Origin of the sequence: Coprococcus sp. AM97-35, assembly GCF_027697525.1 — a bacterium.
In the GTDB taxonomy this organism is placed as follows: Bacteria; Bacillota; Clostridia; order Lachnospirales; family Lachnospiraceae; genus Allocoprococcus; species Allocoprococcus comes.
In genome coordinates, this window is sequence record NZ_JAQESL010000005.1 from 1 (window position 1) to 115,343 (window position 115,343).

Annotated in this window: 101 protein-coding genes, 1 other RNA gene, 1 riboswitch and 2 other annotated features (1 of these 105 running past the window's edge); of the genes, 15 read left to right on the plus strand and 87 right to left on the minus strand. The window is 43.5% G+C overall.

Annotated features, from left to right (window positions below; translation table 11 throughout):
- Positions 1-611 precede the first annotated feature (611 nt).
- Positions 612-1,682, plus strand: a complete 1,071-nt coding sequence (locus PG840_RS06125; protein WP_330663233.1) for a CdaR family transcriptional regulator — start codon at positions 612-614, stop codon at positions 1,680-1,682.
- Positions 1,683-1,880: 198 nt separating this feature from the next.
- On the opposite strand, the gene PG840_RS06130 is transcribed toward PG840_RS06125, so the two are convergent.
- From PG840_RS06130 to PG840_RS06140, 3 genes are read right to left on the minus strand one after another with little or no spacing between them, the layout of a single operon-like run.
- Positions 1,881-2,006 (minus strand): helix-turn-helix domain-containing protein, encoded by a 126-nt coding sequence (locus tag PG840_RS06130; protein ID WP_207730779.1) that lies wholly within the window; start codon positions 2,004-2,006, stop codon positions 1,881-1,883.
- Between the two features lie 37 nt (positions 2,007-2,043).
- Entirely contained in the window at positions 2,044-2,697 is a 654-nt protein-coding gene (locus PG840_RS06135; protein WP_270205370.1) for a YkgJ family cysteine cluster protein, read from the minus strand.
- Positions 2,698-2,711: 14 nt separating this feature from the next.
- On the minus strand, positions 2,712-3,605 hold the full coding sequence (locus tag PG840_RS06140) for a radical SAM protein (RefSeq protein WP_270205369.1): 894 nt from the start codon (positions 3,603-3,605) through the stop codon (positions 2,712-2,714).
- A 167-nt stretch (positions 3,606-3,772) separates the two neighbouring features.
- Here PG840_RS06140 and PG840_RS06145 point away from each other — a divergent pair, with 167 nt between their 5' ends.
- The gene (locus PG840_RS06145; RefSeq protein ID WP_008369771.1) at positions 3,773-4,219 is read left to right on the plus strand and encodes a GatB/YqeY domain-containing protein; all 447 of its coding nucleotides are present in this window, start codon (positions 3,773-3,775) and stop codon (positions 4,217-4,219) included.
- A 44-nt stretch (positions 4,220-4,263) separates the two neighbouring features.
- Here PG840_RS06145 and PG840_RS06150 read toward each other — a convergent pair whose 3' ends face one another.
- Together PG840_RS06150 and PG840_RS06155 are read right to left on the minus strand one after the other, a co-directional pair.
- Positions 4,264-4,563 carry a type II toxin-antitoxin system PemK/MazF family toxin gene (locus PG840_RS06150; RefSeq protein WP_270205368.1) on the minus strand — a complete coding sequence of 100 codons (300 nt, stop codon included), beginning with the start codon at positions 4,561-4,563 and terminating at the stop codon, positions 4,264-4,266.
- 3 nt (positions 4,564-4,566) lie between these two features.
- Complete coding sequence (locus PG840_RS06155; protein WP_270613429.1) at positions 4,567-4,809, minus strand: AbrB/MazE/SpoVT family DNA-binding domain-containing protein; 243 nt, start codon at positions 4,807-4,809, stop codon at positions 4,567-4,569.
- Positions 4,810-4,969: 160 nt separating this feature from the next.
- Here PG840_RS06155 and PG840_RS06160 point away from each other — a divergent pair, with 160 nt between their 5' ends.
- Entirely contained in the window at positions 4,970-6,184 is a 1,215-nt protein-coding gene (locus PG840_RS06160) for a DUF4317 domain-containing protein (protein ID WP_270205367.1), read from the plus strand.
- 177 nt (positions 6,185-6,361) lie between these two features.
- On the opposite strand, the gene PG840_RS06165 is transcribed toward PG840_RS06160, so the two are convergent.
- The 5 genes from PG840_RS06165 to PG840_RS06185 form a co-directional block, all read right to left on the minus strand.
- Complete coding sequence (locus PG840_RS06165) at positions 6,362-7,060, minus strand: site-2 protease family protein (RefSeq protein ID WP_227119682.1); 699 nt, start codon at positions 7,058-7,060, stop codon at positions 6,362-6,364.
- A 140-nt stretch (positions 7,061-7,200) separates the two neighbouring features.
- A complete protein-coding gene (locus PG840_RS06170) occupies positions 7,201-7,905 on the minus strand; it encodes a TVP38/TMEM64 family protein (protein ID WP_117834345.1) in 705 nt (234 codons plus the stop codon).
- Between the two features lie 12 nt (positions 7,906-7,917).
- Positions 7,918-8,604 (minus strand): TVP38/TMEM64 family protein, encoded by a 687-nt coding sequence (locus PG840_RS06175; protein WP_117555980.1) that lies wholly within the window; start codon positions 8,602-8,604, stop codon positions 7,918-7,920.
- Between the two features lie 164 nt (positions 8,605-8,768).
- Entirely contained in the window at positions 8,769-9,053 is a 285-nt protein-coding gene (locus PG840_RS06180; protein ID WP_082421164.1) for an RpiB/LacA/LacB family sugar-phosphate isomerase, read from the minus strand.
- A 20-nt stretch (positions 9,054-9,073) separates the two neighbouring features.
- On the minus strand, positions 9,074-9,862 hold the full coding sequence (locus PG840_RS06185; RefSeq protein WP_055261386.1) for an SseB family protein: 789 nt from the start codon (positions 9,860-9,862) through the stop codon (positions 9,074-9,076).
- Positions 9,863-10,042: 180 nt separating this feature from the next.
- Between PG840_RS06185 and PG840_RS06190 the strand changes: the two genes are divergently transcribed.
- Positions 10,043-11,431, plus strand: a complete 1,389-nt coding sequence (locus PG840_RS06190; protein ID WP_270205366.1) for an MATE family efflux transporter — start codon at positions 10,043-10,045, stop codon at positions 11,429-11,431.
- A gap of 81 nt (positions 11,432-11,512) precedes the next feature.
- On the opposite strand, the gene PG840_RS06195 is transcribed toward PG840_RS06190, so the two are convergent.
- The 8 genes from PG840_RS06195 to PG840_RS06230 form a co-directional block, all read right to left on the minus strand.
- A complete protein-coding gene (locus PG840_RS06195; protein WP_270205365.1) occupies positions 11,513-12,037 on the minus strand; it encodes a 2'-5' RNA ligase family protein in 525 nt (174 codons plus the stop codon).
- 1 nt (position 12,038) lies between these two features.
- On the minus strand, positions 12,039-12,332 hold the full coding sequence (locus PG840_RS06200) for a hypothetical protein (RefSeq protein ID WP_055249520.1): 294 nt from the start codon (positions 12,330-12,332) through the stop codon (positions 12,039-12,041).
- 304 nt (positions 12,333-12,636) lie between these two features.
- A complete protein-coding gene (locus tag PG840_RS06205) occupies positions 12,637-14,019 on the minus strand; it encodes an HNH endonuclease (protein WP_270205364.1) in 1,383 nt (460 codons plus the stop codon).
- A gap of 316 nt (positions 14,020-14,335) precedes the next feature.
- The gene (gene leuS, locus PG840_RS06210; protein WP_117834351.1) at positions 14,336-16,762 is read right to left on the minus strand and encodes a leucine--tRNA ligase; all 2,427 of its coding nucleotides are present in this window, start codon (positions 16,760-16,762) and stop codon (positions 14,336-14,338) included.
- 118 nt (positions 16,763-16,880) lie between these two features.
- Positions 16,881-17,118, minus strand: a binding site (T-box leader).
- 87 nt (positions 17,119-17,205) lie between these two features.
- Positions 17,206-17,748 carry a M48 family metallopeptidase gene (locus PG840_RS06215; protein ID WP_008369795.1) on the minus strand — a complete coding sequence of 181 codons (543 nt, stop codon included), beginning with the start codon at positions 17,746-17,748 and terminating at the stop codon, positions 17,206-17,208.
- On the minus strand, positions 17,739-19,574 hold the full coding sequence (gene recQ / locus PG840_RS06220; protein ID WP_195250826.1) for a DNA helicase RecQ: 1,836 nt from the start codon (positions 19,572-19,574) through the stop codon (positions 17,739-17,741). The genes PG840_RS06215 and recQ overlap by 10 nt, the downstream gene beginning before the upstream one ends.
- A complete protein-coding gene (locus tag PG840_RS06225; protein ID WP_008369798.1) occupies positions 19,567-20,508 on the minus strand; it encodes a TIGR03943 family putative permease subunit in 942 nt (313 codons plus the stop codon). Before PG840_RS06225 ends, recQ begins: the two co-directional genes overlap by 8 nt.
- Before the next feature lie 15 nt (positions 20,509-20,523).
- A complete protein-coding gene (locus PG840_RS06230) occupies positions 20,524-21,606 on the minus strand; it encodes a CobW family GTP-binding protein (RefSeq protein WP_270202804.1) in 1,083 nt (360 codons plus the stop codon).
- 201 nt (positions 21,607-21,807) lie between these two features.
- Between PG840_RS06230 and PG840_RS06235 the strand changes: the two genes are divergently transcribed.
- Entirely contained in the window at positions 21,808-22,230 is a 423-nt protein-coding gene (locus tag PG840_RS06235; RefSeq protein WP_117555837.1) for a DsrE family protein, read from the plus strand.
- A 214-nt stretch (positions 22,231-22,444) separates the two neighbouring features.
- On the opposite strand, the gene PG840_RS06240 is transcribed toward PG840_RS06235, so the two are convergent.
- The 4 genes from PG840_RS06240 to PG840_RS06255 form a co-directional block, all read right to left on the minus strand.
- Positions 22,445-24,055: a CvpA family protein gene (locus PG840_RS06240; RefSeq protein WP_195479491.1), complete on the minus strand. Its 1,611-nt coding sequence runs from the start codon at positions 24,053-24,055 to the stop codon at positions 22,445-22,447.
- A gap of 39 nt (positions 24,056-24,094) precedes the next feature.
- Positions 24,095-25,540, minus strand: a complete 1,446-nt coding sequence (locus PG840_RS06245) for a TrkH family potassium uptake protein (RefSeq protein WP_270205363.1) — start codon at positions 25,538-25,540, stop codon at positions 24,095-24,097.
- Between the two features lie 12 nt (positions 25,541-25,552).
- On the minus strand, positions 25,553-26,914 hold the full coding sequence (trkA, locus tag PG840_RS06250) for a Trk system potassium transporter TrkA (protein WP_270205362.1): 1,362 nt from the start codon (positions 26,912-26,914) through the stop codon (positions 25,553-25,555).
- Between the two features lie 165 nt (positions 26,915-27,079).
- Positions 27,080-29,155: an elongation factor G gene (locus PG840_RS06255; protein ID WP_022220725.1), complete on the minus strand. Its 2,076-nt coding sequence runs from the start codon at positions 29,153-29,155 to the stop codon at positions 27,080-27,082.
- A 184-nt stretch (positions 29,156-29,339) separates the two neighbouring features.
- Here PG840_RS06255 and PG840_RS06260 point away from each other — a divergent pair, with 184 nt between their 5' ends.
- Both PG840_RS06260 and aroA read left to right on the plus strand, forming a co-directional pair.
- Positions 29,340-30,437, plus strand: coding sequence for a prephenate dehydrogenase (locus tag PG840_RS06260; RefSeq protein ID WP_270205361.1), 1,098 nt, complete (start codon positions 29,340-29,342; stop codon positions 30,435-30,437).
- A 179-nt stretch (positions 30,438-30,616) separates the two neighbouring features.
- Entirely contained in the window at positions 30,617-31,930 is a 1,314-nt protein-coding gene (gene aroA, locus PG840_RS06265; RefSeq protein WP_270613430.1) for a 3-phosphoshikimate 1-carboxyvinyltransferase, read from the plus strand.
- Positions 31,931-32,192: 262 nt separating this feature from the next.
- Here the strand turns inward: aroA and PG840_RS06270 are convergent, their stop codons facing one another.
- Entirely contained in the window at positions 32,193-33,545 is a 1,353-nt protein-coding gene (locus PG840_RS06270; protein WP_117822904.1) for an MATE family efflux transporter, read from the minus strand.
- A 231-nt stretch (positions 33,546-33,776) separates the two neighbouring features.
- On the opposite strand from PG840_RS06270, the gene PG840_RS06275 reads away from it, so the two are divergent.
- Entirely contained in the window at positions 33,777-34,796 is a 1,020-nt protein-coding gene (locus PG840_RS06275) for a M42 family metallopeptidase (RefSeq protein ID WP_117555825.1), read from the plus strand.
- 140 nt (positions 34,797-34,936) lie between these two features.
- Here the strand turns inward: PG840_RS06275 and PG840_RS06280 are convergent, their stop codons facing one another.
- The 35 genes from PG840_RS06280 to PG840_RS06450 form a co-directional block, all read right to left on the minus strand.
- On the minus strand, positions 34,937-36,205 hold the full coding sequence (locus tag PG840_RS06280) for an L-cysteine desulfidase family protein (protein ID WP_117822902.1): 1,269 nt from the start codon (positions 36,203-36,205) through the stop codon (positions 34,937-34,939).
- Positions 36,206-36,477: 272 nt separating this feature from the next.
- Positions 36,478-37,674 (minus strand): glycine C-acetyltransferase, encoded by a 1,197-nt coding sequence (locus tag PG840_RS06285; protein ID WP_270205359.1) that lies wholly within the window; start codon positions 37,672-37,674, stop codon positions 36,478-36,480.
- Between the two features lie 26 nt (positions 37,675-37,700).
- Positions 37,701-38,753, minus strand: a complete 1,053-nt coding sequence (gene tdh, locus PG840_RS06290) for an L-threonine 3-dehydrogenase (RefSeq protein WP_173689988.1) — start codon at positions 38,751-38,753, stop codon at positions 37,701-37,703.
- Positions 38,754-39,023: 270 nt separating this feature from the next.
- Positions 39,024-40,406, minus strand: a complete 1,383-nt coding sequence (locus PG840_RS06295; RefSeq protein WP_181974485.1) for an MATE family efflux transporter — start codon at positions 40,404-40,406, stop codon at positions 39,024-39,026.
- Positions 40,387-40,887 (minus strand): GNAT family N-acetyltransferase, encoded by a 501-nt coding sequence (locus PG840_RS06300; RefSeq protein WP_117555816.1) that lies wholly within the window; start codon positions 40,885-40,887, stop codon positions 40,387-40,389. The genes PG840_RS06295 and PG840_RS06300 overlap by 20 nt, the downstream gene beginning before the upstream one ends.
- A gap of 2 nt (positions 40,888-40,889) precedes the next feature.
- On the minus strand, positions 40,890-41,561 hold the full coding sequence (locus PG840_RS06305) for an HAD family hydrolase (protein WP_008371759.1): 672 nt from the start codon (positions 41,559-41,561) through the stop codon (positions 40,890-40,892).
- Between the two features lie 289 nt (positions 41,562-41,850).
- The gene (locus PG840_RS06310) at positions 41,851-42,651 is read right to left on the minus strand and encodes an SDR family NAD(P)-dependent oxidoreductase (RefSeq protein ID WP_044998928.1); all 801 of its coding nucleotides are present in this window, start codon (positions 42,649-42,651) and stop codon (positions 41,851-41,853) included.
- A gap of 176 nt (positions 42,652-42,827) precedes the next feature.
- Positions 42,828-43,457, minus strand: a complete 630-nt coding sequence (locus PG840_RS06315; protein WP_117555814.1) for a precorrin-8X methylmutase — start codon at positions 43,455-43,457, stop codon at positions 42,828-42,830.
- Positions 43,454-43,855 carry a bifunctional adenosylcobinamide kinase/adenosylcobinamide-phosphate guanylyltransferase gene (locus PG840_RS06320; protein WP_117822896.1) on the minus strand — a complete coding sequence of 134 codons (402 nt, stop codon included), beginning with the start codon at positions 43,853-43,855 and terminating at the stop codon, positions 43,454-43,456. The genes PG840_RS06315 and PG840_RS06320 overlap by 4 nt, the downstream gene beginning before the upstream one ends.
- On the minus strand, positions 43,852-44,403 hold the full coding sequence (locus tag PG840_RS06325; RefSeq protein ID WP_270205358.1) for a bifunctional adenosylcobinamide kinase/adenosylcobinamide-phosphate guanylyltransferase: 552 nt from the start codon (positions 44,401-44,403) through the stop codon (positions 43,852-43,854). The genes PG840_RS06320 and PG840_RS06325 overlap by 4 nt, the downstream gene beginning before the upstream one ends.
- A complete protein-coding gene (locus PG840_RS06330; RefSeq protein ID WP_117823032.1) occupies positions 44,391-45,929 on the minus strand; it encodes a cobyric acid synthase in 1,539 nt (512 codons plus the stop codon). The genes PG840_RS06325 and PG840_RS06330 overlap by 13 nt, the downstream gene beginning before the upstream one ends.
- A 1-nt stretch (position 45,930) precedes the next feature.
- A complete protein-coding gene (locus PG840_RS06335) occupies positions 45,931-46,986 on the minus strand; it encodes a pyridoxal phosphate-dependent aminotransferase (protein WP_117555808.1) in 1,056 nt (351 codons plus the stop codon).
- 15 nt (positions 46,987-47,001) lie between these two features.
- Positions 47,002-47,964 (minus strand): adenosylcobinamide-phosphate synthase CbiB, encoded by a 963-nt coding sequence (gene cbiB, locus PG840_RS06340; RefSeq protein ID WP_270205357.1) that lies wholly within the window; start codon positions 47,962-47,964, stop codon positions 47,002-47,004.
- Entirely contained in the window at positions 47,961-48,587 is a 627-nt protein-coding gene (locus PG840_RS06345; protein WP_117822890.1) for a histidine phosphatase family protein, read from the minus strand. Before PG840_RS06345 ends, cbiB begins: the two co-directional genes overlap by 4 nt.
- A 34-nt stretch (positions 48,588-48,621) precedes the next feature.
- Complete coding sequence (locus PG840_RS06350) at positions 48,622-49,398, minus strand: adenosylcobinamide-GDP ribazoletransferase (RefSeq protein ID WP_270205356.1); 777 nt, start codon at positions 49,396-49,398, stop codon at positions 48,622-48,624.
- Positions 49,395-50,468 carry a nicotinate-nucleotide--dimethylbenzimidazole phosphoribosyltransferase gene (gene cobT / locus PG840_RS06355; protein ID WP_117834379.1) on the minus strand — a complete coding sequence of 358 codons (1,074 nt, stop codon included), beginning with the start codon at positions 50,466-50,468 and terminating at the stop codon, positions 49,395-49,397. The genes PG840_RS06350 and cobT overlap by 4 nt, the downstream gene beginning before the upstream one ends.
- Before the next feature lie 46 nt (positions 50,469-50,514).
- On the minus strand, positions 50,515-51,897 hold the full coding sequence (locus PG840_RS06360; RefSeq protein ID WP_117822884.1) for a cobyrinate a,c-diamide synthase: 1,383 nt from the start codon (positions 51,895-51,897) through the stop codon (positions 50,515-50,517).
- The gene (cbiE, locus tag PG840_RS06365; protein WP_243034340.1) at positions 51,894-53,114 is read right to left on the minus strand and encodes a precorrin-6y C5,15-methyltransferase (decarboxylating) subunit CbiE; all 1,221 of its coding nucleotides are present in this window, start codon (positions 53,112-53,114) and stop codon (positions 51,894-51,896) included. Before cbiE ends, PG840_RS06360 begins: the two co-directional genes overlap by 4 nt.
- A 2-nt stretch (positions 53,115-53,116) precedes the next feature.
- A complete protein-coding gene (gene cobJ / locus PG840_RS06370; protein WP_044998960.1) occupies positions 53,117-53,851 on the minus strand; it encodes a precorrin-3B C(17)-methyltransferase in 735 nt (244 codons plus the stop codon).
- Position 53,852: 1 nt separating this feature from the next.
- Positions 53,853-54,629, minus strand: coding sequence for a precorrin-4 C(11)-methyltransferase (gene cobM / locus PG840_RS06375; protein ID WP_117555796.1), 777 nt, complete (start codon positions 54,627-54,629; stop codon positions 53,853-53,855).
- Positions 54,626-55,363: a precorrin-2 C(20)-methyltransferase gene (locus PG840_RS06380; protein ID WP_118217529.1), complete on the minus strand. Its 738-nt coding sequence runs from the start codon at positions 55,361-55,363 to the stop codon at positions 54,626-54,628. The genes cobM and PG840_RS06380 overlap by 4 nt, the downstream gene beginning before the upstream one ends.
- Positions 55,364-55,384: 21 nt before the next feature.
- Complete coding sequence (gene cbiD, locus PG840_RS06385; RefSeq protein WP_270205355.1) at positions 55,385-56,521, minus strand: cobalt-precorrin-5B (C(1))-methyltransferase CbiD; 1,137 nt, start codon at positions 56,519-56,521, stop codon at positions 55,385-55,387.
- A 9-nt stretch (positions 56,522-56,530) separates the two neighbouring features.
- The gene (locus PG840_RS06390) at positions 56,531-57,058 is read right to left on the minus strand and encodes a cob(I)yrinic acid a,c-diamide adenosyltransferase (protein ID WP_118217531.1); all 528 of its coding nucleotides are present in this window, start codon (positions 57,056-57,058) and stop codon (positions 56,531-56,533) included.
- Complete coding sequence (locus PG840_RS06395; protein WP_270205354.1) at positions 57,048-58,154, minus strand: ABC transporter ATP-binding protein; 1,107 nt, start codon at positions 58,152-58,154, stop codon at positions 57,048-57,050. The genes PG840_RS06390 and PG840_RS06395 overlap by 11 nt, the downstream gene beginning before the upstream one ends.
- Before the next feature lie 2 nt (positions 58,155-58,156).
- Positions 58,157-59,194: a FecCD family ABC transporter permease gene (locus tag PG840_RS06400; protein ID WP_173825591.1), complete on the minus strand. Its 1,038-nt coding sequence runs from the start codon at positions 59,192-59,194 to the stop codon at positions 58,157-58,159.
- Positions 59,195-59,209: 15 nt separating this feature from the next.
- Positions 59,210-60,415 (minus strand): ABC transporter substrate-binding protein, encoded by a 1,206-nt coding sequence (locus PG840_RS06405; RefSeq protein WP_270613433.1) that lies wholly within the window; start codon positions 60,413-60,415, stop codon positions 59,210-59,212.
- A gap of 31 nt (positions 60,416-60,446) precedes the next feature.
- Positions 60,447-63,293 carry a hypothetical protein gene (locus tag PG840_RS06410; protein WP_270205353.1) on the minus strand — a complete coding sequence of 949 codons (2,847 nt, stop codon included), beginning with the start codon at positions 63,291-63,293 and terminating at the stop codon, positions 60,447-60,449.
- 275 nt (positions 63,294-63,568) lie between these two features.
- Positions 63,569-63,764: riboswitch (cobalamin riboswitch) on the minus strand.
- A gap of 294 nt (positions 63,765-64,058) precedes the next feature.
- Complete coding sequence (locus tag PG840_RS06415) at positions 64,059-65,759, minus strand: [FeFe] hydrogenase, group A (RefSeq protein ID WP_117822865.1); 1,701 nt, start codon at positions 65,757-65,759, stop codon at positions 64,059-64,061.
- 12 nt (positions 65,760-65,771) lie between these two features.
- Positions 65,772-67,640 carry an NADH-quinone oxidoreductase subunit NuoF gene (locus PG840_RS06420; protein WP_008371805.1) on the minus strand — a complete coding sequence of 623 codons (1,869 nt, stop codon included), beginning with the start codon at positions 67,638-67,640 and terminating at the stop codon, positions 65,772-65,774.
- Entirely contained in the window at positions 67,630-68,115 is a 486-nt protein-coding gene (locus tag PG840_RS06425) for a complex I 24 kDa subunit family protein (protein WP_022220742.1), read from the minus strand. The genes PG840_RS06420 and PG840_RS06425 overlap by 11 nt, the downstream gene beginning before the upstream one ends.
- Before the next feature lie 253 nt (positions 68,116-68,368).
- Positions 68,369-69,292 (minus strand): LysR family transcriptional regulator, encoded by a 924-nt coding sequence (locus PG840_RS06430; RefSeq protein WP_270205352.1) that lies wholly within the window; start codon positions 69,290-69,292, stop codon positions 68,369-68,371.
- Between the two features lie 62 nt (positions 69,293-69,354).
- Complete coding sequence (cobK, locus tag PG840_RS06435) at positions 69,355-70,116, minus strand: precorrin-6A reductase (protein ID WP_270205351.1); 762 nt, start codon at positions 70,114-70,116, stop codon at positions 69,355-69,357.
- Positions 70,113-71,171: a cobalt-precorrin 5A hydrolase gene (locus PG840_RS06440; protein ID WP_055246531.1), complete on the minus strand. Its 1,059-nt coding sequence runs from the start codon at positions 71,169-71,171 to the stop codon at positions 70,113-70,115. Before PG840_RS06440 ends, cobK begins: the two co-directional genes overlap by 4 nt.
- A 5-nt stretch (positions 71,172-71,176) precedes the next feature.
- Complete coding sequence (locus PG840_RS06445) at positions 71,177-71,515, minus strand: cyclic-di-AMP receptor (RefSeq protein WP_008371815.1); 339 nt, start codon at positions 71,513-71,515, stop codon at positions 71,177-71,179.
- 141 nt (positions 71,516-71,656) lie between these two features.
- Positions 71,657-72,343, minus strand: a complete 687-nt coding sequence (locus PG840_RS06450; RefSeq protein ID WP_270202818.1) for an ABC transporter ATP-binding protein — start codon at positions 72,341-72,343, stop codon at positions 71,657-71,659.
- A gap of 218 nt (positions 72,344-72,561) precedes the next feature.
- Between PG840_RS06450 and PG840_RS06455 the strand changes: the two genes are divergently transcribed.
- Positions 72,562-73,716, plus strand: coding sequence for a double-cubane-cluster-containing anaerobic reductase (locus tag PG840_RS06455; protein WP_117834405.1), 1,155 nt, complete (start codon positions 72,562-72,564; stop codon positions 73,714-73,716).
- 64 nt (positions 73,717-73,780) lie between these two features.
- Here the strand turns inward: PG840_RS06455 and PG840_RS06460 are convergent, their stop codons facing one another.
- From PG840_RS06460 to PG840_RS06490, 7 genes are all read right to left on the minus strand, one after another.
- Positions 73,781-75,172, minus strand: coding sequence for a peptide MFS transporter (locus tag PG840_RS06460; RefSeq protein WP_008371821.1), 1,392 nt, complete (start codon positions 75,170-75,172; stop codon positions 73,781-73,783).
- 230 nt (positions 75,173-75,402) lie between these two features.
- The gene (locus tag PG840_RS06465) at positions 75,403-76,092 is read right to left on the minus strand and encodes a GntR family transcriptional regulator (protein ID WP_117834407.1); all 690 of its coding nucleotides are present in this window, start codon (positions 76,090-76,092) and stop codon (positions 75,403-75,405) included.
- Positions 76,093-76,298: 206 nt separating this feature from the next.
- A complete protein-coding gene (locus PG840_RS06470) occupies positions 76,299-77,615 on the minus strand; it encodes a M18 family aminopeptidase (protein ID WP_117834409.1) in 1,317 nt (438 codons plus the stop codon).
- A gap of 26 nt (positions 77,616-77,641) precedes the next feature.
- Positions 77,642-79,078, minus strand: a complete 1,437-nt coding sequence (locus PG840_RS06475) for an APC family permease (RefSeq protein WP_117555764.1) — start codon at positions 79,076-79,078, stop codon at positions 77,642-77,644.
- Positions 79,079-79,133: 55 nt separating this feature from the next.
- Positions 79,134-80,351, minus strand: a complete 1,218-nt coding sequence (gene pepT, locus PG840_RS06480) for a peptidase T (protein ID WP_117834411.1) — start codon at positions 80,349-80,351, stop codon at positions 79,134-79,136.
- A gap of 218 nt (positions 80,352-80,569) precedes the next feature.
- Positions 80,570-81,115 (minus strand): phosphodiesterase, encoded by a 546-nt coding sequence (gene yfcE, locus PG840_RS06485; RefSeq protein ID WP_117834413.1) that lies wholly within the window; start codon positions 81,113-81,115, stop codon positions 80,570-80,572.
- 114 nt (positions 81,116-81,229) lie between these two features.
- On the minus strand, positions 81,230-83,467 hold the full coding sequence (locus PG840_RS06490; protein ID WP_270205350.1) for an excinuclease ABC subunit UvrA: 2,238 nt from the start codon (positions 83,465-83,467) through the stop codon (positions 81,230-81,232).
- Positions 83,468-83,631: 164 nt separating this feature from the next.
- On the opposite strand from PG840_RS06490, the gene PG840_RS06495 reads away from it, so the two are divergent.
- From PG840_RS06495 to PG840_RS06510, 4 genes are all read left to right on the plus strand, one after another.
- Positions 83,632-84,453 carry a transporter substrate-binding domain-containing protein gene (locus PG840_RS06495; RefSeq protein ID WP_270613435.1) on the plus strand — a complete coding sequence of 274 codons (822 nt, stop codon included), beginning with the start codon at positions 83,632-83,634 and terminating at the stop codon, positions 84,451-84,453.
- A gap of 21 nt (positions 84,454-84,474) precedes the next feature.
- Positions 84,475-85,161 (plus strand): amino acid ABC transporter permease, encoded by a 687-nt coding sequence (locus PG840_RS06500; protein ID WP_117555754.1) that lies wholly within the window; start codon positions 84,475-84,477, stop codon positions 85,159-85,161.
- Positions 85,162-85,176: 15 nt separating this feature from the next.
- Complete coding sequence (locus PG840_RS06505; RefSeq protein ID WP_022220749.1) at positions 85,177-85,962, plus strand: amino acid ABC transporter ATP-binding protein; 786 nt, start codon at positions 85,177-85,179, stop codon at positions 85,960-85,962.
- 93 nt (positions 85,963-86,055) lie between these two features.
- Positions 86,056-87,402 (plus strand): MATE family efflux transporter, encoded by a 1,347-nt coding sequence (locus PG840_RS06510; RefSeq protein WP_173825609.1) that lies wholly within the window; start codon positions 86,056-86,058, stop codon positions 87,400-87,402.
- Between the two features lie 149 nt (positions 87,403-87,551).
- On the opposite strand, the gene PG840_RS06515 is transcribed toward PG840_RS06510, so the two are convergent.
- From PG840_RS06515 to glgX, 14 genes are all read right to left on the minus strand, one after another.
- Positions 87,552-88,214 carry a Crp/Fnr family transcriptional regulator gene (locus tag PG840_RS06515; RefSeq protein ID WP_195501964.1) on the minus strand — a complete coding sequence of 221 codons (663 nt, stop codon included), beginning with the start codon at positions 88,212-88,214 and terminating at the stop codon, positions 87,552-87,554.
- A gap of 485 nt (positions 88,215-88,699) precedes the next feature.
- Positions 88,700-89,725 carry a tRNA preQ1(34) S-adenosylmethionine ribosyltransferase-isomerase QueA gene (gene queA, locus PG840_RS06520; protein WP_008371840.1) on the minus strand — a complete coding sequence of 342 codons (1,026 nt, stop codon included), beginning with the start codon at positions 89,723-89,725 and terminating at the stop codon, positions 88,700-88,702.
- Between the two features lie 19 nt (positions 89,726-89,744).
- On the minus strand, positions 89,745-92,165 hold the full coding sequence (gene pheT, locus PG840_RS06525) for a phenylalanine--tRNA ligase subunit beta (protein WP_270205348.1): 2,421 nt from the start codon (positions 92,163-92,165) through the stop codon (positions 89,745-89,747).
- 112 nt (positions 92,166-92,277) lie between these two features.
- On the minus strand, positions 92,278-93,297 hold the full coding sequence (gene pheS / locus PG840_RS06530; protein ID WP_008371846.1) for a phenylalanine--tRNA ligase subunit alpha: 1,020 nt from the start codon (positions 93,295-93,297) through the stop codon (positions 92,278-92,280).
- A 215-nt stretch (positions 93,298-93,512) separates the two neighbouring features.
- Positions 93,513-93,733, minus strand: a binding site (T-box leader).
- Between the two features lie 124 nt (positions 93,734-93,857).
- Entirely contained in the window at positions 93,858-94,691 is an 834-nt protein-coding gene (locus PG840_RS06535) for a YihY/virulence factor BrkB family protein (RefSeq protein WP_082421134.1), read from the minus strand.
- 115 nt (positions 94,692-94,806) lie between these two features.
- Positions 94,807-94,987: non-coding RNA, 6S RNA (ssrS, locus tag PG840_RS06540), on the minus strand.
- Between the two features lie 87 nt (positions 94,988-95,074).
- The gene (gene moaC, locus PG840_RS06545; protein WP_055246514.1) at positions 95,075-95,548 is read right to left on the minus strand and encodes a cyclic pyranopterin monophosphate synthase MoaC; all 474 of its coding nucleotides are present in this window, start codon (positions 95,546-95,548) and stop codon (positions 95,075-95,077) included.
- Between the two features lie 14 nt (positions 95,549-95,562).
- Positions 95,563-96,498 (minus strand): MOSC domain-containing protein, encoded by a 936-nt coding sequence (locus PG840_RS06550; RefSeq protein WP_195501966.1) that lies wholly within the window; start codon positions 96,496-96,498, stop codon positions 95,563-95,565.
- Positions 96,499-96,506: 8 nt separating this feature from the next.
- Positions 96,507-97,481 carry a GTP 3',8-cyclase MoaA gene (gene moaA, locus PG840_RS06555; RefSeq protein ID WP_044998967.1) on the minus strand — a complete coding sequence of 325 codons (975 nt, stop codon included), beginning with the start codon at positions 97,479-97,481 and terminating at the stop codon, positions 96,507-96,509.
- Between the two features lie 18 nt (positions 97,482-97,499).
- Positions 97,500-98,531, minus strand: a complete 1,032-nt coding sequence (locus PG840_RS06560) for an XdhC family protein (protein WP_117555740.1) — start codon at positions 98,529-98,531, stop codon at positions 97,500-97,502.
- Positions 98,532-98,777: 246 nt separating this feature from the next.
- Positions 98,778-99,122 carry a hypothetical protein gene (locus tag PG840_RS06565; RefSeq protein ID WP_022220753.1) on the minus strand — a complete coding sequence of 115 codons (345 nt, stop codon included), beginning with the start codon at positions 99,120-99,122 and terminating at the stop codon, positions 98,778-98,780.
- Positions 99,123-99,140: 18 nt separating this feature from the next.
- A complete protein-coding gene (thrC, locus tag PG840_RS06570) occupies positions 99,141-100,631 on the minus strand; it encodes a threonine synthase (protein ID WP_270613436.1) in 1,491 nt (496 codons plus the stop codon).
- 105 nt (positions 100,632-100,736) lie between these two features.
- A complete protein-coding gene (locus PG840_RS06575) occupies positions 100,737-103,055 on the minus strand; it encodes a VaFE repeat-containing surface-anchored protein (protein WP_270613437.1) in 2,319 nt (772 codons plus the stop codon).
- 96 nt (positions 103,056-103,151) lie between these two features.
- Positions 103,152-105,236 (minus strand): glycogen debranching protein GlgX, encoded by a 2,085-nt coding sequence (gene glgX, locus PG840_RS06580; RefSeq protein WP_270613438.1) that lies wholly within the window; start codon positions 105,234-105,236, stop codon positions 103,152-103,154.
- Positions 105,237-105,359: 123 nt separating this feature from the next.
- Here glgX and PG840_RS06585 point away from each other — a divergent pair, with 123 nt between their 5' ends.
- Complete coding sequence (locus PG840_RS06585) at positions 105,360-106,256, plus strand: putative ABC transporter permease (RefSeq protein ID WP_270613439.1); 897 nt, start codon at positions 105,360-105,362, stop codon at positions 106,254-106,256.
- Between the two features lie 105 nt (positions 106,257-106,361).
- Here PG840_RS06585 and PG840_RS06590 read toward each other — a convergent pair whose 3' ends face one another.
- The 5 genes from PG840_RS06590 to pth form a co-directional block, all read right to left on the minus strand.
- Entirely contained in the window at positions 106,362-107,195 is an 834-nt protein-coding gene (locus PG840_RS06590) for a PHP domain-containing protein (protein ID WP_117555728.1), read from the minus strand.
- Positions 107,196-107,346: 151 nt separating this feature from the next.
- On the minus strand, positions 107,347-108,057 hold the full coding sequence (locus PG840_RS06595) for a hypothetical protein (RefSeq protein WP_270613440.1): 711 nt from the start codon (positions 108,055-108,057) through the stop codon (positions 107,347-107,349).
- Positions 108,058-108,103: 46 nt separating this feature from the next.
- On the minus strand, positions 108,104-109,147 hold the full coding sequence (locus PG840_RS06600) for a peptidylprolyl isomerase (RefSeq protein ID WP_055246496.1): 1,044 nt from the start codon (positions 109,145-109,147) through the stop codon (positions 108,104-108,106).
- A 113-nt stretch (positions 109,148-109,260) separates the two neighbouring features.
- Positions 109,261-112,611 carry a transcription-repair coupling factor gene (gene mfd / locus PG840_RS06605; RefSeq protein WP_055296796.1) on the minus strand — a complete coding sequence of 1,117 codons (3,351 nt, stop codon included), beginning with the start codon at positions 112,609-112,611 and terminating at the stop codon, positions 109,261-109,263.
- A 16-nt stretch (positions 112,612-112,627) separates the two neighbouring features.
- Positions 112,628-113,203 carry an aminoacyl-tRNA hydrolase gene (pth, locus tag PG840_RS06610; RefSeq protein ID WP_055296798.1) on the minus strand — a complete coding sequence of 192 codons (576 nt, stop codon included), beginning with the start codon at positions 113,201-113,203 and terminating at the stop codon, positions 112,628-112,630.
- Positions 113,204-113,354: 151 nt separating this feature from the next.
- Between pth and PG840_RS06615 the strand changes: the two genes are divergently transcribed.
- A complete protein-coding gene (locus PG840_RS06615) occupies positions 113,355-113,786 on the plus strand; it encodes an FMN-binding protein (RefSeq protein ID WP_055296800.1) in 432 nt (143 codons plus the stop codon).
- 22 nt (positions 113,787-113,808) lie between these two features.
- Here the strand turns inward: PG840_RS06615 and PG840_RS06620 are convergent, their stop codons facing one another.
- From PG840_RS06620 to sigG, 3 genes are all read right to left on the minus strand, one after another.
- Positions 113,809-114,072 carry a glyoxalase gene (locus PG840_RS06620; protein WP_270613441.1) on the minus strand — a complete coding sequence of 88 codons (264 nt, stop codon included), beginning with the start codon at positions 114,070-114,072 and terminating at the stop codon, positions 113,809-113,811.
- Positions 114,073-114,121: 49 nt separating this feature from the next.
- Entirely contained in the window at positions 114,122-114,772 is a 651-nt protein-coding gene (locus tag PG840_RS06625; protein WP_117555718.1) for an HAD family hydrolase, read from the minus strand.
- A 78-nt stretch (positions 114,773-114,850) separates the two neighbouring features.
- On the minus strand, positions 114,851-115,343 hold the 3' portion of the coding sequence (sigG, locus tag PG840_RS06630) for an RNA polymerase sporulation sigma factor SigG (RefSeq protein ID WP_022220759.1). Its footprint extends 290 nt past the window's final position; the window shows 493 of its 783 coding nt (coding positions 291-783); its start codon lies beyond the right edge, outside the window — the gene reads right to left on this strand; the stop codon is at positions 114,851-114,853.

Sequence of the window (115,343 nt, forward strand, 5' to 3'; positions counted from 1 at the left end):
AAACGTGCGCCGCTAGGCGCACATGACAAATATGCAGGCAACTTCCATAACGCAAATTGCCTACATATTATCCATAAAGGGGCACTTTCCAAACTGAATTGCAAGTGCCCATTCTTCTTTCTTTTTACCGATTGCCAGTCTCAGCATCATTCTAGTTGATTCGCTCATATTTGGTTACCTCTTTACTAATCTTTCCTCTACTCGTTCATTATGTCAGCGCGCTGTCATTTATCTGACAATGCTATTGTGCTTTTTTTATGTATTCTTTACAGTTTTTCATATATAGTTATATAGTAATAAAGTTTTCAAAATCATTTCATTTTGATTTCAACATGATATTTTTCTGTCAATCTATACTTTTTCAGCAATTGTTTTATTTCATATTTTGAAATCTTTCATTCATATATTGCATTTTTGTGAATCATATACATTTTCCAGTTCTTCTTTTATGCAATCTTCCCCTTGTACCTTTCCACCTTGTTCCTCTCTCCAAATAATGCTACAATTCTTAAATAAGTGGTAATGATACCGTTCTCTTTATCCTGTTAAATGCAGGATAAGCATCTGCATCATTCCCGCAACTTCTTTTCCAGAATCGGAGGATGTTTAAAATGAAGTTAGACAAATCACTTGCCTTTCAGGTAGTAAACACGATCAAAGACACCTGCGGACAGGATATCAATTTTATCGATAAGCAGGGAATGATTTTTGCGAGTACCAACGCCGACCGGATTGGTACGTTTCATGCCATCGGTCACAAAGCCGCCCAGACAGAACAGACAATCGAAGTTTTTTCAGATGATGATTTTCCCGGAACACAAAAAGGAATCAATATGCCACTCTATTATCACGGCAGTTTTCTTGCAGTGATCGGAATTACCGGAGAACCGGACCAGGTCCGCCAGTACGTCCATCTTGCCGACCGGATTACCCATCTGCTGATCCGTGAAAAAGAGCTGAACCGACTGAGCCGCTCTCTGGAAGATAAAAAACACTTTGTTATCGATGCCCTGATCCGGAATGAGATTGCTGATCCGGATTATCTGGACACCTGCCTTTCAGATCTTCAGGTAAATCCAGGGACAAAGAAACGGCTTCTGATCATCCAGTCATCACCGGATGGACACAACAACTCTTCTTCCCTTGAACAGAAGATCATCGGACTTTTCGGCACGCTTGGTATTACTCTTTATACCTTTTATTATCCAAATGAATATCTTGCCGTGCTGGAAAACTCCGGCAAAGCCGCTCTCTATCAGATACTGGCTGATTTTACCGCAGACTGTGAAGCTTTGCTCTCCATTGCAGTCGGAAAGAAATGTCAGCTTTTCCAGCTGTCTCTTTCTTACCAATCTGCACTCACTGCGCTGAAATACTGCCGGAGTTCGGAAAACGAGATTGCTTTTTTCGATGATATGACACTGGAAATTCTGCTCTCTTCCATCTCGGAGCAGGAAAAAAATGCTTATCTGCAAAAAACGATCTCTGTACTTTCTGATGAAGAAAGAAATCTGCTTCAGACTTACTTTGAAGCAAATATGTCTCTTCTCGGAACCAGCCAGAAACTGTTTCTTCACAAAAACACAGTGCAGTACAAGCTGAATCATATTTATCAGAAATGCGGGCTGAATCCGCGTGTTTTCAAGGATGCGGTGCTTTTATATCTTGCCTTGCAGTTGTGATATTTTTAAATTCCAGACACGGATTCCTGTGCACACATCTTCCATATCCGTGTACAGGTTTGCCTATATAAGAAAATATTCTTGACAGATAAGTTTACTTACAGATTTTCGTCAAAAAACAGGACAGCCTTTCCTTCACCCTCACAACGGGTATTAAAAAGTCTGTCCTATCTTTTTTTATTCTTTATTTCTCATCAGCTATTCATCATACTTTGCTTCCACGCCATATTTCTTCATCCTCCGCCAGAGCGTCGTCGTACTGATCCCCAGCTCTTTTGCCGCAAGGTTCCGGTTTCCGTGGCACCTTTCCAAAATTTCTGACAACTCAATACTCCCTGGCTGCCGATTATTTCAATTGTATTTAACAATATGCCTTTTTTGCTTCGTCCATTCTCTGGAAAAATTCACTGTAAAATTCTTCCGTCCGATACGGAGTAAGGTAAAATCTCTGCAGTACATCCATGCTGACCGCTTTTGCGCTCTCCGGGTGTGCTGCAATGAATTCCTGTAACTGAATCAGTAATCCATGCCATCTGGCAATATACGTTTCATACTTTTTCAGATCCGGTGTATCAAGCCATTTTTTGACCTTTACTTTCGCCCGGTTCTCTTTCTGACATTCATGTACCTGAAGAAAATAGCAGAAACCATTTTCCTCATAATATCTTCCAAGCGGGAAAAGCCGACAGATTCCCGGACGAAATGGATGAATCCCACATCTTCCTTCCTCAGTCAGAAAACCACAGCCATCTTCCGCTCCTGCCATCTTCAGATTCGGCAAAATGATTCCGTCTACCACATTCAGTTCAATCTTTCCTGCAAGCAAAGTCTCAAAAGCCGCTCCTGTTCCCCTGCAAATCCGGACAATATCCAACGGATCCAGCACAATCGAGCTTCCCATCCCCGTACAACAGGCGTGGCATCCCTCACAATCGCCACAGTCTGCTTTTACCAGATCATTGCTGGTATATAATTTTCCATCTGAAATTTCTTCCATTGTCACCTGTCTTTTCATATCAATCTCCTTTCCTATACTCCTTCCAGTGTAAACGGTGGAATAAAGCTCTCCTTTGCCGTATCCCCTTCCTGTATAAACGCCTGCATCACACCAAGCGAGATCGCATAGTCCACCAGTTTCTCATACGCATACTCTGGCACTTTCCGGTTCAGCTCTGGATATTTTACCGCATCCAGACTCTCCAGTGGCGTATACTGGCTCATCAGGCTCATATAAATCCGGTTTCCATAAGTCTCATGCAAATATTTCACCACTCTTTTTCCATCTGCAAGACATCCCGGCAAAAGCAGATGACGCACGATCACGCCACGTTTCATCATTCCGCACTCATCAAATGTCGGCTCCCTTGTCTGTCTTACCATCTCAGCAAGAGCCGCCTTCGCAACCTCCGGATAATCCTCCGCCATCGAATATTTTTTCGCATGATCTGTATTTAAATATTTGAAATCCGGCAGGTAAATATCCACCAGACCATCCAGCATTTTCAAGGTTTCCACTCTCTCGTAACCGCCCGTATTATATACAACCGGCAAATACATCCCCTGCTTCTTTGCACTCTGAAGCGCCCGGATGATCTGCGGCACAAAATGCGTCGGCGTCACAAGATTGATATTATTCGCACCTTTCCCCTGCAGTTCCAGAAAGATCTCCGCCAGCCGCTCTTCTGAGATCACTTTGCCAACCTTGCTTCCCGCAATCTCATGGTTCTGACAGAACACACATCTTAAAGTACATCCCGTAAAAAAGACCGTCCCTGATCCTTCCTTTCCGGAAATACAGGGTTCCTCCCACATATGAAGCGCCGCTCTCGCCGCCCGGATCTCCCCTGTCTCTCCGCAAAAACCTGTCTTCCCATTCTCCCTGTCCGCCTCACACATCCGCGGACATAATGTACAGCCACTCATCCTATCGCTTAACCTCTCATCTATCCCTGATTTATTCCTCTCAGTATACCGCACTTTTTGAAAAATAGCCACCCAAGTTTTCCTCTTCCAGAGATTGAAAATTCTTTCCCCATCTGCTACAATAAAGTGCAGACAGGCATTTTGCCTCAAGTTTGGAGGAATATACAATGAGTAAAATTGATGAAGTAAGAAGCGCTATGGTCGCAGCCATGAAAGCAAAAGACAAGGACACAAAAGAGACATTATCTGCTCTTCTTGCAGCCCTTAAGAACAAAGCCATCGACAAACGTGCCGATCTTACCGAAGAAGAAGAAGTTCAGGTTATCTTAAAAGAGATCAAACAGACAAAAGAAACTCTGGAGATGACTCCTGCTGATCGTACAGACATTATTGAAGAATGTGAGAAACGTATCGCTGTTCTTGAACAGTATGCTCCGAAGATGATGGACGAAGCTGAGATCAAAGAAGTGATCGCAGGTGTCCTTTCCGGTCTTGGAATTGATGCTCCGACACCAAAGGATAAAGGACGTATCATGAAAGAACTGATGCCGAAAGTAAAAGGAAAAGCTGACGGAAAGCTTGTGAATGATATTCTCACAGGAATGATGGCTTAATAGCAGATATTATGAATGCAGGGTTCCGGATTGGTTCCCTGCATTTATATATAGTCGAATATACTCTGTATTGCGTCTGTTACATTAATTACATCTGCCCTTTTTACACGATCTATTATTTTATACCCCCTGATTCTCAAGTCTAACATTTTCATTTGTTCACATTGGATATAACCTTTATTTTCATCCATTTCAACATAAATGTGAAGTGGGCTTTCTGTACTCTCTCCTAATATTGGACAGCCAATTATTTCTCCCGACTGATTAAAAAAATTTTTACTTGCAACAAATACAGGATCCTTAATTTTTTCCACTTTTAAAACAGCCCCCTGCTGTATCTCCATTTTCTACCACACCTCTCTTCCTTCCGGCTTATCCCATTCATATTCTCCATCAAGATTTAACTTACCATCAAACTTTTCAGCTCTTTCTTCTAATTTTTGATGCCTGAAGGTCTTAACAAGCATAATCATACCATCCGATACTTTTACTTCCAGCATATCATTTATTTCTACATTGGCCTCTTGTAAAATATCTTTTGGAAGTCTGATTCCCTGACTATTTCCCCATGCTTTTACCTGTGTTTGCATAAAATTCACCTCCATATAATGTATATACTTAGTATATACATTATTCTGAAAATAATCAAATAATTTTCTCTCCTAATCACACTCTTCCTCAAAATATGTTATAATTCATAAGCATCAGTCTTTTACAAAATCACAATTACCAAAAGGGGATTTACTTACTATGAATAAAAAAGAAGTTACTGAAATCAAAAAACAGTTCACCCCATCCAACTGTGCGATTACCCGCATCTGCGGATGCTATGTAGATGGTGAAAAAGAGAAAAAAACGGAGATGAAAGATGCTTTCCTTTCTCTTCCGGAAGAGGAAATGTTCAAGTATTTTGACATTTTCAGAAAGTCCTTGTCCGGTACGATCGGAAAAAATCTTCTGAATATGGAATTTCCTCTGGAGACCGAATCGGAAGGTGGTACACAGGAATTTCTTCTCAAATTAAGAAACAGCCGGCTTACTGACGACGCTCTTCTGGAAGAATTCTATAATCGTGTCATCGATTCCTATGATTATGCAGAGAACTATCTGATCCTGCTGGTCCATGCAGCCTACGATATTCCGGGAAAATCAACGGACGGAAGTGAAATGTTCGATGCATCCGATGAAGTCTATGATTACATCATGTGTACCTTCTGTCCGGTCAAGCTTTCCAAGCCAGGACTCAGTTATCATGCAGAAGAGAACAGCTTCCATGAGCGTATCCGTGACTGGATCGTAGAGATGCCGGATGCCGGTTTCCTCTTCCCTGCTTTTAACGACCGCAGCACCGATATTCACAATCTGCTTTATTATTCAAAAAATGCAGAGAATCTCGGAAACGGTCTGACCGATCTGCTTCTTGGATGTGTTCCGCCACTCACCGCCGGAGATCAGAAAGAAACTTTCCGTACACTGATCGAAGAAACGCTCGGAGATGACTGCGACTACGATACGGTCAAAAATATCCACGAAAACTTGAATGAAATGATTGAACAGAATTCTGAAAATCCGGAACCACTTGCCCTTGACAAAGCAGAAGTTAAATACCTCCTTGCCAAAAGCGGTGTCGAAGAAGAAAAGTTGGAAACATTCGATGAGCAGTACGATTCCGCTGCCGGAGAGCACAGTACACTCCTTGCCTCCAATATTGCAAACCTCAAAAAATTCGAGATCAAAACTCCGGACATCACCATTCAGGTAAACCCAGAATGCGCAGATCTTGTAGAAACACGTATTATCGATGGTCAGAAATGCCTGGTCATTGTCGTTGACGACCGCGTTGAGATCAACGGAATCAGTGCAAAGACTGCCGTATCCGGAGGACTTCCAAAGTCTTCTACCCCTGATGCGTCTGATGAATCCAAAAGCGATACATCCGAAAATGAAATGGATGTTCCATTCTAAATGCCTTACATATTATTACAAAAGACATTTTTATTGATTATCTTTCGTAATATTTCCTTATTTCTTTTCAATTTTACAATGTATACGAAAAATGCAGGTAATCCTCTCGACTACCTGCATTATTCTATACGCATTTTTTCATTCTCATTTACTACAATTCCCGTTTTTCATCTTTTCCTAAATCACAGTTCCTCCACCGGTCGTCACAAATCCAACTCTCAGAATTGCTTTCACAAAACTCCACATTCCATTGATTACTGCAGAATTCAGCAGACTGATCGGCACATCCAGAATTCCTGTTCCAAGTAACAGAAGCAGAATCCACATACTATACGGTCGGATCTTCCAGTAAAACTCTGCTACCCTCGGAAAGATCTCAGCAAGAATATTCGATCCGTCAAGAGGCGGAATCGGAATCAGATTGAACACACCAAGTCCAATATTCAGCACTGCTCCATAATAAGTAAGCACATAAAGATAATTCAGAATCAACCCACTCGATCCGTACTTATACAAAAGCCCGTGCAGAATCATACAGACAAACGCAAGCAGGAAATTCATGACTACTCCCGCTGCTGCCACAAGAATCGTATCTCTTTTTTTATTCTTATAATTCCTGGTATTGATCCTTACCGGCTTTGCCCATCCCACATGAAAGACAAGCAGACATAACGTTCCCCACACATCCAGATGCTTAAATGGATTCAAGGTCAGTCTTCCGTCATATTTTGGTGTCATATCCCCGAGTTTATATGACACATATCCATGTGCAAATTCATGCAACGAAACAGCAAATAGTGTGGCAGGGGCAACGTAAATGAGTGTCTGAAAAAACTGATACATCGCCCTGGTCAGTCCTGTATTCTGAAACAGCATAATATCCTCCCGATTTTCTTAGTAACGTCTATTATAGTCCCAAGAGAAAACGGATTCAAGAAAGATTATGTAAATTTTTTCTAAAGATTGTACAGAAAAAGTCATTATCCAATCCATAGATAATGACTTTTTTATACCATTTATTTTGCTTTTTTATTCTGTCTGTCCATGTAGATCTTTCTCCCCATAAAAATCAGTGCCGACAGAGCAAACAGGATCAGCAGTCCTGTCACCAGAAGCTTCGCTCCTCCTGTCAGCATTCCTCCAACATAAGAATATACAATCGTTGCCGGAAGCTGTCCTACACCAGTTGCCACAAAAAAAGATATAAACGACATCGAAGTAAGTCCTGCTGCATAACTTACAATATCAAACGAAATAAACGGAAGCAAACGACAGATCAGAACTGTATTCTTTCCATATTTTTTAAAAAATGTATCTATCTGCTGCATTCCAGCTTTACTCGTAAGCTTTTCTGCCACATCACGTCCAAGTATTCTTGCAATGAAAAAACATACCGCTGCTCCTGCCATCGCACTGCTCCATGACAGAATAGCTCCCTGCCACCATCCAAAAAGATTCGCATTTGCAAATGTAATCAGAAATGCCGGAAGTGGCGCTGCAATCGACTGAAAAATCATAAGCAAAAATGAAATCAATGCCGCATATGCCCCATAAGATGCTACAAAGTCTCTGACCACTGCAAAGTCTCCACTAGCAAACATCTTAAATACCTGATTCATCACATGTTTTACGGACGGAAATACATAATAACTTCCGATTGATACAATAATCAAAACGATCACTACTATTTTCCCCACCCAAATATTTTTCTTTTTTTCCATACTTTTTACTCCTTATTCCTTATTTTCTTCCAGGTCATCTTTCAGGTAACGTTTTTTCAGGATTATCCCGATTATCGTGACTACAACTGCCAGCACTACTGCTATTCCAATATAAAGCAACCTATTTTCCTTATCCGCAAGGCCTGCTGTACCAACCGTATACATCGCTGTACCAGGTAGCATAAATATCAACGAACCAATTGCATACGTACTAAAACGGATATCTGTAATACCATACGCAAAATTCTGCAGATTAAATGGAAATACCGGAACCAGACGTGTAATCATAAGAACAAATAATTCATTACAGCCAGTATCGTCAAACAACCATTTTTTCAAGATACGGTTTTTTGCAACCACTGGTCCAATACTGTCTTTCAAGAAAAAACGTCCTGCAATAAATGCAAGAACCGCCCCGATCGTTGTTGCCAGAGAACAACAAATCGTACCGATTACTGGTCCAAAGAGAAGTCCTGCCAGTATCGCAAACGTCACTCCCGGAAGCGCAAGCACCACACACCCAACAACTGTCAATACCATATACAATAGAATTGCCAGAGGAAGATTATTCTGCACTATCCGCTTCATAAATTCAAGATTTTCTGCAGTACTTATGTAAGAAGACCAGTCAAAAATATGATTCAGGATCACAATCAAAAGGATGATTCCCCCAAATATCCATAGCTTCTTGTTTTTCATCTCTTTTTCCTTTTCCCCTTTTTGAATTTTGCTATCTAATGTTATCACATTTTCCCTTCTATCTCAAATACATTTATACTATAATTGTATATCCTTATCGTGTTTTTCTATAGCAAAAAGCAGCCCTTGATGGACTGCTCTTTACGCTTTCTGAATAACTCAGATTATTTACCTTCTTTTTCGTATTCTGTAATTCTTGCCACCTTTGGCATAGAACGGGATTCCGGATCGAAAGTTACGCTTAAGTACTCTTTTACGAGGCATTTTGCGAGCTCAATTCCTGTAACCTGTGCACCAAGTGTGATAATGTTGGCATTGTTACTGAGCTGTGCTCTCTGAGCCTGATATACATTGTTAACCAGTGCTGCATAAGCTCCCGGAACTTTGTTGGCAGCAATGCTTACCCCGATACCTGTTCCGCAGATCAGGATTCCTCTTGCAATTTTCATTTTTTCTTTTTTATTTTCGATTATTCTTGTGTTTTGTTTTCGTTTTCTTTCGTTTTCGCTGGTTTTCTCTTTATCTGCAACTGCAGGTTCACCCCAAACGGATTGACTGCAACGCCAAATGCTTCCGGTGAAAGAATTTCCGGAATCTTACTTCCTTCTACAACAGCGGTTTTCAATGTCACACCCTTGTTCAGGTTCTGGAATTTCTTAACTTCCTGCACATCCGTAAAGATTGGCTGATACACTTTCCCATCTTTCTGTTTCAGAATCGGAATTCCTTTGTCCTCCTGAACAGTCACAATATAACGCCCCTCCTGATAATGGGCAAGCATTTCTTCGTTCAGTTCTTTTAACTCATCCGTCATCTCCGGTTTATCCGGCTTTCTCATCTGTTGCATAAAATACGCTGCAGTCAGCACCAGTTCCGGATTCTCTACACGTATTTTTCCTTCTGGCAGTTCTTCATCCTTCGGTCTCGTGATCAATTCGTCAAGCTGCACAGTAATCTGTCCGTCCAACCCTTTGTCCACCAGAATACAGTTGACTCCCATCGGAAACAGCCCGGTAAAAAATGACAGGCGGGAATTTTCATCCACCTTGACAAGCTGCATTGGATTTCCCTCCTTCTGAAGTTTCATAGCCTCTTCTTTCGCTTCCGCTTCTGTGTAGTAAAGAAGGATCTCATCATCAAATGTCTCCGGATCGCAGACCACATATGGCATTCTTGTACAGGATGACATCAGTACATAAATTGCCTCTGTAGTACGCAGTTTATTTAAAGTTTCGATTTTCTGATTTGTATTACTCATTCTAGTATATCCCTTTCCTATTTCTCCATATAACAAGAATTATACCCGTCTGTCCGAAAGAAGTCAATTTATACTCCCTTATTCCACTTGATTATCTTCGTATTTTCCTATATCATATGTGTTTAGTGGCTGTTTTTACAATATTTTTACTCTTTTATCAGAACAGAAAGGAATGAGAAAATGAATCAGGAAAATACATCTGCACCTGCAGAAAACAAAATGGGTACCATGCCCATCGGAAAACTATTATTTAATATGTCTCTGCCTATGATGATTTCTATGCTGGTACAGGCTTTGTACAACATCGTAGACAGTATTTTTGTCGCTAAATTATCGGAAAATGCACTGACCGCCGTTTCACTTGCCTTTCCACTCCAGACACTGCTTATTGCAGTTGGAACCGGAACCGGTGTCGGCATGAATGCACTCCTTTCCAAATCACTTGGAGAGAAAAATTTCAAAAAAGCAAATGCAACTGCAAGCAACGCTGCCGTTTTATATTTTTTCAGCTATCTCGTATTTTTCATTCTTGGCTTTACGATCGTCCGTCCTTTTTACGCAAGTCAGATTGGAAATGCTGACCAGGAGATCATGAAACTCGGAATTGAGTACTTAAGCACCGTCATGATTTTTTCTTTCGGGCTGCTTGCACAGGTCTTCTTTGAACGTCTTCTTACTTCAACCGGAAGAACCATCTTCAGTATGACTTCCCAGCTGACAGGGGCAATCACTAACATCATTCTTGATCCAATCCTGATCTTCGGACTTCTCGGAGCTCCGAAAATGGGTGTGACCGGAGCTGCTGTTGCAACCGTGATCGGACAATGCGTTGCCGCACTTGTCGCCGGATTTTGTAACCACCGGTACAATCATGATGTGAAACTGAAGTTTCATGGATTCAGACTCGATTTCCATATTATCGGCACCATTTATGCAGTTGGAATTCCAACGATTATTATGCAGTCCATCGGATCGGTTATGACTTACTGCATGAACCGCATCCTGATCGAGTTTTCATCAACCGCAACTGCTGTATTCGGCGTTTACTTTAAGCTACAGAGTTTCTTCTTCATGCCGGTATTCGGTCTCAACAATGGGATTACTCCGATCATTGCCTACAATTATGGTGCCGGTCAGAGAAAACGTATGCTCAAGACGATCAAGCTCAGTATGCTGGTTGCCTTCTGCCTCACCTTCATCGGATTCCTCTGCTTTGAAGGAATCCCACAGATACTTTTGGGTATGTTCAATGCATCGAACGAGCTGCTCACCATCGGAGTTCCTGCCCTGCGGATCATCGGAATCCACTATCTGATCGCATGGTTCTGTATTGTATCAGGAACAGTATTTCAGGCTCTTGGAAAAGCATTTTTCAGTATGATCGTCTCCATTATGCGTCAGTTATTTGTACTGATCCCTGCCGCATATATCCTTGCAAAGCTTGGCGGTCTTCATGTAGTGTGGTGGTCATTCCCGATTGCGGAGGTCATTTCACTTATGGTATCCTCCTTCTTCCTGGTACGGATCAACCGGACGATCATTTCCAGGGTTCCAGAGGGAAAGTTTTAGTAGAACTGTGCTCGGATAGTTCCTCTGATAGCGAAAAAGAAGATTTTCACGTGTCGATTCAGATCCTCGAAAATCTTCTTTTTATTTTAACTTTATCTTACATAAATTCCTGTATGGATTCGTCCTCGCAAGCCCAATCTCAACCGCTTCACCTGTAAACGGTGCAAACTGGTTCTGCATCACAACAAATGCCTCCCGCATTTCCGCCTGATTCAGTCTTTTTCCCAATGTTGTATGCGGGAACCAGGAAAACGGCTGGTATCTGATCTGGATCCGTACCTCCTCCAGATATCTAATCTTTGAGAAAACAGACTCTGACAGCTTTTGCAGATATGCATTTAAAACCGGTGACAAATAAATTGTATGTGGCAGAAACATCCCTACCGAGCACCAGAAAATCTGTCCTTTTTCAAATTCCTGTTCCATTGCCGTAAAGCCGGCGATTGCTTTCTCTTCTTCTGCCATATCAAATGCCGACAAGGTAATATGTGGCGGAACCTTTCCGTCAATCATCGCCATATTGCCCGTTCTTTGCGCAATCTGTTCCATATATAACTGGATCTTCTTGTTTGTCCCTTCGTCAAAATAAAGTGATATCAGGTACATACTATCCTTTTAGCCCAGCTGACTGCCGGATCATATCTTCCACTACGATATCGTAAATCTCGCCAATACTATTACAATATTCCAGAATCTTCCATGGCTCGTTTGTATGGAAATGAATTTTGATCAGATCTTCATCTCCTACCGCGATCAGACAGTTTCCTTCAAAATGTTCGGATATATATTCTGCAATCTCATCTTCATCCAGATCTTCATCTCTTCTGTCAATCAAAAGCTGCGTATCATAACGGTATGCAAACTGATCCTCTTCTACGTCTATACTGTGTACATTTTCCATCTGTTTGTTCCTCCTTACTCAAAGTTCAAGAACAGTATAGCATATTTTTATTTGTTATCAAATGTAATATTTCTGACCATATTCCGGTTGATCAGCTGTATTCCCTTTTTCCCTGCATCCACTTTTGGAATCCGTAAAGGATTACCGGAAAATTAACGGACTTATACTTGAATGATTTACTTTGTCGCAAATTTACGGCAGTGCACAATCTCACGAACATAGTTCGTTCGATTGACGGGCATCGGCTACGCCTTGTTCCTTGACCTCACTACATTTGCACAATCCGTTCTTCTATCATTCCATACTATTCATCACTTTTTAAATGTTTGTTTGTAATAATTGGAATAACTTCTTCTGAATCATTTACAAAAACTAAAACTTCATTTACTATCTTAATCTTCCGATAACCACCTTTATGATAATGCAACATCTTATGATGATTCGGACAAACAACTATGAGATTATTAAGCCTATCCAAAGTTCCTTCTTCATCATATTCTTCAGACAGATTTTTTATATGATGTACTTCTACGTATTTTGTTCCATCTTGTTTTTCTATTGGCATTCTTTGCTCATTTGAACATAATTGGCATTCATAATCATATGCTCTTTTTAGTTTATCTATTAACTTATGATTTCGTTCTATCTTATTTTCTGATATTTCTTTTTTTCTGATTTCCTGCTCTTCCAAATCTATAATTTCATCAATTTCCTCTGTTAGTTCTTTTATCGTATTACTTTTTTTAGAACGAACATACCCTAATGACAAAATATACTCATCTATTGACATTTCATTCAACTTTGCTACATTATATATTGTTTGATAAATTTTGTCTTGTGAAGAAAAATATACGATATTGGGTGGCTCTATAATGTATTTACTTAACTCTTTCTTATACTTTATATTCTTATTTTCAGAAACATACTCATCAGCACGCCTTGATTTTTTATATCCATAAAAATCAAGAAATTCATCTAAATGCATTCCATAACGATGTGCATAATTTCGAATCCATTGATTTTCTGGTGATGAACTTAATTGTACAACACCATCAACCATATGTTCCTCAAAAAATTTGATTATTCTAGAATCTCTAATTGAATCCTTTTCTGTTAAACAACTTTCAAATCCAAGAAATTGAGCATATTCTTTTCCTTTCATATTTCTTTTATGAGCCGCTTTTTTAAAAAGCTGTTTAGAATCTCCATTTAGTAAAATACATTCCTTTTTCAAAATGCTATCCCGTTCACTACATTTCAGCACCTCATAGTCCATTTCATTATATATATTCATTTTTTCAACTATTGAAAGAGTTTTTAAATCCTCTGGAACAAATTCATCAAACATACATTTAACACATTTTTCATCAAAATATATTAAACATATTTTTCCATCCCTACTATTTTTAATAAGATACCGTCTTTGCTGTTTCTCATTCCAATAACTGAATTTGTGGTACATTAACATTTTTCTAAAAATTTTATCATCATCTTCTGATAACATTTCCATAAACCAAGATGTATAATGCTTTATCCCATGAATTAACACTTTATTGACATTTGCTTTTGTACTCCATGTCATATCTGCTATTTCTTGATTTGTCATCTGATACTCGTAATATAATTTCTTTATTGCCTCCGAATCTAATTCCGAAGTAGTACCCCGATATTTTTCTGTATTTTCCATTACAATTTATCTCCCTACATAAACATATAACTATCTGAATAGATTTTAACATAATTGACAAGCAAAGTCACATTTCTATAAAAGGATTATAGCAAACAAGGATATGCAAAAATGCATATCCTTGTTTATTTGAAATATTTACTCCATTTTCTTTCAACTTTTACTCCAAATTTACTCCATTTCAAAAATCTGTTACGATATTTTACGGTATTCTATAATACCTTTTCTTTAAAGAAAAATGTCTGTAAACCTTGATTTCAAGCAAACTTTTCAATATTTCCAAGCACTTTATTCTGTTGTGAAAATTTCTTCTCAATTATTTCTGAACAATGTTTATGATCTTCTTCGGAACGTAGATTTCTTTTACGATATTTCCTGTAAGTTTATCTGCGATTGCTTCTTTTCCGGCAGCGATTGCTTCTTCTTTTGTAGCCTCTGCGGAAATCTTGATGACTGCTCTTGTTTTTCCATTGATCTGCACCGGAATTTCGATTTCATCATCTTTCATGGCTTCTGTATCGTATTTTGGCCATCCGGCACGGAATACGCTTTCTTTGTTGCCAAGTTCTTCCCAGATTTCTTCTGCCATATGTGGTGCAAATGGTGCCAGTAATACAGCAAGGGTATCCAGAGTATCTCTGTCTACTCCGCCTTCCTTCTTAGCGATCGCAACCAGTGTATTTGTATGCTCCATGAATGCAGAAATAACGGTATTCAGGCTGAAGCTTTCCAGACGGGTTGTGATATCATAAACCAGTTTATGACGTACTTTGATCATCTCTTTGGTTGGTTTGATATCTTTATCCTTGCTGTCCATAAGCAGGTTCCAGAGTTTCTTAAGGAAACGGTATACACCATCGATTCCTCTGTCATCCCACTCTGCATCCAGTTCCGGTGGTCCTACGAAGAGTTCATACATTCTTAAAGAATCGCATCCATAATCTCTTACAAGATCATCCGGAGACACGACATTTCCTTTTGACTTACTCATCTTGATACCATTCTTACCTGTGATCATTCCCTGGTTGAACAGTTTGATAAACGGCTCATCAAAATCGATCACACCGATATCGCAAAGGAATTTAGTATAGAATCTTGAATACAGAAGGTGAAGTACTGCATGTTCTACACCACCGATATACATATCTACCGGAAGCATTGCATCTGCTTTTTCTCTGGATACAAGTTCTTCGTTGTTGTGATTATCTACATAACGCAGGAAATACCATGAAGATCCAGCCCACTGCGGCATGGTATTTGTCTCACGTTTTGCCGGCTTTCCACAAACAGGACAGGTTGTATTTACCCATTCATCGATTCCCGCAAGTGGAGATTCTCCTGTTCCTGTCGGTTCATAAGATTCTACATCCGGCAGTCTCAGCGGAAGCTGATCCTCCGGTACCGGTACAGCGCCACATTCCGGACAATGTACGATCGGAATTGGTTCTCCCCAGTATCTCTGACGAGAGAATACCCAGTCACGCAGCTTGTAGTTTACAGTTGCACGTCCGATTCCTCTTTCTTCGATGATATGTGGAGCTTCTTTCTTAAGGACAGAGCTTTCCATGCCATTCCATTCTCCGGAATTGATCATCGTTCCGGAAGCCTCTGTATAAGCTTCTGTCATATTTTCGATTTCTTTACCATCTTTTGCAATAACCTGGATGATCGGGATGTTGAACTTGGTTGCAAATTCAAAGTCACGGTCGTCATGAGCCGGTACACACATGATGGCTCCTGTACCATAATCAGCCAGTACATAATCAGAAAGCCAGATCGGTACCTTTGCTCCGTTCAGAGGGTTGATCGCGTAAGTTCCTGTAAATACACCTGTTTTTTCTTTGTCCTGCAGACGGTCTACATTAGACTTCATAGAAGAATCGAAGATATATTTTTCTACTTCTTCTTTGTGTTCCGGTGTTGCAAGCTCTGCTGCAAGCTTATGTTCCGGTGCAAGTACCATGAAGGTTGCTCCATGAAGCGTATCTGGTCTTGTTGTGTATACAGTGATCTTATCTTCTCTTCCTTCAACCGGGAAATCTACTTCTGCACCGTAAGATTTACCGATCCAGTCTGTCTGCATCTTTTTAACTTTTTCCGGCCAGTCAAGCTTATCCAGGTCATTTAACAGACGGTCTGCATATTTTGTGATACGCAGCATCCACTGACGAAGGTTCTTCTTTGTAACTTCAGCGCCGCAGCGTTCGCATTTTCCGCCTACAACCTCTTCGTTTGCAAGACCTGTCTTACAAGACGGGCACCAGTTGATCGGGAATTCTTTTTCGTATGCAAGTCCTTCTTTGAACATCTTTACAAAGATCCACTGTGTCCATTTGTAGAAATCAGGATCTGTTGTATTGACTTCCATATCCCAGTCATAAAGCGCTGAGATCTCATTGATCTGACGTTTGATATTCGCGATGTTTGCTGCTGTCGATTTTGCAGGATGGGTTCCCATCTTGATCGCATAGTTTTCAGCCGGAAGGCCGAATGCATCCCATCCCATCGGATGAATGATGTAATATCCCTGAAGCAGTTTGTAACGGCTCCACACATCGGAGATAACATAGCCTCTCCAGTGTCCTACATGAAGACCGTTTCCTGACGGATACGGGAACATGTCCAGACAATAATATTTCTTTTTCGGGTTGCCGTTTTCATCCACTTTCGGATTAACCGGATTTTCAGCCCATTTTTCTTTCCATTTCTTTTCGATTGCCTTATGATTGTAAGGTACTGCCATTTTTCTTTCCTCCTGGTATTGTTTCAGTATGAAAAAAAGTGTCTTAACCTTTTATTTAACAGGAAATTCCATCAGGATTTCCTGTTAAATAAAAATCTTTCGCCTCTTTTGATAAATTCAAAGAGACGAAAGATTAAATTCCGTGGTACCACTCTTCTTCGCCGCATCCCGGTAACATAACTTACGGTGCAGCGCACTTGTGATTCTATAACGGGAATTCCCGCTTCTGCCTATCTGAAAACCGTTCAGCAGAAGAACTCAAAGGCGAGTTCAAAGATTTGATCTGCTGCCTTGCACCGCCCGGCAGTTCTCTGTACAGACTCTAATCTTTTACTGATCCTTGTCCTTGTTTTTTTCATATACCTTGTTATTATAAAAATAAATACAAGTTCCGTCAAGAGATTCTTGATTGTTTTCTACGAATTCTTGATTATTTTTACCATTTAAAATTGATTTCCGTTATCTCTCAGCCATTTTCTATATTTTTTATAGTCCGGCATCCACGTCGCCACGACCTTCCAGAATGCAGCGGAATGATTCATTTCTCTACGATGTGCCAGCTCATGCACCACAACATAATCCAGAACTCCCGGCGGCATCAGCACCAGCTTCCAGTTGTAATTGAGATTCCCCACGCTGCTGCAGCTTCCCCACCTGGTCTTCTGCTCCCGGATGGAAATACGTCCATAGGTCACACCCATTTTCCGGGCATAGTATCCGGTCCTTGCACCTAATACTTCTCTTGCCAGATTCCGGTAATATTTCTTTTCTGCTTCCGGCATCTCTCTCTTTTCCTGCCGCTTCATTGCATTTTCCTTCTGAAGCTTTACCTTCTGTCGGATCCAGTTCTCTTTTTCCAGAAGGAACCGGTCAATCCGCTTTTTCTCACAGGAATAGGGTGCACGGACCGTCACCTTTCCTTCCCGGTCAACTTCGATTCCAATACTGCGCCTATCTGACCGGATCAGATGATATTCTATATCCACGACCGGATCACCTCCAGAAAGCGCTCTCCATATTTTTCAAACTTGAACTCTCCCACACCGGAAACTTTCAGCATAGCATTCTTATTTGTCGGTTTTTCGATACACATCTGCACAAGAGTCTTATCGGAAAATACAATATAAGGCGGAACTTTTTCTTCTCTTGCTATCTCTGCCCGCAGAACGCGCAGGATTTCAAAAGACTCTTCCTGCTCTTTATTCAGAACCAGTCCGGCCGTTTTCTTCACTTTTTTCTTCGGTGTTGTCTTCGCCTCTTTCTCCGGTTCTTTTGCCATCTTCATTGTAAATGTCTCCTGCCCTGCAATCAGTGCTTCCGACTTTTCAGTCAGCTTCACAATCATATAAGAATCCGGCGTGGTCTTCAGATATCCTTCTGCCAGAAGCTGGTTGAATATCTGCCTGAGCTTCCACGATGGCGTCTTAGAAAGTACCCCGTAAGCCGGACTGACACCCATGCCATACTGCCGGATCTTCGCATTATTTGCTCCATGCACCGTATCCAGAATCACATTAATTCCATAACGCTGATGACTTTCTTTTACACACATGGCAAGTATCCTTGCCTCTGCCGTCATATCCACGGTATCAAACTGCGTCTTACAGTTTGAACAGTTCCCACAGTAATTGCTTCCGTATTCCCCAAAATACCGCAGAATATAATCACGCAGACATTCCTTTGTAAAACAATAATAAGTCATCTTTTTCAAGCGCTCCTGATCCCGCTCCATCACGATCCGGCGCGTCAGTTCATCCAGTTCCTGATTGTCGCGGTTGTTCTCAATGAACATCTGGTTTGTGATCACATCCTGTCCACTATATAAAAGCAGGCACTCCCCCGGCTCACCGTCTCGGGCGCAGCGTCCCACTTCCTGATAATAGGACTCCAAATTCTTCGGCATATTGTAATGTACGACAAATCGGACATTGGATTTATCAATTCCCATCCCGAATGCATTCGTCGCCACCATGATCTGCTTCCGGTCATAAATGAAATCATCCTGATTATCACGCCGCTCCCGGTCTGTCAGTCCCGCATGATACCTGGTCACGGAAAACCCATCCATTTCCAGGAGTGCGCAATTTTCCTCCACCTGCTTTCTGGTCAGGCAGTAGACAATCCCGCATTGATCCGGATGCTCCTCAATAAATGCTTTGAGTGCGGCATATTTGTTCTTTGGGAACTGTACCGCAAGGAACAGATTCGGTCTGTCGTAACCTGTCATTACTACTTCCGGATCCTCCAGCATCAGGATATCGATCATATCCTCTCTTACTTCTTTCGTCGCTGTTGCAGTAAATGCACTCACAACCGGCCGCTTTGGAAGATACTCTACAAACTCTGTGATCTTTAAATAACTTGGTCGGAAATCCTGTCCCCACTGGGAAACACAGTGCGCTTCATCGACTGCGATCATAGAAATATCCACGCTCATAGCAAAATCCATAAACTCTGCAGTTTCCAGCCGCTCCGGTGCCACATAGATAATCTTATATCTTCCTTCTTTTGCAAAAGCAAGTGCCTTCCGGTACTGCCCCATAGTCAGGGAACTGTTCAGATAGGCTGCATGAACCCCTGCCTGATTGAGGGATGCCACCTGATCCTTCATAAGAGAAATAAGGGGAGATATCACAAGTGTAATACCTCCCATCATCAGCGCCGGAATCTGAAAACAGATGGACTTTCCGGCTCCCGTTGGCAGTATGCCGAGTACATCCCGACCGGACAGGATCGCATCGATCAGTTTCTCCTGTCCCGGTCGGAATCCGTCATAGCCAAAAAATTGCTTTAATACTTGAAATTTATCCAAGATATACTACCTCTTCTTCCGGTTTTTCTGCGGATTCCATCTCCAGCATATAAAGAACCGGCTGCTTTGGAACCATCGGACGGTACGCTTCGTACTCGAACTTGACGGTTACTTTTTTCCAGCTTCTCTGTGTAATCTGCGCTGCCCTTCCAAGATTACATGGATATCCATAGAAACGGATATCATCTGCGCAGCAGGTCATGATCTGTCTTCCCGGAATCAGCATATTTGCCGGCATTCCCTTCGGACGGAAAAGCTGTGCAAGGAAGGTGATCTTCTTGTGCTCGTAGCGCTCCGGATGCTCATATGCATCCACATACCAGGTACCAAAGTCCACATCATCAATGAAGATATGGTCTGCTTTCAGATCATATGGCAGATCCTCTTCTGTCTGCGGGATAATATTGCCATCCACGCCTTCAAAGATCAGCTGTGCCTGCGGGTTCTGGATCTTAAGGGCACGTCTGAACGCACTTCGGTCTGTATTTTCCCCACAACGGTTGATGATGATCAACTCAGATTCTGTAAGCTGGTTCATCAGCATATTCCGCATATTCTTCAGGTACATGTCCAGCGTCTCACCGCTAACCGTTGAGTACACACCCTGAATCTCCCAGTTGCGTGGAAAATCTTCATCCAGGATTTCCTGCAGATCCCAGGTTCCATTGTACTCAATGATCACCTGAACCGGATGATAGATCTTCTCACAGTTTTCAAAGAAAGTTTTATTTAACTTTTCTCTTTCTTCTATATTGAAGAGGAACAGTCCGTTCTCATCCAGATATTTTTCCGAGTACTCTTCCTCTCCCTCTTCACACTGCAAAAGCAATGTCGGACCTTCTTCGATCCATTCCTGCTTCATCAGTGTGTCCTTGATAAATGTTGTTTTTCCACTGTCCAGAAATCCTGTACAGATATATACCGGTGTTGTCATCGCCGCTTGCTCCTCCTAGATATGGAATAACTTAATCAGATCCTCTTCTTTGAGATCTGTTCCGATCACGCATACACGTCCTGTGTAATCAGCCTGTCCCTCACGGACTTCATATTCTTCCGGAACCATATCAAACTGCTTCCAGGAACCGTCTGCCATCTGGATAATTCCTTTGGAACGAAGTACGGTTCCGTAAGCATCTGTCTCAGATAATGCTTTCAGCAGGTAATCCAGTTCTTCTTCTGTATACTTATGAGCAGTCTCCTTGCCCCAGCTCGTAAATACTTCATCTGCATGATGATGTCCTTCGTGTCCGTGGTGATGGTCATGGCATCCGCAGGTGCAGTTCTCATCATGTTCGTGATGATGCTCATGCTCTTCGTGATCGTGATGATGGTCGTGATCATGATCATGACCGCAGCCACATTCGTCATCATGATGATGGTGATGTTCGTGGTCGTCATGCTCATGTGCATGTTCTTCCAAGATACCTTCGATCTCAGCGCCATGCTGCAGGGCATGCAAAACGGCATCTTTTCCAAGTTCTTCCCAAGGTGTGGAAATAATGGTTGCCTCTGCATTTTTCTCACGCAGCATATGCACGCACTCTTCTACCTTTTCATCTGTCATCATCTGGGTACGGCTGATAACGATCGTAGATGCATGCTCTACCTGGTTATTGAAGAATTCTCCGAAGTTCTTGAGATAGATCTTTGCTTTCTTACCGTCAACAACTGTGATTCTTCCGTCAATCTCAATATCTGCCTCATCTTTGACACCCTCGATTGCTTTTACAACATCAGAAAGCTTTCCAACTCCTGAAGGTTCGATGATGACACGATCCGGTGTATAATCTGCAAGTACTTTCTGAAGTGCTTTGCTAAAATCCCCCACCAGTGTACAGCAGATACATCCTGAGTTCATCTCTGTGATCTCAACGCCGGCATCTTTTAAGAATCCGCCATCAATACCGATCTCCCCAAATTCGTTCTCGATCAGGACCAGTCTTTCTCCCGGAAATACATCCTCGATCAGTTTCTTGATGAATGTTGTCTTTCCTGCTCCCAGGAAACCAGAAATAATATCAACTTTCGTCATTTTTCGTTCCTCTTTTCTTATTATTATAATTTCATAAATTAGCCTTTTCTAACTGCAAATTGTTTCCGAGCTATATCGTATCACATTTCTTTAAAAGATGCAAATAAATAGCTTGTTAATGCATTGTGATTAGTGTATAATAGTTTTATAAAATCTCGTACTTTTTTAGTACAAATTCATAAACAAAGGAGACTTGATAATATGGTTAATTTATTGACAGGCCCAAAAGGAAGCGGAAAAACCCAGCAAATGATCGAACGTGCTAACGAAGCTGTAAAGACATGTGAAGGAAACGTATTCTTCATCAAGAAGAGCCACAGAGATACATACAGCTTATCTTTCAACATCAGAGCGATCTGCATGGATGACTATGATGTAATCACCAATACCGATGAATATCTTGGATTTATTTACGGTATGTTAAGCGCAGACCATGATATCAAAGCAATCTTTATCGACGGTATTTTAAAACACGCCGACATCACACTTGAGAACATTCCTTCTTTCATCGAAACACTGAAAAAGATCTCCAAAGAAAATGATGTAGATTTTTATGTCAGCATCAGTGCAACGAATGAACAGCTTGGTAATGTAGATTTTGAAAATTGTACACTCCTTAACTAAGATAGACATTATCCAAAAGGAGGGATGAAGATTTTCTGTAAATCTTCATCCCTCCTTTTATGGTTTTCCAAATGTGACAGAGTACATTCTTTTTATGCTATGATACCAGGGTCAAAAGGTCAGAAAGCCGATGCAAGCTTGCTTGCAAGAGGATTTTTGCACTCTCGCAATCTGGTATCAAAGGGGCAAAATACCTTTTGACTCCAACATCATGCTATTTCAAAGACAAAACCGTATTTGCCTTATCCCCTTTTGCATACTCCAGTTTTACATCATCTCCAACATTGTACTTGATGATCTCAATAAAATCGACTACCGATACATCAAAAATCTCATCTGATCCTTCCAGCATAATGTAGTAATGAGAATCTCCATCTATAACGCCCTGGGCGATTTTCGTGATCTTTCCTTCGATCGTGCCGGTATCCATCTTCACTTCTTCTTTTTCCTTGATTCCATTGGTAAGAAGCAGATTATTGTAGGATTCTTCACATACACTTACCGTATCCCCGATCGCAACAACCTGGTACTTCTGGACATTGACCATTGCATACTTTTTCACAAGTCCTGCATCATCCTTAAGTGCCATAAAGTAAGTCGGCTCCCCGGAAATGTTAAGCAACAGCGGGAAAGTCGCCCGATACTTCAGGTTCTGTACCTGTCCTTCTGCCGATGCCATCGCAGAATCTTCGATCGCACCTGCCACCGGATAATACTTTGTCTCCATAGTTCTCTGGTTCATCAGAACAAATCCCACATTGGACTGGTCACTGTTTACAGAAGTTACTCCCGTGTACACCCATACATCATCATCAATCGCCAGATAATTATATCCGTTTGTTGTCTTCAGACAATCTTTCTGGCTGAGTACACTGTTAAAATACCCATGTTTTAACGTGCCATAATAATCATAAAGCTGTACCAGAAGATCTGCCGAATAGGCTCGGTCGATCCATTCCGGGACTTCATCGATCCTGTAGTCCTGCATTTCGCCGGTGATCGCATTGCAGAGCACCACATGTCCTACCGTTTCTCCTCCGAAAAGACCGATATTATACTTTTTGACCGGTGCTACCCAGTATGGAACACCATTATCATCAATTTCAAAACTAAGGTCTCCGTAAATATAAGTCGGATGCGCAAAACGAAGATGACGGTAAATATTTCTTCCAAAATGCTCGCTGGTCGAATACTTCATTCCCTGCTCCAGCTTTACCATCTCCGTTGTCTGACTTGCCATATCGATCCGGATATATGCAGGAAGTCCATCTTTCCGATTGGTAAACCATTTGATCAGATTCGCATATTTCAAAGGTGACACACGGACCGGACGATCCTTGTAGTTGATCTGACTGTAGATATCGTCCACCTCAAACTGGGATACCATATCTGACATGCTTCCCATCTTCCGGTCTCCTAAAAGCTGCGCAGACTCCTTATCCAGAAGCGGGATCTGGTCAAAGGAAAGCTCCTCGATATCTTTCGTGAATTCGCCCTCTTCTACCTTCAGAAGCTGTTGATATTTCTTCGCATTCACAATCGGTGAAGAAAGAATGGTTCCGGCCAGATAAATCACTAACAAAAGAATAAAAAGACGGACACACCATTTGAAACCTTTGGATTCTTTCATCTCCTTCAGATCAATCGCTCCGTATCGCAAGCCTTTTTTTCCTGCAAACACAAGACCGACCGCAAGCACCAGAACAAGCACAAAATACCACACTCCGGAAGAATGGATATTAAAAGCCGGCAGTGATACATAATACCAGATTCCTGCTGCCACTAAAAGCAGCAGAAAACTAATCGCTATATTTTTCTTTTTCATAAATTCTCCTTTTCATCGTTTTGCCTTACCGAAGCTGTCTTAGAATTTTCTACTCCAAAGTGACGGCGAGAACAGCATCAAGAACGGGAAGATCTCCAGTCGTCCGATCAGCATATCCACGCAGAACACAATCTTCGAGAAGTCTGAGAACTTCGCAAAATTTTCCACCGGTCCTACCAGATTCAGTCCCGGTCCTACATTATTAAGTGTAGTAAGCACTCCGGTAAATGAAGTAGTAAAATCAAAGTTATTGATCGAGATCAGAAGCACGGATACGATCAGGATTAGTATATACGCAATAAAGTATACATATACCCCCCGCATCGTCTCTTCTTTCATTTTTTTCCCATTTACTTTTACGATATTGACTGCTTTCGGATGGATCATAGTTTTCAGCTCCCGGCGGATGCTTTTTACCAGGATCAGAAGTCTTGATACTTTGATACCACCGCCTGTTGAACCGGCAGAAGCACCGATTACCATCACAAGAAGCAGAACACATTTGGAAAGCTCCGGCCACTTGTTGAAATCTGCCGTCACAAATCCAGTTGTCGTGATCACGGATGCCACCTGGAACGCCGCATAGCGGAATGCCTTTAAAAGAGAATGATAACCTCCGGCGATATTGCAGGTGATCACAACGGTTGCTCCTGCAATGATTCCCAGGTAAGCACGCAGCTCCTCATTCTTAAATACACTCTTAAATTCTTTCAAAAGCAGAAAGAAATACAGGTTAAAATTGATACCAAACAGGATCATAAATACGGTGATCACACCATCAATGTAGGCACTGTTGAAGTGTGCCACACTTGCATTGTAGCCGGAAAATCCTCCGGTACCGGCAGTACTGAATGCATGTGTCACTGCGTCAAACAGGTTCATCCCTCCTGCCAGAAGAAAAACTACCTCAATTGCAGTCAGTGCAAAATACATTCCATACAGGATCCTTGCGGTTCCTCTTGCCTTTGGAACCAGTTTATCTGCCTCTGGCCCCGGAACTTCCGCACGCATCAGATGCATGGAATTCTTCTCATCCAGAGAGGTAAGTACCATAACAAATACCAGCACTCCCATTCCACCAACCCAATGTGTCAGGGAACGCCAGAAAAGAATTCCTTTCGGAAGTCCTTCAATCTCAGTCAGGATCGTAGAACCTGTCGTCGTAAATCCGGATACTGTTTCAAAAAAAGCATCCACATAGCTTGGAATACTTTTGCTGAGTACAAATGGAAGTGCACCTGCAAGTGACCAGAAAATCCAGGCCGTTGCAACAATGATCAGACCTTCTTTGGCATAAATCGTCATGTTCTCCGGGCATTTTCTGCCAAACAGCAGATAAATTGCCGTCAGGATCGCAGCTGTAATCAGAAAATAAACCGATGTGTGCTCGCCATAAATAATTCCAACCATCATCGGAAGCAGCATCAGCAGTCCCTCTACTCCCATCATCTTACTGATGATATAGCGTATCATTTTCACATTCATTTCTTTTCACCCCTATTGCTCAGCCAGAATATCTGTGATATCCTTAACTTTCTTCTGGGTCGTAACGATTACAACACTGTCGCCCACCTGAATGGATTCATCCCCGTCCGGAATAATAATCTGCCGTTTTCTTCCGATACATGCGATCAGATTGTTCGGCTTCAGTTCCAGATCCTTAAACGGGATATCTGTATATTCTGTTTTTTCTTTGATAATAAATTCCAGTGCTTCTACTCTTCCGCCAACCAGCTGATACATAGATTCAACATTGACATTCTTGAGAGAATTCTGGCGTGCACGCACATAACTCATGATCGCATCTGCTGTTGCAGTCTTTGCTGATACAATCAGATCGATCCCAAGTTCCTCGACAAGCTGGGCACGTCCGTCTTCGTTGACCTTTGCCACGATCTTGTCCACACCTTTTGTCTTTGCAAAAAGTGCAAGGATAATATTCTCCTCATCCATACCGGTCAGGCTGACCAGGGCATCTGCCTGTTCAATTCCTTCTTCGATCAGAAGGTCATGGTCTGCGGCATTCCCACAGATGATCGTCGCTTTCGGAAGCTGGTCGCAGAGATCTTCGCATTTCTTCCAGTCCTGCTCAATGATCTTAACCTGCATACCAAGTCCTAAAAGCTGTTTTGCCAGATAATATCCGACTTTTCCCCCACCACAAACCAGAATATTCTTCGGCTCTTTCCGCTTTCCGATCAGATGGAAAAATTCTTCAATATATTTGTGGGATGCAACAATATGAAGCCGGTCTCCATCATGGATGACAAAATCACCATTCGGGATGATCACTTCCGTTCCACGTCTTACAGCACATACCAGAACTTTGATCTGGAACTTGCGGTAAAGCTCAGCAAGCGATACTCCGCCCAAATGGCTTCTTTCTTTGACAATGAATTCTACCATTTCGACTTTTCCCTTCATAAAAGTCTCTACCTTTGCAGTATCCGGAAGAAGGATCGATCTGGAAATCTCAAATGCAGCCGCAAGTTCCGGGTTGACAGCCATACTCAGTCTTAAGTCCTCTTTCAAAAGATCGATCTGCTGATAATAGATCGGATTCCTTACACGGGCGATCGTGTGCTTTGCCCCAAGTCTCTTTGCGAGTAGGCAGCTCAGCATATTCAGTTCGTCTGTCGATGCACATGCCACAACAAGATCAGCGCCCGGCACTCCTGCTTCTTTCTGCACTTTCGCATCTGCACCATCTCCGGTAATGCAGAGAATATCAAGCTGATTAAGTGCTTCTTTTAATTTTCCCTCATTTTGGTCAATCAAAACCACATCGTAATTTTCTTCGGATAACTGTATGGTCAGTTTATGACCAACCTTCCCGTCCCCAATAATTACAATTTTCATTTTTCTTTTCCTCTACTTTTTCTCTTAATACTAAACCTTTAATACTAAAATTGTATAAAATACCAATGGGACAGCCGAAGCTGCCACCATCATAATATGTATACCACTTTTAGTACGAAAGTACAATAGAAAAAACCGGGATTTCCTCCCGGCTTTTCCTTATTCTTATTCTTCAGCTGCACGCTTTTCAATTTCTTTTTCCTGTACATCTGCCGGAGCCTGTTCATAACGGGCAAATTCATACGAATAGCTTCCTCGTCCACCTGTCATAGAACGAAGTGTTGTGCAATATCCAAACATGCCTGTCATCGGTACATCCGCTTCAATTACCTGATATCCGCCTGACTGTGGATTCATTCCAAGAACACGGCCACGTCTCTTGTTCAGATCTCCCATAACGTCTCCGGTATAATCATCCGGAACGGTTACTTTCACAGATGCGATTGGCTCAAGAAGAACCGGTCCTGCTTCCATAAATCCTTTCTTAAATGCCTGGATCGTCGCAGTCTTAAATGCCATTTCAGAAGAATCTACCGGATGGTAAGATCCATCATACAGGGTTGCTTTCACGCCAACTACCGGATATCCGGCGAGAGGTCCTTTTAATACAGATTCCTGCAATCCTTTTTCAACCGCCGGGAAGTAGTTCTTCGGAACAGCACCTCCGACTACTTCTTCCTGGAATACATACGGTGTATCCAGATCTCCGGATGGTTCAAAACGCATCTTAACATGTCCATACTGTCCATGTCCTCCGGACTGTTTCTTATACTTGGTATCTACATCCGAGTTCTTGCGGATCGTCTCACGGAACGCAACTTTTGGTGTCTCCAGTCTGATTCCGACTTTGTAACGCTCTGCCAGCTTGCTTGCTGTCACTTCCAGATGCTGGTCACCCATTCCATAAATCAGTGACTGGCGGTTCTCACTGTCATTTACCACTTTCAGTGTCACATCCTCTGCCATCATCTTCGCAAGAGCCTGTGATACCTTGTCCTCATCACCTTTGTTATTCACTACATACTTCATATATGTATACGGTTTGGAGTATTCGGTTCTTCCATAAGATACCGGTGTATTTTTTGTTGAAAGGGTATCCCCTGTCTTTGTACTTGTCAGTTTTGCAATCGCTCCGATATCACCTGCAAACAGTTCCTGAACTTCTACCGGTTTGTTGCCGGATAAGGTGTATATCTTGCCGATCTTTGCTTCTGCATCTGACTCCGGATTGTAAAGGACATCATCCCCCTTTAATACACCGGAACATACTTTTACGAAAGAATATTTTCCGATAAACGGATCTACCATGGTCTTGAATACATATGCGGTCTTTGCGGCTGCAAAATCATGATGTGCTTCAAAGATCTCATTGGTCTTACGGTTGATACCTACGCATTCACGGTATTCCGGACTTGGGAAAAATCTTACGATATCAGACAGTAAGTTTGCAACACCCTGTGCCTGAACATTGGATCCCATTGCTACCGGAACGATATCTCCGTCCATAACTTCTGTTCTCATGGCAGAACGGATCTCTTCAACCGAGAATTCATCTCCCTCAAAATAACGTTCCATAAATGCTTCACTGGTCTCTGCCACTGCTTCAAGAAGCTTCTCTCTGTAAATCTGCAGGTTCGGCAGACAGTAATCCGGAATCTCACACTCTTCTCTCTGTCCAAGTCCGGTGTATCTTCTACCTGCATTCTTGATAACATTGACATAACCTACTAATTTCTCGTTCTCACGGATCGGTTGGAAATGTGGTGCGATCACTTTACCGTATCTTGCGGTCAGATCTTCAACAACCTGACGGAAGCTGGCATCATCCACATCCATCTCAGTAACATAGATCATACGCGGAAGATTATACTTATCACAGAGTTCCCATGCTTTCTCGGTTCCTACCTGCACACCGGCTTTTCCGGAAACAACGATAACAGCTGCATCGGCTGCGCTGACTGCTTCTTCCACTTCTCCGACAAAATCAAAATATCCAGGTGTATCAAGGATATTAATCTTTGCTTTTTCCCATTCAATCGGAATCAGACTTGTGCTAAGTGAGAATTTACGTTTCTGTTCTTCTTTATCAAAATCACTGATCGTATTACCGTTCTCAACAGATCCCATACGATTTGTTGCTCCAGATACATAAGCCATCGCTTCTGCCAGACTGGTCTTTCCGCTTCCCCCATGTCCTAAAAGGACCACGTTTCTAATTTCATCCGTTCTGTAAACCTTCATGCTTGCTGCCTCCTTGCTAAAGTTTCTCATGGATATATTGTACTAAACTTTCTATAAAAACACAACTATTTTATAGAATTTCAACAAAAACTTTCACTTTTACACTTTAAAGTATTGCTTTATTGACAGATAGCCTGTTTTCCTATATTATGAAAGGTAGACTATCACGAAAGGACGAAAGATTATGAAACAGAAAAAAATCGGATTTATCGGACTCGGACTCATTGGGGGCTCTATTGCAAAGGCGATCCGGCGATATTATCCGGATTATGAGATTGTCGCTTTCGACAAGAATAGAGAAACTCTGGCACTTGCCACACAAGAATCCATCATCAATGTGGCCTGTACCTCAATCGATGATAATTTCCGAGGCTGCAACTACATCTTCTTATGTGCCCCGGTTGCTTTCAATACTGCATATTTAAAGCAGATGATGCCTTACCTGCATGATGATATGATCCTGACTGACGTCGGAAGTGTCAAGACTCCGATCCATGACGAGATCATCCGGCTGGGACTGGAGGATTACTTTATCGGAGGACACCCGATGGCCGGTTCCGAAAAGAGTGGTTTTGCCAATTCCAAACCAATCCTGATCGAGAACGCTTACTTTGTTCTCACCCCTTCCGCCAAAGTAGCGAAAAAAAAGGTTGATGCATACGCATCCTTCGTAGAATCCTTGCGTGCACTTCCGATCGTACTGGATTATCATGAACACGACATCGTCACCGGCACGATCAGCCACTTGCCACATATCATTGCCGCAAGTCTGGTCAACTTTGTCAGAGACACCGACACCAAGGATGAGCTGATGAAAACCCTCGCCGCCGGCGGCTTTAAGGACATTACGCGAATCGCCTCTTCCTCACCGACCATGTGGGAACATATCTGTGCACAGAATCAGAGTAATATTTCCCAGATCCTTGGAAATTATATCGAAACATTAAATGAAGCGAAAAAACTGGTTGATTCCGGAGACTCCCAGGGAATCTACAATATGTTCGACCATTCCCGGAACTACCGCAATTCCATGCCAAATGGTTCTGCCGGCCCAATCAAGCGTGCATTCGAGATCTACTGTGACATCCCGGATGAAGCCGGTGTGATCGCCACCATTGCGACCATCCTCGCTTCTAATGCACTCAGCATTAAGAACATCGGAATTGTTCATAACCGTGAATTTGAAGAAGGCGTACTCCGCATCGAATTCTATGACAGCATCTCCTGTGAGAAGGCAGTAGCACTTTTGCAGAAGCATCGTTATATTGTTTATGAGCGTTAATAATTAAATGATGATACCAGGGTCAAAAGGTCAGAAAGCCGATGCAAGCTTGCTTGCAAGAGGACTTTTGACACTCACATCATTAAATGCAAGACAGTCCAAAAAATCTTTTCAGAACTTTGTGTAAATTGGTCACAATGCTTGAAAATAGAATTTTACGAATGAGAGGTTACTATATTATGCAAATCCAACCTGTTAAACAGCTTCGCGGGGAAGTATCTGTTCCCGGCGATAAATCCATCTCCCACCGTTCTATTATGTTCGGTGCACTGGCAAAAGGAACTACTGAGATCACACATTTTCTTCACGGTGCCGACTGCCTCTCTACCATCGGCTGCTTTCGTGCCATGGGAATCAATATCGAAGACACACCTGACCGTATCCTGGTTCACGGCAAAGGCCTTCACGGACTTTCCGAACCTTCTTCTTTTTTAGATGTGGGGAACAGCGGAACCACCACAAGACTGATTTCCGGTATTCTTTCCGGTCAGCCGTTTGCCACCACTCTTTCCGGCGATGCTTCTCTGAACTCCCGCCCGATGAAGAGGATCATGGAGCCTCTTGGAATGATGGGCGCTGATATTTTAAGCCAGAATGGGAACGGGTGCGCACCACTTCTGATCAACAGCCATCTTTCTGCCGGTCAGAATCCATCCCTGCACGCAATCCACTATCACTCAAAAGTAGCTTCTGCTCAGGTTAAATCTTCCGTACTCCTGGCAGGACTTTATGCAGACGGATTAACCCTGGTTACAGAACCTGTACTTTCCCGTAATCATACAGAACTGATGCTGAATGGCTTCGGTGCCAACGTACAGACAGAAGTACATTCTGATGGCAGTGCAACTGCATCTATTCTCCCATGTGAGGAATTATACGGACAGAAGATCCTGGTTCCCGGAGATATTTCTTCTGCTGCTTACTTCATCGCTGCTGCCCTTCTGGTTCCAGGTTCTGAACTTCTGATAAAGAATGTAGGTACCAACCCGACCCGTGCCGGAATCCTTAAAGTATGCAGGGCAATGGGGGCAGACATTACCTATCTAAATGAAAATCGTGACAGTGGTGAACCAACTGCCGATCTTCTTGTACGTACAAGCACTCTTCACGGAACCACCGTAGAAGGTGCAATCATCCCTACACTGATCGATGAGATTCCGATGATTGCAGTGATGGCTGCTTTCGCCGAGGGAACTACGATCATCAGGGATGCTGCCGAATTGAAGGTCAAAGAGACTGAGCGTATCAAAACAACTACAGAAGGACTTCTTGCCATGGGCGTTGATGTAACACCAACCGACGACGGCATGATCATCCGTGGCGGTAATCCGGTTCATGGAGGACAGATCAACAGTTATCTGGATCACCGGATCGCAATGGCCTTTTCCATCGCAGCCCTTGCCGCTGAGGGAAATACTGAAATCCAGAATGGTCAGTGTGTAGATGTATCTTATCCTTCATTTTTTACGGAACTTCATTCCCTTTCCCTGTAATTTCACGCAAAAATATAAGAAAGAATGTGCCTCGGCACATTCTTGCGCCGAGTGCGTTGCTGAGCGCCAGTGGCGCTCGTTAAGCAACGACCGAAGGGGAGCGTAGACCGCTTGCGACATTCTTCATCTTCGTGCGAGTGCGCATCTCCGGCACGCAGGGCCTTTTGTTTCATAGGAAGTTCCTTCGGAATCTCCTATGAAACAAAAAAAGAAAGCCGCACACTACATAAGTAGTGTACAGCTTTCTTTTTTATGCGCCCTGTCACTGTTTCTCTAATCCGTGAATCCAGTCTGTCTTAAGAAACAGAATCAAAAATATCACCGAACTGATAAACCAGGTAAGTGGATATGCCCAGTAGATTACATTGATCACCGGAATAATCCTGATAACAATACTAATATAGGTTACCCGGACTCCGCACCATACAATCATCATAACAAACATCGGAACAATACTTCTTCCCGCCCCTCTCTGAATTGCTGCCATACAATGCGAGAACGCAAGCAGACAATAGAAAAGAGCGATCGTATGTGCCTCTGCAATTCCATATTCAATTGCTTTTTGATCTCCTCCAAACGCAGCGATCAGGTATGGTGAAAAGAAAAAAACTGCTATTCCGATCACTTCTGCTATCCCGATTCCACAAATGGTTCCAAACAATGCCCCTTTTTTTGCCCGGTCATACTCTTTTGCTCCCAGATTCTGTCCAATAAACGTCGTGAGTGCCTGTGAGAAGCAGGTAACCGGAATAAATCCAAATCCTTCAATTTTGGAATATGACCCACATCCGGCCATTGCCAGAGCCCCAAACTGATTAATATTCGACTGTACAAATACATTTGCAACCGCAATAATGGAATTCTGGATTCCTGCCGGTATTCCGTTTACCACGATCAGCCGCAGCATATTCCCATTCATCCGAAGTTCACGAAAAGATAACCGGAACGCCTCTGGTTCCCTACGCAGTTTTCTGATACACAGAACCGCACTTAATATCTGTGAAACAATCGTTGCAAAAGCTGCTGCACCTACACCAAATCCTAAGCCTCCGATCAGCACCAGATCCAGAATCACATTCAGACACGCTGAAATGATCAAATAGATGACCGGACTCTTACTGTCACCAAGTGACTGCAAAATCCCCATTCCAAAGTTATAAATTACAAATCCAAGTGAACCTGCAAAATACACCCTGAAATAAACCAGTGATTTCGGCAGTACCTCTTCCGGCGTACCAATCAGTTTTAAAATCTGCGGTGCAAGGATCAACGCGGCAACCGTAAGAAAAATTCCACATACGCCACCAAATGCCAGTGCCGTATGGATTGCTTTTTTCAGCTTTTCATATTCTCCGGCTCCAAAATACCTCGCAATGACAACACCGGCTCCCACGCCAATTCCCCCAAAAAATCCTACCATCAGGAATATCAGATTCCCTGATGAGCTGACAGCTGCAAGTGCATTATTCCCAAGAAAATTTCCCACGATCAGCGAATCCGCCACATTATACAACTGCTGGAATAAATTCCCCCATAGAAGCGGAATCGCAAACATAATAATCTTTTTCGGAATAGATCCCGTTGTCAGTAGATTAGCGTTTGATGTTTCCCCCATAATTAACCTTGTCCTCCTATAATATTTTAAGTCTATTATACTCCTGATACGGTTAATTCACCAGCAAATATATCGGAAGCAATATTTGATTCTTTTTTAATAAATCATGAATCTATTTTTTCATCAATTATTATAACCTTTTTAAATTATCCTTCAATGTATATTGCATTTTCCATCCTCTTCCATTAAACTATTATGATATATACTATAAATTTTTTGGGGGAATTTTCTATGCAAAATTATCTTGAATTTATCGGAAACGAACTGAAAGCTTTAACTTCTATTCCAAGCCCATCCGGTTATACCAAAGATGTGGCTGCATACCTGATGAAGACTTTATCAGATATGGGATATGAACCACAGCTTTCTAACAAAGGCAACGTATTCGTAACGATCGGCGGAGAGGGGAATCCGCTGGTACTTGCAGCACACGTTGATACCCTCGGTGCCATGGTGCGTTCTGTCAAAGCAAATGGAAGACTGCGTCCGACTACTCTCGGTGGACACCAGTGGAGTACCGCTGATGGGGAAAACTGCACGATCCACACACGCGACGGACGCGTTTATACCGGTGTAGTACTAAATACTGAACCTTCTGTTCATGTTGCAGATTCTGCTGTTGAGACAAAAGAAGAAAATATGGAAATCCTTCTGGACGAAAATGTGGACACTAAAGAAGGAACTCTTTCACTTGGCGTACAGCCTGGAGATATCATCGCCATGGACCCGCGTACCCAGATCACACCGAGCGGTTATATCAAAAGCCGTTTCTTAGATGACAAGCTTTCTGCCGCCATCCTTCTCGGTCTGGCAAAATGCGTAAAAGATGAATCTATTGCTCTTTCCCGCAAAGTTTCTCTCCTTTTCACTGTATATGAAGAAGTCGGACACGGCGGAAGTTTTGTTGCCGAAGATACAACAGAGATGATTTCTGTTGACATGGGCTGCGTCGGATCCGATCTCGGATGTACCGAACGCATGGTATCTATTTGCGCAAAAGATTCCGGCGGTCCTTACAACTACGACGTAACATCCGCTCTTGCCGAAACTGCAAAAGAAGAAGGATTGGATTATGCGATCGATGTGTATCCGCATTACGGTTCTGATGTAGAGGCAACTCTTCGGGCAGGATATGATATCCGTCATGGTCTGATTGGCCCTGGGGTGTATGCATCACATAACTATGAAAGATCCCATATGGATGGGGTAAAGAATACGCTTTTGTTGTTGAAGAAGTATATTCAAAAATAAAAAGTATAAATAGCTAACGGTCAAAAATAAAACATCTGCGATATGCATACCGCAGATGTTTTATTTTTTCAATATTAGTCATATTTTTCTTAAGTCCGGTAAATGCAAGTGCCTCTTCTACCAGTTCTTTTCTCTTTTTCTTATCTTGTCATGATCTGGATGATCGTTTTATCCGTCTCACGCATTCCCTTCTTTGCAAGCTCTCCGATATTACGGATCGTGTTTTCTACACCTTTTTCTACAAGTCCGTCTCCGCCATAGAACTGCTTTCCATTTTTCTGCATCTGAAGTCCCAGAAGCCCTGCTTCTACAGCTGATGCGATTTTTGCCGCGCAGCTTGCCTTCGCTCCATCACACACAACACCTGAGTTAATGGCAACTGCATTTACAATTACATGAGAAATCTCATATGCATGTCCGCCATACAGATAACAGATTCCGGCACCTGCACCACATCCTGCACTGATCGCGCCGCAATATGCAGACAGTCTTCCGATTCCTGTCTTCATATGGATTGTGATCAGATTTGACACAACCAGCGCGCGGAGCATCATCTCTTTTGAGACATTCAGCTCTTTTGCATAGACGATCACCGGAAGAGAAGTTGTCATTCCCTGGTTACCGCTTCCCGAATTGATGACAACCGGAAGTTCACATCCGTTCATTCTTGCATCCGATCCGGCCGCTGCCATCGCTTTCGCACGGTTATGTACACTGTTTCCATATGCTTCCATCAAAGTCTTTCCAATGGCAGCCCCCCAGTTTCCTGTCATGCCTTCTTCGGCAATTGCCCAGTTATAATCAATCTGTCTCTGCAGAACTTCCTCTACGTCTGCAACGTCTACGCAGTCTGCGAATTCAATGATCTTCTCCACAGTCAGAAGAGAACGGTCCGTCGCACAGCTGGATCCCTGCTCTTCATATGCTTTTTCTCTGATGATCTCATCATCTTTCTTTACACAGATCACATTGGTGTGAAAACCTGCGATCTCTACGTATCCGCTGTGTCCGCCTGCACATGCCTTGATCTGGATGTCGAAAATATATTCTTTATCGGATTCCCGGATTGTCATCGGCATAGTATCCAGCATCTTTTTCATTTCTACTTTCTGTTCCCCTGTGATCTCTTCCAGAATTTCCAGTTCTTTTTCCGGACATCCGGCTACAATCCCTGCACAGACTGCTGCACCGATTCCGCGAAGTCCTCCTGTGCACGGTACAACGACACTTTTTACATTCTTAATAATATTTGCACTGACATTTACTTCTACAGATTCCGGTTTTTCCCCAAGAGCCTGAACTGCAACTGCTGCCGCGTAAGCTACTGCAATCGGCTCTGTACATCCCATCGCTGGAAGCAGCTCTTCCTTTAAAATTTCCACATATTCATTGTATATTTTTTGTTCCATCTTTTCTCTCCTCTGTCAGATGACACCCCATTCATCTTTTTATGGTTCCCTGTTTATTTTATAGTATTCCTGCCTTTCCCACAAGCTTTTCTCTCTATTTTTTCAGGTTTTACATAATTACCATGATTACATTCCAAAAATATTCTTTTATTTTTATTTAACGCCTCCGAAAATTTTCCTATAACATTTTTTAGTCAAATTTCTCTGTTATATCATCACAAAATGCCGGGCAACATTTTGTACTGTCCGGCATTTTTCTATCCTGTAGCAATTTATTTTCCAATCTCTTCTCTAGTCTCTTTAAAACATTTGATAATGAAATCAATATCTTCTTTTGTATGGCTCGCGCATACCTGTGTGCGGATTCTTGCTTTTCCTTTCGGTACAACCGGATAAGAAAATGCAACCACATATACCCCTTTTTCCATCATTTTCTTTGCATATTCTCCGGCAAGTCTTTCATCATAAAGCATAACCGGTACACATGGATGGGTTCCTTCGATGATATCAAATCCATTTTCTACCAGCTGCTTGCGGTAGTATGCGGTTACTTCTTCCAGATGGTCACGAAGCTCGGTGCTTTCTTCCAGCATATTGAACATCTCAATACTTGCTCCTGCGATTGCCGGTGCAAGAGAGTTGGAGAACAGGTACGGACGGCTTCTCTGACGAAGCAGATCGACGATCTCTTTTCTTCCTGATGTATATCCACCGGAAGCCCCACCGAGTGCTTTTCCGAGTGTTCCTGTAATGATATCCACTCTTCCTTCTACGCCACAGTATTCGGAAGTTCCTCTGCCGTGTGCTCCTACAAATCCAACTGCATGGCTGTCATCCACCATAACCAGTGCGTTGTATTTATCAGCAAGATCGCAGACACCTTTTAAGTTACAGATGATTCCATCCATTGAAAATACACCGTCTGTAGCGATCAGTTTGACTCTTGCTCCTGCTGCATCTGCAGCCTGAAGCTGTGCTTCCAGATCTTCCATGTTATTATTTTTATAGCGGTATCTTTTTGCCTTACAAAGACGAACTCCGTCAATGATGGAAGCATGGTTCAGTTCATCACTGATCACTGCATCCTCTGCAGTCAGGATAGTTTCAAAAAGTCCACCATTTGCATCAAAGCAGGAAGAATATAAAATCGTATCATCTGTTCCCAGAAATCCGGAAATCTTCTTTTCCAGTTTTTTGTGGATGTCCTGTGTTCCACAGATAAATCTGACAGAAGCAACCCCATATCCTTTTTCATCATAAGTTTTCTTCGCTGCATCGATCAGTCTCTGATTGTCCCCAAGTCCAAGATAGTTATTGGCACACATATTAAGAAGCTCTCTTCCGTCTTCCATTACAACCTTTGCGCCCTGCGGAGATACGAACGGTGCTTCCCCTTTGAAAAGACCATCTGCTTTGATCTGTTCTACTTCTTTTGTATAAATACTTAAAATATCATTTTTTCTTGCCATTTTATTCTCTCCTTCTTCTGCTTTTCCTAATCGTTAATATGTGCCCAGTCAAGGATCACCTTTCCTGACTGTCCTGAGATCATTGCCTCAAATCCTTTTTCATAATCGCGGATATCAAAATGGTGTGTGATGATCGGTGAAATATCAAGTCCCGCCTGGATCATCGTAGACATCTTGTACCAGGTATCCCATACTTTTCTTCCATAAATTCCGCGGATATTCAGCCCATTGAAGATCACTGTCTCAAGATCTACGGTTGCATCCTGTCTCTGCAATCCGAGAAGTGCGATCTTTCCACCATGTTTCATGTTATGGATCATATCAGAAAGTCCCGGCTGGCTTCCGGACATTTCAAGTCCGATATCAAAGCCTTCTGTCATTCCGATCTCATGCATCACATCCGTCAGTTTTTCCTGTGTCAGATTAACGCATCTGGTCGCACCCATTTTTGCTGCCAGATCCAGACGGTACTGGTTCATATCCGTGATTACCACATGTCTTGCTCCTGCAAATTTTGCGATCGCCGCTGCCATGATCCCAATCGGCCCTGCACCTGTGATCAGCACATCTTCACCAAGCATGTCGTAAGATAATGCAGTATGGGTTGCATTTCCAAATGGATCAAAGATCGCATATAATTCTTCATCAATTGCCGGATTGCACGGCCATACATTTGAAGCGGGAATAACCAGATATTCTGCAAACGCACCGTTCCGGTTTACCCCAACACCTTTGGCATCTTTACAGTTCTCTTTATGCCCTTCCAGACAGTTTCTGCATTTTCCACAAGTGATATGTCCTTCACCGGATACCAGATCGCCCACCTTGAATCCCTGTACACCTGTACCGACTTCTACAACTTCCCCGACATATTCATGTCCTGCGGTCAGTCCGATCGGAATAGTATGCTGTGCCCATTCATTCCACTGGTAAATATGTACATCAGTACCACAGATTGCATTTTTATGGATCTTGATCTTTACGTCATTTGGTCCTACTTCCGGAATCTGTACTCTTTTCAGCCAGAGTCCCTGTTCCGGTTTTTCCTTTACTAACGCCCACATTTTATTATCATTCATCTTCATTACCTCCGCATGACACATATGTCCGTTTAACGCGGACTTTTTATTGCTTTTGTTTTTCTATACTTAGGATACCCTATTTTTCTTCTCTTTTCAATCTATTTTCCGTGATACACAAACATTTTACATGTTCATGTTTTTGTAGCGGATACAAGCACATGTGTCTTTCTATTGCAAGCACATTTATTATATATATACAAAAACAGACAGATAAATCTGTCTGTTTTTCACAATGCCCTACTGTCGATTTTCACAATTTCGTTCTGTTTATAACAATCTTTTTTCTTTCTGATGTACCCTTTTTCTCACAAAATAGAAGCACACGACCTGAAGTACAATGGTAATGATCCATGACACCGGATAGGATACAAAAAGTACGGATAAAGATCTGTGGTTCGGAAAAATTCCAAATACCCACACAATTCTTGTTCCCACCGTTCCGATCACTGAAAGCACCATCGGGACTGCTGAATATCCCATTCCACGAAGCGCACCCGGAAACAAATCCATGATCCCACACAGGAAATAAGTGATCGATGTATACGCCAGGATTTCCATTCCGCAGTTGATAACCTTTGGATCTGAAGTATAAACTGTCAGAATCTGCGGTCCGAAGCTATAGGCAAGACCACCAAGCACTGCCGCGATCGATATAGACAGAATCGCACAGTCACGCAGCACCTTATCCATTCGTTTCAGCTTACCCACACCATAATTCTGACTGGTAAAACTCATACATGCCTGGGTGATCGAATTCACTGACATATAAAGGAACCCAAGTATATTGTTCGCTGCTGTATAGCCTGCCATCGCAATCGATCCAAATGAATTAACCGAAGACTGCAACAGTGCATTGGACAAATTGATGACCGTACTCTGGATTCCCGCCGGAACTCCCACCTGGAAAATCTGTTCCATGTAGGCACCATTGATCTTCAGTTTGGAGAAACGAAGCTGATAACTTCCTTCCGACCGGTACAGACAGGTCAGTACCAGCACACAGGAAATCAGCTGTGAAATAATTGTTCCAATTGCAACCCCGGCAACTCCCATATGAAAAAGAATAACCAGTGTCATGTTCAGCGCGGCATTTGCAATTCCGGAAATGATCAGGAAGATCAATGGCCTTTTTGTATCACCGATCGCCCTTAAAATGGCTGCCCCATAGTTATATAACATAAAAAATGGCATTCCCATAAAATAGATCCGCATATATAAGGCAGACTGCCCGATTACATCATCCGGCGTTCCCATAATTTCAAGTGCCCACTTTGCAAGAAGCACCCCGATAACTGCCATCATAATTCCACTGATCAGCGCAAGTGTGATCGAAGTATGTACTGTTTCCGACATCTCCCGGTCTTTGCCCGCTGCATAAAATCTGGCTGCAAGAACATTGGCACCAAGTGAAATTCCGATAAACAGGTTCGTAAACACATTGATCAGTGCTGTTGTGGAGCCGACTGCGGCAAGTGCCTGACTCCCGGAGAATCTTCCTACCACGATGATATCCACTGCATTAAACGCAAGCTGCAGAATTCCGGAAACCATAAGTGGCAGTGAAAAAGAGATCAGCTTGTCCATGATGGAGCCGTTGCACATATCAATTTCAAACCTATTTTTTTTCACATTATTCACCCAGCCCTTCATCAAATGTAAGTCTCATCTGATTCCAGACCACGTTTCCATGTACTGATTCTGAGACACCTTCATTTTTGAATCCAAACCTGGCATAATAAGATATCAGCCGGTCCTTGCAGGTAAGGACAAGTCCCTTTCTTCCCTGCTCTTTTGCATCTGTAATCGCTCTTTTGATCAATTCTCCTGCATATCCATGTTTCCGGTAAGACGGCAGCGTATTTACACCAAAAATCATCTGCCAGTCACCTTTTTCATCATGCATTTCCGCTTTTTCATACATTTCGTCTGTCAGATCTTCCTGATTTGTCACCATACCGTCCACGAAGGCGATCAACTTCTCTTCTTCAAACATCAGCCAGAAATGATCTTTATAAAAAGTAAGTCTCTTTTCAAATTCTTCTTCTGTTGCCGCTTCTGCTGCCGGGAAACACTCTGCCTCCACACGGGCAATTTCTTTCAGATCACTCATATCTGCTGTTCTTATTCTCATCTTTACTCTCCCTCTTTTCCTAATATTTTCAGCATTTTTTCTACATTTTCGCTGGTCCATGCCGGAAATTCCAGTACCGCATCCGGGATATCCTGCCTTCCGGAATCCGGGTTGTGGAACCAGATACATTTCATACCGGCTGCTCTGGCAGCTCCTCCACCGTTAGTCGAATCCTCTACTACCAGACAGTCCTCCGGCTCCATTCCCAGTTTCTCTGCCGTTACAAGGAAAGTATCCGGTGCCGGTTTTGGATGCTCTACATAATCTCCACTCATGACCACTGTAAAATATTTCTCCATATCCAGAGACTTTAATGCATCTTTGATCGCATAAGCCGGAGAGGAAGACGCTACTGCAAGCAGATATCCTTCGTCTTTTAACTGCTTCAATGCTTCTTTGATTCCCGGCATCTCCGGAAATCCTTCTGCCTCTGTAATCTGCGCTTTTTTCTCTTTCATGAGCGCATTCATCTTATCCACATCATCAAAAACCGGCCCATAATTCTCATTGATCAAATCCATGAAGAATCCACGAGTAGAACCGATACACGGAAGGTAGACCTCATAGTCAAGATCGATTCCGTTCTTCTCTTTTAAAATTTCCTTCCAGCAACGATAGTGTAATGGTTCTGTGTTGATCAGAACACCGTCCATATCAAAAATAACTGCTTTCATATCTTTTTAGCCTCGATTAAATGATTTAAATTTTCTTTTCATTCTTATTTTGAATGACGTTTTTAAAGATGTCAAGACAGAGAAGCTAAAAAGAATGTGCCTTGACACATTCTCGCGCCGAGCGCAGTCGCTTGCGACATTCTTCATCTTCGTGCGAGTGCGCATCTCCGGCACGCAGTGCCTTTTGTTTCATAGGAAGTTCCTCCGGAATTTCCTATGAAATAAAAAGAGAGCGACTGTACGATTCAAAAAACGCACAGGCACTCTCTTTGGCTTTTATGGATTTTTCTTAAGGTCTCTGTCCCATTCCACCTTCTAAGGTGATCGTCTCTCCGTTCATATATTTGAAATCCGGTGATGCAAGCTGTACGCATGCACGTCCGATTTCTTTTTCTACATCTCCGTAATGTCCAGCCGGCGGCATCTTTACATTTGCCTTAAATGCTTCCGGATAAGCTTTCTGAAAATTCTCAAGCTGTGCTGTCCATGCGAGCGGGCATACGATATTGACATTGATTCCGTCTGGTCCCCACTCTGTTGCAGCGACTCTGGAAAGTCCACGAATCCCTTCTTTTGCCGCTGCATATGCGCACTGCCCGTAATTTCCGAAAAGTCCGGCGCCTGAAGCAAAATTGATAACAGATCCCTTTGTCTCTTTCAGGTACGGATAGCATGCCTGCATATAATAGAATACCGCATATACGCCGGAATACATTGCCAGATTGAACTGGTCTGTTGTATGATCTGCGATCGTAACACCGGATGCGGATGCCTGTGCATTATTGATCAGGACATCAATTCTTCCGAATGTGTCGATTGCCTGCTTTACTACGTTCTGTACTGTTGCTTCATTATCAGCCCCCGCGCTGACATCAGCCTGTACAGGTAATACTTTGATACCATAGAGTCTCTCCAGTTCTTCTTTGGCATCTTCGAGTTTCTTTACATTACGTCCGGTAATTACCAGATTCGCTCCTTCTTTTGCGTAAGCTGTTGCGATTCCATATCCAATAGATCCACAGCTTCCATCACTTAATACGGCTCTTCCGCCGCCTGTGATAATTGCAGTCTTTCCTGTTAAAAATCCCATAATCAGTTTCTCCTTCCTGCTATCCTTCAACTAGCATACGATTATAATAGCAGAGTTCAGGTCGGAATTCAATACGGAATTGCGTCTATTTTCTGACAATATAGTTATTTTTTTAATTATCGCAAATACAGTTAGAATACAAAAACCTCATTGGACAAGGGTAGTTTATTATATATTTACAACATATATAATAGTGCATTGCAGATGCATGCAGCGATATTGCTGCCACCTTTTCTGCCTCTTGCCACGATATATGGTGTGTCTTTCAGTGAAAGGATTAACTCTTTAGACTGGACGACATTTACGAATCCTACAGGAACTCCGATGACAAGTTCCGGGGTTAATTTGCCATCCTGGATCAGTTCATAGAGTCTTACAAGGGCTGTCGGGGCATTTCCGATGGCAAAGATGATTTTTTTATCAAGGGCGGCTGCTTTTTCCATGCTTGCCACGGCACGCGTGGTTCCGTTCTTTTTGGCAGTTTCTGCTACATCTTCATCGGACATGAAGCAAAGAACTTCGCCTCCGTATTCTGCAAGCTTCCGTTTGTTGATACCTGCTTTTCCCATCTGGGTATCGGTTACAATGACTGCACCATTCCGGATGGCATCCAGCGCTTTTTCTACTGCACCTTCTGAAAACATCAGGTTCTTGGCATAATCAAAATCTGCGCTTGTATGGATACAGCGTTTGACGATCGGTTCTGTTCCTGGGATCAGATGCGTATCTCCCAGTTCTTCTGTTATGATCTCAAAACTGCGTTTTTCTATTTCTGCAGGTTTTACATTTTCCAGTTCTATCTTCACTTGGTATCTCCTCCTTTGATCGTCACACCGATCCCGCATACTACCCGGTCTACCTGATCTGAATTTGCCGCAAGTACGGTACAGATCCTTCCGGTCAGTTCCCTGTATCTGCGCTCAAATGCGTCTATCGGAACCAGGCCATAGCCGATCTCCTGTGTCACAATTACAATATCCGGACACTTTTTTGTTAGTTTCGATGCGAAATCAATTGCTTCTTTTTCCGACCAGTTTTCTTTTTTTATCATGCTCTGGATATATTTTTCAAAATGAAAGACTCCTTCTGCCGCAAAAATATTATCTCCTTCACATAGTTCCCCATCCGTCCAATGAATGTATGGGTTCTGCTTTTTTGCGTACGCAAGCTTCCCCTGGTATGCACCGCCGATTATCATTTTCATTTTTTTATATCTTTCCTTTCATCCGGAATTCCGTACACAACTTCTGTCACCAGATCTGCCATCTCTCCCATCCGAAGATTTACGTTTCCGAGAAGCTTCAGATATTTTTCCATCTCCGGATTGTCTGTCATACTGTCTGAAAACACTTCATTTGTAACAACTACCAGATCATCACTGGCCTTTTGCAGCTTATGGATTCCTGCCAGAATGGACTCTTCTGCATTTTCACCTGCTCCTGACGGATCGTACATTTCATTTGCCACAAGATTGGACATACATTCCAGAAGAACACTTCCTGTCTCTTTTGTCTGCAGGACTTCCGCAGCTTTTTTAAGATCCGTATAGCATTCGATCGTTTCAAACCCTTTGCCTGCACGAAGTCTTCTGTGACGTGCAATTTTCTCTTCCGTTTCCTTCCCGAAAGGCATCATAGTTGCTATATAGTAGCGTTTTTTGTTTCTTTTTGAATGGCTGGCATACTCCATAAGCTTCTGCTCTGCATATTCGGATTTGCCACTTCCACTGCCACCTGTGATCAGATGAAACATTCTGCTGCATTTCCCTTCTCGATAATCTCATATATTTTCTTCATATCCATATTCTCACGAACTGCATTTGCAAGAATCTGATACTGCTTCTCTTTGTAAGCATGGTAGTCCATGGAGTGCATGGCTTCCTCGCCGTATCCTTTTTCTTTCAGAAGTGCCCCGATCAGTGCATCCGCTACTTCCCGGTCATCAAAAATCCCATGTACATAGCAGCCGTACACATTCTTCTTCTGCGCTCCGTCCCACCGGCTCTCATCTGTCACCTGATCACAGATCTGTACCAGCATCTTATGATCTGCAGCATCTTTATCTGAAAAAATAGTTTCCCCCATATGGATCTCATATCCATCCAGCTTTGCACCGGACATTGCTTTTAAGATTCCGGTAACTTCTCCGAACTTTCCGGTAACACGGGTTCTTCTCTTGGTATTTTCAAATACAGTAACGGCAGGAAGCAGCCCCATCGCTTTTATGGTTCCACCACGTTCTACCCCTTCCGGATCACAGATCTCTTCTCCCAGCATCTGGTAACCGCCACAGATACCAAATACCGGTTTCCCTGATGAGGCATGGCGCAGCACTTTCCCTTCCAGTCCGCTCTGACGAAGCCACAACAGGTCTTCCATCGTATTTTTACTTCCCGGCAAAATTACCAGATCCGGATTCCCGAAATCTCCTGCCTTTGACACATACCGGAGAGAAACTTCTTCCCTGCATTCCAGTACTGCAAAATCTGTGAAATTAGAAATACGCGGCAGGCGGATCACTGCAATATCCAGAAGTGCCGCCTTTTCTTTCCGGTCAAACCTTTCTGACAGACTATCCTCATCATCAATATCCGCATAAATATATGGCATCACGCCACATACCGGTATCTTTGTCCGATCCTCCAACATCCTGATACCTGGCTCCAGAATTTTTACATCCCCACGGAACTTATTGATCACCGTACCTTTGATTCTTGCCCGCTCTTTTTCTTCCAGCAACATAACCGTTCCGACGATCTGCGCAAACACACCACCACGGTCAATGTCTCCTACAAGAAGAACCGGTGCATCCACCAGCTCAGCAAGTCCCATGTTGACAATATCATTCTGCTTAAGGTTTATTTCTGCCGGACTTCCCGCACCTTCTATGACAATCACATCATACTTTTCATCCAGTTTATGATAAGCTTCTAAAATAGCCGGAATATATTCTTTCTTTTTACGGAAGTATTCCATCGCCGGCATGACTCCCGCAACTTCTCCGTTTACAATTACCTGACTTCCTACATCGGAGGTCGGTTTCAAAAGAATCGGGTTCATATAAACTTCCGGCTGGATCATGGCAGCTTCTGCCTGCATGACCTGTGCGCGTCCCATTTCCAGACCATCTGCCGTGATAAAAGAATTGAGTGCCATGTTCTGTGACTTAAATGGTGCAACCCTGATTCCATCTTCCTTTAAAACACGACAGAGCCCTCCCGCAAGAAGGCTCTTTCCAACATTTGACATGGTTCCCTGAATCATAATCGACTTTGCCATATTAAAATTCTCCCTGACCTGCATAGAGGATTTCTCCCAGCGCATCGATCAGCTTCTGGTTGTCTCCTCTCTGCCGCATACAAACACGATAATATCCTTCTCCGAGACCTTTGTAATTGCTGCAATCCCGAATCAGGATCTTCTGTTTTTTCAGTTTCTCATATAAATTTATACCGCTTCGCATCAGAATGAAATTGGCATCTGACGGATAATGGGTAATTCCCAGCTTGTTCAGTTCATTTTCCATCCAGATTCTTTCACGGTTCGTAAAATCACAGGTCCGTTTCACACGCATCCCCTCTTTTAAAGATGCCATGCCTGCCACCTGTGCCGGTATCGATACACTCCATGGCTGTCTGGACTGTTCCATCTTCTCCAGAAATTCCATATCCGAAGTAACGGCATACCCGATACGGATTCCCGGAATCGCGTGCATCTTAGTCAGTGAACGGAGGATAAATAAAGTTCTCCATCTCTTGGTATCCGCAAGAATGGATGCCGTAGCTGCATTTTCCGCAAAATCAATAAAACATTCATCCAGCACCATCCGGATTCCGTAAGTCTCACATCTGGCAAGAATCTTCCAGAGCATGCTCCGGTCGATCAGCTTTCCGGTCGGATTATCCGGTGAACATAAAAATACCATATCGATATCTTCATTCAGAAGATCCAGAAAATCTTCTTCCAGCTGAAACCCAGTCGCTTCTCTTTTCTTATAATAACAGATCTCGCACCCGGTCGCACGCAGTGCCTGTTCGTATTCCGCAAATGCAGGAACCGGTATCAGCGCCTTCCTTGGGCAGTCCGCAAGCACTGCCGTAAAAATCAGATCCGCCGCCCCATTTCCACAGATAATATGCTCAGCCGGAACTTCCAGTCTTTTCGCCAGAGCACTTTTCAGTTTCCTGCAGCTGGCATCCGGATAATTTCCAATCTGGTCCATTGACTTTCTTGCCGCTTCCACTACAGCTCTTCCAGGTCCGAACGGATTCAGATTCACGGAAAAATCTGTCATTCCTTTGTGTGTATAAATATCTCCACCATGTACATATTCCATAACCTTTTATTCCCCTTACACCAGTATCATACAATATTTCAGTAATCCAAAGACAAGAAGTGTCAGAAGTGCTGCTCCGTCCATCAGATTTCCGGCTCTTAAAATATCTTTCGGCTCGATAGGACGCACATCATCTCCAATTGTCTCTTTCGGATATAATTTTCCAAAATAATAGGCATCTCCGGCAAGCTGCACCTGAAGTGCACCTGCACATACCGCTTCTGTCTGTGCGGAATTCGGGCTGGCATGCTTTCGCCTGTCTCTTTTCCAGACTGCCCACGCCCTTTTATAATCCATCCTGAAGATCCATGCACTTGCGATCATCAGAAGTGCTGATATCCTGGACGGAATATAATTCCATACATCATCCATTTTAGCCGCAAACCGACCAAAATGTAAATACTTTTCATTCTTATATCCTATCATAGAATCCATTGTATTAACAGCCTTATAAAAAAATCCAAGTGGTGCCCCACCGATCAACATAAAAATGAGCGGTGCGATCACTCCGTCTGATGTATTTTCGGCTACCGTTTCTACCGCTGCCTTTGTCACTCCGGCCTCAGAAAGATTTCCGGTATCCCGCCCTACGATCATCGATACCGCATGTCTTGCCCCCTCCAGGTTATGGTTTACGAGCTGTACATAAACCTTCCGGCTTTCATCTTTCAGGCACTTTCCGGCAAGAAGCTGATAACACCAGAAGGTTTCCAGTGCAAATCGAAGCCAGAAGCTGACCTTTCCGGCAAGATACAAAAGTCCCCACGGAATTCCGACGGATACCATAACCACACCAAACCACAGAATCCCCCCTGCGATTCTCTCTTTTCTTTCCTCATTTTTGCAAAATCCGCGCAACCATTTTTCCAGCCTCGAAATCCACTTTCCAATGATCCGCACCGGATGATAGAGCCATACCGGATCTCCGAAAACCGCATCCAATGCCATTCCTGCTATACATGCCATCAAAGAACTCATATCTCCTCAATCTCCTCAAACTGTCTGTTTCCCTGCTGCCATTTTTCTTCCTCAATTTGAAAATGAAAACCTTTTCCGTTTTTCACCTGCCAGTGGTAAAATTCTTTCTTTTCCGGATCAAATGCTTCCATCACCGACATGATCGTTCCCCCATGAACCACAAAGGCAATCTTCTTCCTTTTTCCCTTTATCATCTTTTCCATCATCTCTTCAAATCCGCAAACACATCGTTTCCGGAACTCCATCGGATCTTCTCCTCCCGGAAATGCCTTTGTACCTCCAGAATCAATCCAGCTCTGATACTTTGGATTCCCAGTCAGCTCCTGATAATTCTTCCCCTCAAAAAGCCCAAAATCGCATTCCCTCATCTTATCACAGACAACCTGCTCCGCTCCCGGGAAAAGAATCTCTGCCGTCTGCCTGCACCTCCTGAGCGGACTGACAATCACAAGCTCCGGCTCCCACTTCGCACGTCCATTTTTCTTCCCGTATCGTCTGTTTTCTTCTTTTTTCAGAATATACTCCGGAACGCACTCTGTTTTTATTTCTTCATCCGTCACCCCTATATACCGTTTTTCCAAATTCCCTTCCGTCGCAAAATGCCGAATCAGTCTGACTTCCATCTTCTATATGTCTCCTCTTCCTTTCCCTGCTTTTTCATTGGATTCCCTGCACAATCAATCCCCCGACTAATAATGCCAGCTCACAAATCTGCAGAAAGTATCCCGCCAGATCCCCGGTAACGCCTCCAAACTGTTTCCTGCTCATCCGGTAATAATATCCAAATACTGCTCCTGCAATTATAAGAAGTACCACCATACCAACCGGCGAGCAGATATACAAATATCCTGCCACCAGGATCAGGTATACGATCATTGTGAACCTTACTGCCTTTTTCTGTGCTCCGTCCTGGAAAGTCTTCACAAGACCACTTCCTCTTGCTGCCGGAAATGTCATTACAGCAAGCCCACTGAGCGCTCTTGAAATTACATATCCTGCTGCTACTACAGGAATCATCTCCGTCCGGATTTCACTCCATACGCCAAGGCTTCCGGTAAAATAACAGCAGATTCCGATGACCGCAAAAGCACCGTTATGCGAATCTTTCAGGATTTCCAGTTTCTTTTCTTTATCTCCCCAGGATCCAAGTGCGTCCATCGTATCCATAAATCCATCCAGATGGATTCCTCCACTTACAAAAACTGGTATCAATGTCATGACCGCAGCAAACATCAATCTTCCACTGTGTACTTTTGAAAAAATATTTCCATCAAGAAACATTCCTGCCAGATAAATGATTGCTCCGGTCACAACACCGATCAGCGGAAAAAAACACATCGTATATTTCATATTTTCCTTGTTCCACTCAATGCGCGGCATCGGTATTTTGGAATACATAGAAAACGCAATGATCATCGGTTCTAAAAACTTCATCTTTCTTCCTTCCCATCCAGTACTTCATACTGCTCTACGTGAATATCATCAAAAGTTCCCATTTTGCGGTACACCTGAAGTCCCATCTCAAGAAGCGGCATCGCTGCCACTGCTCCTGTTCCTTCCCCCAGACACATACCACATGTGAGAAATGGTTTTTTTTCTAAAGCATCTAAAATCTTTCTTGACGCAGGTTCATCAGACAAATGGGATGGTAAAATATATCCTGCACATTCCGGAACCATCCGTACCGCCACAAGTGCAGCCACTGCAGAAATAAAGCCATCTATCAGCACCGGAATCCGGTAGATCGCCCCACCAAGATATACACCTGCAAGTCCTGCTATGTCAAGTCCTCCAACCTTGGAAAGTACATCGATCGCATCTGTCTTATCCGGCTGCATCCGCTCAACCGCTTCCCGGATGACCTGTACCTTCTTTCGCAGACCTTTTTTCGTCAGACCTGCCCCCTTTCCTGTCATGACCTTCGGATCCTCTCCAAGCAATACAGAGGCAACCGCACTGCTGGTCGTTGTATTTCCAATCCCCATTTCACCTGTCGCAAGAATTTCGTATCCCGCTTCGGCACACTTCTTTACCATCTGAATTCCAACTTCTATCGCCTCAACTGCCTCTTCTCTTGTCATCGCCGCTTCTTTTGCAAAATTGTGTGTGCCATACATCACTTTGTATTCTTTCTTTGTCACAGACGGCACATCTGTTGCCATTCCTACATCCACCGGGAAAAGATCTACCTTTGCCTCTTCTGCCATGATGCAGACGCTTGTCTCTCCTCTTGTAAAATTATCCGCCACGATTGCCGTTACTTCCTGACCGGTCTGTGTCACGCCTTCTTCTACCACACCGTTGTCCGCGCACATAATGATCAGCCCGCGCTTTCGCAGTTCAAAATCTGAAGTCCCCTTAATCCCGGCAATCTGGATCACCGCATCCTCCAGACTTCCCAGGCTAAACAGCGGCTTCCCTACCGTCATCCAGTGAGCCCGCGCCTCTTCCATTGCATTTTCATCAAGTGGTTTTATTTTCTCTTTCCATCTGGTCTCTTCCATCTGTAAGTCTAATCTCCTGTCTTTTCGATTTGTCTTTGTCAGCTTTTTACTTGCTTCTGTAGGTTCTACACGCTTCTACAAAGCGTTTGGCCACTTTGGGGTTGGAATAAAAGTATAAATGCGGAAATCCCGCAAACAGATTCCCCTTCATATGAACAGCCTGCCATTTTCTCACACCATCCGGCTTTACGGCAAGTGTATCCTCTCCGTTTTCCGTAGAATCCCAATAATGGAACTCATGCGCCCGGATCTTCTCTCCCTTTTTCATATACACTCCGTTCATTTCCGCAGTCAGCTCAATGTATCCGAATCTGGTAAGTCGCCCTTTTTTGATCCCTTTTCCCGGAAGTGCCCCCACCATCGGATAGTGCTTTCCATCTTCCCCTTCCAGCTCTTCTGTCAAATATAAAAATCCTCCACATTCCGCAATACATGGAATTCCATTTTCAATCTGCTTTCTTACATCTTTTCGCATAGCTCTGTTTTCTGCCAGATGTTTCGCACAAAGTTCCGGATATCCACCACCAAATAAAAGTCCGTCTAAATGTTCCGGAAGCCTTGTATCCTCCAAAGGACTAAACGGAATAATCTCACATCCAAGCTCTTTTAAAAGCTCCATATTATCCTTATAATAGAAACAAAAGGCCAAGTCACGCGCTACGCCGATACGCACTTTTCGTCCGGCTGCTTCCTGTTTTGCCTTCACCGGATGATACTCCATTTCTTTTGCTTCCCAGGCAATTTTCAGCACCGATTCCATATCAAGTGTCTCTGTCAGAATCTCTGCTGCCCGGTCAATCTGTTTTCCCAGGTTCCCTATTTCCTCCGGAAGCATCAGTCCCAGATGCCGACTCTCCAGATGAAAAGCATCCTCCTCCGGCACATAACCAACCACCTGAACCTGGAATCCCATTGTCTGCAATCCCTCTTCGATCATCTTCTTCATCTTCGGATACAGCATCGGGGAAATCCGGTTCAGAATGATTCCCCGGATATTACTGTCATTCCGGTATTCAATCATTCCCTTCAATACTGCCAGGATTGTCGATGCCATACCTCTTGCCGGAACAACCAGGATTACCGGAAGTCCCAGGGTTCTCGCAACGTCATAAGTACTTGCCTGATCCGAATCCAGACTGATCCCGTCATAGTACCCCATCACACCTTCTGTCACCACAAGCTCCGCGCCTTCCGCATGATGCATAAACCGCTCTTTCAAGCGCTCCCGGTCACAAAAATACAGATCCAGGTTCTCGGAATCAATTCCCAGCACCTCCCGGTGAAACATAGGATCAATATAATCCGGTCCGCATTTGCAGGCGCGTACCTTCTTTCCGGCATTTTTAAATGCTTTCATCATTGCCATTGTCACCGCTGTCTTTCCACTCCCACTGGCAGATGCCGCGATTACAATTCCGGGAATTTTCATTCTGTATCTCCTCCGTCTGAAATAATATAAATCGGATTTAACCCGGTCATCATGTGATATCTTCCAAGTTTCTTTGACTTTGCCACATTCAGTTGTATGATTTCCGGATCTGCAAGCAGTCCTTCCTCCATCGCCTCCATCGCTTCCTTCACGGTTTCCAGCGAAATTGCATTGATCACGATACGGACGTCCGGATTTTTTTTCTTTATGCACTGAATAATTTCTTTTAACTGTCCTGTACTGCCTCCGATAAAAGCATGGGTCGGCATTTCCAGTGCTTCCAGTGCTTCCGGTGCAACTCCTTCTATAACCTGAATCTGGTCTGCCCGGAATTTCTGCATATTCTTCCTGATCAGTTCTGCACCCTCCGGATTCTTCTCTATTGCATAAACGCGGAGATTCTCTCCCTGAAGAGCAGCCTCTATAGACACTGAACCGGTTCCGGCCCCCACATCATATATTACTGCATTCTTTGTAAGCTTCAATTTTGCAATGCTGACTGTCCGCACTTCCTCCTTCGTCATCGGAACACTTCCACGGATCAGCTCCTCATCTGCAAGATGAATTCCTGTTCTCTTTTCCGGCTTTGGATTCTCGATCAGAATAGTGGTAAGATCACCAAAATCTTCTGCCAGAAGCTCGTTTCCTTTTTTGATTACAATCTCTTCATCCGGATAAGACAAATGATTTCCAACCGAAACGGTTACTTGTTCCAGATGGTAATATTTCAGTTTTTCGCAGATCTCTTTTCCCGCACTTTTTCCAAGGATCAGAAATGTCTTTTCATGGTTTGCAACTACATGGATAAAATTCTGACTTCTTCCATGCATGCTGAGAATCTTCGCATCCTCCCAGCTTTTTCCAAGCTTTGCCGCAAGATAGATTACAGATGAAATCCCCGGAAAAATCTGTACTTCATATCCGTCTTTTTTCAGAATATCCGCCAGCTTTTTTGCCCCGCTGTAAAATCCGGTATCCCCGGAAAACAGCACCGTACATCTGGTCTTTTCCTCCTGCTCATCTAGGATTGCTCTGATTTTTTCCGGCAGATACTCTGCATAGCAGCATTTCTTTTTTTCCCGGAATCCTTCCAGCATCCGCGTAGCTCCGATCAGCACATCACTTTCCGCAATGATCTTTCTGACCTCTTCCGTAAGCGTTCCTTTGCTTCCCATCCCGATCCCGGCAAGATTTACCTGGCATTTTCGGTTTTCCACAGTTATTCCTCCAATCGATAGCCTCTCGGTGTCACCATTTTCCCATCCACATTTCTCGTCTGGCTGTTGCCGATATAAACGGTTGTAAACATATCGACCTCCGTATCCTTCAGCTCAGAAAGTGTCAGAATATGTGCATCTTCGCCTTCACGTCCGATGTTCCGCACATAACCGCAGACTGTATCCGGGCTCTGGTACTCCAGGATATACTCGCATGCCTTTTTCAGGTAATCTGCCCGTTTCCGGCTGGACGGATTATACAGACAGATCACAAAATCCGCCATCGCAGCTCCGCGGATCCTCTTTTCAATCTTCTCCCACGGTGTCAGAAGATCACTCAGACTGATCACTGCAAAATCATGCATCAGAGGTGCACCAAGAACTGCCGCACCGCCATTTGCCGCCGTGATCCCCGGCACGACCTCCAGCTCCACCTCCGGGTAGCCCTGTCCCATCTCATAGAGCAGACCTGCCATTCCGTAAATTCCGGCATCCCCACTGCATACCATAGCTACCGTTCTTCCTTTCATCGCCTCATCCATTGCCATCTCACAGCGGATCACTTCCTGCCGCATTGGTGTGGAAAGATACTTTTTATCCGGAAACCTTTCCCGTATCAGTCCCGTATATACGGTATACCCGATAATAACCTCACTTTTTTCCAGTGCCGTGGACGCCTGGTATGTCATTTCTTTCTCAGCACCCGGTCCAAGACCGATTACATAGACTTTTCCAATTTTACACATTTCCTGCACCTTCTTTTCCTTTGCCCTGCCTGAACTCTGTTGTAAACTCCGGATGATATAGAAGTGACCGTTCATACTCTCCGCCAAGAACCTCACCAACCACGATCAGTGCTGTCTTTGTAATTCCATTCTCCTTTGCTGTCACCGCAAGATCTTTCACCTTACATCTGCACACCTTTTCATCCTCCCAGGTTGCCTTGTAAACGATCGCTGCCGGAGTCTCCGGCTGATAACCGCCTTCGATCAGACGCTTCGACAGTTCTTCCAGCATCCCGGTACTTAAAAAGATTACCATCGTTGCCTGGTGCGCAGCGAAGCTTTCAATGGATTCTTTTTCCGGAACCGGTGTTCTTCCTGCCATCCGTGTGATCACCACAGACTGTGAAATCCCAGGAAGAGTATATTCTGCATTCAGTGCAGATGCCGCTCCGCAAAAGGAGCTGACTCCCGGGCACACTTTATAAGAAATATTCTCCTTTTCCAGCAGATCCATCTGCTCTTTGATCGCACCATACAGACACGGATCACCCGTATGCAGCCGGACAACTTTTTTTCCCTGCTTCTCTCCGGAAATCATCACTTCCGTCACTTCTTCCAGCGTCATCTTCGCACTGTTGTAGATCTGACAGTCCTTCTGACATACGGTAAGAAGCTCCGGATTTACCAGTGAACCGGCATACACCACTATATCTGCTTCCTCCAAAAGCTTCTGCCCCCGTACTGTGATCAAATCCACAGCACCGCTTCCTGCTCCAACAAAATGAATCATTTTTCTTTCTCCTTTGCTATTACAATTGAAAAATATCCCGCATCTTCCGGTATTTCTTCTGTGCGTTTGTAAATTTTTTCTCCATCCATTCCGCAGTTCATGACCATTTTCGCCTGCTGTCCTTCCTCTTTCAGAACAGCTTTGACCTGCGCCATCTTTTTCCCGGTCTTCATAAGAACCTTCGTCCCCGGAAGCTTCAACTTTTCTTCAATTCCATAGGACACCGGAAAAACATGCAGCTCCTGCCGGTTCTCCACAAGCGAGATCTCCAGCCTTGCTGCCGCAGCACAAAAAGACGGAATCCCGGAAAAGATCTCCCCCTGATATCCCATCTTTTTCAGTCTTTTATAAATATAAATTCCTGTCGAATACACGGTCGGATCTCCAATCGTCAGAAAAACCAGATTCTTTCCTTTCTCCAGAAGCTCTGACGCCTTTCTTGCACCCGCATCGTGTATCTCTTTCAGTAGCTTTTTTTCCTTGATCATTGGCATAGGAAGATACAGCCGCAGCTTCTTTTTCGTCTCCGGCTCTGCCTCACACGCAATCCTATATGCCAGACATTCTTTTGCAAATGTCTCTTCTTCCCCCTCTTCCAGTTCCGGTTTCTTTAACTCCGGACTGCCAATTGGAAGTACCAATACCTGACACGCTTTAATCGCACGAATTGTCTTTATCGTCATCAGTTCCGGATCTCCCGGACCTACACCCGCAAGGTCAAATCTTCCTGCCATTTTTTTGTCATACCTTTCTACCTATCCGATCTTTTCCCTCAGTTTGTCCACAAGAGATGTCTTCCCAAGAATCCCGAGCTCATCCGAAAACATCAGCGCCCCGACCTTCATCTTCTCGCCTGCACGCTTCGCCAAATGATACTCGATCTTCTCCATCACGGTCCGCATCGTCTCTTCCAAAAGTCCTCTTTCTTCCAGAATGTCCAATGCTTCCTTCGTCGTAAAACACTTCATCAGAGCACAGACTGTCTCACGGTCTGCCCCTGCCATTGCCGCATGGACGGCAAGCACTTCCATTCTTGCATCTGCCTGTCTGGAATGGGTATTCATTACACCTGCCGCGATCTTGACCAGCTTTCCGATATGTCCTACAAGCAGCAGTCCGTCCATCTTCAGCCGCACGCCGTCATCAATCGCATCCCCGATATAATTGCTGCATTTCACCGCAAGCTCCTGGTCATACCCAAGTGTCTGCCTTAAAAAATCATTTCCATAATTTCCCGGTGTCAGATAACAATACCGGTGACCTTCATCACGAAGCATCTTCATTTCCAGGAAAATAGTCTGCGTCAGTGCCTGTTCACTCATCGGTTCTACGATTCCTGATGTTCCGAGTACCGAAATCCCACCTTCGATCCCAAGTCTTGGATTAAACGTTTTCTTCGCGATCTCCACGCCCTGCGGAACATAGATCAGAACGTCCGCGCCACCATCCCAGTCATATTTCTCAATCTGGCTTTGCACCGCTTCCCGGATCATCTGCCGCGGAACCTTATTGATCGCCGCTTCCCCTGCTTCCTGCTCCAGCACCTTCCGGGTGAACCGCCCTACTCCGATCCCACCATCTAAGGTCATTCCTTTTTCCCTTTTTTTCGTGACCTTGGCGTAAACGAAGATCCCGTTCGTCACATCCGGGTCATCTCCGCTGTCCTTCTGAATGGCACAGCTGACAGATTCATTTTCTCTTTGGATCTTTTCTACTTCCAGATACAGTTCGATCCCTTTCGGCGTCATAAGAGATACCTGGCGGATTTCCTCCCCGGAAAAGAGCATTGCCGCTGCCGCCTTTGCTGCTGCCGCAGCACAGCTTCCTGTTGTATATCCACACCGCAGTTCTTTTTGATTTTTCCACACGACCTGCATCTTGTCCATTTCCATTTCATCTCCTTAGTATTCGATGCCTTTCCTTGCCCGGATTCCTTTTTCAAAAGGATGCCGTACCATCTTTACTTCCGAAATATAATCTGCCAGCTCCAGAACCTCATCTGACGGATCCCGTCCGGTCAGAACCACTTCCAGATTGTCCGGTCTGTCTTTTAAGAACTGCACCGCCTCTTTATTCGGGATCAGTCCATACCGGTATGCCGCCATAAATTCATCAATCACAAGCATATCATAATCCCCTGTACTGATTTTCCCCAGGATCGTATTCCACAGCCTGCCATACATCTCTCGGACTTCTTCCTGTTCCTTTTCGGAAAGTGTCTTAAAAAATCCATAGCTTTTTTCCAGATGAAGTACCTCGATCTCCGGGATCCGATCCAGGATCTTCAATTCTCCCGAAAATTCATTTTTTAAAAAACGGGCAAACAGAACCCGCATACCACTTCCAGCTGCGCGAACTGCAAGCCCCGTTGCCGCCGTCGTCTTTCCTTTTCCATCTCCACAGTAAATGTGCAAAAGTCTATTTTTCATATGATTCCAGCTTTCCCATTTCTTCTGCAAATACAAGCAGTTCTTTCATCTTCCGGTTGGTTGTTCCAATCACAATTCCTGCATTTATCACCTTTTTACACTGCCTAATCATCTGCTTTGCCCGTTCAAATGCACGGTCGCTTACCGGTTCAAATGGCTCTTCTTCGATTACGCTGACCGCCAGATGTTCTGCCAGATGATAGTCAATATCATTAGTATACAGGATTCCTGCCGAAAATGGAATCTTTGCTTTCTGAAGGTTCCGGTAAACAGGGATTCCACTGCCTCCGGAAGAGATCACAAATACTTCTGCCTCTCCCTCCGCCTTTGCAAGCTCCACACTTCCGAACACAGGATCAAAATGCCCGTTGTCGATCTCATAAAGTTTCTGGATAAAATCTTCTTTAAAAATCGCCTCCGGCTCTCCATAACCGAAAATTGTATCTCCTTTAACGCACAGGATCTTATCCGAGATCTTCTGCGCCAGATCGATCTCATGAAGTGACATAATGACCGTGATCTGCTTTTCTTTCGCCATATTTTTCAAAATAGTAAGCAACTCCAGCTTATAACGGATATCCAGAAAAGAAGTGGGTTCATCCAGGATCAGTACCTCCGGTTCCTGGCAGATCGCTCTTGCCAGAAGGATCCGCTGTCTCTGCCCGTCACTGATCGCCTCAAAACTTTTTTCTGCGTATTCTGTTGCATGGACAATTTCCAGTGCTTCCTGTGTCTTTTTCTCATCTCCTCGCGTTAATATCCCGAGCCGTCCTGTATAAGGATACCGCCCTGCTGCTACGACCTCATAGCAGGTCATCAGCTCCGGCTTTGCCCGCTGTGTCAGTACCACTGCCATCTGCGTTGCAAGCTCTTTGTAAGATAAGTCTTTCAGATTCTTTTCACCGATCGTCACCTTACCTCCAATGAGCGTAAGCTGCTTGGTAATACTTTTTAAAATCGTAGATTTCCCGGAACCGTTTGGTCCGATCAGTGTCAATATCTCACCTTTTTTAATCTCTGTACAGATATCATGGATCAGTACATTTCCATGATATCCGACAGAAAGATCTTTCATCTGAAAATAGTTCTCACTCATATTTATTTCCCTTTTCTTCCTTTTATCATCATGAAAATTACGATCGGTGCACCAAAGATCGAAGTCACAGTACTGATATTCAGCTCCAGTGGTGCAAATGCCATACGCGCGATCAGATCACATCCCATACAGAACACCGCCCCGCCAAGGAATGTTGCCGGTATCACAACCAGCGGTTTTGCCGTCCCGAGAAGATGCTTGATCAAGTACGGAACTGCGATTCCAACGAATGAAACCGGTCCTGCAAATGCGGTCACACATGCGGAAAATACACTGGAAAGCAGAATCAGAAGCACACGGAACACACGAATATTGACCCCCATACTCTGCGCATACATTTCTCCCAGCTGATACGCTCCGATCGGCTTTGACAGGAAAAAGGTAAGGATCAGTGTGATTCCTACCATAAGCGCTGCTACCTTTACATTGCTCCAGCTCATACCGGAAAAGCTTCCCTGTGACCAGCCATGCAGATTCACGATATCTGAATCCTCCGCAAAAGTCACTACAAAATCAGTTACTGCCGAGCAGATATAACCGATCATGATTCCGCCCACCAGAAGAGTTGCCATATTCCGGATTTTTCTTGCAAGAAGCAGGATAAATCCAATTGAAAGCATAGATCCGATAAATGCTGCAATGATCAGTATATAAGATGATACCAAAGTGTAATATTTTAAAAAGATGATCATCGCCAGAGCGACCATCATCTTTGCACCCGAAGAAATCCCCAGTACATACGGTCCTGCGATCGGGTTGGAAAAAAATGTCTGCAATAAAAATCCGGAAAGGGCAAGTGCCCCTCCCAGAATCCCCGCCATCAGGACACGCGGAAGACGGATTTTCCAGATAATATTCATCTGCACCTGTGTTCCTTTTTTCAGAAACAGGATCCGTAAAATCTCAGGAACCGAGATCTGTACATTTCCGGTATTGATGTTCAGCACTACGATCATGCAAAAAAATGCTGCCAGCACCGCAAAGACTCCCATATATCTTGTATTCCTTTTCCAGTTATTTTTCATTCCTGCCTGTCCCATTTTCTTCTCCGTTTTCTATTTTACATGGTATAAAAATGTCATCTTGCTTTCATCGCCGCCTGTCAGCATCAGATTCATATCCGTGATCAGTTCCCCAACGATATCGGTTGCCTGATACAGATATTTACCGGTACACCATACATTTCCTTCTTTGACTGCTTTGAAATCAGAAAAAAGTGCATCTTTTTCTTCCAGATCTTTTACACTGTTGATTGGATTATCGATACTTGAATTATAAATCAGATAATCTGCATCCGCCGCCTGTGCGTAAAACTCTTCCATTGTAAGTTTTACTGCTGAAGTATTACTGTCATCGCCAGTCAGATCATCGAATACATATCTTCCACCGGAAAGTTCGATCATTTTCGGAATATAATCATCACTTCTTCTTACTACCACCGTTCCGTCACTGCTTACATAGAAAAATGCAACTGTCTTCTCGGTATTCTTAAAATCTTTGAGCGCATCGACATTTTCCACCTGCTTTTCAAAAAATGCATCCGCTGCATCTTCTTTATTCAGCATTGCTGCATAAAGTTTGATCCATTCAGTTCTTCCTAGAGGATGCGATTCATAGCTGGACCGGTCGATCATCACCGGGATATCCAGAGATTCGATCATCTCCTGTACCTTCGGTGTGTGAAGGATCATGGTCGATTCGATGGCAAGATCACAGTCTTCGTCTACCAGCATCTCATAATCCGGTTCACTGTATTTCCCTGCAAATTTCATTTTCCCGTCATCCATCGCTTTGACTGCATTTTCAATATACCATCCGGAAGCCTGGGTACCTGTCATTGTGATATTATACAGAGAATCGATCGCATTAAAAAGTGCCATTGCAGATGTCGCCGCAAGATAAATATGATCCAGCGGCTGCTGAAGGATCACGTAATCCTCCTCGGCTCCATCCGGCACATCCTGATTTTCCGGGACGACCAGAAATTTTGCATCGTCTTTGATATCGATCATCTTATAGCCGTCTTTGTAGTAATATACCTGAAAACCTTCGGCATATTCCAGATCCATCGCGGATTCATAAGTGAGTCCGTCAATCTCCGGACCTTTTTTTTCTTTGGCACTTTCTTTCGTACTGCTGCTTTCTGTTTTTTTTGTATCTTTTGTATTCTTTTTCGTCTGCCCGCATCCGGTCAGTGCTGCCGTCCCAAGCAGCACTGTACTCAAAAGAATGCACCCCAGACGCATCGTTCTCTTTTTCATTTTCTACCTCTGTATCCAAAAAAGAATCTACCTAGTTTTTTGCAGAAGAATCTGTACTGTCTGTCTGCGCGAAAATTGCCTCGTAAACCTTGCTCCACTCTGCTTTTGCATCATCCTTTTCCTCATCTGCTGACCGGTCAACGATCATCGGAACATCCAGAAGAACAAATTTTTCTGCCAGCTCTTCGTATCTCTTCTGCTGATCTTCTACCGACATTTTCTTCTCATTCTTTTCATCCGGAAGAATTTTATTGGAAAGGATTGCAAGATCACACTTACTCTTCATCAGTTTTTTATTTTCCGGTTTCTTATAGGTTCCTGCATAAATGATCTTCTTAGCTTTCATTGCTTTTGCAATGCCTTCTACCTTACAGTTCTTCTGTTTTACCCCTACTGATGTAATCTGGTCTGTTGCATTCAGCTTATCCAGGATTCCCAGTACTTCCTCTGAACCTACATATGCAGACTTCTTTGGCTTCTGGATCACGATCATTTCTTTATCCAGACCTGCCGGAATTTCTGCGTCTTCCGGGACGATCAGATAACGGACGATCTTTGCTTTGTAAAGCGCAAGCTGTTCTTCCTGTGCCGGTGTCAGTCCGGAATCTGTATCTTCTTTTGTATCCTTTGTCTTGGTCTCTTTTGTATCCTCATCTTTTCTCTGATCGATTTCTAAAAGAGTGATTCCCTGATCATAATGATAGATCTTGAAGTACTTAGCATGCTCTACCTTTGTCTCAGACTGATAAGAAAGTCCCATGATTTCCGGCGCTTTCTCATCCAGTGTATCTGCACTTAAATTGGTCTCCCCACTTACTGTAGTTCCGTCTGCTTTTGCTGCAGCACTTAGGTAAATGAAAATCGAATAGCTGATTTCATGCGCTGTTGACATCTTGGTTGTCATACCGATGATCGTATTGTTCTTGTTCAGTTCTACCGGAATGACAAATGTAGACGTACTTCCGGTTGCTGTCGGATAATAGGTATTTCCATTCGCTTTTACATAGCCATAAGAACTACTGCTAAATACAATGGTAGCATATGCCTGACCGCCTGTCACGGTAATCTTGGTACAACTGATACTGACCTTTCCGGTTCCACCTGACCAGGAAAATTTATCCGGTGTATAGACACCGTCTGCAAGTGTTGTTGCACTGTTTACACGGGCAGTTCCACCATTTAAATCTGCCTCGTATTTGGATTCTTTGTCCGGGGTCTGGTTTGTGCCTGTGCCTCCGGAAGTGGTGCCGGTTCCAAAGTTGGTGTTCTGGCTGGTGTTATTTCCCTGGTTGGTGTTGCCATTATTTCCAGTAGTTCCATTTGTGGAATTGCTATTGTTCAGATTCTTCATGCCTGCTGAGGCGAATGTCAAGGTACGGTCATACCATACTTGCTTTTTATGAGAAAATGCTGCCACTGAAATTCCTGTGTCTAATAAAGAAACCGGAATCGTATAGGTATACATACCATTTTTGTCCACAACATAAGGAATCCACTTGGACTTATCTGCAAGTGCTGCTTCTGCACTTGTTCCTACATACAGATAATCATATCCTGTACCACTGAGTGTAATTTTTGCAGTCATCTCTCCATTTTTTGATGTTAAGATGCAATCCGTAACTTTAAACATGGATGAACTTGAAGTTACGTTTACTTTATAAGAGCCATCACTTACCTGAACATATTTGGTCATTCCTTCTGTCTTGAATGTTAATGTACGATCAAACCATTTACCACCTTTTTTCCCATGTGCTGCAATCTGAATCCCAGTATTCATGCTTTCCACCGGCACTGTAAATACACATTTTCCTTCTACAATTTCTTTAGGCGCAATTAACTGATCTTTTGAAGCTTTTTCAGCATCCTTAGCGGTTCCCACGTATAAATAATCATATCCTGTTCCACTAAGTGTAATATCTGCCTGCATCTTGCCACCAACAGATGTCAGCACGCAATTTACTACACGAAACATTCCACTAGCTGAAGCTGCATCAACATCTACTACATACTTTCCAGTATCCAGTACGTTCTTGTCCTCATTTCCCGGTTTCTGGTTTTCGCCACTTCCGGTTCCCGGTTTGTTCTCTCCTGAATTGCCTCCCTGTTCAGGATTTTCTGTGTCGTCTTTTTTATTTTCTGCTGACGATGAGATATGAAGCGTGTAATCTCCGTCTGCTTTCCTACTCTCCCAACCGTTCTCTTGGCTATGTGGTACAAAGGCAACATCCGTTCCATCTGCTGACAGTGGAAGTTCAAACGTAAATATATACCCTTTGCTTGTTCCCGTTCCAACTATCGCCTTTTCTTCTTTCCGTTCAACTATATCAGCTTTACTTCCAATATAAATTTTATTGTAAGTTTTACTCTCTGTTTCTATCGAAACTTTCAGGTGATCATTTTCTTTTACAACAGAAGACGATCCAACCTTAAACATTTCAAAATCACTGGTAACATTTTTCGCTTCCTGCGTCTTCACTTCCCCGGCATTTTCCGCCGTTTCTTCCGACTTAACCTTCTGCTCCTTTGCAGCCTTCTCTTCGCTCTTTCCGTCTTCGCCCGCTTCTTTTTTCTCTGCCTCAGTTACATTCCCTGTTGCCGCATTTTCTTCTGCTTTCGGCTCTTCCTGACTCTTCTGATTCTCGTCCGTTCCCTGTCCGGCAGTCGTTTCTTCTTCCTGTCCAGTCACTTCTTCAGCCGGCTGACCTGCTGCGTCTGCCGCACCGATTTTTCTGTCTGTTACTTCTACGGTCTGCTGACCTGATTCTGTATTTTCTACTCCTGCCACTGCACTGTCCTCAGCGTAAGCATAAGAAACCGGTGTAACCGACATTGCAACTGCCATGAAAAGTGCAAGAAACTGTTTTGAATTCCTCTTCATAATCCAACTCTTCCTCCTGATGTCCTGATCTTTTGTCGCTTGACAGCTCGATGATGTACATTCGCCAAATTCAGTTCCTCGTGCAAGCATAAATCTGCACTTGGCTCATCGTATGCAAAAAAATCTGCTTCCTTTTTCCTGAAAGCAGACTTCACCTACATCCTCTGCCACCGGAACTCTTTTCCGTATATATGGCAGCACAAAAATCTTGCTTTCATACTCAGTATGAAGCAAGATATCATTTCTTTGTGTATGTAAACACGCTTTCATCGGAAGCAATTTACTCTCTTTCAGCAGGTCTCCTGGCTTATGGATCTTAACAAAGCTGCACCTTCTCACATTTTTTATGCAATGGCTTGCCGCCGCTTTGCTCCTCATTTACAGTGACCGGATCGCTCAGGACTTTCACCTGATTCCCTTTTAAGCCGACCAGAAATTCTTCTGCCTAGCACTGAAAAAGTTTCTTTATTTATTCTTACTCACTATAACAGATATGTTTCTTCTTGACAAGAGTCATCTTTCCTGGTTTATTTCCCTATTTTTCCAAACTCTCCATTAAAAATCCCGGAAGTTTTTGTTTCAAAATCGACACCTTAATGACTATATGTTTATCATAATTTCATGACCTACTTCATTTATATATAGAAAGCGAAGGGGATCGAAATGAGAAAAAAGTGCCAGTGAATGTATGGAAATATTCTGAAATAAGACAATGCAGCCGCCAGATCGACGACTGCATTGTCTTATACTCTTTTTCGTACAATTTTATTTTTTCGCTGCCTCAAAATTACGATGAAGTAATTCGTGGGTCTTTCCTTTCAGAAGTTCATCATATAATGACAGGATCAGCGGATTCTCATTCGACTTCTTAATCTGCGTATTGATATCGGTATCATACAGGCCTTTGCTTCTGGCTATCCTGCTTCTCGGACCTGCCGGGACTGGCTGTCCGCCACCCATGATACATCCGCGCCTGCATGCCATAACCTCAACAAAGTCGTAATGTACCTCGCCCTTCTGGATCTTCTTCATCAGCGCATCTGCATTTCCAAGTCCACTGACAACAGCTGCATGGATAGTACGTCCGTTGTAATCAAACTCTACTTCTTTCAGTCCTTCTTCTCCACGAACTCCACTGAATTTGATCTTATCCATTTCCACACGGTTATGTCCTTCACGAAGGCGCCTGAGTACGGCTTCTGTCACACCACCGGTTACTCCGAAGATCACACCTGCACCAGATCCGATACCAAACGGCATATCGGATGCTTCGATCTCCAGATTTTCAAAGCGGATACCGGATTTCCGGATCATTGTAATCAGCTCTGTTGTAGTCAGTACATAATCAATATCCTGTTTTCCATTCGTGGAAGATTCCGGTCTTAAAATCTCTTCTTTCTTTGCAGTACACGGCATGATCGATACAGAAACGATTCTCTTTCCACCATTCTTTTCCGGATCTTTATAGTATTCACGGATCACAGCACCAAACATCTGCTGTGGTGAACGGCAGGTTGACAGATTTTTTGCCAGATCCGGATAACGGTTCTCACAGAATTTTACCCATGCCGGACAGCAGGATGTAAATAATGGGAGATTTTCTCCGGATGCAAGTCGTTCAAGAAGCTCTTCAGATTCCTCGATCACCGTAAGGTCTGCACCATAAGAAGTATCATAAACTTCATCAAATCCAAGGCGGTGCAACACATTGACGAGTTTTCCCATCACATTTTCCCCTCTTGGAAGGCCGAACTGATCGCCGACTGCGACCCGGACTGCCGGTGCGATCTGTGCGATCACCTTTGTATTCTTATCTGCAAGAAGGTCCCAGATCACTTCGATATTGGTATTGATACTGATCGCACCTGTAGGACAGACAACCCTGCACTGTCCACAGTTTACGCAGTCTGTCTCTGCAATCTTTTTGTTAAATGCCGGTGTTACCAGAGCCTTTGTTCCCCGGTATGCAAAATCAATCGCATTAACAGACTGTACATTGTCGCACATACGGACACAGTCACCACAGAGAATACATTTATTCGGGTCACGCACGATTGACGGTGAACTGAAATCCAGTGGATACTGTTCTTTTGTATTTTCAAATCGGACGGTTGTGACGCCCATACGGTGTGCCAGCGCCTGAAGCTGACATTCTCCACTCTTGATACAGGTTGTACAGTCTCTGCAATGTGCAGCAAGTAAAAGCTCCAGAATCATCTTACGATATTTCATAAGACGCGGAGTATTCGTGTAAATGACCATCCCATCTCTTGGCGGTTCTGAACAGGATGCAAACGTCTTTCCTCTCTCATCTTCTACGGTACACAAACGACAGGCTCCATACACAGACAGTTCTGAATGGTAGCAGAGTGTCGGTATATCTATATCTGCATTACGGATGACAGAAAGTACATTCGGCTCATCTGTAAACTCTACCTTCCTTCCATCTATTGTCATATATCCCATGACTCATTCCTCCTATTTCTCGATATGAATTGCTTTAAACGGACACTGTTCCATGCAGGCTCCGCACTTGATACATTTCTCCTGATTGATATGATAAGGAGATTTCAGCACGCCTTCAATTGCACCTGCCGGACAGTTTCTTGCACACTTCGAGCAGCCCTTGCATATCTCCGGATCGATCTGGAATTTACGCAGATTTGAACAGACACCTGTCCGGCAGCGTTTCTCGTTGATATGTTCCAGATATTCCTCTTCAAATGCATTCATGGTACTGATAACCGGTTTCGGTGCGCTCTTTCCAAGTCCGCAAAGCGCCGTACTCTCAATCATATCTGCCAGTTCACGAAGCTCGTCCATATCGGATGGTTTTCCGTTTCCTGCTACAATACGCTCCAGGATTTCAAGCATTCTCTTTGTACCTTCACGGCAAGGAACACATTTTCCACAGCTTTCTCTCTGTGTAAAACTCATGAAGAATCTGGCAACCTCTACCATACAGGTATCCTCGTCCATGATAACCAGACCGCCCGAACCGATCATTGCCCCGATCTTCGCCAGTGAATCAAAGTCCATCTTACTGTCCAGCTGATCCTCGGTCAGACATCCACCGGACGGACCACCGATCTGTACTGCTTTGAATTTCTTGTCATTCTGGATTCCACCGCCGATGTCATAAATAACTTCGCGCAATGTAATTCCCATTGGTACTTCGATCAGTCCTGTATTTCTTACATTACCGGTCAGTGCAAATGCTTTCGTTCCGGGACTCTCTGGTGTACCGATTCCTTTGAACCAGTCTGCACCATTTGTTACGATCATCGGAACATTGGCATAGGTTTCTACGTTATTAAGAACAGTTGGTCTTGCCCATAATCCCTGCTCTACTGTACGTGGCGGTTTTACTCTCGGCATTCCACGTTTTCCTTCAATGGATGCCGTCAGTGCGCTGCCTTCTCCACAGACGAATGCACCTGCACCACGGTTGATATGTAAATGGAAACTGAAATTGGTTCCAAGAATGTTGTCTCCTAAAAGTCCGATTGCCTCTGCCTGGCTGATCGCTGTCTTCAGTCTTTCAATCGCAAGCGGATATTCTGCACGTACATAGATATAGCCTTCCTGTGCCTGTACTGCATATGCTGCGATCATCATGCCCTCGATCATACGGTGCGGATCACCTTCCATGATACTTCGGTCCATAAATGCACCCGGATCACCTTCATCACCATTGCAGACCACATAGCGGATCTTTTCTTTCTGGGAAGCAACCTGCTGCCACTTTCTGCCGGTGCGGAATCCGGCACCTCCACGTCCACGCAGATTCGAATCATAGATTGTCTGGATCACTGCTTCCGGTGTCATCTCAAAGAGTGCCTTTTCGATTCCGGCATAAGCACCGACTGCAAGTGCACCCCCAATATGCTCTGCGTCGATATGTCCGCAATTCTTCAGTACCAGTCTGGTCTGCTTTGCGTAGAACGGAATCTCTTCCTGTGACGGATAGGTCACTCCATCCATTTTGTAGAGAAGTCGCTCTACCGGTCTGCCACCCAGGATTGTTTCGTTATAAATCTCTTCGCAGTCTTCCAGTTTTACTTTAATATATAAATAATTATATGGCTCAATTCTTACCAGAGGTCCCATCTCGCAGAAGCCATGACATCCACTCTTCATAACCTTTGTATGTGCGATTTCTTCCCCGATCTTTACTTCTACCCCTGTATGATCTTTTGTCAGTTCTTTTAACTTTTCATAAATCTTGCCTGATCCACTTGCCAGACATCCGGTTCCCCCGCAAACCAGTACTCTGCAGTCAGCCGATTGTTTTTTCTGACATTCAATACGATATTCCTTCAATTCCGTTCTGTTTTCAATTTTCATTTTCTTCACCTCTCAGTTCTTCAAGAAGTTTGATTACCTTCTCCGGTGACATCTTCGGATGTACTTCATCATTAACTGTGATCGCAGGTGCAAGTCCACAGGCTCCAAGACAGGATACAGTCTCTACTGTAAAAAGCATATCGTCTGATGTATGCTTGTGCTCATTTAACCCCAGCTCTTTATACAGCGCTTCCAGGATCGGAATGGATTTACGCACATGACAGGCTGTTCCGTCACAGACCTTGATCACATACTTTCCTTTCGGTTCAAATGAAAAATTCTCATAAAAGCTTGCCACACTGTACGCTTTTGCCTCTGTAATCCCGATCTGTTTTGCTACATAGGTAAGCAGTTCCGGTGGAAGATAACGGTATTCCTCCTGAATATCCTGAATGATCGGTATCAATGAGCGTTCCTCCCTTGTATGCATGGCAATGATCTCATCCGTTTTCTGATAATAAGATGCATCTAACATTCCATTTCCTCCTTCGTCATATTGTACATTTCCTTCTTATTATTCTATTATTTTTATGACATTATAACATATATCTATAGTTTTCGTTTATACGTTTCATATATGATAGCTATATATTTTCCAATATATAATAATACAAGAATCAAAAGTATTAGTATTTGTGAATAGACGGATAAATGTGTACCCAGCTCATCAAATACACAAAAAGAGCAGAATGGATATATCTTGGTCCGATATATCATTCTGCTCTCATTTACATCATTTCACGGATTGTTTCTTTTAAATGCTCAATAAATTCTCTTTCGTACAATTTTTTCTGATAACCCTTTTTGTAGATCAGCACATCCCGGATCATCTGTCTGGAAAATCCGGCATGCTTCTGCACCAGATTGTAGTTTTTCCTTAATTTTTCCGGTACTGGCGATACCCACATATAACTGTTTTTTACTTCCCGCAAAATATCAAACTGGCTTCCCCTTTCAAAAATATAAATTTTATTATGTGGATGAAGCGACTCTCCATTCTCACTCAGCTCGGTGTATTCTCCGGTCGGAAGTTTCCAGTCCCCATGCAGGATTTCCACACCATCTTCCAGTTCTTCTCTTGTCTTTAACTCCCTCTTTGCAAGATCTCCATCCGCAGAAGTTAAGATCACATACGGAAGCTCTGCCAGAAGTTCTGCATCCAGCCCTTTCAGATCAAGAAGCGACTGAAAATAAGGTTCATTCTCGCACAGATACCGGATGATTCCCATGGAATACCCGTTCTGCAACACATTTTCAATGGCATGCATAGAACTGTTTTCCTGAAATTCTGCTTTGATCGCCGTTTCCTTGCTCTGCATTCCGATAAACTCTGCAAATGCACTGGAAATGTAACTTGCCCTCGGAACAGTAATCTTAAATGAGAGATTTTCTTTCCCCAGATCACTGCAGTCCCTTTTCATTTCCTCTATTTCGTAAATGATCCTTTTGGCATACTCCAGAAATTTCTGTCCTTCTCTTGTCGCCTTAACTCCCTTTGACGACCGCTCAAAGATAGAAATTCCAAATTCCCGCTCCAGATGCTTGATCGCTTTACTAAGATTTGGCTGCGCCACATAAAGTTCCTTCGCCGCCTTTGAGATTGATCCACTCTTATCGATTTCAACTACATAATGCAAATCTGTCAGATTCATCTTCCCCATCTGCCTTTCTGATCTCTGACTTTATCTCCCCATAACTATTTTCTGAACTTTTATTACAGATTCTTTTCCAGCCATTTACAGACTTCTGAAAATGTTCTCCCTGTTTCTTTTGGTCTTCCTACCGCAACAAGAACTGCCCCTGTTTCCTTTGCTGCCTGTACCTTTTCTCCAAAGCCTCCGGCTTTTCCCGATTCTTTGGTCACAAAATATTTTGCGCCTGTCTGATGGATCGTAGCCACGTTCATCTCCTTTGAAAATGGTCCCTGCATTGCAATGAGATGCTTTCCTTCAAAGCCAAGCGCGACCGATTCCATAACCGCCTGCTCCGTAGAGAGGACTCGCGCAAAGCAGCGCTCTTTATACTCCGTAAGCTTTGTATATTTTATCAGTTCCTTGCTTCCGGTGGTAATCAGGATCTTTCCTTCTGTATTTTGCAGATATTCCACCGCATCTTCAACCGACTGCGCCCAGATCACCCTATCCGCTTCATCCGGCACTGCTTCCATCTTCTCCCGCAGGCAACGCAGATACTGCACACCGGAGATTTCGCAGGCCCTCCTTATCTCCCCAGTCACAAGCTGTGCAAATGGATGGGTTGCATCGATCACCAGATCGATCTGCTTTTCCTTTATCATCTCTGCCATCTGCCTCTGATCCATACGTCCAAAAAAGACTTCCGCATTCTCATGCTCTCCGGTACATTCTTTTCCATATTCGGTTGCGGCACTGACATAAACTTTTACATTTCTTCCATCTAGAAATTCCGTAATCCGCCTTCCCTCTGTTGTCCCTGAAAATATTAAAATCCGCTTCATATTCTGATCCTTACCTTCTTTTCTGCCACTGCTATTGTCACCCGATTCATGCACTGCTTCGGCATCAGAAGCCTGCCATCCTCTCCGGCTGCAAGAATCGCCGCCCGCTCACAGACATTGTCCACACCCGTGACCTTCCTGACAAACTCCGAATGGGAGCTGACACATTTAACTTTTCCCAACTCTTCTGCTGAAAACGTGTAAAATGGAAGCTTCCACTTTGCCGCATAAGAAAGTAATCCCTCTTCTTCTTTTTTCAAATCAATACTGTCGATCTCAATGACTTCCTTTTCTGTAAATCCAAGGATCTTTTTTGCCTCATTGACCGCGCTTTGGATTTCTTCTTCGGAAATCCCTTTGCGACATCCGATTCCCAGCACCAGGTTCTTCGGCGGAAGATCCAGAATCGTCTCTTCTTCCCGCCTTTCACCACTTCTTCCTGCAATCCGGATTCCATATGGATAGTTTCTGAGAAACTCTTCTGTTTCACATAGCTTTAATTCCTCCGGAAACTTTCCTTCTACTGGAAATACACTGTAAAGTCCAATCTTATTCCCATCCAGAACCACAGCTGAAATCTCCTTTGCCTTTTTCCGGTCTGTCAGTACCAGACCATTGCTTTTTGCAAATACATCTACTGCAAACTTTTGTTCTACATCCGTTGCTGTAGTAAGTACTGCCTGCGCATTTATTTTCTCCGCGATTTCCTTTGCAAGCTCTACAGCTCCGCCCACATGTCCCGACAGGAGCGGAATCACATAGCTTCCTTTTTCATCCATCACCAGAACCGGCGAATCGGTAAATTTGTCTTTCACATGAGGGGCGATCATCCGCACTGCGATTCCTGCCGCCCCGATAAAAAACAAAGCCTTCTCTCCCCAGAGGCTGCCTATCCAGCTTTTCTTATCTTCCGGAAAAGCATGAAATCCGTATAATCTGCAAAACCGTGTCAAAGTATACACTTTGACACGGTATCCGCTTTGTATGAAATTCTCTCTGACTTTACAGGCCATCTGACAGCCTGCATCTGTAAAACTCAAGATTACAATTTCCATAAACTTTAGTATTTCTCCATCTGCTCCACGTTCAGTACAAAAATCGTACTTCCGCCTACCTGCACATTGATCGGAACGGACGGTGCTGCGCTCATGCTGCTCTGTCCTGAGATCAATGCCGGGTTTGCATAAGTGATCGTCTTTCTTTCGCCAGAATTCTTCTTGATGATCTTCAGTGCCTCTGCTACCTTCTCATCATCCACTACAACCATGATCGTGGTGCTCTTTTTCTTCAGAAATCCACCGGTTGTAGCCAGCTTTGTTACCATGTATCCGGCAATATTCAGTTCCTCTATCGTCTCCAGTTCATCATCCTTATGCAGGATCGCCATAATCATCTTCATACAAAAACCCTCCTGTCTTATCTGGCTTTTGATGCCAGATCCCTTTTTCTTTTATTTTACCGCATTTACCTGGAAAGGTAAACGAAAATGTTGCATTTTAAAAGATTAGTTGAAATCCAAAACGAACTTTAACTTTGTGCATTACCTGTTACAATAATCTTCTTCAATCCTGCCATCCAGTATCCGGATCACCCGGTGTGCCTGACTGGCAATCTCTTCATCATGTGTGATGATAATAACCGTTCTGCCTGACCTGTGCAGTTCTTTCAGGATTTCCATGATCTCCTGTGTTGATTTCGTATCCAGATTGCCGGTCGGTTCATCGGCAAGAATGATCGGCGGTTTTGCGGCAACCGCTCTTGCCACCGCAACTCTCTGCTGCTGTCCTCCGGACATTTCATTCGGCTTATGCTTCATCCGGTCTTCCAGACCGACACTTTTCAGGGCTTCCATCGCAAGTTGCTTTCTCTCATTTTTTGACACCCCGCGGTATACCAGCGGAAGCTCTACGTTTCCAACTGCATCCAAATTACTGATCAGGTTGAATCCCTGGAAAATGAAACCGATCTCTTTATTCCGCACATCTGCAAGCTGATTATCTGTCATACTCGCCACATCCTGCCCGTCCAGAACATACTTGCCGGAAGTCGGTGTATCCAGACAGCCGAGCATATTCATCAGCGTTGATTTTCCCGAGCCTGAATGTCCCACAATCGCAACCAGGTCTCCTTTTTCGATATCCAGATCGATCCCGTCAAGTGCACGGACTTCATTCTCACCCGGATTGTAGATTTTCTTCATATTTTCTATATGAATCAATGCCCCCATAAATGTTCTCCTTTTCTTTTCGCTCTACTTTACGTTCCTGTTTTCAATATACCTTATTTTGAATCCAATCACAATGCTATCCTCCTGGCATCATGAATTCTTAAGAATTTCCATTGAAAACATCTTTAAATTTCCTTTTTTATAAAAAATATCAATTATACATCTCGTTTAAAAACACTTATGATAAAACTATCATTTCTAAAAAAGGAGATCTGAAAATGACCAATTTAAAATTACCGGAAGATTTTGAAACCTATCCGGAAGCAAGAAAGAATGCTTTTCTGAAAATGAAAGAGCTGAAGGAGTCCGGGCGCAGAATTGTCGGAGTTTTCTGTACCTACACCCCATGGGAACTGATTGAAGCTGCAGACGCAGCTGCAGTTGTACTTTGCGGGATCGGAGATGACAATATCCCGATTGCAGAGACCAGACTGCCACAGAACCTTTGTCCTCTGATCAAGGCAAGCTACGGTGCCGCCCTCGCTGACCGCTGTCCATTCTTCTATTTTTCGGACATGGTGCTCGCAGAGACAACCTGCGATGGAAAAAAGAAAATGTATGAACTGATGTCCGAGCTTAAGCACTGCCATATTATGCAGCTTCCGCCAGGAAAAACAGGCCGCGGTGCGCTGGAATTCTGGAAACAGGAGGTAATCAGCGTCAAAGAAGATCTGGAGGATTTCTATCACATAAGGATCACAGATGAGCAAATCCGCAAAGCAATCCATCTTCGCAACCGGGAACGCAAGGCCGTCCTTGACTTCTTTGAGATTGGACGCTTAAAACCGACCCCGATTACCGGTTATGAGATCAACACAGTTATTTCCTCGAACGAATTCACGGTTGATCTGGAAGAAAAAATCAAATACCTGGAACACCGTACCGCTGAGCTTAAAGAGCTTTATGAAAAGGAATATAAAGGCAAACCATCCCGTCCGAGAGTTCTCATTACCGGATGTCCGACCACCGGCGTGATCGACAAAATTGTACGCCAGATTGAAGAACTCGGAGCAGATGTTGTCGGCTTTGAGAACTGTTGCGGTCCACGTGAGAAAAAAGATCCGATTGATGAGACAAAGGATCCAATCACTGCAATCGCCGAAAAATATCTTCGTGTAAACTGTTCGGTCATGAGTCCGAACCCGGGACGTCTCGAGGCGCTTGATGCCCAGATTGATGAATATAAGGTAGATGGTGTCGTTGAGGTCCTTCTGCAGGCATGTCATACCTTTGCCATTGAGTCCGATGCGATCCGCACCTTTGTCACCAAAGAAAAAGGACTTCCGTATATTGCGATCAATACAGACTATTCTTCTGGTGACCAGGCACAGATCAATACAAGACTCGGGGCATTTATCGAAATGCTCGGTTAAAAGAAAATCCGGTGATCTTTCCTTCGATCACCGGACTTCTTTTTTCTCTTTTTGGCAGAATCATTTAAGCTTCTTCTTTCCCTTCAACAAGGCTGTTCAGCTTCTTGTTAGCCAGGAAGATAAGTGCTGTAAATACTAACATAATGACTGTGATTCCAACAAATACAGGGAACACATCAAATTTTTCAATAAATGCCTGTACAAACGGGCTTAACTTGTTTGCGCCAAATGTAGAAATTGCGATAACCCCCATCAAAAGTGAGAGATATTTCTTCGGCGCATACTTACTTACAAATGCATTACGCAGCGGTGAGAAACACATCTCTCCGATTGTAATAACCGTTACAAACAGGAATGGCCAGAAAACGCTTGCTTTTACAGAAGCATCTGCGCCAACTCCGCGAACCAGTTCACAAACAACCATTACTCCAAACGCAAGTCCTACAAAAAGGAAGCCAAGTGCTACTTTCTTAAACATATTCATATCGCCCTGCGGACGCTCGGCAAGTTTCTTCCAGATGGCTGCCATCACACCACCAAGAACGACACACAAAAGTCCGTTCCATGTAGTAGTAACCCATGACGGCGGAATGTCAAAAGAGCCAATACTCATCTTCACATAATCAGTCATATAAATGACAAGCGCAAGATCCTGCTGATAGTAGAACAGCCAGAAGATAACAGAGAGTGCCGATACAAGAATGATCGCTATCATACGGTTTCTTTCCAATTTTGTAAGCGGCTGCTTATCGTTCTTCCCATCTTCTTTCTTTTCGTTAGACCCGATCACATTTCCATTCTCATCCGTAAGATACTTGAATGGTTTCACACCCTGTCCCTGAAGGTTTTTCCAGTTCAGTACAAACCATGCCAGACCAACGATGCACCAAATCGATGCCACAAAGAAGCACTGACGGAATCCAAGCACATCGCCTTTTTTAAATAAGTGGAGATACAAAAATCCGGTAAGCAGTGAACCTACGAAAGCCCCAACATTTACATAAGAATACTGAATGGAAAATGCAGCATCCAGAAGTTCTTTGTTCTGATATTGTCTTCCGATCAGAGCGTTTAAGTTTCCTTTGAAAAGACCGGTTCCAATCGATACAAGAATGATCATCAGATTGACCATTCCCGGACCTGTTGCCTTCCAGCCTACCAGATATCCGATTGCCATGATAATATATCCCAGAGAGATCGCATATCTCGCTCCCAGCCATCTGTCAGAGATAATTCCTCCGATCAGCGGTGCCATATAGGTGTACGCTGTCAGATTCGCTGCCATGACTGCCGCATCTGTTCGCTCAATACCAAGACCACCCTGTAAAGTTGCAGTGATCAGGAATAGAAGCAAGATTGGCTTTGCTCCGTAAAATGCCAGGCGTTCAAACATAAATGTGATACAACAGGCATAAAAGCCTTTTGGATGTTTTTCATTAGTCTGTGCTTTTCCCATTACTTTTTATTTCCTTTCTGTTTTGGCGACTGTCGACAATCGTCATTCTTTATAAGTAATATAGCATAACTTCACCACTTTTTCAATACAGCTCATGTCTTACACTCTTTTTTTGTTATAATTCAACAAAACACAACAAAAAAAGATGTGGAATATTACTATCCACATCTCTTCATTATTAATATTTATCCATTTACTACTATCTAAAGACTGTAACCTCTCTCTGTATCCTAGACAAGAAAATCAAATGAAAATCCGGAATCCTCTTCCGACAATCCCTGCTCTTTCAAAAGCCTTCGGATCGTTCTCATGTAATGATCGGAAAGAACGTGACAGATTTTCTCCTTGTTCTTTTCCCTGCAGGCATCCACCAGTTCTTTATGAATCGGATACTGTCTTTCTACCACACGCTTTTTATCCGTGCTCAGGCTGAAGCCCGTAACAATATTTCCATAATTCAGCTCTTTCCATGCTTTATAGAGCCTTATCATACCAGTCATCTCTACAAGCAGTCCATGCATCTGGTTATCATAGACAAAAACCTGGTCAAACTGCTCTTCATCCAGTTTTTTCATTTTTTCCAGCACTTCTTCCATCCGGCAAATGGTATCCTCCGGAACGTTTCCGCCCATCAGCTTCACTGCCATGGTTTCGTAATTCGCCCGCATAAGGTAAATTTCAAATGATTCTTCCAGTGTAATTTCTTTTACAGAACATCCTGCATTTCTTACATATTCTATAAGTCCTTCATTTTCCAGCTGTCTAAGTGCCTCACGAATCGGAGCCCTGCTTGTCTTAAATTCCTTTGCCAGATCCTGTTCCACAATCTTCTGTCCCGGCTCCAGCTCCTGGTAAATAATCCTCTTCCGGATAATATCTGCAATATTTTCTCTTAGTGTTCGATATATTAATTCTGCCATTCCTTTTACCCAACCTTGTTACTCATTCTCTGCCATTTCGGTGATCTGACACCATAATTATTATAACAGGACAGTTTCTTTCCTGTCTATAAAAAAATTAGAATGCACTCTGAATTTTATTTTTCTATCGTTCCTCGAAATACGCCTTCTTCAAGATTCGGAAAAACTTGCAGAGAGTTCTTCCGGAACTCCCTGCAAATACTTCTTTATGCAATTTCAAACACACCATCGCCTGCTGCCTTGATATGACAGCTGTAAAATTCTTTGGATGCCTCGATCAGATAACCGGTATCCTTTACACCGGAAGTCTCATAAGCCGAATGCATTGCGAGCTGCGGAAGTCCGATATCCACGGTATTCATGGATACCTGCGCCATTGCAATATTTCCCAGTGTACTTCCACCTGCCGCATCCGAACGGTTGGCAAAAAACTGCACCGGTACACCTGCCTTTTCACAGATTGCCTTGAAAATCGCAATACTTACTGCATCACTGGTATATTTCTGACCGGCATGAGATTTGATCACGATTCCTTCGTTCATATAGTTACAGTTATTTACATCCGTCTTCTGCTGATAATTCGGGTGTACTGCATGTGCATTATCACAGCTCAGCATAAAACTTCCGGCAACTGCACGATAGAAATCTTCCTCATCTTTTCCCAGTGCCTTGTTGATCCGACAAAGCACATCCGACAACAGTGTCGATGCTGCTCCCTGCTTGGTTCCTGATCCAACCTCTTCATTGTCAAAGCAGGCAAATACATTGATATTTTTTGCATTTTCTCCTGCAAGGAAACCATTCAGTGACGCAAACGCACACTGCAGATCATCCAGCTGTGGGCAGGATAAGAATTCCTTCTCTCTTCCCCATACAGATGGCTCCATCCGGTTATACAGGAACAGATCCATACCATAAATCTTCTCTTCTTCTACGCCAAGCTCTTCTGCGATCAGTTTTTTCATCTCACCTGGTTCTTTTGCCGATCCGGCAAAAACCGGAAGCATGTCTACCTGTTTGTTGATCGCACGGCCTTCATTGACTGCGCGGTCCATATGGATTGCAAGGCTTGGAATCATCAGAAGATCTCTTTCTACCTTGACCAATCTGGTCTCCATTCCACTGTCCGTCTTTACAATTACGCGCCCTGCTACCGATAACGGACGGTCAAACCAGGTAGAGCAGATCATTCCGCCATAGCCTTCTGTATTCAGAACGGTGTATTTTTTCTTCACCTCTATCTCTGCATTCTCTTTGATCTTAAAGGTCGGTGAGTCACTGTGGGACGCAGTTACATGAAAGCTGTACTCATCCAGTTGGTTTCCGACTTTAAATGCAAGAATGCTGGAATGGTTACGAGTTACATAATATTTTCCGCCTTTTTCTATTTTCCATTTTTCCGACTCTTTCAGCTCCTGAAATCCTTCTTTTGTAAGAATATCCCGGATTGATTTTACTGCATGGAAAGCAGTCGGCGAGTTCTTTATAAATGATGTAAGTTCTTTAATTGTCTGGTTATCCATAATGTTCCTCCTAGCATTTCAGCCCTTTATTTTCCAGATTCTTTTGCACGTTCACGTTCGGCAAGCTTCGGCATGATAATTCCAAGTGCAGTCAGCACTACCGGTGTGATCACATTCATTGCAAAGGTAAATGGATCTTTGTTATACATTCCCATTATACAACAGATCAGTGTCACAAAAAAACACCATCCTCCGAAAAAGTATGCGATCTTCTGATTTTTCACAAAACGGTATTCTGCCGGAATCCGGTCATATGCCTTACGAAGCGCAATGTACGCCACAAATACCCAGATATAACGAAGCGGCATACATACGGAATTCAGCCTGGTAAGCTGCTGGAGAACCGCTGCTGCTCCCGGAAGGAAGGTCTGCACTACGATGATTGCCCCTGCAAGCACCAAAATCAGTTTAATACCATTGGAATACGCACCATATTTATTCTTTTTACGAAGCCCCGAAGGAATATACTGTGCCGTTTTTTCGTTATCCAGAAGCATACGCAGCGGTGCATCGATACTCAGGATCAGAATTGAAAACTGTCCGATCAGGTTACAGAGTGCATAGATGATCAGGAAAGTATCTCCAATGTGATAGTACTCACCCAGTTTCTGGAATGCCCAATAAGAACCATTTGCCGCATAAGAGTTAAAAGATTCTTCACTGGCGTTAATTACCACCGGGTCAAACATTCTTCCCATCGCGATCGTTCCCAGCATTGCGCATACCAGTACCATAGCAGTCATTGCAATGATTCCTTTCGGGAAGCCTTTGCTTGGATTTTCTACTTTATTTACATAAGGCGAAATTTTTTCACATCCTCCGACTGCAAATACAAGGATTGAAAGCGATGAAAAATATCCAATATTAAAGTTCGGAATCAGATTCTTCAGGCTGAAATCAATCGTTACATAGTCTGCGCCCGGATTGATCGCCGGTGCTGCAAGCATCATGATAATATATAAAATCGACATTACAAACATACTGGTCCCGGCAAGAGAAAGCAGCTTTTTCAGCGGATTCATTCCTTTACTCGCAATAAAACATCCGATCAGGAATACCCCCAGTGTTGCCATCTGTACGCCAATCGTCGGGAATGTATCATAAGTCTCTGCGTTACGGAATACTGCCCAGCTGAGGGCTTTCAGGCTTCCGCTTCCTTTGCTGGCAATGTACGTAATATGGCATGCCCAGTAGGTCCAGCCTGCATAATAGGCTACCTTCGGACCTATTGTATCGTAAACCCATGAGTTTACACCGCCACCGCTGTTTTTAAAAGCCGATCCCAGTTCCCCAACCATCAGTGAATACGGAATAAAATACAGCACAAACATCATAACCCAGCTTAGTATTACCTGAATTCCGTTAAAATAAATGAATCCGTTCAATACATTTCCAAATCCCCATACTGTTGAAAATGCCATAAATGCCAGCGTCATCACCGTGATTTTCTTATTATCAGACATAATTTTACCTCTCTCGTATTTTCATACATTTCCTTTAATTCTATTAAATTCCCCTTTATTCTGCAAACTGTCTAATGATGTCTTTTACAATAAGGACTGCTTTATCCATTCCTTCTACCGTGATATGCTCAAATACGCCATGGAATGCATGTCCGCCCGTTCCAAGATTCGGACACGGAAGTCCTTTGAAGCTGAGTCTTGCACCGTCTGTTCCCCCACGGACCGGTGACACGATTGGTGTAATACCTGCATGCTCAATCGCTGCTTTTGCGTAATCGATCAGCTGCATGCACGGTTCAATCTTTTCGCGCATGTTGTAATAGGATTCTACAATCTCAACTTCCACTTTTCCTTCGCCGTACTTTTTATTCATCTCTTCTGCGATATCACGAAGTTTCTGTGCTCTTGCGTCAAAAGATTTGCGATCAAAATCACGGATAAAGTATTTCATCTTAGTCGTTGTCACATTTCCCTGCACGCTGACCAGATGATAGAATCCTTCATATCCTTCGGTTGTCTCCGGTCTTTCATTTACCGGAAGCATCTGGTGGATCTCGGTTGCAATGGTCTGTGAATTAACCATCACGTCTTTTGCTGATCCCGTATGTACGCTGACACCGTGAATGGTGATAAATGCAGTCGATGCATTGAAATTCTCGAACTGAATCTCGCCTTCCTCATCACCGTCCAAAGTGTAAGCATAGTCAGCACCAAAACCTTCCACATCAAAATGCTTTGCTCCTCTTGCAATCTCTTCATCCGGTGTAAATCCGATGCAGATCTTTCCATGCGGAAGTCCTTCTTTGATGATCTCTTCTGCCACGGTAAGAATCTCTGCGATTCCCGCCTTGTCATCTGCCCCAAGAAGTGTGGTTCCGTCAGTTGTAATCAGAGTTCTTCCCTTTAATTCTGCAAGGTACGGGAACTCATCTACTTTCAGAATATCTCCGGAACCTTTCAGGACAACGTCCTTCCCGTCATAATTCTCAATGATCTGTGGCTTTATATTTTCCCCTGATGCATCTGCCACAGTGTCCATATGCGCAACCAGACCAAGCGACGGCTTGTCTTCGCATCCAGGAGTTGCAGGGATGTGTCCATATACATATCCCTTGTCGTCCACTCTTGCATCTGCGATTCCAAGACCTTTCATCTCTTCTACAAGCATTCTTGCCAGTACCAGCTCTCTGTCTGCTGACGGGACAGTATCGCTTGTCTCATCACTGGTTGTCCATACCGGAACGTAGTTTAAAAATCTTTCGTAAGCTCTCATATTGTTAGGTTCTCCTTTGCTTTTCTTAGTTTCATTTTATTACATAAATTGTCGGATGTACATTGGCGAATGTCGACAATTTATGGGGCTTTATTTTGTTCAATATTTTTTAGGTCCTGGCTCTTCTTCGCAAAGATAAAAGCTTTCCACTTTTTCAGGGAGTGTATGTTTTCATTTGTTAATGAAGTTCTATACTTTCTTGTTCTTTAGTAAAATAACTACAGCATCAGTTCGTGGTAAACTTCGCCGTATAGGTTTTTCCATTTCGCGATACCGTCTTCCAGGATCATGTAACTGTGGGCGCTGTTTTCTTTTGGGATGGAAACGGAGCCTGGATTTAAGTAGAGGTTCTCGTTTCCGAATGGTTCCCAGGCCGGTACGTGGGTGTGACCGTGTAGGAGAATATCGCCTGGCTGCATTGGGATTGGGGTCATGACGTTATGATGGTGTCCATGGGTGGCGTAAATGATCCTGTTGCCGCACGGGATCACTGCATAATCTGCCATGATTGGAAAATCCAGTACCATCTGGTCTACCTCTGTGTCACAGTTTCCGCGTACACAGAATAATTTCTCTTTAACTTCATTTAACATTTTAATTACCTTTTTGGGTTCGTATTCCAGCGGAAGATCATTTCTTGGTCCATGATACAGGATGTCGCCCAGAAGTAACAGTCTGTCCGGACATTCTTTTTTCATCGCATCCAGCATTTCCAGACAATAATATGCGGATCCGTGAATATCTGATGCAATCATTAGTTTCATAACGTTCGTCTCCTTTTCTTCTATCTTTTTGGTAAATATTTCTGTTTCTGTAAATCTTTCATAATTATAAATAGGGGGATTGCGTAGCAACAGAAATGGAGCAATCTGGTATCATCATAAATATTCTGCCGTGACAGATTTCTCACTCTTTTTCATCTCAAACGGTGTACCGGCAAACAGCAGTCTTCCTCCGGCATCTCCTCCTTCTGGTCCTAATTCTACCACATAATCAGCGGATTTGATAAATTCTATGTTATGTTCAATAACAAAAATGGAATTCCCTTCATCCACCATCTGGTTCAGAAGCTTTAACAGACTCCGGACATTCTTGATATGCAATCCGTTTGTCGGCTCATCAAGAATGAAAATACGGTCTTTACTTCCGAGATAGGAAGCAAACTTCATTCGCTGCAACTCTCCGCCGGATAAAGTAGAAAGTGCCTGATTTAGGTGCAGATAAGAAAGTCCTACTTTTTCCAGAGGCTCCAGCGCTTCGCTGATCTTTGTTCCCCTGAAGAATTCCCCCGCCTGTGCAACAGTCAAATCCATCACTTCCGCAATATTCTTTCCATCTACTTCGTATTGCAAAACTTCTTTTGAATACCGAAGTCCTTTACACACATCACAGGTCGTCTCGATGTCATCCATAAATGCCATATCCGATACGATCACTCCTTTTCCCTTACATGCCGGACACTTTCCTGCGCCGTTAAAAGAAAACAAAGATGCCTTCTGACCGCACCGCTTTGCAAATATTTTCCGGATTTCATCTGCGACTCCCAGATAGGTCGCCGGAGTGGATCTGAGACTTGCACCTGCAGCGCGCTGGCTTACAAACACCACATCCTCTCCCATACTGCGGTAAAAGCTTTCCATCAGAGAACTTTTTCCGGATCCGGCAACACCAGCGATCACAACCAGATTTCCTATTGGAAATTCGATGGTAATGTCCTTCAGATTGTGAAGATGGATATGCTCCATCCGCCATATTCCTTTCGCTTCCCTTGCCTTTGCTTTTAGAGAAGTAGTAAGCCGCATCTCTTCTCCGGTCGGCGTATCACTCTTTAAAAGTTCCTTATAACTGCCTTCAAATAAAACTCTTCCACCGGCCATTCCCGGTTCCGGACCCATTTCCACAATGTGATCGGCCATCTCGATCATTTTCCGGTGATGCTCCACCAGAACAACCGTATTTCCACCATCTCTCAATTTTTCCAGTGCACGGCGCATCCGCTCAATATCATGATTATGAAGCCCTGCACTCGGTTCATCCAGAATATACAACAAATCAGAAAGCGAGGAATTCAGACATTTTGCAATCTTGCATCTCTGGATTTCTCCACCAGATAAAGTAGATAACCCTCTGTCCAGAGACAGATATCCCAGTCCGATATCTATAAGTGCAGACAGTTTGGTATGCAGTGTATCCTGAATATCTTTTGCAAGCGGATCTTCTATTTGGTCAATCCACGCACGCAGCTCGGATAATGGAAGTTTTATTACATCTGCAATATTTTTCCCGTCAATTTTGCAGGACAACACCTTCTGATTCAATCTTGCCCCATTACACTCCGGACAAACTCCATGACTGGTGATCGGATCCAATAACTCCCTGTGAAGTTTTCCTTCTTCCGAATTTAGGACACTGCGATACATCCGATGCACAAGACCTTCGTATTTCGCAGTTTTCGGCCAGCCTTCTGGCGGGTTTTTAAGACGTATCTGCGGTGAATACAAAAACAGTTCCAGTTCTTCTTCGGAATAGTCTTTAATCTTCTTATCCAGATCAAACAATCCGCTGTTTGCATAACGGATCCATCTCCACTGCCCCGGCTCAAATGCCACATAATGGATCACTCCGGCATCATTCAGACATTTATCAAAATCTACCAGCTTGTGTACATCCAGATCTGTCACTTCCCCAAGTCCGTTACACCGCAGGCAGCATCCCTGTGGATGATTGAATGAAAAGCTGTCCGAATAACCGACAAAAGGCTGTCCCACTCTGGAAAATAAAAGCCTCAGAAGGGTATAGGTATCCGTATAAGTTCCAACCGTCGACCGCTGATTCGGAGCCGGCTTTTTCTGATTGATCACAATTGCTGCCGGAAGATTCTCGATCCGTTCCACATGCGGTCTTCCGTATTTTGGAAGATACTGCTGTACAAAGCTTGGAAAAGTATCGTTTAATTCCCTGCGCGACTGCGCCGCAAGAGTATCCAGAACCAGCGAAGATTTCCCGGAACCTGATACTCCGGTAAATACTGTGATCTGATGCTTTGGTATCCGGATAGATACATTTTTCAGGTTATTCTCCGTCGCATGGTGAACAATAATCTCATTTGTTTCCATATATTTATATTCCTCTGTTCTACTCTTTCTACAGTAATTCCTGTATTTCTTATTGTATCTTTATCAAAAAAGAAAGTAAATAGCAAGTTTTGGTTGACTTTAGTGTGGTAGATTGATAATATAGTGACGTGACATTTTTTGAAAGTATATGAGGAGAGATTATTATGAAAAAAATAACAGCACTTGCACTTACTTCAGCAATGGTATTATCCCTTGCAGCATGCGGAGGTTCTTCCTCTGACACAAAAAAATCCGACAACTCAAAAAGCTCATCCGAAAGTGATATAGAATATATTCAGGATAAAGGAACTCTTGTAGTCGGAATCACAGATTTTGAGCCAATGGATTACAAAAACGATAAGGATGAATGGATTGGTTTTGACGCCGACATGGCAAAAGCATTTGCAAAAAGTCTTGGCGTAGATGCCGAATTTGTAGAAATTGACTGGGACAATAAAGTTATGGAACTTGACGGAAAAACAATCGACTGTGTATGGAACGGTATGACACTTACTGATGAAGTAACCAGCGCAATGGCATGCACATCCGCTTACTGTAACAATGCGCAGGTAGTGGTCGTTCCTTCTGATAAAGCAGACAAATATCAGGACAAAGACAGTCTTAAGGATCTTTCTTTTGCAGTTGAATCCGGAAGTGCCGGAGAAAAAGCTGTAAGCGGAGAAGGATATGACTACACTGCCGTTTCTTCACAGGCAGATGCCCTGATGGAAGTTGCAGCCGGAACCTCTGATGCTGCAGTCATCGACCTTCTGATGGCCGGTGCCATGGTCGGAAAAGGTACCGGATACGAAAATCTGACTCATACCGTTGAGCTTACTACCGAAAAATATGGTGTTGGATTCCGCAAAGGTTCCGACCTTGCAGACAAACTGAACGAATTCTTCAAGACAAGCTACAATGATGGTTCTATGAAGAAATGCGCTGAAACCTATGGGGTTCAGGATGCCATCATTGAGCAGAAATAATATTTAAGGCAGGAACTTTTTATGGATCTGATTATGAAACAAATGCCGGTCGTAGTGTCCGCACTAAATGTCGGCTTTTTACAAACTTTAAAATTATTTATTGTGACGCTGGTCGGTGCCCTTCCTCTCGGACTGGTCATTGCCTTTGGTTCCATGTCTCATTTCAAGCCTCTTAGCTGGCTTGCGAGACTGACCGTCTGGGTGATCCGTGGTACCCCGCTGATGATCCAGCTTCTGATCATCTACTATTTCCCCGGGCTGGTCTTACATAACCCGATCTGGGGTGGTGGTGAAGCAGGGCGTTTCCTTGCAGCAGCCGTATCTTTTATCATCAATTACGCCTGTTATTTTTCAGAAATCTACCGCGGTGGAATCCAGGGTGTTCCGGAAGGTCAGAAAGAAGCCGGTCTTGTACTTGGCATGACAAAGCATCAGATCTTTTTCAAGATCACACTCCTTCAGATGATCAAACGCATTGTACCACCGATGTCAAATGAAATCATCACCCTGGTAAAAGATACTTCTCTTGCACGTATTATCGCGCTGCAGGAGATCATCTGGGCAGGACAGGCATTTATGAAAGGCTCACATGGCATCTCCGGTGCTATCTGGCCGCTGTTCTTTACCGCTGTTTATTATCTTATTTTCAATGGTATCCTGACCGTTCTTCTCGGACGCCTTGAAAAGAAACTGGAATATTTCAGATAAGGAGAATTCATATTTATGCCAATCTTAGAAGTAGAACATATCAGTAAATCTTTTAATAAAACTCCTGTCTTAAAAGACGTTGGATTTAACCTGGAAAAAGGACAGGCTGTTTCCATCATCGGATCTTCCGGAAGTGGAAAGACAACGCTTCTCCGTTGCCTGAACTTTCTGGAACATCCGGATAACGGAATTATCCGGGTAAATGGCGAAACACTTTTTGATGCCTCTGTCCCGGCAACCACTCAGGAATCCGTGATCCGTAAAAAACGACTGCATTTTGGTCTGGTGTTCCAGAACTTTAATCTGTTTCCGCAGTATACCGCTCTGGAAAATGTAATGCTTGCCAAAAAACTTCTCGCCGCAGAGCAGCCGGATTTTAAAGAAAGAAAACGTGAAATCCTGACCGCCATCGAGGTACAGGCAAAGGTTCTTCTGACACAGATGGGGTTGGATAACCGGATGGACAATTATCCGCATCAGCTTTCCGGCGGACAATGCCAGCGAGTTGCTATTGCAAGGGCACTTGCCCTGCAACCGGACATCCTCTGTTTTGATGAGCCGACTTCTGCACTGGATCCGGAACTGACCGGAGAAGTATTAAAAGTTATCCGCGAGCTTGCCGACCAGAATACGACGATGATCATTGTAACCCATGAGATGGCATTTGCACGCGACGTTGCCGATCATGTGATCTTTATGGACGACGGACGCATCGTTGAACAGGGTGATCCGCGTCAGGTGTTTGAAAATCCAAGTGAAGAGAGAACAAAACAGTTTCTTTCGCGTTTTCATGAAGGATAACATGCATTTTTACCGAACCTCATTTTCATTGACTTTCCCTCTGCCGCACCTTATACTTAAAAGTAATGACTTAAGAAACGGGGGAAATATTCTATGTCAAAATCTTCAGCCAAACTGATGACCGAAGGCTCCATCTGGAAGCGTATCGTTGCTTTTGCGATCCCGCTTTTTTGGGGAAACCTTTTTCAGCAGCTATATAACACCGCCGACTCTCTGATCGTTGGAAATTTTCTTGGAAGCTCTGCGCTTGCCGCTGTCAGCTCTTCCGGTAATCTGATCTTTCTTATGGTCGGTCTTTTTAATGGAATCGCCATCGGATCCGGTGTCATCGTCGCCAAATATTACGGTGCCAGAGACATTCCGAATCTGCAAAAATCCATCCATACAACCGTTGGCTTCGGACTGATCTGCGGCGTGATCCTTACCATTGTCGGTATCATTGCCGCACCACAGATCCTGGTACTTATGGGAACACCGGAGGCGGTACTTCCAAACTCAATTACTTATTTCCGGATCTACTTTACCGGCTCACTTGCCTTTGTCATGTACAACTTCTTTGTCGGCATTCTGCAGTCCGTCGGTGACAGTACCCATCCTCTGATCTACTTAATCGTTTCTTCGGTAACGAATATCATTCTTGACCTTGTACTGATCGCAGGTCTTGGATTTGGTGTAGGTGCTGCCGCTTTTGCAACTGTCATTTCACAGTTTTTAAGTGCTATTCTCTGTATGGTACAGCTGCTTCACAGTCCGGAGGAGTTTCGGCTTCATCTGAACCGGATCAATCTGGATTCCTATATGCTCCGCCAGATCATTTCTTATGGTCTGCCAGCAGGACTCCAGAACTCGATCATTTCCCTGGCAAATGTATTCGTCCAGGCAAATATCAACCAGTTTGGGGAAATGGCGGTTGCCGGATGTGGGGCTTATATGAAGATCCAGGGATTTGGGTTCCTTCCGATCACCTGTTTTGCTCTGGCACTTACTACTTTTATCAGTCAGAATCTGGGAGCAAAAGAATATGACCGTGCTAAAAAGGGCGCTGTATTCGGTGTGATCTGCTCTCTTACGATCTCTGAGCTGATCGGTATCTGCGTGCATTTTACCGCTCCACAGCTTCTGTCTGCTTTCAGTTCCACCGCAGAGGTTATCCACTACGGAGCCATGCAGGCACACACGGACACCTTTTTCTACTTCCTGCTTGCTTTTTCACACTGTATGGCAGGAATCATGCGCGGAGCCGGTAAATCCACAGTCCCGATGTATGTTATGCTGGTATGCTGGTGTCTGATCCGCGTTTCTTATATCGTGATCATTTTAAAATTCATCCCGTCCATTCAGATGATCTTCTGGGCTTACCCGATGACCTGGGCGCTCAGTTCCATTGCTTTTCTGATTTATTTCCTAAAGTCAGACTGGATACACGGACTAGAAAGATAAATTTCACAAATTTATACTTGACTCATCGTATACAAAAAACCATTACAGGATCTGATTAAATCACATCTCTCCTGCAATGGTTTTCTTTTATCCTAACCTACATACAGTTTCTCACTGCTGTATCCGTTTTATTTCCATTATTTATCCATTTATATTTCCGTTTCGCCAAGAATACGGAAATGTTTCCTGTCTACTTCGATCAGCCTATCTTTCTGCATCTTCCCAAGCTCATTTGACATCGCGGACCTGTCTACATTCAGATAATCTGCAAGCTGCTGCCGGTTGAACGGGATATCAAATTCTTTCTTTCCGTTTTCCATAGCCTGATAAGATAGATACGACAGCAGTCTTCCCCGGATCGATTTTGATGAAATATGAAAAATCCGTTTCGACAGACGGAGATTCTTCTCTGCGGAAAGCTTCAGCAGATTTTCAATTAACGTATGATGAAACACACACGAATTGGAACAGACTTTCAGTATCCTTCCCACATCAAGAAACAAAATTCTTGCCTCTTCTGCCGCAACTACATTGACCATCAGCTTCTGCCTCGGAATCGCTGCATATGTTTCTGCAAAAATCTCGCCTCTTCCGGCCCGGTCCAGAATGCTGTGATTCCCCCAGATATCATCATTCTCAATGAACACGCTGCCGGAAAGAACCACGCCCATTGAAGTAACCTCATCCCCGGCATGGTAAATGATTTCATCTTTTTTATAAGTCTTTTCTACCGGATTCAGACAGTTCAGCATCTGTCTGGCGTCCTCCTTCGTGACGCCCCGGAAAATTGCTGCCTCCTCAAATATGCCCATTTTCTGCTACTCCTCAATTCTCAATGCATTTCTGTCCGCTTTTTAACCAAATCAAAAAGCAAAACAAATTACGAATATCCACCTGACTTTATTTCCCAAAGTTATTTTTTTCGTTTCTTTCTCTGATATATTCTGCGTAGTCCATCTTCTGTCTCCTTTTGCAATCTTGTTTTTATAACCTTTTCGTCTTAGTATGTGCCCAGATTTCTCCATTACTATACCATTCATGCTTTTGGCACTTACACCATCTTACTATATTTTTGCAGAATCGGCAAATCTGTTCTGTTTATCTCAGCCGGATAAAACAACATTCTCTATAGACATTCATTCAATAAGATTTTTAAACTCAATCGTTTCCAACCTATACAAAAAACGGAGAACAAGATTTTTCAAAGTTGTACATGACTTGAACAATCTCGTTCTCCGGTTAATATCTTATGATTTCCTGTTCCCTGACATAACCTCACATTTGTCAGATTCTGCGTCTATTCTATAAACATCGCATCCCCAAAGCTGAAGAATCGATATCTCTCTTTAACTGCTTCTTCATATGCCGCAAGCACATGCTCTCTTCCGGCAAGCGCACTTACCAGCATGATCAGCGTTGACTCCGGTAAATGGAAGTTCGTGATCAGGCAGTCCAGTACCTTGAATTTATAGCCCGGATAGATGAAAATCTCTGTCCATCCACTGCACTCTTTTAACTTTCCGTTTTCATCAGCCGCAGATTCTACGGTCCGGCAGCTTGTCGTTCCGACGCAGATCACCCGGTGTCCGCTCTCTTTTGCACGGTTGATCTTTTCTGCCTCAGATGCCTCGATCCGGTAGAATTCCGAATGCATATGGTGATCCAGAATATCATCCGCTTTTACCGGACGGAAAGTTCCAAGTCCGACATGAAGCGTTACATGCGCAATCTCCACACCTTCTGCTTTGATTTCTTCCAGAAGCTCCGGTGTAAAATGCAGTCCTGCCGTCGGAGCAGCCGCAGATCCGGAATGCTTTGCATACACGGTCTGGTAACGATTCTTGTCCTCCAGCTGGTGGGTGATGTAAGGCGGAAGCGGCATCTGTCCAAGCTGATCCAGAATCTCTTCAAAAATTCCTTCGTATTCAAAATGGATCAGACGGTTTCCTTCCTCTACAACCTCCAGAACTTCCCCTTTCAGAAGACCGTCCCCGAAGCTGACTCTTGCTCCGGGTTTCATCTTCTTTCCTGGTTTTACAAGTGTTTCCCAGACATCATTTCCTTTTCGTTTTAAAAGAAGAACTTCGACTTTTCCGCCGGTTCCTTCTTTTTCACCGATCAGTCTTGCCGGGATAACCTTGGTATCATTGATCACAAGGCAGTCTCCCGGTTTGAGATAATCTTTGATCTCACGGAAAATGTGATGACTGGTTGCACCGGTTTTTTTATCAAGAACAAGCAGTCTGGAACTGGATCTGTCTTCAAGCGGATCCTGCGCGATCAGCTCTTCCGGTAAATCAAAATAAAAATCCTGTCGTTTCATTCTTTTGACCTCTTTTCGCCTACTTACGAAGCTCGATACCCATTTCCTCCAGTGCCTTTAAGATACGGTTCATAGCAGCTGAAATGTCAGCTTCTTCCAGAGTCTTATCTTTTGCACGGAATGTGATAGAGTAAGCAACAGACTTGAAGCCTGCCTTGATCTGAGCGCCTTCATAGATATCGAACAGCTTATAGCTTTCCAGATAAGCGCCACCCTTGTTCTCGATCACTTCTTCAACCTGTCCTACCAGGATGGATTTTGGCATTACCATACTGATATCACGGCTGACTGCCGGGTATTTTGCAATTCCTTCGTATTTTCTGTCAAATGTTGCAAGTTCTGTGATCTGTGGCATATCAATGACAGCAACGTATGCTCTTTCACCGATTCCATAGATATCAGCAACTTCCGGATGAACCTCACCCATGTATCCGACAACCTTTCCATCGTAAACGATGTTTGCCTGACGTCCCGGATGAAGGAAGTTCTTTCCTGCATTTGGATCATAGGTTTCTTTCTTATGAAGTCCGACTTTTTCAAAGAACTCTTCTACAACACCTTTCATACTGAAGAAGTCTCCATCTCCGTACATTCCAAGTGTAAACTGCATTCTTTCGTCCGGCAGTTCTGTCAGTGGAAGTGCCTTTGGAAGATAAATATTTCCAAGCTCGTACAGACGGACATTTTTATTTCTTCTGTTGTAGTTTGTTGCAAGAGATGTCAGCATACCATTCAGAGATGTTGTACGCATGACACTGTAATCTTCTCCAAGCGGGTTCATGATCTGGATTGCCTGACGCATCGGATCATCCTTGTCGAGGAGGAGCTTGTCAAATACCTTCGGGCTTTCAAATGAATAAGTCATTCCCTGACTGAATCCACAGAATTCTGCAATATTTCTTGCTACTTCTTCCACACGAAGCTTGAAAGAAAGCTTACCAGTTGTAGCTTCACCTGTAGGCAGTGTAGTCGGGATATTATCATATCCGTAGAATCTTGCTACTTCCTCCGCAAGATCGGCGATACGGAATAAGTCATGACGGAAGGTTGGTGCGATCACTTCTTTTGCTTCTGCATCATATTCCAGGTCGATCTTTTCAAAATATTTAATCATATCTTCTTCCGGGATGTCTGTTCCGAGAAGTGCATTGATCTTGTCGGCATCAAATGGTACACGTACAGGTTCTTTTTTCTTGCTGTATACATCAACCATTCCTCCGACAACTTCACCGGCTCCCATTTCTTCGATCAGCTGGCAGGCACGGTTGATTGCATCCTCTGCATTATTCGGATCCAGTCCCTTTTCAAATTTACCGGATGCATCAGTACGAAGTCCGACTTTCTTGCTGGATTTACGGATGTTGGTTCCATCGAAGCATGCAGCTTCAAATAACATGGTCTGTACATTGTCAGTGATCATGGAATTTTCGCCACCCATGATTCCGGCAATACCTACCGCTTTTTCGCCATCACAGATCATCAGAACAGAATCATCCATTTCTCTTTCCTGACCATCCAGTGTTACGAATTTTTCTCCTTTTTGGGCATTGCGGACGATGATCTGATGACCTGCGATGGTATCCAGATCATAAGCATGCATTGGCTGTCCGTATTCTTCCATTACATAGTTTGTGATATCAACAAGGTTGTTGATCGGACGGATTCCTACGGAAGAAAGTCTTCTCTGCATCCATTTCGGTGAAGGTCCGATCTTGATATTTTTTACGACTCTTGCACAGTAACGTGGGCAAAGGTCTGTATTTTCTACTTTTACTTTGATGTAATCATTGACATCTTCATCATTTCCGGTTGATGTTACAACCGGTGGCTTGAATTCTTTGTGGAATGTAGCTGCAACTTCTCTTGCGATACCAACCACGCTGAAGCAGTCTACACGGTTGGAGGTGATCTCGTATTCAAATACGACATCATCCAGTCCGAGTGCCTTTACTGCACTTTCTCCGACAACTGCGTCATCATCAAAAATGTAGATTCCATATTCCGGTGCTTCCGGATACATATTTCTGTCTGAACCAAGTTCTTCGATGGAACACATCATTCCGTAGCTGTCGACTCCACGGAGTTTTCCTTTTTTGATCTTGATTCCGCCTTCTACTCTCTGCCCAGGCTCATGTCCGCCCGCAACGCGTCCGCCATCCAGAACAACCGGTACCTTGTCTCCTTCTTTTACGTTCGGAGCACCTGTAACAATCTGTACGGTCTCTGTTCCTACATTTACCTGACAGATGATCAGTTTATCTGCGTCCGGATGTTTCTCAATTTTCTCAATCTGTCCTACTACGATCTTGTCCAGATCAGCATCCAGCTTTGTAAAACCTTCTACTTTTGTTCCGGAAAGAGTCATTGCATCTGTATATTCCTGCGCTGTTACGTCAAGATCCGGAACATACGCTTTAATCCATGATAATGAAGTATCCATTTTATATCTCCTTCTGATTTGTTTATATATTTCTCTTATTCAGTCTCCAAAATCCAGCATCTTTCGATGCTGCCGCAGCTCTTCGCACTGCTCTCTGATTTTGTCGTGCTCACTAGAACTGTTTCAGGAATCTGATATCGTTCTCGTAGAGGAGGCGCATGTCGTCGATCTCGTATTTGAGAAGGGCGATCCTTTCAAGTCCTACTCCGAATGCAAATCCAGTGTATTCTTCCGGATCGATTCCGCACATTTCGAGTACGTGTGGGTGAACCATACCACAGCCGAGGATTTCAATCCATCCTGATCCTTTACAGAAACGGCAGCCTTTTCCGCCACACTTGAAGCATGATACGTCTACTTCTGCACTTGGCTCTGTGAATGGGAAATGATGCGGACGGAATTTTGTCTTGGTATCCGGTCCGAAAAGTTCTTTTGCAAATACTTCCAGAGTTCCCTTTAAGTCAGCAAAGGAAATATTTTTATCGATTACCAGTCCTTCGATCTGATGGAAGGATGGTGAATGGGTTGCATCCACTTCGTCAGAACGGAATACTCGTCCCGGTGCGATCATACGGATCGGGAGCTTGCCCTGTTCCATCACACGTGCCTGAACCGGTGATGTCTGGGTACGAAGCACGATGTCTTTGTTGATATAGAATGTATCCTGTTCATCTTTTGCCGGATGATCTGCAGGAATATTCAGTTTTTCAAAGTTGTAAAGGTCATATTCTACTTCCGGTCCTTCCACAACTTCGTATCCCATACCGATGAAGATACGCTCTACTTCTTCCAGAGCGATCGTATTCGGATGACGATGACCTACTGTATTTTTCTTGGAAGGAAGTGTTACGTCAATAACTTCCTGTTTTAATTTTTCTTCACGGATTGCAGCATCCATTTTCTTCTTTGTCTCATCAAGAAGTTCTTCGATAGCAGCTCTTGTCTCATTCACAAGCTGTCCTACCTTCGGACGTTCTTCCGGAGCTACATCTTTCATTCCTTTTAATACGGCTGTCAGTTCTCCTTTTTTACCAAGGAATTTGACACGTACATCATTTAATTTCTCCGGTACATCAGAAGCCTGGATCTGCTTAATGGCTTCCTGTTTGATGCTCTCAAGTCTTTCTTTCATGATATCCTCCTTAAAACTTGTTTTGGCTATTCATTTGCGACTATAACAGGAAATAAAATTTCCTGTGGAAGAAAAAAGAATGTGCCTTGGCACATTCTGGCACCTGCGGCGATCGCTTGTGACATCTTCCTTATACGCCGCAGTGCACATCCTCGCGGAGCGTTTTTATATATTAGGAAAGAACACTTTCCTAATATATAAAAAAATCGCCCCTAAAAAGGGACGAGATAAATCGCGGTACCACCCTGTTTCCTGCTATTTGAATAACAGGCACTCGGACTGCGTAACGTGCAGGGACGTCGTTTTCTACTTTATTTTCAAAAACGCAGCTCACGTGGGAAATTCGTTTCCTGCCTGAACCGGGGAGAACTTACAGCCGGGGATTCTCCTTCTCTGTCGGAAAACAGTTCACTACTTACACGGTCATTGCTTTTATGATATGTCATATACTTAATTATTGTAACATATGATTTTTTTATGTCAAGCGGTTTTATCCGATAGATTCACCGTTTATCTACGCAAAATCATATTCCGGAACCTGGATGCTGCTTTTTGCAGAACTAATCCTTTTCCAGGATATCCCGCTTTGCATCTACCCAGATACAGTTAATAAGCCCTCCCAGCAGCATCACATACATACAAAAATACAGCCACAGCATCACAAGAATGATCGCCGTCATACTTCCGTACAGACCGGAAAATCCTTTGAAGATTGTCAGATACATTGAAAAAACAAACGAGATCACCAGCCATCCCAGAGAACAGAAAATAGATCCCAGAATCAAATCCCGGAACGGAAGCTTTCGGTTCGGCAAAAAGTGATATACCAGAAGCGAAATTCCAGTCATAACAACAAATGAAATCACTGTTCTCAAACGCATGATCATATCCGTCGTCTCCGCAAGAAACGGAATTTTGTGATATATAAAAATACTGATATTATTACCAAACACAGAAAGTACCAGAGCCATCACAATTGCTGCAATGAACAGGATCGTATAGATGGATGCCCGGATTCTTAAAAATACATAATTTCGTGTCTCACGAAGCTCATATGCACAGTTCAGTCCTGTACTAACCGCAAGTACTCCTTTACCTGCTGACCACAGTGCTACAATCGCAGTGATCGGAATGACCGTCTTCGACTGGTTATATACTTCATTTACAATGCCAACCATAAAATCCTGCATATTTGTCTCCGGAAACAAATTTACCACTGCAGTCATAACATCTGCTTTTGTCACCGGAGTATATTGTATGATAGCAAGAAGCAGCAAAATAATCGGGATCATACTCAGCACAAAAAAATAAGCAGACTGGGCCGCGTATGCTCCCACATGCTTTTGTGACACCTGCCCTGTAATTTCCCGAATCTTGTTTATCGTTTTCATCATATAATAACTCCATTTATCTTATCGGCAGTTTCATTTTTCAAAATAGTTTATCACATTTTCACTTCTTTGAAAACCCAAAAAAACAGTTGCTCTCGCAACTGTCCTTTATCTTTTGTAGTCCCCCGAAATGCCGTTTTCCGTTTTTTGACTCCTAGCACTCCGCTAGGTGGGCGACCGCATCTGCTTTTCTGCCTTCCCCTGCGCAATGAGGGCCTGACATATTACAGAGATATAAGAATCCCGTTTAAAGTATTGTAGGTTCAAAAATACGGAAGTCTCGAACATTCCAGGTTTTCTAAAGCCTATTATAGACCATCAGCCGTGTTTTTTCAACTGTTAATCGTTGAAGATATTTACTTTTTTTACCAGAAATTAAAATACGTTTAACGTACCCATTTCCCGCTTTTTCCACCGGACTTTTCAAGCAGATGGATTTCTCTGATCTCCATTCCCCGGTCAACCGCCTTGCACATATCATAGATTGTAAGAAGAGCGGTATTTACCCCAGTCAGTGCTTCCATTTCCACACCGGTCCTGCCAGTACATGCCGTGTGGCAGATTGCCCGGATCCCATGCTCTTCTTCCAGATATTCAAAATCAATCTCGACTTTGGTAAGGTTTAACAGATGGCACAGCGGAATCAGTTCTGCTGTCTTTTTTGCACCCATGATCCCGGCAATTCTTGCTACGCCAAGAACATCTCCTTTTTTCATGCTGCCTTCCTTTACTTTCTGAAAGCATTCTTCCGACATGCGGATCACCCCGGATGCAAGTGCTTCTCTTTTTGTCTCAGCCTTTTCCCCCACATCTACCATCACTGCATTACCATCTTCGTTAAAATGTGTAAATCCACTCATGATTTTTAACCTCTTTATTTTCTGGCACATTCGCCTTCTGTTCCCCGGAGGATTCCAAGCCCATGTCCAAGTTCAGGAAGCAGAAACTCCAGTGCTTCCTGTACTGCTTTGGGACTTCCCGGGAGATTGATGATCAGCGTTTTTTTTCGGATACCTGATACAGCTCTGCTGAACATAGCACGCTTTGTGATCGTCATCGAATAATTCCGGATTGCCTCTGCTATTCCGTTTGCCATTCGGTCACAGACATTTACCGTCGCCTCCGGTGTCCGGTCCCGCTCGGAGAATCCTGTTCCTCCGGTGGTGAAGATCACATTAAGCTGTCTCTGATCAGCTAGTCTGATCAGCTCTTTTTCCAGTTTTTTCTGCTCATCCGGTAATAAAATCGTTTCTTTAATATCATATCCGGCATCTTTCAACATTTCGACAATCATGGGTCCGCTTTTGTCTTCTCGTTCTCCGACAGAGCCTTTATCACTTAAAGTAATAACTGCCGCTGAAAATGGACGGTCACTTTTCACCTGTTCCATGACAACTTCATCTCCTACCTTGATATGACCTCCGGTGACGACTTCTGCAAAGACGCCCTCTCTTGGCATAATGCAGTCACCCATTCTCTTATAAATCTGACAATGACTGTGGCATTCTTTTCCAATCTGTGTCATCTCAAGTACCACATCTCCGATATGAAATCTTGTTCCAACCGGAAGCGCGCGAAAATCAAATCCTTCCACGATCAGATTTTCACCAAATGCACCATACGCAACTTCTGCCCCTTTTGCACGAAATTCCTGAATCTTTTCATCGGAAAGCAGACTGATCTGACGATGCCATTTTCCACCGTGCGCATCTCCTTCAATCCCCCAGTCCATTTTGACCATGGCTTCACGAACCTCATGTTTTTCGGTTCCTCTCTTTTCACTGATGCAGATTCCCTTCAGTCTTCCCATTTTTATGTTTATCCTCCGATCTGTGACATATTTTTCTGTTCTGTAATAAAATTCTGCTCCTCAAAATGATGCATCTTCGGTTTTCCACGGATCGCCTGTTCGAGACATTTCCGGATTTCTTCTTCCGATCCGTGTCTTGCTGCCTCAAAAACGGAGATAGTATCTGCATAGCACAGACACGCTTTTAACTTTCCGGTTGATGTCATCCGGATCCGGTTACATCTGTCACAGAATTTTCCATGCAATGCACTGATCAGACCGATTTTCCCCTGAAAACCAGGCAGTTGATAATACACAGCAGGTCCGTTCCCAAATCGTCCCTCTAACGGATAAAACTCTCCTTCTATTCCATAAGCTTCTTTCAGTTTTCCAAGCACCCAGGCACCGGAAATGCCATTCTCTGCTCTTCCCTGTCCAATCGGCATCAATTCAATAAAACGGACATCCAGCTTGTTCTTTTTCGCCAACTCTGCCAGACTTTTCCATTCCTCATCATTGACTCCTTTTTGCAGGACCGTGTTGATCTTTACCCGGATCTCGCTTTTTTCTGCCATGAAAATGGATTTTCTGACTCTTTCCAGTTCATCTGCCCCGGTAATCTCCTGATATTTTTCCGGAATCAGTGTATCCAGACTGATATTCACCGCATCCAGCCCCGCTGCAAGAAGATCTTCCAGATTCTCACCCAGAAGAACCCCATTTGTCGTCATTGTTACTTCTTCTGTGCCCGGAATCTGCCGGATCATCCGGATCAGATCTGCGCATCCTTTTCTGACCAGAGGCTCCCCTCCGGTAATCTTAAACCTGGTAATCCCGATCCGGACAGCCTCCCTGCAGATTCGTTCAATCTCCTCATAAGTCAGGATTTCTGACATAGGAATCCACTTTGCGCCATCCGGCATGCAGTACCTGCATCGCAGATTACAGCGGTCTGTGATTGAAATTCTCATATATTCAATTGTTCGTCCATAAGAATCTCTCACAGCCTTTTCCATCCTTTCTTAATTCCAGAGTGGTTCCAGTAACACCTCGATCGTACCGCCGCAGACCATGCCTTCTTCCTCCGCATCATCTCCGGTCATATCCACATATTCTGTCTTTAGTCCTGTATTATTTTCATGCATCATGACTCTCGCTTTTCTTAAAACCTCTGCCTCCATACAGCCGCCTCCGATGGTTCCAACACAGCTGCCGTCTTCCAGGATCAGCATCTTGGATCCCACATTTCTTGGTGCAGAACCCTTTCTTGTAATGATCGTTGCAAGCATCTTCTTTCCCGGATGAACGATATCCAGGATTGCTTCCAGCAAGTCTTCCGGATAACCGCAGACTCTCTTGTTCTGATTCTTTACTTCGATGATTTCCGCCATGATCGCCACACCGATCTCCTCCGGTGTCTCAGCACCGATGTTCAGACCAATCGGACTTTTTATCTCGCCGATTACTTCCTGGCTGCATCCTTTTTCAATCAGATTCTGCTTTACCATCGCACTTCTTCGCCGGCTTCCGATCATTCCGATATAAGCATGTTCCTTCCCAACGATCTTCTCCAGACAAACCTGATCATATCTGTGACCTCTGGTCAGTACAACAAAATACGTATCCTTGTCTCCTTCGATCTGATCCAGGGCATCTTCAAACGGCTGGCAGATCACTTCCGTTGCACCCGCATTTCTGGCATGATCGGCAAACTGCGGACGATCTTCAAGAACCGTGACTTTCCATCCAAGCATAATCCCGATTTTGATCACCGGCACCGATACGTGACCACCGCCACAAATGACCAGATGCTCCTGCCCTCCAATTATATCACAAAACACCTGCTGCTCTCTGATTTCATAAAGTCCACATTTTTTCAAATCACCTGCTTCTGAAAAATGTGCTGAAAAGAAACCGTTTTCTTTACTTTCCCAGATTATTTTTTTCTCTGCCAAAATTGCTTTTTCTCCGGCTGCGGATCCTTTTGCCACTGTCAAAAGAACGTAATCCCCCGGCTTTGGTAAATCTTTTAATATCTCAAATACATTTTCCATCAAATCTCATCTACCCTACTACATATTTATTCAGTCTGTCAAATGCTTCTTTTAATACGGTTCCATCCTGAAACGGATCGGAATCTTCCGGCATTTGATCTCTCGCATGACGTTTTCTTTTATCCACATCACATTTTCTCTGTCATACAATACTTTTATTGTAACAAATTTTTCCGTCAAATGAAATAAGAAGGTGCAGCTCTTTTTGTCTGCACCTTCCCTTTTCCTTTATTTTGTGATCTGATTTTAAAAATATTTTGCATTCAGCTTTTTGACTGTCCATGCAAACCATACCAGTACCGCAAGTACCAGTACTAACATCACCCAGAATAATTTTCCTGTACTCTGCACGTAAGTATTATACAGATCTTCTGCGCCGTACAGGATCAGCACAACCGCAAGCACAAGAAGTTTCGGTCCTGCTGCTGCCCTGTATGCTTCCTTATCCTTACACTTCTTTATATTCGTATCTTTTGGTACAAGAATTGATGTATTGATGATTCCTTTGAATTTAAGCTGAAACCATGCATACAGGCTATATAATCCCGCTCCAATACCAATAATCCCGAAAATTCCTTCCATTCCGTTCATTCTTTTGCCTTCTCCTGTTTATTTTACGCCAAGAATATCCTTAACTGTCTGCTCCATCTGATCAACATCACATTCTGTATTGTGACGGATCTCGGCATTCATGATCTCTTTGATGGCATTCGGAATCTCTGTACCGGATACTTTCTGAAGCTCCTCGATCAGTTTGAAATTATCCTGTCCTTTATACTTCGGATCGATCGCTGACATAACGCTTCCTGCAAATTTATATGGACTTGCTGTGGATGCTATTACTGTCTTTCTGTCATCTTTACTGTCTTCTCTGTAAGCTTTATACACCGTTGCAGCTACCGCCGTATGGGTATCCATTACATAACCGGTATCTTCATATACATCATGGATTGTCTTTGCGACCTGCTCTTCTGTCGCATATCCTGCCGCAAAATCAGCCAGGTTTGCTTTCATCTCACCTGTAATCGCGTAACTTCCCTTTGTCTTCAGCTCAGTCATAAGATCCGTATCTTTTCTTGCATCTTCTCCTGAGATCTTGTAGATCAGACGCTCTAAGTTACTGGAGATCAGAATATCCATGGACGGAGATGTTGTAAGAACAAATTCACGGTTACGGTCATAAGTTCCTGTCTGGAAAAAGTCATAGAGAACTTTGTTCTCATTGGATGCACAGATCAGCTTTGCAATCGGGATTCCCATATTCTTTGCGTAGTATGCAGCCAGAATATTTCCAAAGTTACCGGTCGGTACAACTACATTGATCTCTTCATCTTCCGCAATCTCTTCATTCTGAAGAAGCTTCGCATAAGCATATACATAATATACAACCTGCGGAACCAGACGTCCGATATTGATAGAGTTGGCAGATGAGAACTGGTAGCCTGCTTCATTTAACTCTTTTTCCAGCTCTTTGTTCTCGAACATTGCCTTCACACCGCTCTGTGCGTTGTCAAAGTTACCGTGGATCGCAACAACAGAAGTATTGTCTCCTTTCTGTGTTACCATCTGCAGCTCCTGTACTCGGCTGACTCCGTTCTTCGGATAGAATACGATGATCTTGGTTCCTTCTACATCTGCAAATCCTGCAAGTGCAGCTTTTCCTGTATCCCCGGATGTTGCAGTCAGAATGACGATCTCATTCTTCACCTGATTCTTCTTTGCAGAAGTAGTCAGAAGGTGCGGAAGAATGGAAAGTGCCATATCTTTGAATGCGATCGTTGCTCCGTGGAACAGTTCCAGATAATAAGCATCCTCCACCTTCGCAAGCGGTGCAATCTCTTCGGTATCAAACTTACTGTCGTAAGCCTTTGCGATACAGCTCTTCAGCTCTTCTTCTGTAAAGTCTGTCAGGAATTCCTTCATAACTGTATATGCGATTTCCTGATAGGTCATCTCTTTGAGCTCACCAAGCGACACCGGAAGCTTCGGAATCGAAACCGGTACAAATAATCCGCCGTCATCTGCCATCCCTTTTAAGATTGCCTGGGAAGCTGTTACTGTCTTTTCTGCATCTCTTGTACTCTTATAAAGTAAATTCATGGTTCTCCACCCTTCTTATTCTTTCTGATTCACTTCAGCAATCTGCTAAAGTATTTTCCTATTTAGCGATTATAGCATAAGAACCTTTCAAGTGCAATGCCATCCTTATCTGCGTTTCCACATTCGTCCCCACATCCGGCTCAGAAGAAAACACAGGAGCAGTGCCCCGGTCAGAATAACGCCGATCAGAAATACCAGAATCTTTACATAAGATCCATCTCCTGTTGCAACCGTCTTTGCTTTCTCAGTTTCCTTTGGCTTTTCCGGACTTTCCGGTTTTTCCTCTTCTGCCGGCTTTTCCTTTTTATAGGTTACACTCTGTCCTTCGTCCTCCAGATCTGCGTGCACTGCAACCAGCTTCTCTTCCAGATACACTTTCTCAAATACAACAACCTGTTCTCCGTTAAGCTTCGTTGCATCAAACGTAAATTCCATCTGAATTTCTCCGAAATCTGTATCCGGGATCAGCTTTTTCTCTGCGGTCACTTCTTTTCCATCCTGAAGAACCGGCTTTTTGGTCTCCTTATCCATTAATGTGCCTTTAACTACATATTCTTTTCCAATCTCCAGATTTTTCCATTTTACCTGATCTATGACCGTTACCTGTTCTGTCCGTTTCCCGTTATGCGTTCCCGTTTCCCGGTCAGATGCTCTTGTCCCGATCTCCGGTACGGGATGTTCATCATTTGTCAGTGTCCCCAGATCAATTACTCGCATTTCCTTTGTTACTTCCACCTCAAACGCAGGAATCAGCATCCGGTCTTCATTATTTTTACAAGACAGTTCTTCCACCAGATACGTTCCGTAAGGAAGCGCTCCTCTTGTATTATCCGGAGTTCCTTCCCCAAACCAGATCCCATCTTCACTTGTCTTCCCCTCATTCGTGTTGACGGTATGTGGATTCCAGTACGCACCGGTCGAAGCCTCCCCGTTTTTATCCGTCAGGATCACATGGCTCTCCCCAGTTGCCTGCGATGTGATCCGAAATGGGATATCCGCCAGTCTTTTCAAAGTTTTATCTGCCGCTTTCACCAGCTTTAAGTCCCCACGGATGAGCTTTTCCTTTATTTCCACTGGATTCCATATTTTCAGGGCTTTATAGCTTCCATTTTGCTCCGTTCCAGTCCTGATACAATGTGTAACGGTGTCCACCAGATACCCTTCCGGCGCATGCATCTCCCATACCGTAATCGTTCCAAGCGGAAGCTCGTTATTTTCAAAAAACGGATCCCCGCTGATCAGGTGCGCCTCATCCATCCGGACCACACCATCCGCATCCGACTTCAGCTTCCAACTCCTGAGCGGCACCTTCACACCGATCTCATTTTGATTGTCAAAAATGCTATCAAAAAATGCCACATGAAATTCTGCTCCCGCAAGAGAAAGTCCTGCCTGCGCCTGCCCTTTCCCTGTTTCCGCATCCTGCTTCCGGATCAGGATTTCCACCTTTGTCTTTTCCGGTTCATCCTGACACTCATAGGTCACGGTCTGTCCGGCATTCACCGTGATCTGCCGCAGCTTTGTGTCCAGTACATAACCTTTCGGTGCTTTAGTCTCTTTGATGTCATAGGAACCCTCCGGCAGATTTTCTGCCTTCCCGTATCCTTTCTTGTCTGTCCGGATTACGCAGACTGCCTCGGATGTCCCACTTTTACAGACGGTATACTCTGCCCCTTCCAGTGAGTAGAGCTGATTATCAGCCGTAATCTCTGACCTTGCAGAGCTCTTCATGATCTCCAGGCTTCCGTTATGGGTTGTCTTAAAAAGATATATCGTTGATCTGGATTTTGCCACAAGCTGTGAAATCTGATTGCCACTCGACGGGATAGATGCCGAATGCCAGAACCGGTTATCGTTGCTATTATCTCCCCAGAAAAATCCGATATGGCAGTCTGCATCTTCTTCCTCCCAGGAAACCGGCTCAAAATAGATCACATCTCCTTTTTGCGCTTTTCCGCCCGCAAGCAGCTCCTCAATGGTGTTGTAATGATAGGATTCCACGGCATTGTCTGTCATCCAATGAAACCAGTTGCTCGCATTGACCTTGCCGCCACGGAGACTTCCTTTGTCAATTCCTGACAGATCCGCTCCACATTTTTCCAGAACATAAGCGACAAACCCGGTACAGTTCATTGCCCCATTTCCACCGTAGGCTCCGTTCGGACGCATGCAGTTCTCTGCTGTCAGAGGATATCCGCTGTAAGGCGTTCCCAGATAATAACCGTCCTTTTCGTGGTTTTTTAACTCCTCAAGCACTTTTCCCGGCTCTGCTCCTAATTTTTCATCAAGTTTTACAATCGTTTCTTTCTTTGCGATTCTCTCTGCTGAGTTTGCAGATACGACAGGCATACTGCTGCCCGACAATGATACTACCGCCAGAATCACACTTAGTATTCCGGCAAAATGATTCTTCATATATTTCATAAAAGTTTCTCCTTCTGCCTTTTCAGGTCAGAAAAGAGAATATAAAAGACGAGTACCCTTACTATAAAGGAAGAGTACCCGCTTGTCAATAGTATTTTATTGTTGATCTGCCTCCAGAACGATCACACTTCTCGGTCCCACAAGAATTCTTTCCTCCGAAATCCGTACCGGATTCTGATAAATTTCCTGCTTTTTATCTCCAGTATTTGCCGCCACATGCCAACTATATCCGCCCGGAAGTTGTGGAAGTTCTACCCAGACACCTTCCCAGTATGGATTCATCAGAAGATACACACAGTCTTCTTTTGCCATTTTGTTATCATATCCGGCAAACATGACTGCCGCCGTCCGGATCTCCGGTCTGGAAAAATCCAGTTTCCACGGCACTTCACCGTGAAAGCTGATCTCCGGAAATCCAAGACTACTCGCCCCTGCATCTCCTGTGATCGACGGATGCCGTTTCCGAAATGCCGTCATATAAGCACAAAAATCAAATACATCCTGAAACTTTTCTTTTCTTCTCCAGTCCAGCCAAGAAATCTCGTTATCCTGACAGTAGGCATTATTATTCCCGAACTGAGTATTGCCAAACTCATCACCTGCAAGGAACATCGGTGTCCCTCTGCTGCAAAGCAGGACCGCAAAAGCATTTTTCATCATCCGGTGGCGCAGTTCAACAACCATCACCTGATCAGTGTCCCCCTCTGCCCCACAGTTCCAGCTCCGGTTATCGTCACTTCCATCAAGATTTCCCCATCCATTAGCCTCATTATGCTTCTGGTTATACGAATAAAGATCATACAGGGTAAATCCATCATGGCAGGTCAGGAAATTCACAGAAGCATGTTTTCCGCGGATTCTGGTATCATAAATGTCCGGAGAGCCGGCAATTCTCTGAAGCGCTGCTCCTGCTGCCCAAAGTCCCCCTTTTAAATATTCCCGCACGTCATCCCGGTATCTTCCGTTCCATTCTGACCATCTGCGGAATGCCGGAAAACTTCCGACCTGATAAAGTCCGCCGGCATCCCACGCCTCCGCGATCAGCTTTGTATCTGCAAGCAGCGAATCATAGGCAAGATTCTTTACGAGTGGTGGATTTTCCATCGGTGACCCATCCTCATTTCTTCCCAGGATTGAGGCAAGATCAAACCGGAAGCCGTCCACCCGGTACTCTGCAACCCAATATCGCAGACAATCCTGGATCATTTTGATCACCACCGGATGATTACAATTCACAGTATTTCCACAGCCACTGAAATTATAATATTTTCCATCGGGTGTCAACATATAATAAATCTGATTGTCAAATCCTTTAAACGAAATAAACGGTCCGCATTCATTTCCTTCTGCCGTATGGTTAAACACCACATCCAGGATTACTTCAATCTGGTTATCATGCAGTTCCCGGATCAGTTCTTTTAATTCTACTCCTTCCCGGTTGTATTCCGTTGATGCTGCATAGCTCGTATTCGGCGCAAAAAAGCTGACTGTATTATACCCCCAGTAATCAATCAGTTTCTTTCCATCAACCTCACGGCTCCCCTGCAGTTCATCAAATTCAAAGATCGGCATTAGCTCCACCGCATTAATCCCCAGTGTTTTCAGATAAGGAATTTTTTCTTTGATTCCGGCAAAGGTTCCAGGATGACGGACACTTTTGTCCATCTTCGTGAATCCCCTGACATGCATCTCATAGATGATCAGTTTTTCCATCGGGATCTTATCCGGCTTTTCACTGCCCCAGAAGAAATTATTCCGGACTACTCTGGCACGATATCCCCCTGTATTTAGTGCTTTTCCCCATACACTCTGTCCGGTAACTGCCTTTGCATACGGATCCAGTAAAATATGCTTTTTATCAAACAGCAGACCTTCCTTTGGTTTCCACGGTCCGTCCAGCCTGTACGCATATTCAAATTCTTCAATATCCAGTCCGAATACCATCATGGAAAATACATCCCCGATCCGGCAGTTTTCCGGGAATGGGATCACCGCATAAGGTTCCGGTTCCTTTCTGTGAAACAGAAGAAGTTCACATGTCACAGCCCCTTTTGAATGCACTGTAAAATTAACTGCCGACTGAAATGCAGTCGCACCCTCATCACGATACAGTCCGGGACAGATTTCAAATCCATTTACATTTTCTGTCGGAACCCATCTTGGCATCATTTCTTCCAGCATTTTACCAGCTCCTTCCATGTCATGTTTTCAGTATAGCACATTTTTCCGTTTACACATCTTTCCTTTCTGTATATAATATAAAGGATTACATATTTTTTTGCAGCAGACTCAAGGAGGTTTTTTATGACTGCACAGCATCTATATTATTTATTTCAGTGCTTCTTTATATATGCCTTTTTAGGCTGGTGTACAGAAGTTGCGTTTGCCGCTTTTAAAGAACGTCGTTTTGTCAACCGTGGATTCTTAAATGGCCCGATCTGTCCGGTATACGGTTTCGGCGTGGTTGCAGTCATTCATTTTCTGACACCGCTTCGTTCCAACCTGCTCCTGCTATATCTCGGAAGTGCTATTCTTGTTACTGCAATCGAATGGCTGACCGGGTTCATTCTCGAAAAGGTTTTCCATAACAAATGGTGGGATTATTCTAATATGCCGCTCAATCTGAATGGATATGTGTGCCTTTTGTTTTCTCTGATCTGGGGAGTGTTCTGTGTTTTCATCGTAGATGTATTCCATCCACTGATTGACACACTGCTCTCACACATTCCTTTCCTTGTCGGTATCATTCTTGTATGTATTCTGGTGATTGCCGGACTTGCCGATCTCTATGTAACAGCATCCGGTATCCTTAAGCTCAACAAACGTCTTGAAAAAATGCAGACCATTGCAGACGAACTTCATCAGATTTCCGACAAGCTTGGTGAATCAATCTACAAGCGTACCATTACAGCTATGGAAAAACAGGAAGAGTTCAAAGATACTGTATCTGAGAAGCAGGAAGAATTTAAATCTGCTATTTCCGAAAAACAGGAAGCAATTTCAGACACCCTTGTCGATGTTTCTGACGAAGTAAAAGAACGGATTACTCTTCTTCGCAGAAGCTACCTGGAAAATGTCAAAGCAACTTCTCATATGCAGAAGCGTATCATGAAAGCTTTCCCGAAAATGCAGAGCCGCAACTACAAAGAATCCTTTGAAGATCTTAGAAACAAACTGAAGGAAATGTCTCTCAAAAAATAACAGGCTGTAAAAAATCCATCTGGTTTTCTTTTAAAAAAAGAAATCAGATGGATTTTTTATCTTTAAAATTATGATGTGAGTGTCAAAAGTAAATTTTACCACTCACTAATGTTTCCTCTTGATCTTGTCCAGATACGGAATCTCGATTGGATCGATTGCATCAAGTGGCTGTTCTTTATTGATCTTCTTTTTGCGTGTGTGCTTTTTCAGAAGTGCACCACCCCGGTTATAAAACCAGAAAGAAAAGATCAGAAGTTTATTGAATTTTCCAATTTTGTCTTTTGTCGTCTTCGTGTAATACTCCCCACCGGACTGGATCTCTCCTTTTTCCCTGATCTGCCGGATCAGATCCAGCTCTGTCTCAATCCGTACCGGAAATTCCGTATACCCCATGCCGACGCAGTCCAGCTTATGCGCATCACTTCCTCCGGTTCCCGGTTTTCCATATTTTTCAGCAAGATACTTCGCCCCTTCATTGGACTGTGGCGGCTCACATGCATTGAAAGTCTCTATAAAATCAAATTTTTCAATCAACTCCGGAGATTTCTGCCATCTTTTCGTATTCGTAAAACTCAGATACTTTTCCCCACACGGATGTGCCGGTCCACAGATTCCTCCATTGTGATGCACAAAATCAATCAGCAGCGAAAGCGGAAGCCCTCTCAGCTCCAGAAGGCGCATCTTTACTCCCTGTGGCATAATGATCAGAATGTGTCCCGCATCCAGTGTATCATACTCTATTCCTTTCAATACGACAAAATCTTTGTATTTTCTCCCTTTGATCGTATTCTTCCAGTGCCGATATCCATTATAGGTGTCATGATCTGTAACCAGCATTCCGCCAATGCCTTTAGACTGCAGCTTTTTAATAAATTCTTCAATCGGCACTTTGCTGTCAATTGATCCTTCTCTTACATGACAATGCATATCTATCTTCATATTTTCATCTCCAGATCTTATATCGTTGATACTATTTTATTATACCTCTTTTTTTATAACGCTGCAAGAAATACCGGTTTCTTCCAGCCATTCCTGATCAGATACAAAAAAGGATGTATCACATTCTGATACATCCTCTCATCCATCTTATCTATTCTTCATCCTCGTCATCATCATCATCCAGATCGATCAGCATGGTTCTTGCCATCTCTATTTCTTCTTCTTTTGATGTTTCTTTCTTGATCGCATTTGCTCTTCGAACCTGCTTCTTGTTGATCTCACTTGACTTCATGATAAACTGGATCACGATTCCGATAAATGTAATCACAATCGAAATGATCCACATGAAAATCACATTTTTCAGACCTGCCAGATCATAGATCATCATTCCTGCTCCAAAACCGCCTGCTAATGCCGTCGCAATAATCACAAACGGTTCAAACCAGATCATCGCAAGGATTGCGAAAATCAGTCCGACTGCTCCGCAGACTGCCAGCATGATCCAGTTTCCCGCATTTGTAATCGCAAGTACTGTGCCAGCCATTCCCAGAAAGCATACCCAGAAAGCTCCGAATTTCTTAAATACACTGTTCAGTATTGCAAAAACCAAACCCGCAACTCCGGCTGCGATCAGTACCGGAACAGCTTCCAGTCCCATAAGATATGTCACGGCAAATCCAAGCAATGCCCCTGCAACAAATCCAATCACTGCATTCCAGACACGGATCAGCTTCAAACCTAAAATTCCAATGAAAACTGATATAACAATTGATACCGCCGAAACAATCACGGCTTCTTTTCCTGCTATAAATACCGCACTGTTTCCCATGATATCCTTCAATACTATACCTATTGATTCCATCCTAATCTCTCCTCCTGTCGTACTTTCCTGTTGTTAAGTCAGACGCTTATTTTGATGAAGAGTCTGAAGATGTATCTGTATCTTCGGTCGTGCTCTTAACCGTTACGCCCTGATCAGCAAAACTGATCGTATTCCATACTTTTTTATGTACTTTAATATCCGTTTTCTTTTTCCATTTCTTACAAATTGACTGATACTGGTCACTCTTTCTCTGTGATACAATGGACTCTTTCTTGGTATCCGTTGCATCACGGTCAAGAAGGCTGACTACTTTTGCAACATAATAGCCATTGTCTGCTTCGATCACGTCTGTTACTTCGCCTTCTTTTAACTTATCAGCAGCTTTGATCAGATCTTCGTTTGGCGATGTCGTATCCGAGTCAAATGTCAGATCGGTGGCTGATGCACCTACTGCTGTTGCAAATACAGAAAAATCTTCTGCCGAAGCCGCATCTTTCTGGAAATCTTCTGCTTTCTTTTTCACTTCTGCTTTTTCGTCATCTGACATATCTGTCGATTTTCCATCACTGCCCGTTGTCTTTGTAGAGAACAGCACATACTGCATTTTCTTCTGTGCTGCTTCCTCATCGGATACATTCGTATCTACATCCGCAGTCATGGCAGTTTCCATCTTCTTCTGAAGTGTCAGAAGTTCCAGTACTTTCTTTACCGTCTTTTCATCGCCCGATACTGTATCTTTTGCAGCACTGTCATTGCTGTCAGTAAATTTCTTCGCAGCATCCTCGATGCTTTTTTCCTCATCATCACTTAGCGAAACTTTATAATCATCCTTGTGCTCATCCAGAACATACATTTCTTCCAGAGAATCCATGATTGAATCCTTATAATTCTCTTCATAAGTCTTTCCGTCTGTAACTTCTTTTCCCCAAAAATTATCTCCCAGATAACTGCTATATGTTGTTTCAAACTGCGCCTGCTGATATCTTGCAAAAAAGTTCGCCACATCTGCAGTCACTTTCTCATCTCCGACTTCTACCACTGTATCCTGTCCGTTAAACTTGCTTCCACATCCGTTTAAAGATGCAATGCAGGCAACTGCCAGTATACAGGCAACCACTCTTTTTTTCATTTATAAAATTTCCTCCTTGATCTTCTCTCCATTGTACACACTTCTTCACTATGCACTCGTATAGTATATCTTTTTTTTACCTTACTGGCAATCTTTTTCATAAAAAATACACATTATTCTTCGACAAGTCCCTGTATATCTTCGACAATTTTTCCTGCATTTTCAAGAATCTGCTCTGCTTTTTCTTTTTTATTTTTCCGAAGTTTACAATAAATAAAATATGGATTTTCTGCATCTGTCTTAAATGTCAGTTCTCCCTTATATTTTGCCAGCAGTTCCGGAATCTTTGCTACATTTACCCTTGCCTTCTCATACATGGTAAATTTGTATTCATCGCCTTTTTGCTCTACCGAAATCACATAAGCCGCATGTGCTTTCGCCTTCAGCTGCGCGATCATCAGAAGCTGCTGCACCTTGCGTGGCGGATCGCCGAAACGGTCAATCAGTTCTTCTAGCATATCTTCCTGTTCTTCTTCTGTCTCAATTGCTGCGATCCGTTTATAGATATCCAGTTTCTGATACTCATTCGGAATATAAGATGCCGGAATATAAGCATCAATATTCAGATCCACGGTTGTCGCATAGGTTTCTTCCGGGATCTCTCCCTTCAGGTGACGGACTGCCTCACTTAACATCTTACAGTAAAGATCGTATCCCACTGCATCCATATGTCCATGCTGTTCCTCCCCAAGCAGGTTTCCTGCCCCACGGATTTCCAGATCCCGCATGGCGATTTTTACACCAGAGCCAAGATCTGTAAACTCACGAATTGCCGAAAGACGTTTTTCTGCAACCTCCCGGAGCATTTTGTCTCTTCTGTACAAAAGAAATGCATATGCCATACGGTTCGATCTTCCAACTCTTCCACGTAACTGATAAAGCTGGGAGAGCCCCATCCGATCTGCATCATGGATGATCATGGTATTGGCATTGGAAATGTCAAGACCGGTCTCGATGATCGTCGTCGATACCAGAACATCAATTTCTCCATTGATGAAATCGTACATAATATCTTCTAACTTGTGTTCCCGCATCTGCCCGTGTGCATATGCCACATTTGCATCCGGCACAAGTTTCTGGATCTTCGCTGCCATTTCAGCTATATCCTGGACACGGTTATAGACATAGTACACCTGTCCCTGGCGGGAAATTTCTCTTTCGATTGCCTCCCGGACCATCTCATCATTCTCCTCCATCACATAGGTCTGGATCGGCATCCGGTCAACTGGTGCTTCTTCCAGCACACTCATGTCACGGATTCCGATCAGACTCATATGAAGCGTTCGGGGAATCGGTGTTGCCGTAAGTGTCAGAACATCAATATTTTCCTTCAGCTTTTTGATCTTTTCTTTATGCTGTACTCCAAAACGCTGTTCCTCATCAATGATCAGAAGTCCCAGATCTTTAAATGCCACATCCTTACTCAATACCCGGTGGGTTCCGATGATGATATCAACCTGTCCCTTTTTCAAATCTTCGATCGTTTTTTTCTGTTGTGCAGGTGTGCGGAAACGGCATAACAGATCCACCCTTACCGGAAATTCTTTCATCCGTTGCACAAAAGTGTTGTAATGCTGCTGTGCAAGAATCGTAGTAGGGACCAGATAGACAACCTGCTTGTTCTCCTGCACTGCCTTGAATGCTGCCCGGATTGCAATCTCTGTCTTTCCAAATCCCACATCCCCACAGATCAGACGGTCCATGATCTTTGGACTTTCCATATCCCGTTTTGTTGCCTCGATTGCAAGTTGTTGATCCTCCGTTTCCTCAAACGGAAACATTTCTTCAAATTCTTTCTGCCAGACCGTGTCCTTTTCATAGACAAATCCTTCTTTGGACTGCCGTACTGCATAGAGTTCCACCAGATCTTTGGCAATCTGCCAGACTGCTGTCTTTACCTTGCTCTTCGTGCGATGCCATTCCTGTCCTCCAAGTTTGTTAAGTTTCGGCTTTTTAGCATCTGCACTGGCATACTTCTGGATCTGGTCAAGCTGTGTGGCAAGAATATAAAGATTTCCACCATCAGCATACGAAATCTTCATATAATCCTTTGTCACCTTATCAACTTCTATCTTTTCAATTCCCCGGTAGATTCCAAGTCCATGATTCTCATGCACTACATAGTCTCCCGGTTTCAGATCCGAAAAGCTGCTTATTTTCTGTCCATCATAACTTTTTCGTTTCTTTTTCTTCTTTGTCTTTCCAAAAATATCTGACTCAGATATGACAATAAATTTAATCATCGGGTACTCGTATCCGACTTCTATATGCCCGTAGCATACCATGATCTCCCCTGGATTCACTTCACGTTCCTGATCCTCACTGTAAAAACTGCTCAGATCATAATCACGTAGATCCTCTGCCAGACGTTTTGCCCTTGTTCTGGACCCAGAAATCAGAACCGCCCGGTATCCGTTCCTTTTCAGTCTTTTGAGATCCTGTGTCAGCATCTCAAAGCTGCTGTTATACGGGTTAACGCTTTTTGCCTGGATCCCAAACCGCTTTTTCACAAAAAATGGCTTACATTTCATTTCCAGAGCACACATCCCGATCATACAGAATTTGTTCAGAAATTTTATAATTTCATCAGTCGTAAAAAATTCCGGAGCTTCTTCCATTTCCCCGGTCCTTTCCATTTCTTCTGCACGGTTCTCTCTCGCTTTTTCCACTTCATTTTCTGCCAGACGCCCTTTTTCCAGAAGCCTTGCTGGTTCATCCAGGAACACCAGGGTGTCCTTCGGATCAAAGTAGTTGATAAAAGAAACTTTCCGGTCACTTCCCAGTCTGTCATCTGCCGGATAAATAACGATCTGTTCCAGATTCTCTACAGATCTCTGGCTGTCCACGTCAAAAGTCCGTATTGAATCCACTTCATCTCCCCAGAATTCAATACGGATCGGCAATTCCTCGGTAAGTGGGTAAATATCAATGATCCCACCACGAACTGCAAACTGCCCCGGACCATCCACCTGGGCTTCCCTGTCATATCCAAGTTTTATGATCTTCTCCTTCAGCGATTCAAATTCCAGCGCCTCCCCATTGGAAATGGTCAGAATGTCCCCTTTTATTTCTGCTTCCGATGGCAGTTCATCCATGAATCCGTCAATCGTTGTAATGACCGTAACCTGGCTTTTTGCCTCCATCATCATCTGCAAGGTTTCCATCCGCTGTTTGACCAGCTGTTTTCCGTGGATATCTGCCTGATAAAAAAGGAGATCCTTTGCCGGATAATAGCTGGTATTTTCATTTAAAAAACGATATTCTTCGTATAATTTTTTTGCTTTATCTTCACTGGAAAGAACGATCAATGTATGCCCATAATCTTTTCCAAGCGCATACATCAAATGCGTTTTCTGTGATGTCACACACCCGGAAAGAAGCAGCATGCCCGGTTCCCGTCCACGCTCTTCATAGATTTCTTCAATCTCTGCCAGTTCAGATAAAGGAGCCGTAAGTGCATGCATCGCTTTTTGCCTCCTCTTATTCTTTCTTTTTCTGGTTATATTCGTTCATTGCCTGATCGATTGCTCCCTGCAAGATCAGAGCAGAAGCTTCACAGGCAAGATCATATCCTTCTTCCATAAGTACACGGTCCTCTTTGGAAAATTTTCCAAGAACATAATCAGCAAGATCATATCCTTTCGGTTTTTCTCCCACACCTACCTTGATCCGTGGAAACACACTGGTTCCAAGATTGGCAATGATATTTTTGATTCCGTTATGTCCACCGGCACTTCCTTTTCTGCGGATCCTGAGTTGTCCGACTTCCAGACTGATATCATCATAAATTACAAGAAGTTCTTCTTCCGGATCGATCTTGTAATATTCCACCAGACTACGGATACTCTCTCCACTCAGGTTCATATAAGTCTGCGGCTTCACAAGAAGCACTTTCTGTCCCTCGATCACTCCTTTTCCGATGAGGGCACGGTGTTTTTTAGTATCGACTGCTATCTGGTATTTCTCCGCCAGGCGGTCCACCACATCAAATCCAACATTATGTCTTGTCCCCTGATACTTTTCATCCGGGTTTCCAAGTCCTGCAATTATAAACATTCTATTCACCTCTGCTTTTTCTCTTTCCTGATTCTACTAAATCCTTTCTCTTTTGTCACGCATTTCTCATGCATAAACTATTTTTTCTTTTCATATAGTTTATTAAGCGGCATAACCTGCCGAAATTCCATACTGCCTAAGGAGGTTCTTTATGAATTCCAAAACAAAAATCATCGTACTTCACATGAAAGAAATTATCTATACTGTTATTTTTGCCACTTTAGGTATTCTCATCCTCTGCCTTTTATTCTTTATGTTCTCCGGAGACCGGCATTCCTCTGTATCCGACAAAAAATATACTCCCGGCGTTTATACCTCTTCTTTTACACTCGGAAATGAAGATCTGGAAGTGGAAGTTTCTGTCTCTGACACCTCTATCAATTCCATCCGCATTTCCAATCTAAGTGAGACGGTAACTGCCATGTATCCTCTTCTTCAGCCATCTCTTGAGAATCTGGCTGACCAGATCTGTAAATCCCAGTCCCTTGATCATCTTACGCTTTCAAGTGACAGTCCCTATACTTCTCAGCTTCTTCTCAACGCCATCCGTGATGCGCTCAAAAAAGCTGCGGCAACCAACTGATGCCGCAGCTCTTTTCCTTTTATTAACCTTCCACGATCAGATACTGTCCGTTCGGAAGTGCGAATACTTCTGAAGCCTCTTCCAGCTCTTCATCACTCATACCATTGATGTCCGCTCCGCTTTCATCCAGATAATCTCTCACATCCTTGATAGAATCTACAACAACCGCCATACAGTCTTCCAAAAACGCTTCTGCCTCTTCCAGTGTCTCTGCAACCGGCTCATCAAAAAGCTGTGACTGCATATTCAGGAATGTCTGCAGACATTCTTCATCATACTCATACATACAGGCAACCCTCCCTTATCTTTCTCACAGAAAAATTTTCTCATCTGAACTATAAATAGTTAAGCAATTCTTCAGCATGTGCAATTGTTGCATCTGCTCCTGTCTCCACAAGAAGTTCTTTGGTCCGGAATCCCCATTCTGCTCCGACTGTAAACATACCGGCAGCCTTCCCTGTCTTCATATCTACATCCGAGTCTCCTATGTATATTCCTTCTTCCGGCGATACCCCTAATTTATCAAGTATCCACAGAAGTCCTTCCGGATCCGGTTTCTTCGGAAATTCACCCGACTGCCCCTGAATATGGTCAAAATATCCTTTTCCAAATGTACTTTCCACTACATCGATCGCCTGCAAATGTGGTTTGTTGGAAAATACTGCAATCTTTATTCCCTTCTTCTTCAGTGAATCTAACATCTGAACAACGCCATCATAAGGACGTACATGGTACATACAATTTTCTCCAAAGATTCTGCTGTACACTTCCATACCTTCTTCAATCCTCTTAAGCTCTGTGTCTCCGGACGCACGAAGTGCACGTTCCATAAGGCATCTGGCTCCATCCCCAACGAAGCTTCGGCACTGATCTTTGGTAATCGTCTCAAGTCCCATTTCTTCTAACGTCTTATTCGTTGAATAAGTCAGCGAATCCAGCGTATTTGTCAAAGTTCCATCCAAGTCAAAAATACACGCTTTATACATTGCTGTTCTCCTGTTCTTCTGTTCTATGATTATAATAGTATGAACCTTGACAAATTTCAACTGGAAATCTCTATTTTTCTATTCACTTCGCAGATATTGTCGCATAGCCCTGAGTGCATTCTTTTCCAGGCGGCTTACCTGTGCCTGTGAGATTCCGATTTCTTCTGCTACCTCCATCTGCGTTTTTCCTTCAAAAAAACGAAGTCTGATAATATACTTCTCCCTTTTTCCGAGTCGGTCCATTGCCGCCTGAAGAGACAGTTTCTCCACCCATCTGTCTTCTTTGTTCCTTTTGTCACTGATCTGGTCCATCACATACATAGCATCTCCATTGTCATTATATACCGGCTCATTTAAGCTGACCGGCATCTGGATCGCATCCAGCGCATAGACGATCTCTTCCTTTGCGATCCCGATTTCCTCTGCAATTTCCTGAACAGTAGGTTCTTTCTGGTTTACTTTGACATAATTTTCTTTCGCGTAAATGGCTTTATATGCCGTATCACGAAGTGACCTGCTAACACGGATCGAATTATTGTCCCGGATGAACCGCCGGATTTCTCCAATGATC

Excerpts from the sequence above, each read along its gene's own strand:
- PG840_RS06125 (WP_330663233.1), top strand. The coding sequence starts at position 612 with ATGAAGTTAGACAAATCACTTGCCTTTCAGGTAGTAAACACGATCAAA.
- PG840_RS06345 (WP_117822890.1), bottom strand. The coding sequence starts at position 48,587 with ATGGAAGTCAGACTGATTCGGCATTTTGCGACGGAAGGGAATTTGGAA.
- PG840_RS06395 (WP_270205354.1), bottom strand. The coding sequence starts at position 58,154 with ATGAGTGAGAACTATTTTCAGATGAAAGATCTTTCTGTCGGATATCAT.
- queA (WP_008371840.1), bottom strand. The coding sequence starts at position 89,725 with ATGAAACGACAGGATTTTTATTTTGATTTACCGGAAGAGCTGATCGCG.
- pepT (WP_117834411.1), bottom strand. The coding sequence starts at position 80,351 with ATGAGAGCTTACGAAAGATTTTTAAACTACGTTCCGGTATGGACAACC.
- PG840_RS06350 (WP_270205356.1), bottom strand. The coding sequence starts at position 49,398 with ATGAAGTTTTTAGAACCGATGATCATTGCGTTTTCTATGTATTCCAAA.
- PG840_RS06325 (WP_270205358.1), bottom strand. The coding sequence starts at position 44,403 with ATGTTTCATCTGATCACAGGTGGCAGTGGAAGTGGCAAATCCGAATAT.
- cbiB (WP_270205357.1), bottom strand. The coding sequence starts at position 47,964 with ATGAGTTCTTTGATGGCATGTATAGCAGGAATGGCATTGGATGCGGTT.
- PG840_RS06280 (WP_117822902.1), bottom strand. The coding sequence starts at position 36,205 with ATGGAACAAAAAATATACAATGAATATGTGGAAATTTTAAAGGAAGAG.
- PG840_RS06170 (WP_117834345.1), bottom strand. The coding sequence starts at position 7,905 with ATGGAAAAAAAGAAAAATATTTGGGTGGGGAAAATAGTAGTGATCGTT.
- PG840_RS06180 (WP_082421164.1), bottom strand. The coding sequence starts at position 9,053 with ATGAAAATTGCAAGAGGAATCCTGATCTGCGGAACAGGTATCGGGGTA.
- aroA (WP_270613430.1), top strand. The coding sequence starts at position 30,617 with ATGCAAATCCAACCTGTTAAACAGCTTCGCGGGGAAGTATCTGTTCCC.
- PG840_RS06295 (WP_181974485.1), bottom strand. The coding sequence starts at position 40,406 with ATGAAGGGCTGGGTGAATAATGTGAAAAAAAATAGGTTTGAAATTGAT.
- PG840_RS06590 (WP_117555728.1), bottom strand. The coding sequence starts at position 107,195 with ATGAAGATAGATATGCATTGTCATGTAAGAGAAGGATCAATTGACAGC.
- PG840_RS06185 (WP_055261386.1), bottom strand. The coding sequence starts at position 9,862 with ATGAGTAATACAAATCAGAAAATCGAAACTTTAAATAAACTGCGTACT.
- PG840_RS06420 (WP_008371805.1), bottom strand. The coding sequence starts at position 67,640 with ATGAAAATTGAAAACAGAACGGAATTGAAGGAATATCGTATTGAATGT.
- PG840_RS06240 (WP_195479491.1), bottom strand. The coding sequence starts at position 24,055 with ATGAAAAAGAAAAATATAGCGATTAGTTTTCTGCTGCTTTTAGTGGCA.
- tdh (WP_173689988.1), bottom strand. The coding sequence starts at position 38,753 with ATGAATGATAATAAAATGTGGGCGTTAGTAAAGGAAAAACCGGAACAG.
- PG840_RS06320 (WP_117822896.1), bottom strand. The coding sequence starts at position 43,855 with ATGAAAATGATAATCGGCGGTGCATACCAGGGGAAGCTTGCGTACGCA.
- PG840_RS06145 (WP_008369771.1), top strand. The coding sequence starts at position 3,773 with ATGAGTAAAATTGATGAAGTAAGAAGCGCTATGGTCGCAGCCATGAAA.
- PG840_RS06400 (WP_173825591.1), bottom strand. The coding sequence starts at position 59,194 with ATGGGACAGGCAGGAATGAAAAATAACTGGAAAAGGAATACAAGATAT.
- PG840_RS06440 (WP_055246531.1), bottom strand. The coding sequence starts at position 71,171 with ATGGAAATTGTAATCTTGAGTTTTACAGATGCAGGCTGTCAGATGGCC.
- cbiD (WP_270205355.1), bottom strand. The coding sequence starts at position 56,521 with ATGGAAATGGACAAGATGCAGGTCGTGTGGAAAAATCAAAAAGAACTG.
- PG840_RS06390 (WP_118217531.1), bottom strand. The coding sequence starts at position 57,058 with ATGAAAAATAGACTTTTGCACATTTACTGTGGAGATGGAAAAGGAAAG.
- moaC (WP_055246514.1), bottom strand. The coding sequence starts at position 95,548 with ATGAGTGGATTTACACATTTTAACGAAGATGGTAATGCAGTGATGGTA.
- PG840_RS06505 (WP_022220749.1), top strand. The coding sequence starts at position 85,177 with ATGCCAATCTTAGAAGTAGAACATATCAGTAAATCTTTTAATAAAACT.
- PG840_RS06495 (WP_270613435.1), top strand. The coding sequence starts at position 83,632 with ATGAAAAAAATAACAGCACTTGCACTTACTTCAGCAATGGTATTATCC.
- PG840_RS06255 (WP_022220725.1), bottom strand. The coding sequence starts at position 29,155 with ATGAAGGTTTACAGAACGGATGAAATTAGAAACGTGGTCCTTTTAGGA.
- PG840_RS06510 (WP_173825609.1), top strand. The coding sequence starts at position 86,056 with ATGTCAAAATCTTCAGCCAAACTGATGACCGAAGGCTCCATCTGGAAG.
- PG840_RS06600 (WP_055246496.1), bottom strand. The coding sequence starts at position 109,147 with ATGAAAAAAAGAGTGGTTGCCTGTATACTGGCAGTTGCCTGCATTGCA.
- PG840_RS06445 (WP_008371815.1), bottom strand. The coding sequence starts at position 71,515 with ATGAAGATGATTATGGCGATCCTGCATAAGGATGATGAACTGGAGACG.
- PG840_RS06300 (WP_117555816.1), bottom strand. The coding sequence starts at position 40,887 with ATGAGAATAAGAACAGCAGATATGAGTGATCTGAAAGAAATTGCCCGT.
- PG840_RS06460 (WP_008371821.1), bottom strand. The coding sequence starts at position 75,172 with ATGGGAAAAGCACAGACTAATGAAAAACATCCAAAAGGCTTTTATGCC.
- PG840_RS06160 (WP_270205367.1), top strand. The coding sequence starts at position 4,970 with ATGAATAAAAAAGAAGTTACTGAAATCAAAAAACAGTTCACCCCATCC.
- PG840_RS06455 (WP_117834405.1), top strand. The coding sequence starts at position 72,562 with ATGACCAATTTAAAATTACCGGAAGATTTTGAAACCTATCCGGAAGCA.
- PG840_RS06535 (WP_082421134.1), bottom strand. The coding sequence starts at position 94,691 with ATGATGAAAACGATAAACAAGATTCGGGAAATTACAGGGCAGGTGTCA.
- glgX (WP_270613438.1), bottom strand. The coding sequence starts at position 105,236 with ATGCTGGAAGAAATGATGCCAAGATGGGTTCCGACAGAAAATGTAAAT.
- PG840_RS06195 (WP_270205365.1), bottom strand. The coding sequence starts at position 12,037 with ATGTACCTGATATCACTTTATTTTGACGAAGGGACAAACAAGAAGATC.
- PG840_RS06155 (WP_270613429.1), bottom strand. The coding sequence starts at position 4,809 with ATGCAAACACAGGTAAAAGCATGGGGAAATAGTCAGGGAATCAGACTT.
- PG840_RS06575 (WP_270613437.1), bottom strand. The coding sequence starts at position 103,055 with ATGAAATATATGAAGAATCATTTTGCCGGAATACTAAGTGTGATTCTG.
- PG840_RS06175 (WP_117555980.1), bottom strand. The coding sequence starts at position 8,604 with ATGAAAAACAAGAAGCTATGGATATTTGGGGGAATCATCCTTTTGATT.
- PG840_RS06135 (WP_270205370.1), bottom strand. The coding sequence starts at position 2,697 with ATGAAAAGACAGGTGACAATGGAAGAAATTTCAGATGGAAAATTATAT.
- thrC (WP_270613436.1), bottom strand. The coding sequence starts at position 100,631 with ATGAATTTACTTTATAAGAGTACAAGAGATGCAGAAAAGACAGTAACA.
- cobK (WP_270205351.1), bottom strand. The coding sequence starts at position 70,116 with ATGAAGCGGATTTTAATATTTTCAGGGACAACAGAGGGAAGGCGGATT.
- PG840_RS06565 (WP_022220753.1), bottom strand. The coding sequence starts at position 99,122 with ATGAACGGAATGGAAGGAATTTTCGGGATTATTGGTATTGGAGCGGGA.
- pheS (WP_008371846.1), bottom strand. The coding sequence starts at position 93,297 with ATGAAAGAAAGACTTGAGAGCATCAAACAGGAAGCCATTAAGCAGATC.
- PG840_RS06245 (WP_270205363.1), bottom strand. The coding sequence starts at position 25,540 with ATGAATGTGAAAATGATACGCTATATCATCAGTAAGATGATGGGAGTA.
- PG840_RS06205 (WP_270205364.1), bottom strand. The coding sequence starts at position 14,019 with ATGGAAAATACAGAAAAATATCGGGGTACTACTTCGGAATTAGATTCG.
- PG840_RS06560 (WP_117555740.1), bottom strand. The coding sequence starts at position 98,531 with ATGGAAAATGTATTTGAGATATTAAAAGATTTACCAAAGCCGGGGGAT.
- PG840_RS06425 (WP_022220742.1), bottom strand. The coding sequence starts at position 68,115 with ATGTTAGATGCATCTTATTATCAGAAAACGGATGAGATCATTGCCATG.
- pth (WP_055296798.1), bottom strand. The coding sequence starts at position 113,203 with ATGTTTATAATTGCAGGACTTGGAAACCCGGATGAAAAGTATCAGGGG.
- PG840_RS06230 (WP_270202804.1), bottom strand. The coding sequence starts at position 21,606 with ATGACGAAAGTTGATATTATTTCTGGTTTCCTGGGAGCAGGAAAGACA.
- PG840_RS06165 (WP_227119682.1), bottom strand. The coding sequence starts at position 7,060 with ATGCTGTTTCAGAATACAGGACTGACCAGGGCGATGTATCAGTTTTTT.
- PG840_RS06595 (WP_270613440.1), bottom strand. The coding sequence starts at position 108,057 with ATGGAATCAATAGGTATAGTATTGAAGGATATCATGGGAAACAGTGCG.
- PG840_RS06410 (WP_270205353.1), bottom strand. The coding sequence starts at position 63,293 with ATGAAGAGGAATTCAAAACAGTTTCTTGCACTTTTCATGGCAGTTGCA.
- PG840_RS06380 (WP_118217529.1), bottom strand. The coding sequence starts at position 55,363 with ATGGCAGGAAGATTTGACCTTGCGGGTGTAGGTCCGGGAGATCCGGAA.
- pheT (WP_270205348.1), bottom strand. The coding sequence starts at position 92,165 with ATGGATACTTCATTATCATGGATTAAAGCGTATGTTCCGGATCTTGAC.
- PG840_RS06225 (WP_008369798.1), bottom strand. The coding sequence starts at position 20,508 with ATGACAACACCGGTATATATCTGTACAGGATTTCTGGACAGTGGAAAA.
- PG840_RS06190 (WP_270205366.1), top strand. The coding sequence starts at position 10,043 with ATGAATCAGGAAAATACATCTGCACCTGCAGAAAACAAAATGGGTACC.
- PG840_RS06415 (WP_117822865.1), bottom strand. The coding sequence starts at position 65,759 with ATGGGATATATGACAATAGATGGAAGGAAGGTAGAGTTTACAGATGAG.
- PG840_RS06360 (WP_117822884.1), bottom strand. The coding sequence starts at position 51,897 with ATGAAAATTCCCGGAATTGTAATCGCGGCATCTGCCAGTGGGAGTGGA.
- PG840_RS06150 (WP_270205368.1), bottom strand. The coding sequence starts at position 4,563 with ATGGAGATACAGCAGGGGGCTGTTTTAAAAGTGGAAAAAATTAAGGAT.
- cobT (WP_117834379.1), bottom strand. The coding sequence starts at position 50,468 with ATGGAAGAGACCAGATGGAAAGAGAAAATAAAACCACTTGATGAAAAT.
- PG840_RS06270 (WP_117822904.1), bottom strand. The coding sequence starts at position 33,545 with ATGGGGGAAACATCAAACGCTAATCTACTGACAACGGGATCTATTCCG.
- mfd (WP_055296796.1), bottom strand. The coding sequence starts at position 112,611 with ATGCATGCACTTACGGCTCCTTTATCTGAACTGGCAGAGATTGAAGAA.
- PG840_RS06305 (WP_008371759.1), bottom strand. The coding sequence starts at position 41,561 with ATGAAAGCAGTTATTTTTGATATGGACGGTGTTCTGATCAACACAGAA.
- PG840_RS06330 (WP_117823032.1), bottom strand. The coding sequence starts at position 45,929 with ATGGCAAAGTCGATTATGATTCAGGGAACCATGTCAAATGTTGGAAAG.
- PG840_RS06625 (WP_117555718.1), bottom strand. The coding sequence starts at position 114,772 with ATGTATAAAGCGTGTATTTTTGACTTGGATGGAACTTTGACAAATACG.
- PG840_RS06260 (WP_270205361.1), top strand. The coding sequence starts at position 29,340 with ATGAAACAGAAAAAAATCGGATTTATCGGACTCGGACTCATTGGGGGC.
- PG840_RS06490 (WP_270205350.1), bottom strand. The coding sequence starts at position 83,467 with ATGGAAACAAATGAGATTATTGTTCACCATGCGACGGAGAATAACCTG.
- PG840_RS06335 (WP_117555808.1), bottom strand. The coding sequence starts at position 46,986 with ATGGAATATGTACATGGTGGAGATATTTATACACACAAAGGAATGACA.
- cobM (WP_117555796.1), bottom strand. The coding sequence starts at position 54,629 with ATGATTCATTTTGTTGGAGCAGGAAGCGGTGCTGTGGATTTGATCACA.
- PG840_RS06620 (WP_270613441.1), bottom strand. The coding sequence starts at position 114,072 with ATGTATGAGTATGATGAAGAATGTCTGCAGACATTCCTGAATATGCAG.
- PG840_RS06615 (WP_055296800.1), top strand. The coding sequence starts at position 113,355 with ATGAATTCCAAAACAAAAATCATCGTACTTCACATGAAAGAAATTATC.
- PG840_RS06470 (WP_117834409.1), bottom strand. The coding sequence starts at position 77,615 with ATGGATAACCAGACAATTAAAGAACTTACATCATTTATAAAGAACTCG.
- PG840_RS06200 (WP_055249520.1), bottom strand. The coding sequence starts at position 12,332 with ATGGAAAATGTACACAGTATAGACGTAGAAGAGGATCAGTTTGCATAC.
- PG840_RS06235 (WP_117555837.1), top strand. The coding sequence starts at position 21,808 with ATGGTTAATTTATTGACAGGCCCAAAAGGAAGCGGAAAAACCCAGCAA.
- PG840_RS06550 (WP_195501966.1), bottom strand. The coding sequence starts at position 96,498 with ATGGGAAGACTGAAGGGAATCTGCATCAGTGAAAAGAGAGGAACCGAA.
- PG840_RS06430 (WP_270205352.1), bottom strand. The coding sequence starts at position 69,292 with ATGAATCTGACAGATTTGCATTATGTAGTTGAAATCGATAAGAGTGGA.
- PG840_RS06515 (WP_195501964.1), bottom strand. The coding sequence starts at position 88,214 with ATGGGCATATTTGAGGAGGCAGCAATTTTCCGGGGCGTCACGAAGGAG.
- trkA (WP_270205362.1), bottom strand. The coding sequence starts at position 26,914 with ATGAAAATTGTAATTATTGGGGACGGGAAGGTTGGTCATAAACTGACC.
- PG840_RS06475 (WP_117555764.1), bottom strand. The coding sequence starts at position 79,078 with ATGTCTGATAATAAGAAAATCACGGTGATGACGCTGGCATTTATGGCA.
- leuS (WP_117834351.1), bottom strand. The coding sequence starts at position 16,762 with ATGGCAGTACCTTACAATCATAAGGCAATCGAAAAGAAATGGAAAGAA.
- PG840_RS06275 (WP_117555825.1), top strand. The coding sequence starts at position 33,777 with ATGCAAAATTATCTTGAATTTATCGGAAACGAACTGAAAGCTTTAACT.
- PG840_RS06310 (WP_044998928.1), bottom strand. The coding sequence starts at position 42,651 with ATGGGATTTTTAACAGGAAAGACTGCAATTATCACAGGCGGCGGAAGA.
- PG840_RS06285 (WP_270205359.1), bottom strand. The coding sequence starts at position 37,674 with ATGGCAAGAAAAAATGATATTTTAAGTATTTATACAAAAGAAGTAGAA.
- PG840_RS06405 (WP_270613433.1), bottom strand. The coding sequence starts at position 60,415 with ATGAAAAAGAGAACGATGCGTCTGGGGTGCATTCTTTTGAGTACAGTG.
- PG840_RS06140 (WP_270205369.1), bottom strand. The coding sequence starts at position 3,605 with ATGAGTGGCTGTACATTATGTCCGCGGATGTGTGAGGCGGACAGGGAG.
- yfcE (WP_117834413.1), bottom strand. The coding sequence starts at position 81,115 with ATGAAACTAATGATTGCATCAGATATTCACGGATCCGCATATTATTGT.
- PG840_RS06465 (WP_117834407.1), bottom strand. The coding sequence starts at position 76,092 with ATGGCAGAATTAATATATCGAACACTAAGAGAAAATATTGCAGATATT.
- PG840_RS06450 (WP_270202818.1), bottom strand. The coding sequence starts at position 72,343 with ATGGGGGCATTGATTCATATAGAAAATATGAAGAAAATCTACAATCCG.
- PG840_RS06500 (WP_117555754.1), top strand. The coding sequence starts at position 84,475 with ATGGATCTGATTATGAAACAAATGCCGGTCGTAGTGTCCGCACTAAAT.
- PG840_RS06585 (WP_270613439.1), top strand. The coding sequence starts at position 105,360 with ATGACTGCACAGCATCTATATTATTTATTTCAGTGCTTCTTTATATAT.